The sequence below is a fragment of the Gammaproteobacteria bacterium genome (assembly GCA_014075255.1).
In the GTDB taxonomy this organism is placed as follows: domain Bacteria; phylum Pseudomonadota; class Gammaproteobacteria; order UBA4575; family UBA4575; genus JABDMD01.
In genome coordinates this window covers 2,376,697-2,492,039 of the sequence record CP046178.1, presented here as the reverse complement: position 1 = coordinate 2,492,039, position 115,343 = coordinate 2,376,697, and the positions used below count along the sequence as shown (strand labels likewise).

Annotated in this window: 115 protein-coding genes, 1 other RNA gene, 1 pseudogene and 1 riboswitch (1 of these 118 running past the window's edge); of the genes and pseudogenes, 50 read left to right on the top strand and 67 right to left on the bottom strand. The window is 40.3% G+C overall.

Annotated elements, in window-relative coordinates; all coding sequences use genetic code 11:
- The 5 genes from GKR92_12740 to GKR92_12720 form a co-directional block, all read right to left on the bottom strand.
- Positions 1-427, bottom strand: partial view of a methyltransferase domain-containing protein gene (locus tag GKR92_12740; protein QMU62516.1) — the 5' portion only. The gene continues 335 nt to the left of window position 1, outside the view; the window shows 427 of its 762 coding nt (coding positions 1-427); its start codon is at positions 425-427; its stop codon lies beyond the left edge, outside the window.
- A 4-nt stretch (positions 428-431) separates the two neighbouring features.
- Entirely contained in the window at positions 432-1,355 is a 924-nt protein-coding gene (locus tag GKR92_12735) for a hypothetical protein (protein ID QMU62515.1), read from the bottom strand.
- A gap of 91 nt (positions 1,356-1,446) precedes the next feature.
- Positions 1,447-2,610 carry an aminotransferase class I/II-fold pyridoxal phosphate-dependent enzyme gene (locus GKR92_12730; protein QMU62514.1) on the bottom strand — a complete coding sequence of 388 codons (1,164 nt, stop codon included), beginning with the start codon at positions 2,608-2,610 and terminating at the stop codon, positions 1,447-1,449.
- A 35-nt stretch (positions 2,611-2,645) separates the two neighbouring features.
- A complete protein-coding gene (gene rfbB, locus GKR92_12725) occupies positions 2,646-3,659 on the bottom strand; it encodes a dTDP-glucose 4,6-dehydratase (protein QMU62513.1) in 1,014 nt (337 codons plus the stop codon).
- Positions 3,660-3,677: 18 nt separating this feature from the next.
- Positions 3,678-4,382, bottom strand: coding sequence for an NTP transferase domain-containing protein (locus tag GKR92_12720; GenBank protein ID QMU62512.1), 705 nt, complete (start codon positions 4,380-4,382; stop codon positions 3,678-3,680).
- Between the two features lie 330 nt (positions 4,383-4,712).
- On the opposite strand from GKR92_12720, the gene pilB reads away from it, so the two are divergent.
- The 5 genes from pilB (at position 4,713) to zapD (ending at position 9,994) form a co-directional block, all read left to right on the top strand.
- On the top strand, positions 4,713-6,431 hold the full coding sequence (gene pilB, locus GKR92_12715; protein QMU62511.1) for a type IV-A pilus assembly ATPase PilB: 1,719 nt from the start codon (positions 4,713-4,715) through the stop codon (positions 6,429-6,431).
- A 4-nt stretch (positions 6,432-6,435) separates the two neighbouring features.
- Entirely contained in the window at positions 6,436-7,662 is a 1,227-nt protein-coding gene (locus GKR92_12710; GenBank protein ID QMU62510.1) for a type II secretion system F family protein, read from the top strand.
- A gap of 89 nt (positions 7,663-7,751) precedes the next feature.
- A complete protein-coding gene (locus GKR92_12705) occupies positions 7,752-8,576 on the top strand; it encodes a prepilin peptidase (protein QMU62804.1) in 825 nt (274 codons plus the stop codon).
- 27 nt (positions 8,577-8,603) lie between these two features.
- Positions 8,604-9,212, top strand: a complete 609-nt coding sequence (locus GKR92_12700) for a dephospho-CoA kinase (GenBank protein ID QMU62509.1) — start codon at positions 8,604-8,606, stop codon at positions 9,210-9,212.
- Positions 9,209-9,994: a cell division protein ZapD gene (gene zapD / locus GKR92_12695; GenBank protein ID QMU62508.1), complete on the top strand. Its 786-nt coding sequence runs from the start codon at positions 9,209-9,211 to the stop codon at positions 9,992-9,994. Before GKR92_12700 ends, zapD begins: the two co-directional genes overlap by 4 nt.
- Here zapD and GKR92_12690 read toward each other — a convergent pair.
- The 4 genes from GKR92_12690 to GKR92_12675 all read right to left on the bottom strand — a co-directional run bounded on the left by GKR92_12690 (position 9,991) and on the right by GKR92_12675 (position 16,015).
- Positions 9,991-10,974, bottom strand: a complete 984-nt coding sequence (locus GKR92_12690; protein QMU62507.1) for a Nudix family hydrolase — start codon at positions 10,972-10,974, stop codon at positions 9,991-9,993. The two genes, zapD and GKR92_12690, sit on opposite strands and share 4 nt — an antisense overlap.
- Before the next feature lie 3 nt (positions 10,975-10,977).
- Positions 10,978-12,195 (bottom strand): bifunctional glutamate N-acetyltransferase/amino-acid acetyltransferase ArgJ, encoded by a 1,218-nt coding sequence (argJ, locus tag GKR92_12685; GenBank protein ID QMU62506.1) that lies wholly within the window; start codon positions 12,193-12,195, stop codon positions 10,978-10,980.
- 69 nt (positions 12,196-12,264) lie between these two features.
- Positions 12,265-14,979 (bottom strand): preprotein translocase subunit SecA, encoded by a 2,715-nt coding sequence (gene secA / locus GKR92_12680; GenBank protein ID QMU62505.1) that lies wholly within the window; start codon positions 14,977-14,979, stop codon positions 12,265-12,267.
- 238 nt (positions 14,980-15,217) lie between these two features.
- Positions 15,218-16,015, bottom strand: a complete 798-nt coding sequence (locus tag GKR92_12675; GenBank protein ID QMU62803.1) for a peptidoglycan DD-metalloendopeptidase family protein — start codon at positions 16,013-16,015, stop codon at positions 15,218-15,220.
- A gap of 183 nt (positions 16,016-16,198) precedes the next feature.
- Here GKR92_12675 and GKR92_12670 point away from each other — a divergent pair, with 183 nt between their 5' ends.
- Positions 16,199-16,630 carry a DUF721 domain-containing protein gene (locus GKR92_12670; GenBank protein QMU62504.1) on the top strand — a complete coding sequence of 144 codons (432 nt, stop codon included), beginning with the start codon at positions 16,199-16,201 and terminating at the stop codon, positions 16,628-16,630.
- 40 nt (positions 16,631-16,670) lie between these two features.
- Here GKR92_12670 and GKR92_12665 read toward each other — a convergent pair whose 3' ends face one another.
- The 19 genes from GKR92_12665 to rsmI all read right to left on the bottom strand — a co-directional run bounded on the left by GKR92_12665 (position 16,671) and on the right by rsmI (position 37,089).
- Positions 16,671-17,588, bottom strand: a complete 918-nt coding sequence (locus GKR92_12665; GenBank protein ID QMU62503.1) for a UDP-3-O-acyl-N-acetylglucosamine deacetylase — start codon at positions 17,586-17,588, stop codon at positions 16,671-16,673.
- Between the two features lie 234 nt (positions 17,589-17,822).
- Positions 17,823-18,998 (bottom strand): cell division protein FtsZ, encoded by a 1,176-nt coding sequence (ftsZ, locus tag GKR92_12660; GenBank protein QMU62502.1) that lies wholly within the window; start codon positions 18,996-18,998, stop codon positions 17,823-17,825.
- A 59-nt stretch (positions 18,999-19,057) separates the two neighbouring features.
- Entirely contained in the window at positions 19,058-20,293 is a 1,236-nt protein-coding gene (gene ftsA, locus GKR92_12655) for a cell division protein FtsA (protein QMU62501.1), read from the bottom strand.
- On the bottom strand, positions 20,290-21,126 hold the full coding sequence (locus GKR92_12650) for an FtsQ-type POTRA domain-containing protein (protein ID QMU62500.1): 837 nt from the start codon (positions 21,124-21,126) through the stop codon (positions 20,290-20,292). Before GKR92_12650 ends, ftsA begins: the two co-directional genes overlap by 4 nt.
- Positions 21,111-22,100, bottom strand: a complete 990-nt coding sequence (locus GKR92_12645; protein QMU62499.1) for a D-alanine--D-alanine ligase — start codon at positions 22,098-22,100, stop codon at positions 21,111-21,113. Before GKR92_12645 ends, GKR92_12650 begins: the two co-directional genes overlap by 16 nt.
- Positions 22,100-22,999, bottom strand: coding sequence for a UDP-N-acetylmuramate dehydrogenase (gene murB, locus GKR92_12640; GenBank protein ID QMU62802.1), 900 nt, complete (start codon positions 22,997-22,999; stop codon positions 22,100-22,102). Before murB ends, GKR92_12645 begins: the two co-directional genes overlap by 1 nt.
- A gap of 13 nt (positions 23,000-23,012) precedes the next feature.
- Positions 23,013-24,431 carry a UDP-N-acetylmuramate--L-alanine ligase gene (gene murC / locus GKR92_12635; protein ID QMU62498.1) on the bottom strand — a complete coding sequence of 473 codons (1,419 nt, stop codon included), beginning with the start codon at positions 24,429-24,431 and terminating at the stop codon, positions 23,013-23,015.
- A 2-nt stretch (positions 24,432-24,433) separates the two neighbouring features.
- A complete protein-coding gene (gene murG, locus GKR92_12630) occupies positions 24,434-25,543 on the bottom strand; it encodes an undecaprenyldiphospho-muramoylpentapeptide beta-N-acetylglucosaminyltransferase (GenBank protein ID QMU62801.1) in 1,110 nt (369 codons plus the stop codon).
- A gap of 64 nt (positions 25,544-25,607) precedes the next feature.
- On the bottom strand, positions 25,608-26,777 hold the full coding sequence (gene ftsW / locus GKR92_12625; protein QMU62497.1) for a putative lipid II flippase FtsW: 1,170 nt from the start codon (positions 26,775-26,777) through the stop codon (positions 25,608-25,610).
- Complete coding sequence (murD, locus tag GKR92_12620; protein ID QMU62496.1) at positions 26,774-28,132, bottom strand: UDP-N-acetylmuramoyl-L-alanine--D-glutamate ligase; 1,359 nt, start codon at positions 28,130-28,132, stop codon at positions 26,774-26,776. Before murD ends, ftsW begins: the two co-directional genes overlap by 4 nt.
- 5 nt (positions 28,133-28,137) lie before the next feature.
- Positions 28,138-29,220, bottom strand: coding sequence for a phospho-N-acetylmuramoyl-pentapeptide-transferase (locus GKR92_12615; protein ID QMU62495.1), 1,083 nt, complete (start codon positions 29,218-29,220; stop codon positions 28,138-28,140).
- On the bottom strand, positions 29,210-30,637 hold the full coding sequence (murF, locus tag GKR92_12610) for a UDP-N-acetylmuramoyl-tripeptide--D-alanyl-D-alanine ligase (GenBank protein QMU62494.1): 1,428 nt from the start codon (positions 30,635-30,637) through the stop codon (positions 29,210-29,212). Before murF ends, GKR92_12615 begins: the two co-directional genes overlap by 11 nt.
- Positions 30,634-32,151, bottom strand: a complete 1,518-nt coding sequence (locus tag GKR92_12605; protein QMU62493.1) for a UDP-N-acetylmuramoyl-L-alanyl-D-glutamate--2,6-diaminopimelate ligase — start codon at positions 32,149-32,151, stop codon at positions 30,634-30,636. The genes murF and GKR92_12605 overlap by 4 nt, the downstream gene beginning before the upstream one ends.
- A 3-nt stretch (positions 32,152-32,154) precedes the next feature.
- Positions 32,155-33,870, bottom strand: coding sequence for a penicillin-binding protein 2 (locus GKR92_12600; protein ID QMU62492.1), 1,716 nt, complete (start codon positions 33,868-33,870; stop codon positions 32,155-32,157).
- 12 nt (positions 33,871-33,882) lie between these two features.
- On the bottom strand, positions 33,883-34,155 hold the full coding sequence (gene ftsL, locus GKR92_12595; GenBank protein QMU62491.1) for a cell division protein FtsL: 273 nt from the start codon (positions 34,153-34,155) through the stop codon (positions 33,883-33,885).
- Positions 34,149-35,087, bottom strand: coding sequence for a 16S rRNA (cytosine(1402)-N(4))-methyltransferase RsmH (gene rsmH / locus GKR92_12590; protein ID QMU62490.1), 939 nt, complete (start codon positions 35,085-35,087; stop codon positions 34,149-34,151). The genes ftsL and rsmH overlap by 7 nt, the downstream gene beginning before the upstream one ends.
- 2 nt (positions 35,088-35,089) lie before the next feature.
- The gene (gene mraZ / locus GKR92_12585) at positions 35,090-35,542 is read right to left on the bottom strand and encodes a division/cell wall cluster transcriptional repressor MraZ (GenBank protein QMU62489.1); all 453 of its coding nucleotides are present in this window, start codon (positions 35,540-35,542) and stop codon (positions 35,090-35,092) included.
- A gap of 306 nt (positions 35,543-35,848) precedes the next feature.
- Positions 35,849-36,215, bottom strand: an RNA gene (gene rnpB / locus GKR92_12580) — RNase P RNA component class A.
- A 19-nt stretch (positions 36,216-36,234) separates the two neighbouring features.
- Positions 36,235-37,089: a 16S rRNA (cytidine(1402)-2'-O)-methyltransferase gene (gene rsmI, locus GKR92_12575; protein ID QMU62488.1), complete on the bottom strand. Its 855-nt coding sequence runs from the start codon at positions 37,087-37,089 to the stop codon at positions 36,235-36,237.
- A gap of 25 nt (positions 37,090-37,114) precedes the next feature.
- On the opposite strand from rsmI, the gene GKR92_12570 reads away from it, so the two are divergent.
- From GKR92_12570 to GKR92_12550, 5 genes are all read left to right on the top strand, one after another.
- A complete protein-coding gene (locus tag GKR92_12570; protein QMU62487.1) occupies positions 37,115-39,061 on the top strand; it encodes an ABC transporter substrate-binding protein in 1,947 nt (648 codons plus the stop codon).
- 10 nt (positions 39,062-39,071) lie between these two features.
- The gene (locus GKR92_12565) at positions 39,072-39,419 is read left to right on the top strand and encodes a YraN family protein (GenBank protein QMU62486.1); all 348 of its coding nucleotides are present in this window, start codon (positions 39,072-39,074) and stop codon (positions 39,417-39,419) included.
- 12 nt (positions 39,420-39,431) lie between these two features.
- A complete protein-coding gene (locus GKR92_12560) occupies positions 39,432-40,019 on the top strand; it encodes a phosphoheptose isomerase (GenBank protein QMU62485.1) in 588 nt (195 codons plus the stop codon).
- A 24-nt stretch (positions 40,020-40,043) separates the two neighbouring features.
- Positions 40,044-41,420 carry an FAD-binding protein gene (locus GKR92_12555; GenBank protein ID QMU62484.1) on the top strand — a complete coding sequence of 459 codons (1,377 nt, stop codon included), beginning with the start codon at positions 40,044-40,046 and terminating at the stop codon, positions 41,418-41,420.
- Between the two features lie 247 nt (positions 41,421-41,667).
- Entirely contained in the window at positions 41,668-42,141 is a 474-nt protein-coding gene (locus GKR92_12550; protein QMU62483.1) for a hypothetical protein, read from the top strand.
- A gap of 1 nt (position 42,142) precedes the next feature.
- On the opposite strand, the gene GKR92_12545 is transcribed toward GKR92_12550, so the two are convergent.
- A complete protein-coding gene (locus tag GKR92_12545; GenBank protein ID QMU62482.1) occupies positions 42,143-42,997 on the bottom strand; it encodes an MOSC domain-containing protein in 855 nt (284 codons plus the stop codon).
- Positions 42,998-43,349: 352 nt separating this feature from the next.
- Between GKR92_12545 and GKR92_12540 the strand changes: the two genes are divergently transcribed.
- Positions 43,350-44,015 carry an adenylate kinase gene (locus GKR92_12540; protein QMU62481.1) on the top strand — a complete coding sequence of 222 codons (666 nt, stop codon included), beginning with the start codon at positions 43,350-43,352 and terminating at the stop codon, positions 44,013-44,015.
- A 4-nt stretch (positions 44,016-44,019) separates the two neighbouring features.
- Here the strand turns inward: GKR92_12540 and GKR92_12535 are convergent, their stop codons facing one another.
- The 7 genes from GKR92_12535 to GKR92_12505 form a co-directional block, all read right to left on the bottom strand.
- The gene (locus GKR92_12535; protein QMU62480.1) at positions 44,020-44,532 is read right to left on the bottom strand and encodes an O-acetyl-ADP-ribose deacetylase; all 513 of its coding nucleotides are present in this window, start codon (positions 44,530-44,532) and stop codon (positions 44,020-44,022) included.
- A 48-nt stretch (positions 44,533-44,580) separates the two neighbouring features.
- Positions 44,581-44,967, bottom strand: a complete 387-nt coding sequence (locus tag GKR92_12530; GenBank protein QMU62479.1) for a ClpXP protease specificity-enhancing factor — start codon at positions 44,965-44,967, stop codon at positions 44,581-44,583.
- An 82-nt stretch (positions 44,968-45,049) separates the two neighbouring features.
- Positions 45,050-45,679 (bottom strand): stringent starvation protein A, encoded by a 630-nt coding sequence (locus tag GKR92_12525; protein ID QMU62478.1) that lies wholly within the window; start codon positions 45,677-45,679, stop codon positions 45,050-45,052.
- 43 nt (positions 45,680-45,722) lie between these two features.
- Positions 45,723-46,442, bottom strand: coding sequence for a cytochrome c1 (locus GKR92_12520; GenBank protein QMU62800.1), 720 nt, complete (start codon positions 46,440-46,442; stop codon positions 45,723-45,725).
- A 38-nt stretch (positions 46,443-46,480) separates the two neighbouring features.
- Positions 46,481-47,884 (bottom strand): cytochrome b, encoded by a 1,404-nt coding sequence (locus GKR92_12515; GenBank protein QMU62477.1) that lies wholly within the window; start codon positions 47,882-47,884, stop codon positions 46,481-46,483.
- Positions 47,881-48,477 (bottom strand): ubiquinol-cytochrome c reductase iron-sulfur subunit, encoded by a 597-nt coding sequence (gene petA, locus GKR92_12510; protein ID QMU62476.1) that lies wholly within the window; start codon positions 48,475-48,477, stop codon positions 47,881-47,883. The genes GKR92_12515 and petA overlap by 4 nt, the downstream gene beginning before the upstream one ends.
- Before the next feature lie 184 nt (positions 48,478-48,661).
- A complete protein-coding gene (locus GKR92_12505) occupies positions 48,662-49,420 on the bottom strand; it encodes a Nif3-like dinuclear metal center hexameric protein (GenBank protein QMU62475.1) in 759 nt (252 codons plus the stop codon).
- 44 nt (positions 49,421-49,464) lie between these two features.
- Here GKR92_12505 and GKR92_12500 point away from each other — a divergent pair, with 44 nt between their 5' ends.
- A complete protein-coding gene (locus GKR92_12500; protein QMU62474.1) occupies positions 49,465-50,613 on the top strand; it encodes a trypsin-like serine protease in 1,149 nt (382 codons plus the stop codon).
- Between the two features lie 15 nt (positions 50,614-50,628).
- On the opposite strand, the gene GKR92_12495 is transcribed toward GKR92_12500, so the two are convergent.
- The 10 genes from GKR92_12495 to GKR92_12450 all read right to left on the bottom strand — a co-directional run bounded on the left by GKR92_12495 (position 50,629) and on the right by GKR92_12450 (position 59,383).
- The gene (locus GKR92_12495) at positions 50,629-51,717 is read right to left on the bottom strand and encodes a histidinol-phosphate transaminase (GenBank protein QMU62473.1); all 1,089 of its coding nucleotides are present in this window, start codon (positions 51,715-51,717) and stop codon (positions 50,629-50,631) included.
- Positions 51,718-51,732: 15 nt separating this feature from the next.
- Positions 51,733-53,031 carry a histidinol dehydrogenase gene (hisD, locus tag GKR92_12490; GenBank protein QMU62472.1) on the bottom strand — a complete coding sequence of 433 codons (1,299 nt, stop codon included), beginning with the start codon at positions 53,029-53,031 and terminating at the stop codon, positions 51,733-51,735.
- Between the two features lie 21 nt (positions 53,032-53,052).
- On the bottom strand, positions 53,053-54,132 hold the full coding sequence (locus GKR92_12485; GenBank protein ID QMU62471.1) for a 3-deoxy-7-phosphoheptulonate synthase: 1,080 nt from the start codon (positions 54,130-54,132) through the stop codon (positions 53,053-53,055).
- Positions 54,133-54,195: 63 nt separating this feature from the next.
- Positions 54,196-54,846 (bottom strand): ATP phosphoribosyltransferase, encoded by a 651-nt coding sequence (locus GKR92_12480; protein QMU62470.1) that lies wholly within the window; start codon positions 54,844-54,846, stop codon positions 54,196-54,198.
- A 16-nt stretch (positions 54,847-54,862) separates the two neighbouring features.
- A complete protein-coding gene (gene murA / locus GKR92_12475) occupies positions 54,863-56,122 on the bottom strand; it encodes a UDP-N-acetylglucosamine 1-carboxyvinyltransferase (GenBank protein ID QMU62469.1) in 1,260 nt (419 codons plus the stop codon).
- A 100-nt stretch (positions 56,123-56,222) separates the two neighbouring features.
- Positions 56,223-56,528: an STAS domain-containing protein gene (locus tag GKR92_12470; protein ID QMU62468.1), complete on the bottom strand. Its 306-nt coding sequence runs from the start codon at positions 56,526-56,528 to the stop codon at positions 56,223-56,225.
- 29 nt (positions 56,529-56,557) lie between these two features.
- Positions 56,558-57,235 (bottom strand): hypothetical protein, encoded by a 678-nt coding sequence (locus tag GKR92_12465; GenBank protein QMU62467.1) that lies wholly within the window; start codon positions 57,233-57,235, stop codon positions 56,558-56,560.
- 64 nt (positions 57,236-57,299) lie between these two features.
- Positions 57,300-57,761, bottom strand: a complete 462-nt coding sequence (mlaD, locus tag GKR92_12460) for an outer membrane lipid asymmetry maintenance protein MlaD (GenBank protein ID QMU62466.1) — start codon at positions 57,759-57,761, stop codon at positions 57,300-57,302.
- 39 nt (positions 57,762-57,800) lie between these two features.
- Positions 57,801-58,583, bottom strand: a complete 783-nt coding sequence (mlaE, locus tag GKR92_12455) for a lipid asymmetry maintenance ABC transporter permease subunit MlaE (GenBank protein ID QMU62799.1) — start codon at positions 58,581-58,583, stop codon at positions 57,801-57,803.
- Positions 58,584-58,585: 2 nt separating this feature from the next.
- Positions 58,586-59,383, bottom strand: coding sequence for an ATP-binding cassette domain-containing protein (locus tag GKR92_12450; protein QMU62465.1), 798 nt, complete (start codon positions 59,381-59,383; stop codon positions 58,586-58,588).
- Positions 59,384-59,556: 173 nt separating this feature from the next.
- Between GKR92_12450 and GKR92_12445 the strand changes: the two genes are divergently transcribed.
- From GKR92_12445 to GKR92_12345, 21 genes are all read left to right on the top strand, one after another.
- Positions 59,557-60,507, top strand: a complete 951-nt coding sequence (locus tag GKR92_12445) for a calcium/sodium antiporter (protein QMU62464.1) — start codon at positions 59,557-59,559, stop codon at positions 60,505-60,507.
- Between the two features lie 12 nt (positions 60,508-60,519).
- On the top strand, positions 60,520-61,065 hold the full coding sequence (locus GKR92_12440) for an HAD-IIIA family hydrolase (GenBank protein ID QMU62463.1): 546 nt from the start codon (positions 60,520-60,522) through the stop codon (positions 61,063-61,065).
- A gap of 54 nt (positions 61,066-61,119) precedes the next feature.
- Positions 61,120-61,686: an LPS export ABC transporter periplasmic protein LptC gene (lptC, locus tag GKR92_12435; protein QMU62462.1), complete on the top strand. Its 567-nt coding sequence runs from the start codon at positions 61,120-61,122 to the stop codon at positions 61,684-61,686.
- A gap of 17 nt (positions 61,687-61,703) precedes the next feature.
- Positions 61,704-62,228, top strand: coding sequence for a lipopolysaccharide transport periplasmic protein LptA (gene lptA / locus GKR92_12430; protein QMU62461.1), 525 nt, complete (start codon positions 61,704-61,706; stop codon positions 62,226-62,228).
- A gap of 45 nt (positions 62,229-62,273) precedes the next feature.
- Positions 62,274-63,002 carry an LPS export ABC transporter ATP-binding protein gene (gene lptB, locus GKR92_12425; GenBank protein QMU62460.1) on the top strand — a complete coding sequence of 243 codons (729 nt, stop codon included), beginning with the start codon at positions 62,274-62,276 and terminating at the stop codon, positions 63,000-63,002.
- 136 nt (positions 63,003-63,138) lie between these two features.
- Positions 63,139-64,602 carry an RNA polymerase factor sigma-54 gene (locus GKR92_12420; protein QMU62459.1) on the top strand — a complete coding sequence of 488 codons (1,464 nt, stop codon included), beginning with the start codon at positions 63,139-63,141 and terminating at the stop codon, positions 64,600-64,602.
- A gap of 61 nt (positions 64,603-64,663) precedes the next feature.
- Complete coding sequence (gene raiA / locus GKR92_12415; protein QMU62458.1) at positions 64,664-64,990, top strand: ribosome-associated translation inhibitor RaiA; 327 nt, start codon at positions 64,664-64,666, stop codon at positions 64,988-64,990.
- Positions 64,991-65,050: 60 nt separating this feature from the next.
- Positions 65,051-65,518, top strand: coding sequence for a PTS fructose transporter subunit IIA (locus GKR92_12410; GenBank protein QMU62457.1), 468 nt, complete (start codon positions 65,051-65,053; stop codon positions 65,516-65,518).
- Positions 65,519-65,570: 52 nt separating this feature from the next.
- Positions 65,571-66,530 carry an HPr(Ser) kinase/phosphatase gene (gene hprK / locus GKR92_12405; protein ID QMU62456.1) on the top strand — a complete coding sequence of 320 codons (960 nt, stop codon included), beginning with the start codon at positions 65,571-65,573 and terminating at the stop codon, positions 66,528-66,530.
- 20 nt (positions 66,531-66,550) lie between these two features.
- Positions 66,551-67,417: an RNase adapter RapZ gene (gene rapZ / locus GKR92_12400; GenBank protein ID QMU62455.1), complete on the top strand. Its 867-nt coding sequence runs from the start codon at positions 66,551-66,553 to the stop codon at positions 67,415-67,417.
- Positions 67,418-67,819: a PTS fructose transporter subunit IIA gene (locus GKR92_12395; protein ID QMU62454.1), complete on the top strand. Its 402-nt coding sequence runs from the start codon at positions 67,418-67,420 to the stop codon at positions 67,817-67,819.
- Between the two features lie 31 nt (positions 67,820-67,850).
- Complete coding sequence (locus GKR92_12390; protein ID QMU62453.1) at positions 67,851-68,120, top strand: HPr family phosphocarrier protein; 270 nt, start codon at positions 67,851-67,853, stop codon at positions 68,118-68,120.
- 19 nt (positions 68,121-68,139) lie between these two features.
- A complete protein-coding gene (gene ptsP, locus GKR92_12385) occupies positions 68,140-69,870 on the top strand; it encodes a phosphoenolpyruvate--protein phosphotransferase (protein QMU62452.1) in 1,731 nt (576 codons plus the stop codon).
- Between the two features lie 102 nt (positions 69,871-69,972).
- Positions 69,973-71,328 (top strand): magnesium transporter, encoded by a 1,356-nt coding sequence (gene mgtE / locus GKR92_12380; GenBank protein ID QMU62451.1) that lies wholly within the window; start codon positions 69,973-69,975, stop codon positions 71,326-71,328.
- A gap of 24 nt (positions 71,329-71,352) precedes the next feature.
- Positions 71,353-72,219: a protein mtfA gene (locus GKR92_12375; protein ID QMU62450.1), complete on the top strand. Its 867-nt coding sequence runs from the start codon at positions 71,353-71,355 to the stop codon at positions 72,217-72,219.
- Between the two features lie 51 nt (positions 72,220-72,270).
- A complete protein-coding gene (locus GKR92_12370; GenBank protein QMU62449.1) occupies positions 72,271-72,615 on the top strand; it encodes a DUF861 domain-containing protein in 345 nt (114 codons plus the stop codon).
- A gap of 35 nt (positions 72,616-72,650) precedes the next feature.
- A complete protein-coding gene (locus GKR92_12365; protein QMU62448.1) occupies positions 72,651-73,145 on the top strand; it encodes a DUF2721 domain-containing protein in 495 nt (164 codons plus the stop codon).
- 225 nt (positions 73,146-73,370) lie between these two features.
- Positions 73,371-74,135 carry an amidohydrolase family protein gene (locus GKR92_12360; protein ID QMU62798.1) on the top strand — a complete coding sequence of 255 codons (765 nt, stop codon included), beginning with the start codon at positions 73,371-73,373 and terminating at the stop codon, positions 74,133-74,135.
- Between the two features lie 592 nt (positions 74,136-74,727).
- On the top strand, positions 74,728-75,162 hold the full coding sequence (locus tag GKR92_12355) for a hypothetical protein (protein QMU62447.1): 435 nt from the start codon (positions 74,728-74,730) through the stop codon (positions 75,160-75,162).
- 74 nt (positions 75,163-75,236) lie between these two features.
- Entirely contained in the window at positions 75,237-76,076 is an 840-nt protein-coding gene (locus GKR92_12350) for a hypothetical protein (GenBank protein ID QMU62446.1), read from the top strand.
- 147 nt (positions 76,077-76,223) lie between these two features.
- Positions 76,224-76,853 (top strand): LysE family translocator, encoded by a 630-nt coding sequence (locus GKR92_12345; GenBank protein QMU62445.1) that lies wholly within the window; start codon positions 76,224-76,226, stop codon positions 76,851-76,853.
- An 87-nt stretch (positions 76,854-76,940) separates the two neighbouring features.
- Here the strand turns inward: GKR92_12345 and GKR92_12340 are convergent, their stop codons facing one another.
- The 4 genes from GKR92_12340 to apbC form a co-directional block, all read right to left on the bottom strand.
- Positions 76,941-77,084 (bottom strand): hypothetical protein, encoded by a 144-nt coding sequence (locus GKR92_12340; GenBank protein ID QMU62444.1) that lies wholly within the window; start codon positions 77,082-77,084, stop codon positions 76,941-76,943.
- 74 nt (positions 77,085-77,158) lie between these two features.
- Positions 77,159-77,725, bottom strand: a complete 567-nt coding sequence (locus GKR92_12335) for a dCTP deaminase (GenBank protein ID QMU62443.1) — start codon at positions 77,723-77,725, stop codon at positions 77,159-77,161.
- A gap of 31 nt (positions 77,726-77,756) precedes the next feature.
- Entirely contained in the window at positions 77,757-78,233 is a 477-nt protein-coding gene (locus tag GKR92_12330; protein QMU62442.1) for a hypothetical protein, read from the bottom strand.
- A gap of 23 nt (positions 78,234-78,256) precedes the next feature.
- Positions 78,257-79,345 (bottom strand): iron-sulfur cluster carrier protein ApbC, encoded by a 1,089-nt coding sequence (apbC, locus tag GKR92_12325; GenBank protein QMU62441.1) that lies wholly within the window; start codon positions 79,343-79,345, stop codon positions 78,257-78,259.
- Positions 79,346-79,586: 241 nt separating this feature from the next.
- On the opposite strand from apbC, the gene metG reads away from it, so the two are divergent.
- The 4 genes from metG (at position 79,587) to GKR92_12305 (ending at position 83,253) form a co-directional block, all read left to right on the top strand.
- Positions 79,587-81,635, top strand: coding sequence for a methionine--tRNA ligase (gene metG, locus GKR92_12320; protein ID QMU62440.1), 2,049 nt, complete (start codon positions 79,587-79,589; stop codon positions 81,633-81,635).
- 3 nt (positions 81,636-81,638) lie between these two features.
- A complete protein-coding gene (locus GKR92_12315; protein ID QMU62439.1) occupies positions 81,639-82,031 on the top strand; it encodes an RnfABCDGE type electron transport complex subunit B in 393 nt (130 codons plus the stop codon).
- Positions 82,032-82,049: 18 nt separating this feature from the next.
- Positions 82,050-82,700, top strand: coding sequence for an endonuclease III (gene nth / locus GKR92_12310; protein ID QMU62438.1), 651 nt, complete (start codon positions 82,050-82,052; stop codon positions 82,698-82,700).
- A gap of 226 nt (positions 82,701-82,926) precedes the next feature.
- Positions 82,927-83,253 (top strand): hypothetical protein, encoded by a 327-nt coding sequence (locus tag GKR92_12305; protein ID QMU62437.1) that lies wholly within the window; start codon positions 82,927-82,929, stop codon positions 83,251-83,253.
- A 66-nt stretch (positions 83,254-83,319) separates the two neighbouring features.
- Here the strand turns inward: GKR92_12305 and maeA are convergent, their stop codons facing one another.
- From maeA to GKR92_12290, 3 genes are read right to left on the bottom strand one after another with little or no spacing between them, the layout of a single operon-like run.
- Positions 83,320-84,939: an oxaloacetate-decarboxylating malate dehydrogenase gene (maeA, locus tag GKR92_12300; protein ID QMU62436.1), complete on the bottom strand. Its 1,620-nt coding sequence runs from the start codon at positions 84,937-84,939 to the stop codon at positions 83,320-83,322.
- A 21-nt stretch (positions 84,940-84,960) separates the two neighbouring features.
- The gene (locus GKR92_12295; GenBank protein ID QMU62797.1) at positions 84,961-86,379 is read right to left on the bottom strand and encodes an aldehyde dehydrogenase family protein; all 1,419 of its coding nucleotides are present in this window, start codon (positions 86,377-86,379) and stop codon (positions 84,961-84,963) included.
- Positions 86,380-86,439: 60 nt separating this feature from the next.
- Positions 86,440-88,092: an acetolactate synthase large subunit gene (locus GKR92_12290; protein ID QMU62435.1), complete on the bottom strand. Its 1,653-nt coding sequence runs from the start codon at positions 88,090-88,092 to the stop codon at positions 86,440-86,442.
- Between the two features lie 319 nt (positions 88,093-88,411).
- Here GKR92_12290 and GKR92_12285 point away from each other — a divergent pair, with 319 nt between their 5' ends.
- The 5 genes from GKR92_12285 (at position 88,412) to GKR92_12265 (ending at position 93,887) form a co-directional block, all read left to right on the top strand.
- Positions 88,412-89,908 (top strand): FMN-binding glutamate synthase family protein, encoded by a 1,497-nt coding sequence (locus GKR92_12285; GenBank protein QMU62796.1) that lies wholly within the window; start codon positions 88,412-88,414, stop codon positions 89,906-89,908.
- A 50-nt stretch (positions 89,909-89,958) separates the two neighbouring features.
- A complete protein-coding gene (locus GKR92_12280) occupies positions 89,959-90,615 on the top strand; it encodes a DoxX family membrane protein (protein ID QMU62434.1) in 657 nt (218 codons plus the stop codon).
- 154 nt (positions 90,616-90,769) lie between these two features.
- Positions 90,770-91,636 carry a DUF692 family protein gene (locus GKR92_12275; GenBank protein QMU62433.1) on the top strand — a complete coding sequence of 289 codons (867 nt, stop codon included), beginning with the start codon at positions 90,770-90,772 and terminating at the stop codon, positions 91,634-91,636.
- Positions 91,637-91,651: 15 nt separating this feature from the next.
- Positions 91,652-92,422, top strand: coding sequence for a DUF2063 domain-containing protein (locus GKR92_12270; protein ID QMU62432.1), 771 nt, complete (start codon positions 91,652-91,654; stop codon positions 92,420-92,422).
- 166 nt (positions 92,423-92,588) lie between these two features.
- The gene (locus tag GKR92_12265; protein ID QMU62431.1) at positions 92,589-93,887 is read left to right on the top strand and encodes a serine hydrolase; all 1,299 of its coding nucleotides are present in this window, start codon (positions 92,589-92,591) and stop codon (positions 93,885-93,887) included.
- A gap of 265 nt (positions 93,888-94,152) precedes the next feature.
- Here the strand turns inward: GKR92_12265 and GKR92_12260 are convergent, their stop codons facing one another.
- The gene (locus GKR92_12260; protein QMU62430.1) at positions 94,153-94,671 is read right to left on the bottom strand and encodes a hypothetical protein; all 519 of its coding nucleotides are present in this window, start codon (positions 94,669-94,671) and stop codon (positions 94,153-94,155) included.
- A 37-nt stretch (positions 94,672-94,708) separates the two neighbouring features.
- Positions 94,709-95,608: an ROK family protein gene (locus GKR92_12255; GenBank protein ID QMU62429.1), complete on the bottom strand. Its 900-nt coding sequence runs from the start codon at positions 95,606-95,608 to the stop codon at positions 94,709-94,711.
- A 125-nt stretch (positions 95,609-95,733) separates the two neighbouring features.
- On the opposite strand from GKR92_12255, the gene GKR92_12250 reads away from it, so the two are divergent.
- The 5 genes from GKR92_12250 (at position 95,734) to GKR92_12230 (ending at position 100,666) form a co-directional block, all read left to right on the top strand.
- Positions 95,734-96,108, top strand: coding sequence for a hypothetical protein (locus tag GKR92_12250; GenBank protein ID QMU62428.1), 375 nt, complete (start codon positions 95,734-95,736; stop codon positions 96,106-96,108).
- 233 nt (positions 96,109-96,341) lie between these two features.
- Complete coding sequence (locus tag GKR92_12245) at positions 96,342-97,586, top strand: efflux RND transporter periplasmic adaptor subunit (GenBank protein QMU62427.1); 1,245 nt, start codon at positions 96,342-96,344, stop codon at positions 97,584-97,586.
- Between the two features lie 9 nt (positions 97,587-97,595).
- Positions 97,596-98,288 (top strand): ATP-binding cassette domain-containing protein, encoded by a 693-nt coding sequence (locus tag GKR92_12240; GenBank protein QMU62426.1) that lies wholly within the window; start codon positions 97,596-97,598, stop codon positions 98,286-98,288.
- A 2-nt stretch (positions 98,289-98,290) separates the two neighbouring features.
- Positions 98,291-99,454 (top strand): FtsX-like permease family protein, encoded by a 1,164-nt coding sequence (locus tag GKR92_12235; GenBank protein QMU62425.1) that lies wholly within the window; start codon positions 98,291-98,293, stop codon positions 99,452-99,454.
- A 21-nt stretch (positions 99,455-99,475) separates the two neighbouring features.
- Entirely contained in the window at positions 99,476-100,666 is a 1,191-nt protein-coding gene (locus GKR92_12230; GenBank protein ID QMU62424.1) for an FtsX-like permease family protein, read from the top strand.
- Positions 100,667-100,685: 19 nt separating this feature from the next.
- Here GKR92_12230 and GKR92_12225 read toward each other — a convergent pair whose 3' ends face one another.
- The 11 genes and pseudogenes from GKR92_12225 to GKR92_12175 all read right to left on the bottom strand — a co-directional run bounded on the left by GKR92_12225 (position 100,686) and on the right by GKR92_12175 (position 112,585).
- Positions 100,686-101,633, bottom strand: coding sequence for a hypothetical protein (locus GKR92_12225; GenBank protein QMU62423.1), 948 nt, complete (start codon positions 101,631-101,633; stop codon positions 100,686-100,688).
- Between the two features lie 298 nt (positions 101,634-101,931).
- Entirely contained in the window at positions 101,932-102,594 is a 663-nt protein-coding gene (locus GKR92_12220; GenBank protein QMU62422.1) for a cyclic nucleotide-binding domain-containing protein, read from the bottom strand.
- A 145-nt stretch (positions 102,595-102,739) separates the two neighbouring features.
- The gene (locus tag GKR92_12215) at positions 102,740-103,306 is read right to left on the bottom strand and encodes a cob(I)yrinic acid a,c-diamide adenosyltransferase (GenBank protein QMU62421.1); all 567 of its coding nucleotides are present in this window, start codon (positions 103,304-103,306) and stop codon (positions 102,740-102,742) included.
- Positions 103,306-105,189 carry a TonB-dependent receptor gene (locus GKR92_12210; protein QMU62420.1) on the bottom strand — a complete coding sequence of 628 codons (1,884 nt, stop codon included), beginning with the start codon at positions 105,187-105,189 and terminating at the stop codon, positions 103,306-103,308. Before GKR92_12210 ends, GKR92_12215 begins: the two co-directional genes overlap by 1 nt.
- Before the next feature lie 93 nt (positions 105,190-105,282).
- Positions 105,283-105,504: riboswitch (cobalamin riboswitch) on the bottom strand.
- A gap of 28 nt (positions 105,505-105,532) precedes the next feature.
- On the bottom strand, positions 105,533-106,018 hold the full coding sequence (locus GKR92_12205) for a redoxin domain-containing protein (GenBank protein ID QMU62419.1): 486 nt from the start codon (positions 106,016-106,018) through the stop codon (positions 105,533-105,535).
- A gap of 48 nt (positions 106,019-106,066) precedes the next feature.
- The gene (locus GKR92_12200; GenBank protein ID QMU62418.1) at positions 106,067-107,179 is read right to left on the bottom strand and encodes a glucose dehydrogenase; all 1,113 of its coding nucleotides are present in this window, start codon (positions 107,177-107,179) and stop codon (positions 106,067-106,069) included.
- Positions 107,172-108,617, bottom strand: a complete 1,446-nt coding sequence (gene cobA / locus GKR92_12195) for a uroporphyrinogen-III C-methyltransferase (protein ID QMU62417.1) — start codon at positions 108,615-108,617, stop codon at positions 107,172-107,174. Before cobA ends, GKR92_12200 begins: the two co-directional genes overlap by 8 nt.
- Positions 108,618-108,629: 12 nt before the next feature.
- Positions 108,630-109,735 (bottom strand): annotated as a pseudogene (locus tag GKR92_12190) (sulfur reduction protein DsrS).
- A gap of 2 nt (positions 109,736-109,737) precedes the next feature.
- Positions 109,738-111,012: a hypothetical protein gene (locus tag GKR92_12185; GenBank protein ID QMU62416.1), complete on the bottom strand. Its 1,275-nt coding sequence runs from the start codon at positions 111,010-111,012 to the stop codon at positions 109,738-109,740.
- Positions 111,013-111,018: 6 nt separating this feature from the next.
- The gene (locus GKR92_12180) at positions 111,019-112,080 is read right to left on the bottom strand and encodes an AAA domain-containing protein (protein ID QMU62415.1); all 1,062 of its coding nucleotides are present in this window, start codon (positions 112,078-112,080) and stop codon (positions 111,019-111,021) included.
- A gap of 73 nt (positions 112,081-112,153) precedes the next feature.
- Positions 112,154-112,585, bottom strand: a complete 432-nt coding sequence (locus tag GKR92_12175) for a sel1 repeat family protein (protein QMU62795.1) — start codon at positions 112,583-112,585, stop codon at positions 112,154-112,156.
- A 229-nt stretch (positions 112,586-112,814) separates the two neighbouring features.
- Between GKR92_12175 and GKR92_12170 the strand changes: the two genes are divergently transcribed.
- Positions 112,815-113,951 (top strand): anthranilate phosphoribosyltransferase, encoded by a 1,137-nt coding sequence (locus GKR92_12170; GenBank protein QMU62414.1) that lies wholly within the window; start codon positions 112,815-112,817, stop codon positions 113,949-113,951.
- A 36-nt stretch (positions 113,952-113,987) separates the two neighbouring features.
- Positions 113,988-114,182, top strand: coding sequence for a hypothetical protein (locus tag GKR92_12165; GenBank protein ID QMU62413.1), 195 nt, complete (start codon positions 113,988-113,990; stop codon positions 114,180-114,182).
- Between the two features lie 156 nt (positions 114,183-114,338).
- Here the strand turns inward: GKR92_12165 and GKR92_12160 are convergent, their stop codons facing one another.
- Positions 114,339-115,076 (bottom strand): hypothetical protein, encoded by a 738-nt coding sequence (locus tag GKR92_12160; protein ID QMU62412.1) that lies wholly within the window; start codon positions 115,074-115,076, stop codon positions 114,339-114,341.
- Positions 115,077-115,343: the final 267 nt, after the last annotated feature.

Here is a 115,343-nt window from a genome sequence, read left to right as displayed (position 1 = left end):
GATTTAGCTCACGCAAAATACTAACAAGCTGTTCTTTACTTGTAAGGTGATTTAGCACCACGTAAGTAACTATAGAATCAAAAACATGTTCTTTAATTGGCACATGCGCACCATCGTATTGCAGCACTGCAAGTTTTTTATTATTAATTCTTGAAATAGCTTTTGACAAAAGTCTAAAGGATATATCTAACCCAACAACCTTGACATTCCTTAAAAACAAATATTCTGTAGTTAACCCTGAACCACAGCCAAAGTCTAAAACAAGATTATCCTTGCCAATTGATTTAACTTGTTCGCAAATTACACGGTTCCTAATATCAACTATATATTGATTCTTATGGCCTTTTTTATCATAAGGATCTATCACAGCAGCATCAGGATCATTTTTCCCTAGCGCATCCCAAAACTCTTTTTGATTTTTCTCCATCCTGTTATTTCCTTACATCTATTAATTTAGCCATTAAACCGAGCAATAGTGCACTTACGATATCTCCTAGAATAGTCGCCAATCTAGCTAAAATGCTTAGAAGAAATAGCAATTCTTCCGAATAACCCAAGGTGAGGCCAAACCAAATAAAACTAGCTTCGCGTACAAACCAACCACTTGGTACAACCAGAACAAGCAAACCCACCAAAGCTGCGCTTGCATATACTGATCCTAGAATCAAAGAATCCGAAATTGAAATATCTACAGGTAACAAGAAATACCAAAATATAAAATAAAAAACCCAATCCAATTGCAACAGTAATGTTTTAAATAGTGATACAGAGATAGATGATCTATCTATAAATACCATATTAGATAAATTTATATATTTTATTTTATTTACAAAGCAAACAAGTTGATTTAAAAAATTAAATCTAAATAAAATAAAGACAACTATACAGGTAGCTAAGGCGAGCACCGCAAGAAACTTCAAATCATAGTGAAAATATAAAATGATAAATATAATGACCCCTATACCATTTATATTTGTAACAAGCATTTGCCATACATTCACCACCCAAACCACTTTTCTAGAAACAATCGTGTCTAACTTCTCACCTTGAAATATTATCCCCAACACCTTCCCCGGTAAGTATCGAATTATTTGTGACTGTGCATATGAACTTAATATTAAATTGTACCGTTTTTCTATGCTCACAAAATCTGAAACCAGCATCAAATGGAATAATGCTTTTGATAACAGCATCAATAAGCAAAATACTAACGACAAAAATAAATGCGTTTTGTTTAAAAATGCAACCTCATTCTTGATGTCTATATAATTATCTATCCCAACTTTTCCCAAAAATAATATTGCAATAAATAGCAATATAATCATGGCTATCTTTTTTATTACATTACTACTCATACTTATTACAAAATAATTTTCTATAGGGATTTAAGTATGTCTCTATGTGCAAATATAGACGAAAGCACTAAGCTCGCAAGATTGAAATCATTTATCTCGAATATAAATGGATTATAGAATTAACGATTCTCTCAACTTGACAGTCAGTAAGCGCACCAGACAATGGCAGGCTAACAGTCTGATCTCCATTTTTTATGGAATGTGGAAAGTCTATAGGATTTAAGCCTAATTTATTAATATAAAATTGGTAACTAGCTATACTTTTATAATGAACTCCTGTTCCAATTCCTGCATTTTTCATACCTTCAATAAACGAATCTCTAGAAATTTTCGATGACTGTTCGTTTATCTGAATTACAAACAAATGATGAGCATGCTTAACTTCACTCTTAGAAACGAAAGGCAAAATAACGGGCAAATCAGAAAGAGCCTCGATATAGAACTCACAAATTGATTGGCGACGCGCCCACATCTCTTCTACTCTTGCCAATTGATGTATTCCAAGAGATGCGCTTATATCTGTCATATTGTATTTAAAACCCGCATCATAGATTGAATAATGCTTATAGCCGTCGCTACCAAATCTATTCCAAGCATCATGATCCATCCCCTGCAAAGATAATTTACGTGATGCATTAATCATTTTTTTATCTTTAGCGATCATCATCCCACCTTCAGCAGTTACTACGTTTTTAGTAGAATAAAAACTGAAACAACCGTAATCCCCTATGGTCCCTATTTTTTTACCCTTATATTCACTCTCAATTGCATGTGCACAATCTTCAATAATAATTAAATTATTTTTGTTTGCAATTTCAACGATAGCGCCCATATCACAAGGCAATCCCGTTAAATGCACTGGAAGAATAACTTTTGTATTTTTCGTTATAACTGTTTCAATTTTATTGACATCAATATTTAATGTTTCCGGATCAATATCAACTAAAACTGGCGTCGCACCAGAATGTATTATTGCATTTACAGTTGCACAAAAAGTAGTTGCAGTAGTAATAACCTCGTCACCACTTTTTACACCTGCCGAGATTAATGCTAAATGTAATGCTGAAGTGCATGAATTTAGTGCAAGCGTATTTCCCGGAGATACATTTTTATATTTAGAAAAATCCTGCTCAAATCTAGAAACTTTAGGCCCAGTTCCAATCCAGCCACTTCGTAGTGTTTGCACAACTTCTGGAATTTCTTCATCTCTAATATCCGGCGCACCGAAAACGATAAATTCTTGTTCTTTAGTCACAACAATATAAAACCTTATGATTTAGCTACTTCAGCTTAATTGAACTGTTGTGACAAATACCACTTCACGGTTTCTTTGATTCCGAATTTAAATTCAGTTTTAGGGTACCAGTCACATTTATTTTTTATTTTTGTGCCATCTATAGAGTAACGCCAATCATGGCCTAAACGATCGTTAACAAATGTTAACAAAGATGCATATGGTTTTTTTGTAGGTCGAATATCGTCAAGTATTTTGCAAATTAATTTTGCTAGCTCTATATTTGATATTTCTAAATTACCTGGAACATTATATTTTTCACCCACTTTCCCACTTTCTATAATTGCCGCAATAGCTTCACAATGATCTGTAACGTTTATCCAATCACGAACATTACTTCCATCCCCGTACACAGGAATAGGTGCATTATCAACGCATGCTTTAACGATCACAGGAATAAACTTTTCAAGATGTTGATATGAACCATAATTGTTACTGCAATGGCTCATTGTTATTGGGAGACCATAAGTTTTGTGATACGCAAAAACGAGATGGTCTGAACTTGCCTTAGACGATGAATAAGGAGAACTTGGATTATAAACAGCAGTTTCATTTACGGGCTGCTGATCTACCCCAATACTTCCATATACCTCATCAGTTGAAACATGGTGAAAGCGTACATTATTATCAACTAGACCATTTCTACACCACTTTTTTCTAGCAACATCCAATAGTACATATGTTCCTACTATATTAGAGTTTATAAATTCATCAGGAGAAACGATCGAATTGTCCACATGACTTTCCGCTGCAAAATGAACAACAGTGTCTATTGAATACTTTTCAAAAATAGACGAAACAAGCTCTGAATCACAGATATCACCTTTAACAAAAGTGTAACCAGGAATAGAATTCAAACGTGAAACGTTTTGTTGCGATGATGCATATGTTAATTTATCAAGGTTAATAATTTTTGTTGCAAGCTCATTTAAAGACGTATGTTTAATAAAGTGGGAACCGATGAATCCCATGCCGCCAGTTACCAACATATTGTTAGGCTTATAAGTCATATAGATAGTGTATTTATACTAAAGTAAGAGCCGATTAGCTTCATGCAGCGATTCAAATGTACCTGCATCGGTCCATTCACCTTCATAAATATCAAATTCTAATTCTCCTTGCTCAATATACTTATTATTTACCGAAGTAATTTCAAGCTCTCCGTTTTTAGATGGAGATATCTCACTTATATAATCAAACACCTTGCTATCAAAAAAATACAAGCCAACAACTGCATAAGGAGATTTAGGAGTTTTAGGTTTTTCTTCGATTTCTATAATTTGGCGTTCGTCAAGAGCAGCAATACCAAACCTTGAGGGGTCATCAACTTTTTTAATTAAAACTCTAGCCCCAGTTTTCTGACAAGTAAATGAATTTACAAAAGGAATTATTTTTTCCTTAAATATATTATCGCCCAGCATTACACATAATTTTTCATGGCCTGCAAAAGACTTTGATAACGATAGAGCGTCTGCAATACCACCTGCATTTTTTTGTACTCTATATGTAATCTCACAACCAAATTCTTCTCCACTACCTAGACACCTCACGATATCACCCATATGATCGGTACTGGTTACTACTAAAATCTCAGTGATACCCGCACAAACCATTTGCCGAATTGGATGAAAAATCATTGGCTCTTTCCCAACTGGCAACAAATGCTTATTGGTTACCTTTGTGAGAGGGAATAGCCTCGTACCCTTTCCGCCTGCTAAAACTACACCTTTCATTTTCAGTTACCTTTGATCCACATGCTTAAACATTTTCATAATATAGTGTTGTGAATTGTAAAATAGTCTTGTACTTTCAGATAGTTACTTACTGGCCAACTGTCGGATTATCGCTACCGGCAGGCAAAACCTGGTTCCCTTACAAACAAGATTGAAGGATTATCTCTATGTGCTTGATTTCCATCTAATTTGGAACTGTGCATTTTAAATACTTAATTCAGAAATTTCAGATCTCAGTATTGAATCAAATAATTAGTTTAAACTTTTACGTCTCACTAAAAATTACTATAACTATCTGTTAATATTATAATTTTAGTATTGGAATCATAAATGGCAACAGCTGCATCTACAATAAGAATAAGTGGATTATCTCGTAGACTTATTAATGACGGATTCGTAAGCGAACAAGATGCTGCAAATGCTCAAAAAGAAGCTCACGATAACGGCGTAGCTTTAACAACCTATTTAGTCAAAAATGAAATAATTGATGCAAGTGACCTTGCTCACTCTGCTTCGAATGAATTTGGCATTCCGCTCTTAAATATTAATTCTGTTGACCTGGAATCATTGCCAAGCAACTTAGTCCCAGAAAAATTAATTCGCCAACACCATGCTTTACCCATTCAAAAGCGCGGTAACCGCTTATTTGTAGCAATTTCAGACCCGATGAATTTAGCCGCATTAGATGAATTCAAGTTTAACACAGGCATCACTACTGAAGCTGTTCTGGTAGAAGAAGATAAGCTTGAAAAGATTATAGATAAAGCTCTTGAACTGGGCGACAAATCACTCGACATGGATGGCTTGCTAGATGATGACCTAGATAATCTTGATGTATCGCATGGTGATGATGATTTAGAAGATGGTGGTGATTCTGATATAGATGACACACCAATTGTACGCTTTGTAAATAAATGCTTACTCGATGCAATCAACAAAAAGGCATCAGATGTCCATTTTGAACCATATGAAAAAGTATACCGTGTGCGTTTTAGAATTGATGGTGTACTTGAGGAAATTGCGAACCCTCCACAAAATCTTGCACCAAGAATATCTGCGCGAATAAAAGTTATGTCACGTTTAGATATATCTGAACGCCGCATCCCGCAAGATGGGCGCATTAAGATGCAACTTTCTAAAAAACGTTCTATCGATTTTCGTGTCAATACATGCCCAACATTATTTGGCGAAAAAATTGTACTGCGTATTTTAGATCCTACTAGCGCACAACTTGGTATTGATGCACTTGGATATGAAGAACACCAAAAACAACTTTACCTTAATGCATTATCTAAGCCATATGGATTGATCTTAGTAACGGGCCCAACGGGTAGCGGAAAAACTGTGTCTCTTTATACGGGTCTGAATATTCTAAACACAGCAGATCGCAATATTTCTACTGCTGAAGATCCAGCTGAAATCAACATGCCTGGAGTCAACCAGGTAAACGTTAACCCTAAAGTAGGCTTGACCTTCGCCTCAGCCCTACGCGCCTTTCTGCGACAAGATCCAGACATCATCATGGTAGGCGAGATTCGAGATCTAGAAACAGCCGAAATAGCCGTTAAAGCAGCTCAAACAGGTCATCTGGTCTTATCCACCTTGCATACTAATGATGCCCCACAGACACTAACTCGATTAGCTAATATGGGTGTACCCCCATATAACATAGCATCAGCTGTAAGTTTAATTATCGCACAACGCCTTGCACGCCGACTTTGCGAACCATGCAAAGTCATCGATGATGTACCAAAAGAAGCACTCATTGAAGAAGGTTTTCTAGAGACAGAAATTGATGAATTGAAAATTTACAAAGCTGCAGGTTGCGATCAATGCAACAATACTGGCTATAAAGGACGCACAGGTATTTACCAGGTTTTAGCGATATCAGAAGAAATGGGGACTATGATTATGGAAAATGGCAATGCCATACAGCTGGCCGAACAAGCCAAGAAAGAAGGCTATCCAGATTTACGCCTTTCAGGATTAGAAAAAGTTCGCACAGGAATGTTAAGCCTGGAAGAACTAAACCGTGTGACAAAGGATTAACGCAATGGCAACCGCAACCGCAACGAGCCCTAATGCAGTTATTTTTGTATGGGAAGGCGTAGACCGTAAAGGCACACGCGTAAAAGGGGAAGCACAAGCTTCAAATGAAATTCTACTGAAAGCAGACTTGCGCCGACAAGGAATTAATCCTCTAAAAGTTAAGAAAAAACCTAAACCTTTATTCGGTGGCGGCAAAAAAATTGTCCCGAAAGATATAGCTATATTCGCAAGGCAACTAGCAACAATGATGGCGGCAGGAGTGCCACTTGTTCAAGCTTTTGAAATTATTGGTCGCGGCCATGAAAAGCCCGCTATGCAAGAACTTATCATGAGTGTTAAAGCTGACGTAGAATCTGGTACTGCATTAGCGCATGCCTTAGAAAAACACCCGAAGTATTTTGATGACCTATTTTGCAACCTGGTAGATGCAGGAGAACAATCTGGCGCGTTAGAAACACTGCTTGATAAAATAGCAATGTACAAAGAGAAAACTGAAGAACTAAAAGGTAAGGTCAAAAAAGCACTCTTTTATCCAACTGCAGTACTTGTAGTGGCTTTTATCGTATCCGGCATTCTTTTGCTATTTGTTGTCCCGCAATTCCAAGAATTGTTCCAAGGGTTCGGCGCTGACTTGCCTGCATTTACTCAAATGGTTATCAACCTATCTGTATTCCTACAAAAATGGTGGTGGTTAGTACTCTTAATCATTGGCGCAGCAATATTTGGGTTTGTCACCGCAAAAAGAAAATCACTTGCTTTACGACGTGGACTTGATAAAGCATCACTCAAAATTCCTGTAATAGGTTCGATTTTAGAAAAGTCTGCCATTGCAAGATTTGCCAGAACATTAGCAACTATGTTTGCTGCAGGTGTTCCACTTGTAGAGGCCATGCAATCGGTAGCAGGCGCCACAGGAAATTCAGTTTTTGAAGAAGCTACATTGCGAATGAAAGATGAAGTCTCTACCGGTACTCAGTTACAACAGAGCATGCGCTCAACCAACTTATTTCCAAATATGGTTGTACAGATGGTTGCCATTGGTGAGGAATCAGGCTCATTAGATGAAATGCTAGGTAAAGTAGCCGATTTCTATGAGGCTGAAGTAGACAATTTAGTAGACGGCCTCAGCAGCTTATTGGAACCTCTTATTATGGCCATTTTAGGTGTTGTAGTCGGTGGATTAGTAATTGCTATGTACTTACCAATATTCAAACTTGGCGCTGTAGTTTAAATAAAAGTATTTCTACTTCCATCTGATAGCTAATAATATTGAATTTTCTAGATAATTCGATCCTGAGTTTTATTGCTAATAACTCAGCGATGTTACTGAGTTACAGCTTCATCATTGGCGCTTTTATTGGTAGCTTTCTAAACGTTGTAATTCATCGTATACCGGTGATGATGGAGCGACAATGGAAGAGCGAGTGCCAAGAATTGCTCTCACCTGATACTGAATCTCCTGCACTCTCAAAATACAACCTCAGTGTTCCTAGATCACATTGCCCAGCTTGTGACCATCAAGTCAAAGCGATTGAAAATATCCCGGTCATTAGTTACTTATTTCTGAAAGGGAAATGCAGTAATTGTGGGATTAAAATTTCACCTCAGTATCCATTTGTTGAATTACTAACAGCAATCTTCACAACGATTATTGTTTGGAAGTTTGGCTTTAGTCCGCAAGCACTTGGAGGAGTTATATTTACTTGGTTTTTGATCGCACTTAGTGGCATAGATATAAAAACTCAATTGCTACCCGACAATTTAACCTTCCCGTTTTTATGGCTAGGTATTATTTTTAATCTTTTTTCAACCTATACAGATTTAAACTCAAGTGTACTCGGAGCCATTTTTGGTTATCTCGCATTATGGTTAGTATTCCACTTATTTAAGCTAATTACTGGTAAAGAAGGCATGGGTTATGGTGACTTTAAATTACTTGCTGCGCTAGGTGCATGGCTAGGTTGGCAGACTCTACCTTTAATTATCCTGCTATCCTCAGCGGTAGGTGCTGTTATTGGTATTTTTATGATCGTGACAAAGCTACAAGAACGCAGCCAACCCATTCCATTCGGCCCCTACCTAGCAGTAGCAGGATGGATTGCAATGTTGTACGGTAACCAACTAATAGCCCTATATTTGAATTAAACTTAATAATTAATATCCATAACGACTATGTTGGTGATAGGCCTAACAGGCGGAATTGGATGCGGCAAAAGCCTCGTTTCTGATCTTTTCCATGATCTATATACTATTCCAATCATTGATGCAGACATCATCGCAAGAGAGCTCTCTCAAACCACCCCGGTAATCGAGCTAATTTCTCAGCAACTCGGGGCAGATTATTTAGACGAAAATAAACAGCTGTTACGCGTAAAATTAAGAAAGGCAATTTTTTCTGATCCAGACATTCGTACCACGCTAGAAAATATTCTCCATCCATTAGTGTATGATGACATTAGCAAGCAGCTTAGCGAAATTAAAGCTAACTACTGCATTGTCGTTATTCCATTATTACTTGAAACCAAACGAACAGATATTCTTGACCGCATTTTAGTCGTAGATTGCACTATTGAAGAACAAATTTTACGTGTAACGAAAAGAGACCAGTGCAGCGAACTTCATGTTAAAAATATTATTGCAACACAAATAGATCGAGATAGTCGTTTATCGCTAGCAGATGATATTATTGAAAATAGCGAAAGTATTTCACTTGTAAAAGAAAAAATCGCTTTACTACATAAAAAATATACCGAACTTAGCATACCCCATAACAAATTATGAACATTGCTACTGATACAAATGAAATATGTTATGAGCAACCGCTTAATGAGCGTATGCGAACATTTTTACGCTACGAAGAATTAACTCGCCGCTTTAATTTTTTTGCTAAGCAAGAAAGTAGCTCTGACTCACATGCTGCGCTTCTAACATTAATAGAAATACTGAGCTTAGTATCCCGCGGGGATCTTAAACAAGAGCTATTAAAAGAATTAAAGCGACAGATCGATACACTAGAGCAACTTTCAAATAAACCTAAGCTGAATACTAGCAAACTAACTGAAATTTTATCGATACATAAAAATACATTTGATCACTTACATACTATACGTGGCCAAATTGGTCATCACCTTAAAGAAAATGATTTCTTAAATAGTATTCGGCAACGTGCTGTTATCCCTGGCGGGACTTGTGATTTTGATTTACCTGAATATCATCACTGGCTATCTTTGTCCTTTAATCAGCGCAGCAAAGTGTTATTAGAATGGATTGAACCGTTTGAGATTGTGCAACAAAGCGTTTACCAGGCACTTCGCTTAATCAGAGAAAGCACTCAATATGTCAATAAATCTGCTGCCAATGGCTTCTATGATCAAAACCTAGACCCAAATTCACCTAATCAACTAATACGTATTGCTATCGCCAAAAAACATAATTTTTTCCCTGAATGTAGCGCTGGCAAACACCGTTTTTCGATTCGCTTTTTATTACAAAATGATCCCAATACCACTCCTAAGCAAACTGGAGTTAGCATTGATTTCAAACTTGCGTGTTGTACATTTTAGTTAGTTATACCCCATACATTCCTAATAGCAGCAACTCCCTGTCCACCACTCAATACGCTTGCCTCTACATCGTCAACACCAAGACCACCAATCGCATAAACAGGAATCAAACTTTTCTTAGCAAGTATTGAAAACATTTTCCACCCGAGAGCCTTACTATTTTCACAAGTATGTTTTTCAATAACAGGGCCTAAATTTATATAATCCAAACCAAGTGAATTTGCATGCTCAATTTCATGTGCATTATGACAAGATGCTCCTACTAAATAATCTGTACTGAGAGGCCTCTTTTTAGCATCTAGTAATTTATCACTCGTTAAATGTAATCCTGTTGCTGGTAATTCAGTAAAGTATTCTAAATTTGTGTTTAAAATTAAATCGACCCCGTGTTTTTTGCATAGCTCGTTACATCGCTTTGCTAGCTGGGAATATTCTGGAAGTTCCAACTCATGTGAACGAAGTTGAATGATACGAGTTGACGGTCTACTCACTACTACTTCAAACTTTTTTAAGAAGTTACTAGAGTCTTGAGTATAGTTAGGAGTAACTGGAAATACTTTGGGCAACTGTAAAGCCCGTATAATTCCATAGTTAGCGGCGGGAAATTTTTCACTATCCAGTGACGCAATCGGCTTCCAGAAAACCTCTTGTCCTTCATGTGCCACTACTTTCCCTGAATACTCGTTTACAACATAAACATCCAGTAGCACCTTCCTATCTGAGTAGGAATATGGAATCTGAATCAGCCGGACAAACTTCGATACATCGATATTTAATTCTTCAGCGAGCTCTCTTATCAAAGCCTTAATTGCAGTTTCATTTTTTTCTACCTTACCGCCAGGAAATTCTAGAAAACCTCCTAAATGAGTACCTGGCTTTCTCCTACTAACAAGAACCTCTTGCTTATTGTTTTGTATGATTCCGATAACGATATGAAGACACTTTTGCTCTGTTAAAGTGTTCACTATTAAAAGACCTATATATTAAGTCCGATATTCTGCATTGATCTTCACATAGTCATACGAAAGATCAGTAGTCCACACAGTGGCTCCAAAGCCACCCTCATCCAGCTGCAAACAAAATTGAATTTCGTCTTTTTGCATTTCTTTCTGGCCACTTTTTTCACTATAACCATCTGCCAATTCACCATGGTCGATAACATTTAAACCATTGATATATAAAGATATATTACGAATTTGCATAGGCTCTTTAGTTGCTCGTCCTGCTGCAGCCAATATACGGCCCCAATTTGGATCACTAGCAAACGCGGCTGTTTTTACCAGTGGAGAATGTGCAATGGTGAATGCGATTTCACGTGCTATTGATTTACTTTTTGCTTGCTCAACCTTAACCGAAATATATTTTGTGATCCCTTCACCATCTCGAATAATGGATTGCGCTAATTTTAAAAATATAGAATTTAAGGCAGTAACAAATTTTTCTTTAGCTTGCTTAGACAGATCGTTGAATCCCAAGTTCGATTTACCTGTTGCAACTAGCACACAAGAGTCATTAGTTGAGGTGTCGCCGTCAACTGTAATACAGTGAAATGATTGATCAACCGCTTGTTCTAAAAGATCACACAAGCTCCCATTATTGATGTTTAAATCTGTAGCAACATATGCAAGCATCGTTGCCATATCAGGACGAATCATACCCGCCCCCTTTGCTATACCCGTAATTAAAATTTCATTCTCATCTAGATTAATTTTTTCGGAATAACCTTTAGTCACAGTATCTGTAGTCATAATGGCCTTAGCAGCACTCAGCCATGCATCACCATTTAATGCTTTTAATAGGACTGGTAGTGATTTCGTAATTTTCTCTACGGGTAACAGCTCACCAATTACGCCAGTTGAAAACGGTAGCACTTCTGAATCGACACAATTAACTTCTGAAGCAAGCGTGGCGCATGTTTGTTCTGCATCAGCTATACCCTGCTTACCAAGACCCGCATTTGCATTACCTGAATTGATCAACAAATATTTTGGCGTTGATACTTTTAAGTGCTTTCGAGTAATTTCAACAGGCGCAGCACAGAATTGATTTTTTGTGAGCACAACTGCGGTACTTGAACCCTCTGACAATTCAAACAGTACGAGATCATCTCGATCTTTATATTTAATTCCTGCAGCTGCTGTAGCAATTCGGATCCCCGAAACAGGCAGAAGATTTATTGGAGCTTGTAGTGAGATTGCCATAGCTAACTGTAACTCGCCTCAAGGAAAGTAAGCAAAATATTTTTTTCAGGCTGTCTTGAAGATGGTTTCTTACGTTAACTTACCGTGGCATTGTTTGAATTTTTTGCCTGATCCACAATGACAAGGGTCATTGCGACCTAATTTTTTATCGGTACGTTTATAAGGTTCTTGTTTGATTTGCTCTTCTGACTGTGGAGAAGCTTCTTGCTGTTGTTCCGGGTGCAAAATATCATCCGCCTGTGCATGTTGATACTGAACATTATCAGGCACCTGCTGAGCGGCCTCCATAGCTTTAATTTCTTCCAAAGTTGGGAGCTCTACTCTGGAAATTAATGAAATTGTCTCGTGCTTAATTAGCTCCAACATTTCTTGGAACATACCAAAAGCTTCACGTTTATATTCTTGCTTGGGATTCTTTTGCGCATAACCGCGTAACCCTATGCCTTGGCGCAAATAATCCATTGCTGCAAGATGTTCTTTCCAGCGATTATCCAGCACTTTTAACATCATGTCTTTTTCAAGTCTGCGCATTATTTCAGGACCCACACGATCTTGTTTTTCCTGGAATAATTTAGCGACACGTTGATGCATTCTTTCACGCACTTCTTCTTCCGCTACAGCATCTTCGTCATCAAGCCATTGTTGAATAGGAAAAGAAAGGCCAAAATCATTTTTAAATGCGTTGGACAAGCCCTCAATATCCCATTGCTCATCCATGCTTCCAGCTGGAAGGTACTCACTAATTGCAACATCAACAACATCTTCGCGTATATCTGCTAGATTCTCTGAAATATCATCTTCTAACATTAAGTCACGTCGCTGTTCATAAACCACTTTGCGTTGATCATTTGCTACATCATCGTATTCAAGAAGATTTTTACGAATATCAAAGTTATGTGCCTCTACTTTACGCTGCGCATTTTCAATCGCTTTAGATACCCATGGGTGCTCGATCGATTCACCGGATTGCATCCCTAGTTTTTGCATCAAACCACGGACCTTTTCGGATGCAAATATACGCATCAGATTATCTTCCATTGAAAGATAGAAACGACTTGAACCCGAATCACCTTGCCGACCTGAACGACCGCGCAATTGATTATCAATGCGACGAGACTCATGCCGCTCGGTGCCAATGATATGTAGCCCACCCGAACTGAGTACCGCCTCATGTCGTTTTTGCCATTCTGCTTTAACAGAATCAGCTTTATCTGCATTCTCAGATTGTTGTAATTCAGCATCTAAGCTGCCGCCTAATACAATATCTGTACCTCGACCTGCCATGTTTGTTGCAATGGTCACCTTACCTGGCATTCCTGCCTGGGTAATAATATGTGACTCTTTTTCGTGCTGCTTAGCATTCAACACCTGATGTTCGATATCCGATTTTTTCAACACATTTGAAATTAATTCGGACGATTCAATTGAAGTTGTGCCCACTAATACAGGTTGACCACGCTGCACACAATCTTTTATATCCGTAATAATGGCGTCATATTTTTCGTTCAATGTCAGGTAAACCAAATCACCCATATCATTGCGAACCATATCTCTATGCGTTGGAATCACCACCACTTCCAAACCATAGATAGACTGAAATTCAAACGCTTCGGTATCGGCAGTACCGGTCATGCCAGAGAGCTTATTATAGAGACGAAAATAATTTTGGAAGGTGATCGAAGCTAGAGTTTGATTTTCATTTTGTATTTTCACACCTTCTTTAGCTTCAACCGCTTGGTGCAAGCCATCAGACCAACGTCGTCCTGGCATGGTGCGACCCGTAAATTCATCTACAATGACGACTTGGCCGTCTTGGACAATGTAATCAACATCCTTCTGAAACAGCACGTGTGCGCGCAATGCTGCATTTACATGATGTAAGAGATTGATATTTGTAGTGTCGTAAAGCGTTTCACCATCACTCAGTAAGCCCTGATTGGATAATAAATCCTCAATATTTTGATGACCTTCTTCGGTAAGAAATATTTGTCGACTCTTTTCATCAACACTGTAATCTCCAGGACCCTCTTCTTCTTGTTGTACAACCAACTTTGGCACTAGTTTGTTGATAGCAATATACATTTCTGAATTTTCGCCACTCGGCCCAGAAATAATCAAAGGTGTCCGCGCTTCATCAATTAAAATTGAATCGACTTCATCCACCACTGCAAAATTCAAATCACGCTGCACACAACCCTCAATAGAAAATTCCATGTTGTCACGCAGATAATCAAAACCAAACTCATTATTAGTACCGTAAGTGATATCTGCAGCATAAGCTTGTTGTCGCGCCTCGTGCATCATGCCGCCCGTAACGACGCCTACACTAAGACCTAGAAAGCGGTATATCTGCCCCATCCACTCTGCATCACGTGTCGCCAGATAATCGTTAACCGTCACTACATGCGCACCCTTGCCTGTCAGCGCATTTAAATAAATTGGCAAGGTAGCAACCAAAGTTTTACCTTCACCAGTGCGCATTTCAGCTATATTTCCATCGTTTAACACCATGCCACCAATTAGTTGCACATCAAAATGGCGCATTTCTAATACACGACTTGCGGTTTCCCGAACCGTAGCAAAAGCATCGGACAGAAGATCTTCTAAAACTGTCCCGTTACTAAGTTTATCTCGAAATTCTGCAGTTTTATTCTTCAGCGCCTCATCGCTCAGCGCTTTATAAGACTCTTCTAAGTCATTTATTTGCTTAACTGCTTTAGCATATTGATTGACCAGTCGTTGATTACGACTTCCAAACAGTTTTTTAGTAACCTTTTGAAACATAATTTATGAGGTATGAATAATAATATTACTGAACGTACACTATAGAGAAATGCCTGTTTTTTAGATTGCGAAACAAACAGCAATACGAGCCGGCTCTACCAATGCTAATTATTGGGTAAATGGAATATAAGTTTAATATAGGAGCAAGCTAGAGATTATACACTAGCCTAGAACAAAGTTGACTAGTAGAAAGTAGACTAGCTAGAAAGAATTCTACAAAGTAGTTAACGCCGCAGCCCTACTCTATAAATTTCATGGGATCGATACGAGCACCGTCCTTAATGACCTCAAAATGCACATGAGGACCAGTTGAACGACCTGTGCTACCAAGTTTGGCTATCACTTGGCCGCGCTTAATCGCTTCGCCTACCTGTACGTGTACCATCTGATTATGCCCATAACGAGTGACATAGCCATTACCATGATCAATCTCAACAAGATAACCATAGGCACCTTTTTTGCTCGCGTGAGTTATCACTCCACCAGCAACCGCTACGACATCGTTACCCGCTTTACCAGCAAAATCAACACCTCTATGTGTCTCCGTCTTGCCACTAAATGGACTGGTGCGTTTACCGAAGTAAGATGAGATCCAGCCATGAATAACCGGTCGGCCCTGTGGACGAGTTTCTTGTTCTAATTTCTCGTCGATAAGTAAATCGTTAAGCACTCGTAATTGATATTCACGATTATCAATTTCAGTATTAAGTCTTGCGAGCACTGCATCAATCTCCATATCAACGTGTGCTTCGCCATCACCTGATGCATTCGGACCGCCAAGACCAGGCACAGAGTCAAAACTAAATTCATCTGCTTCCAAACCAGCCATAGTGACGAGCATATTGCCTAGCGCGTCAATACGGTTTACATGCGCCTGTATTAGACCCACTTTAGTGGTTAGTGCGTCTACGTGAGTTTCACTTTCGCGCTTAGCAATTTGTAAACGTTCTTTTTGTGCACTTACATCCGCCTTCCATTCGTTCAGTAAAGTTTTATGGCCAAATGAAATGCCCAACAGATAACCACCGCCCAACAACACGGCTGAAAGCGCGATTAACCCCAAAAATACACTTATTTTATTGAATCCACGCAATGGGTTTGCATAGATATGATTTGTTTGCGGACGCGGGAAAATGATAATGTTCATCTAAAATTCTTTATACTTATTATGTAAAGTCCCTGTTAATGTATTAATACAATCCATGTATATAACAATCTGATGCAAAAATTTTCTTCCTACATCAGCGTAGATCTGCAAAAAAAAGCAAAGCTGCTTCACAGGCTCACCTTGAGCATAAGAATGCAGTTGCCTAAAGACCTAGCCAGTCACTGTTGGGTTGCAAGTATCGAAAATCGCACCCTTACGATCATTACGGACGATCCTAATAGGGCAAGTATTATTCGATTCCAACAACGTGAGATATTGAAGCAACTGAATCAAGAACTAAGTCTTACTGTAAAGGAATACTTGAATCAAATAAAGGTTAAAATATGTAACGTTATCAATGGCGTAAATCATCCGACGAAAGCCGAATATTTGTCCATTGGGAGCGCAAATCACATCAAACAGTGCGCCAAAGATATCAAGGACTTAGAGCTTCAAAAAGCCATGCAACGCCTAAGCGAAAGAGGCAAATTTGATCGAAATTAGATGGTTTTTTAGCTTAATAGAGTTTCAGCTAGAAAGTTGATTATGAGCTGGCACTGATCGGACGACTATAGAAAATAGGCACATCTTCTGCATCATCTTCAAAGGTCACCTCTTCCCAGGCATCAGTAACCAAGACAAGTTTACGTAACAACTTATTGTTTAGCGCATGACCGGACTTATGACCGCTAAATGCGCCTATTAAGCTATGCCCTAGCAAATACAAATCACCAATTGCATCGAGAATTTTATGTTTCACAAATTCGTCTTCGTAACGAAGACCATCTTCATTAAGAATGCGGTGCTCATCAACTGCAATAGAGTTATCCAGGCTTCCGCCTAAAGCAAGATTTTGTGATCGCAGTGTTTCAAAATCGCGCATAAATCCAAACGTACGTGAACGTGAAACTTCTTTAACAAATGATGTGGTAGAAAAATCGAGTTCTGCTTTTTGTGGTCCAGCTTTGAAAACAGGATGATCAAAATCGATTGTGAAACCAACTTTGAAACCATCAAAAGGATCAAACCGTGCCCACTTATCATTTTCTTTAATTTCAACTGCTTTGGTAATACGTATAAATTTCTTCGGGGCATTTTGCTCAATAATTCCTGCAGACTGAACCAAGAACACAAAAGGACCTGCACTGCCATCCATAATAGGTACTTCAGGGGCGCTCACATCAACATAGGCATTATCAATTCCAAGCCCTGCAATTGCTGACAATAGATGTTCAACCGTTGAGATGCGGACTTCACCAGACACTAAGGTTGTTGAGAGACTGGTGTCTCCAACATTTTCCGGACTGGCTTTGATTTCGACAGGTGGATCAAGATCAATACGCCTGAATACGATACCGTTTTCAACGGGAGCAGGCCTTAAGGTTAAATACACCTTCTTTCCTGTATGCAATCCCACCCCAGTGGCACGTATTACATTTTTTAGCGTTCTTTGTTTTATCACGGACCGTAAATCCTATTCGATCGCAGTTAGCAAATGGACATCCCTATGTGGATGTACCAGCACAATGTATTGGTATTTTCATTAGCCTCGCATGAAAACACCATTTAAAAACCGCGACATTATTACACAAATCCCACAATTACGTCGCTTGAGATATATGAACCCAGCAGCGTTATTTGGTTCCGTTTAAACCATCTCATTAAGCAGACAATCAATCGGCTATTAATCAGCCTATTAGTCGGCCTGCCTGCGCAAGAATGCTGGAATATCCAAGTAATCCAGATCATAGTCATCTTCTTTCTCACTGGCTACAGCTTTAGTACGATTCTCTGCGCGTATCGCGACTGGAGCTTCTAAATCATCTCCAAGCCCTGCGACCGCTGGATCCTCAATTACCATTTTAGTCTGAGTTTCAACCAACTTAACGGTTGGTCTAGCGGGTATAGCCACACTTGGAGCGCCAATACCCGTCGCCACTAATGTCACTCGTAGATTATCTGCCATAGATTCGTCAATCACCGTGCCGACAACAACGGTCGCATCATCAGAAGCCAGTCCTTTTATATGATTACCCACTTCTTCAAATTCACCGATTGACAGGCAACTGCTTGCAGTCACATTTACCAGAATACCCTTAGCACCTGAAATATTTATATCTTCAAGCAATGGACTTGAAATTGCTGATTCAGCAGCTTCACGTGCACGTTCAGTTCCTACAGACATTCCTGAACCCATCATAGCCATCCCCATCTCTGACATTACAGTTCGTACATCAGCAAAGTCGACATTGATTAAGCCTGGGCAAGTTATCAATTCTGCAATACCCTGCACCGCACCATGCAACACATCATTTGCAGATTTAAATGCTTCAAGTAAATTTGTGTCTTTACCTAATACGGTTAATAATTTTTCGTTAGGTATCGTTATTAATGAGTCAACATGCTTACTAAGCTCTTCAATTCCCGTGTCTGCAATCTGCATGCGTTTCCCGCCTTCAAACGGGAACGGCTTGGTCACAACCGCTACGGTTAAAATTCCGAGTTCTTTGGCAACTTCGGCCACGACTGGCGCAGCACCTGTGCCTGTACCACCGCCCATGCCAGCCGTGATAAACAACATATCCGCACCTGCAATGACATCATGAATACGATCTCTATCTTCAATTGCTGCTTCACGGCCCACGACAGGATTAGCACCCGCACCTAAGCCTTTAGTAATTTCACTACCCAACTGCATAACTGTTTTTGCGTTGGTATTTTTCAGTGCTTGCGAATCAGTATTCGCACAAACAAAATCAACTCCTTCAATTGCAGAGTTAACCATATGTTTCACTGCGTTACCGCCGCCGCCGCCAACACCTATGACTTTAATTACAGCACTCTGACTGTATGCGTCCATTAATTCAAACATGATATTTCTCCTCTAGTTACATGCTAAAAATTTGACAAAAATAAATACAATTTACGATACTAAAAACTCCCCTGAAACCAATTCTTCATCCTCTTCAACGCACTACCCATACTTGATTCATTAAATAATGAAGTTTCACCCACCTGTTGGTTTTTATGCCCAAATAACAACAAACCTACACCGGTTGCATGAATAGGATTGCGTACCACATCAACGAGCCCAGTAATATGTTGTGGCAAACCTAAACGTACTGGCATGTGAAATACTTCCTCCGCCAAATCAACAACTCCCTCCATCTTTGAACTACCTCCAGTAAGCACGACGCCTGCGGCAACCAAGTCTTCAAAACCACTGCGGCGCAACTCTGCGTGTACAAGTGTCAGCAATTCTTCATAACGAGGCTCGACCACCTCTGCAAGCGTTTGCCTCGACAATCGCCTCGGTTCGCGATCACCTACACTGGGAACCTCTATCGTGTCATCTGGATTAGCAAGCTGGCGTAATGCGCAAGCATATTTAATTTTAATTTCTTCAGCATATTGAGTTGGCGTCCGCATCGCGACCGCAATATCGTTAGTAACCTGGTCACCTGCAATAGGAATAACTGCTGTGTGTTTAATTGCACCTTCTGTAAATACTGCAACATCTGTCGTACCACCGCCAATATCCACCAAACAAATTCCCAACTCTTTTTCATCATCGGTTAACACTGAAAAACTAGATGCTAATTGTTCTAAAATTATATCGTCAACCTCTAAACCACAACGACGCACACATTTAATAATATTTTGCGCAGCACTCTCAGCTCCTGTCACCAAATGTACTTTTGCTTCTAGACGAACTCCAGACATGCCTATTGGTTCACGAATACCTTCTTGCTGATCAATTACAAATTCTTGCGGCATCACATGCAGTACGCGCTGGTCAGCTGGAATCGCAACTGCTCTTGCGGCATCAATCACGCGCTCTACATCACTTGATGAAACTTCACGATCTTTAATCGCGACGATGCCATGTGAATTCATGCTTCGAATATGACTACCTGCGATACCTGCATAGACTGAGTGAATCTGACATCCGGCCATCAATTCAGCTTCTTCAACACAGCGTTGAATCGACTGCACGGTGGATTCAATATTTACTACCACTCCTTTCTTAAGACCACGGGAGGGGTGCGAACCAATACCGACAATCTCCATCTGATTTTCTTCATTCACCTCACCCACAATCGCCGTAATTTTGGAAGTGCCAATATCCAATCCAACAATCATACTTTTATCGACTTTGCGGCTCATAAATTTGGTTCCATTTCAAAATGCTGTGCTAGGTTTTGAGCAAACTGGGGACTTTTCCATTCAACGGCTAAACCATTGGTATATCGCAGGTCTACTTTTTTTACTTCGTTTAAATTCTCAGCAAGATATTGCTCATATGCCGTGATAAATCGTTTAATCTTTTCTGAGACATTGCCATCGCCAATTGAGATTACCAAACCATCAGCCAAAACCAGATGCTTAGATTGGCGCCCATCTTCAAACAAACCACGCAGCTGTAGTCCAAATGGTTTTAGTTGTTGCATACTATTTTGGAAATTCCGCGCTAATTCTTTTGCTCGGATTGCTTCGCCGTATAGCATTGGCAGAGTTTGGTAAGCCTCGATATCGTTCGGAAAAAATAAATCTCCATAAGCATTCATGAGCCCCGTATCACCCCAGCGAGCAATAGGACTATGTTGTAAAATTTTTACATTTAAACTATCAGGCCAATATCTTTGTACAGATGCTTTATTCACCCAAGTTAATGTTTCCAACTCTTTTTCAAGCTTTGCCATTTTTATACGCAAAAAACCACCTGCACTGTGACTGCGAATAATATCTTTTAATGCAACACGGTCAACCGCATCGATATCGCCTCTTACCTCGACATTCTCTACCACTGGCCATGCTGCAATCGCGAAGTGATTATTCCTAACATAGGCAGAAAAGTACACTATGATTGTTAGCAACATAACCACTACGATCACGTCCCAAGCATCACGCTTTGAAAACGATTGCATCGCGGTTTTTTTACGACTCGCCGCACTTCTTCTTTTGATGTTACGTTTTTTTCTTTTCATGTTGCGCCACATACTGCAGATATTTGTCCCGTTAATTTTTTAGATATAATTTCAGAATCTTCTTTAAAAGAAGTCTGTAATATTTTAATTACTAACTCATTAAAGCTAATATTTTTTGCTTTAGCTGCCATCGGCACAAGGCTATGATCTGTCATTCCTGGCACAGTATTCACTTCCAAAAACCAAGGCTGATTATTCTTATCCAACATCACATCTACACGACCCCAACCAGAAGCATCGGTTGCATCAAAGGCGTGGACAGCGAGAGCTTGTATTTGTTTTTCTAACGCCGCAGATAAGCCACATGGGCAATGATATTGAGTATCGTTTGATTGATACTTAGCATCGAAATCATAAAAAGTATGAGGCGTCTCGAGTCGGATTACAGGCAATGCGCAACCATCCAATATGGCAACAGTATATTCACCACCCTCAACCCACTGTTCGGCAATCACGGACTCCTCGAACTGATGTGCACTTACCCAAGCTGGGGCAATTTCGGCTTTACTGTTCACTTTTGTCATACCAATACTGGAGCCTTGTGAAATGGGCTTAAAAATCATCGGCATACCCAGCTCAGCAATCAATTCATCTTCGTCCACGCTATCACTTAACACACGATACTTTGGAGTTGGTATTCCACAACCTTGCCAGATCTGTTTGGTCATCAATTTATTCATACAAATACTCGATGCCATCACACCACTACCACTGTACGGCATGCCGATGACTTCCAACCCTCCCTGTATGCAACCATCCTCGCCAAGCGGCCCATGTAGCGCAATTAAAGCACGCGCATACTTTCCATTTTGTAATTTTTCAAATACGTCGACTCCAACATCAATCGCTTCCGCACACACATTCGATTCTTGCAATGCAGCTAATATTGCTGCGCCACTCTTAAGTGATATTTCACGCTCAGCCGATGGACCACCCATCAATACTGCGACTTTACCAAAATGCTGTTGTGTATCGTGCTGAGCCATCACGCAGCCTCACCAATAATTCTTACTTCAGGAATTAATGAAACTCCACATTTGCTTTTAATAGTGCTACGAACATTGAGAATCAATGCTTCAATATCCGCTGCAGTCGCATCACCCATATTGAGAATAAAATTTGCATGCTTCGTTGATATTTGAGCACCACCAATCGTTTTTCCTTTTAGTTCACATGACTCGATCAATCGCGCTGCAAAATCATTTTCAGGGTTTCTAAATACAGAACCACAGCTTTTATTTCCTACAGGTTGTGAAGCGTTGCGTTGATCTAATAATTCACGAATTTTTTGCTTGGCTTGCTGGCCATCTCCTGTTTCAAATTTAAACGTAGCTGCAATAAACCATTCATCATCAGGCCCGTTAACTGAACGGTAGCCAATTTCAAATTCATTAGGTCTGCGCACTTGTAGCTCACCATTACGATCAAGAGTCTCTACTTCTGCTACATAATTCCAAGTTTCGCTACCATACGCTCCAGAGTTCATTGCTAACGCACCACCCACCGTACCCGGTATACCCGCGAGAAATTCTGCACCTATCAAGTCATTCTCCGCGCCAAAACGTGCCAATTTTGCACATGACACACCTAGCTCTGCACGAATCAAATTGCTTTCAATTTTTTCCAACTTATTTATACAGCCTTGCATAATAATAACTACACCACGCACTCCGCCATCTCGTACTAATACATTTGTGCCTCTACCTAACCAAGTAATTGGAACTGCCACATCCAGTGTCTTTATGAATTTTTGTAAATCAGCCAAATCTTCTGGCTGGAAAAGTATTTCTGCCGCACCCCCAACTTTCCAGCTGGTAAATCGCGCCAAGGAAACTCCTCTTTCGAGCTTCCCTCGCAGATTCTTATCTTTTAATCCTTTTTCCATCACAGTACCCATATCAACGCACTGCAAATGACTCATGCAATGCAGGTGCTATACCACCAACACTACCTGCACCCAACGTTAACAAAACATCATTATCATGAATCACATGTTCAAGCGTACTTTGAATCTCTGACATATCTTTAACCAAAATGGGGTCTAACTTACCGCGCGCGCGCAAGGCACGACATAAAGCCGCACTATCTGCACCAATAATTGGGTCTTCATTTGCGGCATACACCTCGCATAACATCAATGCATCGGTTTCATTTAAGACGCGCACAAAATCATCAAACAAATCTCGTGTACGTGAATAGCGATGTGGCTGAAAAAGCACAACCAGTCTTTTCTCGGGATACGCCTCACGCGCAGCTTGTATTGTTGCAGCTAATTCTGTGGGGTGATGACCATAATCATCCACCAACTGAATACTCTTACCATCAATACAAATGTCTGAGTAAATCTGAAACCTTCTTGCAATGCCTTGAAAGCTTTCAAAGGCATCTTGAATAAATTCTTCTGCAACATCTAATTGCAATGCCACAACCGCAGCCGCTACTGCATTTTGTACGTTGTGAACGCCAGGTAGATTGAGCACAAAATCAATTGAAGACTGACTTTCTGGACGTTGTAATTTAAACTTAGTTTGTGCTCCAGACATTTCTACATCAGTAATCTGATAATCCGCATCTTCGCCAAAGCCATAGGTTAAATATGGACGATAAATTTTTGGTAGCAAGGCTTTAATAGTCTCATCTTCAATACACAAGACGGTCATACCATAAAAAGGTAAATGATGAATGAACTCTAAAAATGCATCCTGTAAATTATTAAAATCACCGTCATAAGCAGACAAATGATCAGAATCAATATTTGTAACTACAGACATAATGGGTTGCAAATGCAAAAAAGACGCGTCACTTTCATCGGCTTCAGCCACCAAGTATTGACCTGCACCTAGCTTTGAATGACTGTCAAAACTATTTACTTTCCCACCGACTATAAAAGTCGGATCCATATTCGCAGCAGCCAAAATGGATGCCACTAAACTAGTTGTTGTGGTCTTACCATGTGTGCCAGCAATCGCTATGCCGTAACGAAAGCGCATTAACTCTGCCAACATTTCAGCGCGCGGCACAATAGGAATGCGTTGCTCTCGCGCAGCAACCACTTCCGGATTATTTTCTTTTACTGCACTCGACATAACCACTACATCTGCGCCGGCAATATTGCTAGCCTCATGCTTATTAAACACTGTGGCACCCAACTCACTTAACTTCCGAGTCATCACGTTTTGCTGCATATCAGAACCACATACCTTGTAACCAAGGTTCACCATGACTTCTGCGATACCACCCATACCAGAACCACCAATGCCAACAAAGTGCACTTGTTTAATTCTGCGTGTAGCAAATTGTCCGATATTAAATGTCATAGCTAAAAGTCTTTAACCATGCTGATATTCTCACCATCTTTACCTAAACAAGCCTGAATACACACTTTTGCAACATCTCTAGCAGCTTGTGGTTTTGCAAAAGCCCCAGCCGCTTTTGCAAAAGATCTTAATTTAGTGCGATTGTTTAGCAATTCATGCAACACTTTTGCAAGACTGTCAGCATTAAGATGTTTTTCTGCAATCATCAATGCAGCGCCAGCGTTCACCAACGCCCCAGCGTTAGCAGTTTGATGGTCATCAACCGCATAGGGATAAGGTATAAAAATGGCACCCACTCCAGCTACCGCTAATTCAGCCACGGTTATCGCACCAGCTCGACAGATCACTAAATCTGCCCAAGCATAGGCTTCTTGCATATTTTCAATAAATGCATCTACGCGACATTTCACTCCCTGCGATTCGTAATGTTCAAGCGTAGTTTTATACTTGTGTTCACCTGTTTGATGCCAAATTTCAGGATGTAATTCAGCAGAAAACTCTGCCATTACCTTCGCCATCGCAATCGGTACCGTTTCATTTAATGCCTGTGCACCTAAGCTTCCACCAAACACTAGTACTCGTAGAGGTCGATCAGCCGGCTCTGCTATTTGATACTGACGTTGTAGTTGAGAAATTTCAGCTCTTACTGGGTTACCTAATACCTCGACATTTTTGCGCACGAAAGTGCTGGGAAAACCAGTAAGAATTCGTTTTGCAAATGGTGCTAGCAGTCTATTTGTTAAACCTGCAATTGCATTTTGTTCGTGGATAATAAGTGGTTTACGCATCAATGCTGCGATTAAGCCACCAGGACCCGCTACGAAGCCACCCATACCAAGCACCGCACAAGGACGATGCTTAATCAAAAGCCAGGTTACTTGCAAACTGGCCAATACTAATTTGAATGGCGCAAATACATATGTAGCAAAATTTTTCCCGCGTAATCCATTCACCGCAATCCATTCAATTTTATAACCCGCATTGGGAACCACTTTAGCTTCAATACCGCGCTTAGTACCCACCCAAACAATGGGCACTGATTGCTGCTCTATTTGTTTAGCTACCGCAAGCGCAGGAAATACATGACCACCGGTACCGCCCGCTAATATCATTACAGGTGAACGTTGAAGTGGTTGTTGAGTCGTCATATTTCTGTGCGAGTCATCCCGTAAGCAGTCATCTATAAGATGACTTGGCATGACCCTCCGTATAAACACGCGTGAGCAAACCAATAGCCATACACACCACTAACAGACTGCTTCCACCCGCACTAACAAAAGGCAGAGTAAGTCCTTTAGTAGGCAATACACCCGTATTCACTCCAATATTAATAAATGCTTGCAGACCCAACCAAATTCCGATGCCATAAGCAATTTGTGCACCAAATTTCATGCCCCGCTTTTCAACCATTTTGCCAATCGCAAAACATCGATAAATTAGTAGTATAAATAGCGCTAGTACTACAGACACGCCTAGCAAACCCAATTCCTCTGCTATCACTGCAAACACAAAGTCAGTATGAGCTTCAGGTAAATAAAATAATTTCTGTACGCTAGCGCCAAGACCTAAACCCGACCATGCGCCACTACCTATTGCTATCAATGATTGAGTTAGCTGAAACCCCGAACCAAATGGATCAGACCATGGATTTAGAAACGCAGTAAAGCGCTCAACTCGATAAGGAGATGAAATAGCAACAAAACTCATCGAGATTGCCGAGGCCATCAACAAAATCCCAAATTTCCAAAATTTTACGCCTGCCAAATACAGCATTCCCAAAGCAGTAATTAGCAGCACCATGGCTGCACCAAAATCTGGTTCTAATAATAAAAGCGTAAACAACACAACCAACACGAGCATGGGTTTCACAAAACCAATAAATGACTCACGAATTTGTTTACCTTGCCTAACCACATAACCAGCAAGATAGACAATCAACATGAGCTTTACGACTTCAGACACTTGTAAACCAAAAGGACCAATGGCTAGCCAACGAGTACTTCCGTTAACCGTTCTTCCCAAACCCGGAATTAATACCAATAACAGCAACACCACCATAAATAACAATATCGCCATACCAGAATTTTCCCAGTGTGTAAGGCGAATTTTAGTCAATGCGAAACCAGCAGATATACCCATCAAGGCAAAAATAAATTGACGCTTAAAATAATAAAGCGGATCTCCTGTAGCACGATCTGCAATTTCTATCGAAGATGACGCGACCATCACCAAACCTATACCAAGCAACATCACAACCGCAAACATGAGCTTAGCATCGCAATACTGAGCCAGCTCAATATCAAAGCTAGCTGCTTTTTTGCGTGCTGTTTGCTTAACCGCGCTCATAACAAAAGATCCTTCACGCAATTTTCAAAATGACTGCCGCGTTCGATATAATTTTTATACATATCAAAACTTGCACAAGCAGGAGACAATAGAACCTGATCACCTGCAATCGATTCTTTTTGCGCAATCTCTACCGCCTCATTCATTGAATTAGCAATATCTATAGTCGAGACACCTTCGATTCCCAGTTGCAATACATTTGCATCTTGCCCTAACAAAATTACATGCTTAACATGCTTAGCAATCGCCTCTTTTAGCTGTGCTAAATCACCGCCTTTAAATACCCCACCAGCAATTAAGACAATATTCTTTTGCAAGCTGCGTAATGAACTAATCGTAGCGCCGATATTGGTACCTTTTGAATCATTAAACCAAGACACGCCATCTTGTTCGGCCACTAACGCTAAACGATGCGGCAAACCTTTAAAGTTTTTAAGCTTTTCTAACATAGCTTGCATTGGCAACTGCAACGCATGACCAACAGCCAAGGCAGCAAGAGAATTTAAAACTCCTGATTCGCCCTGCAAAGCAAGCACACTTACTGGCACCAATTGTTCTGCGCCTAACGACAAATACGAACACTGGTTTTCTTTAGTGATTCCAAACTGTCCTTCCAATGGATCACCTAAACCAAAAGAAATAACTTTTCCAGTAGTTTGCATGTGAGATACGTATTCATCATCGCGATTAATGACACTAATTTTTGCATTAGAATAAACATGCTCTTTAATGTGCGCATAATTATTCACATCTCCATGGCGATCTAGGTGATCAGGCGAGATGTTTAACACTACACTCACTTCAGGTTGCAATGACTGAGTAGATTCAAGTTGGAAACTCGATAATTCCAAAACAAACAGCTCCGCATCATTATGATCGAGCAGATCTAATGCAGGCGGACCCAAATTACCTCCTGCATAGGCATTCACACTCGCTAACCTCGCCATTTCAGCAAGTAAACTGGTCACGGTACTTTTACCATTTGATCCTGTGATGGCCACTACTGGTGTTGTAGTGCTGCGCGCAAATAACTCTATGTCACCTATACACTCGCATTCGTTAGCCTCAACCGCTTCTCGAAGAGCATCCTGATTAATATCGACACCTGGGCTTATAATAACTTGTGCCGTATGTGCGAACGCATCTGCCACAAGTTCACCTAAATAAATTTCTGCACTTGGAAAACGTCGCTTGAACGCCGCGAGTTGTGGCGGATTAGATCGGGTATCAAACATCGAAAAAGCAATATCATGTTTACTTAAATATTGAGCCACAGATAAACCTGTCTCACCAAGACCAATCACAACCGTATCTCGAAAATTGCTAGCATCTTGTTTTTGCAACGCTAAACCCATTCCTTTTATCTAAGCTTCAAGGTTGCTAAGCCGATTAACACTAAAATAAAGGTGATAATCCAAAAGCGAACTATAACTCTGGGTTCTGGCCACCCCTTAAGTTCAAAATGGTGGTGCAATGGCGCCATCTGAAATATTCGCTTACCCGTAAGTTTAAAAGAGATGACCTGCATCATTACTGACACGGTCTCAAGTACAAATACTCCACCCATAATGACTAATACGATTTCTTGCTTAACCAGCACTGCTAAAATACCCATTGCAGCCCCAAGCGCGAGCGCGCCCACATCGCCCATAAATACTTGTGCGGGATAAGCATTAAACCAAAGAAACCCAAGACCGGCGCCAACTGTAGCCCCACAGAAAACAACTAATTCGCCTGTTAAAGGCAAATGTGGAATTGACAAATAATTAGAAAAATTTATGTTGCCACTGAGATATGCAAATACACCTAAGGCACCCACCACCATTACCACTGGCATAATGGCAAGCCCATCCAATCCATCAGTAAAATTAACTGCATTACTTGAACCAACAATTACTAAATAAGTAAGCAGCACAAACCAAGCACCTAAAGGAATGACAATATTTTTAAAAAACGGCACATATAAATTTGTTTCTTCGGGCAGGCTGGTTGTGTAAAAAATAGCTAAAGCAACCCCCAATCCGATTACTGATTGCCAAAAATATTTACCCTTAGCCGAGAGACCCTTACTTGATCGACTTAATAGCTTCTTTACATCGTCTACTGCACCAACTAGACCAAACAAAAATGTAGTTACTAAAACAAACCAAACATAACGGTTAGATAAGTCACTCCACAAAAGCGCGCTCACTAATATTGATACTAATAAAAATGCACCTCCCATAGTCGGTGTACCCGCTTTTGCTAAATGTGTTGCCGGCCCATCACTTCTTACATTCTGATTCACACTATAGCTAGTCAGTTTTCGAATCATAATGGGGCCAGTGATAAAACAAATAGTCAGCGCAGTTAGCGCCCCCAGAATCGAACGTAAAGTCAAATACTGAAACACATTAAAACCAGAATGGTATTGCTCCAAGAACTCAAAAACACTAAGCAACATGTTCGTTATGCTCCATATTTTGACCGTTAGTCTTACCATTCATTTTTTTGTTTGCAATGGTTTTATTAGTGCGAATACCCGCTACAATTTTTTCAAGTTGCATTGCACGAGAACCTTTCACCAATACACATACCTCCGAAGACAATTCGTTTTGTAATACCTCTATAAGCTTTTTATGGCTACTGAAATGTATTGCACCCGACCCAAACTCCTTAACACAATGTTTAGTCAATTCCCCATAAGCAAATAACCTTGTGACCCCAAACTGTTTAGCAATATCGGCTGTCTTCTTATGCATAAAAACACTCTCATCGCCCAACTCACCCATGTCTCCCAATACCAACCAGTGTTCGCCTGGTTCTTGCGCTTGAACATCTAATGCCGCAGCTAAGGAGGCAGGATTAGCGTTGTAGCTATCATCTAATACAGTTGCACCAGCAAGCCCTTCCACTCTCACTAAACGACCCGGCACAGCCTGAGTTCTTTCGATACCCGTTTTAATGTCTTCAAGATCCAGACCTAGCGCCAACCCAACAGCTGTTGCTGCCAAAGTATTTAGCAAAGCATGCATACCTAACACTTGCGGTTTAACACGAACTTCTCCCATCGGAGTAATAATCTCAAGCTGATCGCTTGCAATTTGTTTACCACTAACATCGGCAGGTTTTTCAACACCAAAACTAATTTGCATGCGCTCGCCTATCTCTTTTTCCAACTCTCCCCTATAGTGCTCATCCGCATTAACCACTGCGACACCATTAGCGCTTAAGTTTTGATACATCTCGGCTTTTGCACGTGCCACACCCTCGATAGAACCAAAGCCTTCTAGATGTGCAGGTCCAATATTCGTGATCACGCCAATATTGGGCTCAGCTAACTTCGCCAATTCAGCAATTTCTCCAGCGTGATTAGCGCCCATTTCTATAACAGCGAATCGATGGCTCTCATTTAAATCACAAAGTGTTATAGGCACACCAATATGATTATTTAAATTTCCAACCGTAGCTAAAACCTCGCCCCCAGATGATGCAAGATGAGCACGTAGAATCTGTTTAATTAATTCTTTAACCGAAGTTTTGCCATTTGAGCCCGTAACTCCAATAACAGGTAAACTAAATCGCTTGCGCCATGCAGCTGCTAATTGCTGCAAAGCTTTATAAGTATCCTTAACCACAACTTGCGGCATAGCCGCATTTACTTTTCGCTGCACTAACGCTGCAGCCGCCTGACTAGCATCACCCGATTCAATTTTTTCATGCGGGTCAAATGAGTCTCCGACCAGAGCAACAAACAAAGCACCTGCTAACATGCTGCGTGTATCAGTGGACAAACCATTTATTAAGGCATCACTGCCTTGCAAATCACCATGTATTTGACCATCAGTAATGGCGGCAATTTCTGCTAAAGACAGTATCATCTGGAAATTTTTTCTAAAATTGCGTTGGCAATCTTTTTATCATCAAATGGCAAATAATCATGCTTAATAATTTGTACAACCTCATGACCCTTACCCGCAATTAACACTACATCTTCGTCATGCGCATTTTGAATCGCATACTCAATGGCTCCACAACGATCATGAATTAAGGTGTAATGTGAAGATGACGAAAACCCTGACTGTATTTCATTGGTAATTTCCTCCGGATCTTCAAATCGCGGATTATCATCGGTAATCACTGCAATGTCTGCATACTGCTCTACGGCTTGCGCCATCAACCTGCGCTTTCCTTGATCGCGGTTTCCTCCACAACCAAATACACACCACAACTTACCCGCGCAATGCTCCCTGAGCACTTTTAATACATTAATAAGAGCTTGCGGTGTATGTGCATAATCAATAACCACTACAGGCATACTTCCGTTGCGGACAATAAACTCCATTCGGCCAGGAACGGTTTGAATCTTAGAAATTACTTTTACCGCGCTCTTAAACTCAACACCACTTGCTATCAAAACACCTAGTACTGCAAGCAAATTGCTAATATTAAATTTGCCAATTAAATCTGTAATTACAACAGCATTACCCCAACTTGAATCAATTTCAAAACTTACTCCGCCAGCAACATATTTAATATTGATTGCGCTGATATATGGATACGTATTAATTGGATTTCCTTTAATCGAATACGCAATCACCTCCAACTGACCGGAGAATTCTTTAGCCAAACGCATGCCTGCTTTATCATCGATGTTAATGACTGCATTTTTTAGATTTGGATTTTGAAATAACAATCGTTTTGAGTTGAAGTAATCATCCATGGTTTTGTGATAATCCATATGATCACGACCGAAATTGGTAAACACGGCCGTATCAACATCAACCCCATTTAATCTACCTTGACTTAAACCATGAGACGAGGCTTCCAGCACCGCATTGTTTACATCATTCACATGCAAGTTACGCAATAAGCCATGCATGCGCACAGCGTCAGGCGTGGTGTGGCTTGCATTATCAAGATTTGGATATACACCATAGCCTAAAGTACCTATCACCCCGCAAGAAAGATCTAATTGCTTTAAGGCTTGCGCAATAAAATGGCTTACAGAAGTTTTCCCGTCCGTACCCGTTACCGCAATGACATTCATTTGCGAAGATGGATTATGGTAAAAACGCTGACAAATCAATCCGAGCTTATCTTGTAATTTATCAATTTCTAAACATGGAATTGTGCTGTGCAATTCGTCTACAGTTACTTGCCGACTAGACTCCCAAGCCAATGCCACAGCACCACGAGCAATAGCTTGCTGACTGTATTCAAGACCATGCTGTTGCAGACCTTGCAAAGCAATAAATAAATCGCCCTTACTTGTAGAGCGACTGTCTAAACTTAAGCCGTTTATTAAAGTTTCTGAATGATTAGTTTGCAACGTAGTCGTCCAGCCTTTTAACAATTTATCCAAAGGCCATGAATTCGGCGCATTGCTTTGCATAAATTAACCCGCATGATCTTTTGCTGGTTCAACATGAGCTTGCAAAGGCACTTTATCTGGCGAGATATTTAATATCCGTAGCGCCCCGCCCATAATTTTAGAAAATATAGGCGCAGCAACTTCACCACCAAAATATGCTCCGCTGCTAGGTTGATTCACCATCACCACCAACACCAACCTCGGATCACTCGCCGGCGCCATTCCTGCAAACACAGAAATATATTTATCTTCTTCATAACCACCTTTTGAAGATTTATGCACCGTGCCAGTCTTACCCGCTACGCTATAGCCCGGAATCGCAGCACGCGAACCAGTTCCTTGCTCAGAAACCACTGCAGTTAACATAGTGACCACTTTATCAACTGTTTGTGGCGAAAATATGGCTGGTATTTGCTGCTTTTTTACATCCTCAACTGATCTACGCAACATGGAGACTGGCAAAAGCTTGCCTCCAGATGCCAACACCATATACGCACGAGCCAACTGCAAACTTGTCATCGACATACCGTAACCATATGAGAGCGTCGCATGCTCAACCTTATGCCAATCATGAAAGCTTTTTAAATAACCGGAAACCTCGCCAGGGAATCCTGATTCAGTCGAGTGACCTATACCAATTGAGCTAAACGTAGACCACAACTCTTGTGCTGGAATAGTTTGTGCAATTTTTGTAGCGCCTACATTGCTAGATTTAAGGATGATTTCACTCACTGTAAGCGAACCATAATTTCTATGATCACGAATGGTGAACTCACCGATCTGATAAGTACCTGGCGCAGTATTTATGATGGTATTTTGAGAATAGCGTTGTGACTCCAAGGCAGAAGCAATAGTAAACGGCTTAATGGTTGATCCTGGCTCATACACATCTGTCACTGCACGATTGCGATATGTACTACGACCATAGCCTTCTCGATTATTTGGATTAAAAGAAGGCGCATTCGCCATCGCCAAAACTTCACCCGTTTTTGCATCCAACAAAACAGCCGATGCAGATTTAGCACGATGCTTTGAAAGCTTTGCTTTTAATTCTCGATAGGCGATATATTGAATTCTTTTATCAACACTAAGCACCATGTCCTTACCTGGCTCTGGAATACTTAACGCTTCAACATCTTCAACAATTCGCCTATAGGAGTCCTTAATAACTTTTTTAGAACCTGGCTGGCCACGCAACCATTCCTCATATGCAAGCTCTATTCCTTCCAAACCATTATCATCGATTCCCGTAAAACCCAAAACGTGCGAGGTAACTTCTGCAGTTGGGTAATATCTTCGATATTCACGTTTTAAATGAATTCCTTGACTACCTAACTGCTTTAATTTTTCTGCTTGCTCAGGAGCAATATGCCGCTTTACATAAAAAAACTGACGGTTTTTTTTGCTTTGCAATTTTTTGATCAAATGATCCGCGTTCATATTTAAAATCAACGCAACATTTCGTATTGCTTTATGACTTTGCAATGCTTCTAGTGGATTTGCCCACACTGAATGGATAGGCGTGCTAACTGCGAGTAACTCCCCGTTTCGATCTAAAATCATGCCGCGATGGGCAGGTATTTCGACTACTCGCAGATGGCGCGCCTTACCTTCCTCCTCTAAAAACTCATGCTCGAATAATTGCAAATAAACAGATCTCGCAAATAATCCGCCAAGACCTATAACAAACAATGACAGCAAAAAAGCTCTGCGCATTGAATAAATTGGATTTTTCTTCATTTTATTTATGACTTAATCTGTTTTAAGAAAAACCAATCTTTCTTTATGCACAAGACCCATGTTTAATTTTTCGCGAGCAATTTTCTCTACTCGACCATGCGTAGCCCAAGCACTTTGCTCTAATTGAAAACGGCCCCACTCAATTTGCAACTCATCAAAATTATTTTGCATGCTCTGTAATTCTATAAATGACTTTCGCATTGAATGCTTCGAGTACACTACGCCCACACCAGTTGCGACATTTGCAATAAACAAAACAATTACCAGCAATACTTTAGCTAACATGTTGCCCACTCCAGCACATGCAACTTCGCACTTCTTGCCCTCGGGTTTGCAGACACTTCTCCATCCGAAGGTTTAATCGCCTTGCAAACTCGCTTTAATTTAGCCTCGTGCTGCTCTACAACCGGCAGCTTGCGTGGAAGGTTTGAATGCGTATGCTTATGTAATAATTTTTTCACCACTTGATCTTCAAGCGAATGGAAGGTAATCACCAATAGTCTTCCTGAATTAGCAAGCAAACTAAGACACTCATCCAATGCTTTAGAAAGGGACTCGAGCTCTTGATTAATGTAAATACGAACTGCTTGGAAAGTACGAGTAGCGGGATGCTTTTTCTCACGCGACCTCCCTACCACACTCAACACTAAATCAGCCAATTCCTTCGTAGTTGTAATAGGTTGCTGAATACGCCTCTCAATCACAGCATTTGCAATTCTTTTGCTATAGCGCTCTTGTCCATACTCTTTCAATACATTTCCCAACTCCACCACGGTTACTTTTTTTAGCCATTCCGCAGCGCTCACCCCTTGCGTGGTATTCATGCGCATATCCAATGGCCCGTCATGCATAAAACTGAATCCTCTATCTGGGTTATCTAACTGAGGAGACGAAACTCCCAAATCAAAAAAAATTCCATTCACCTGATTCTCGAATTTATTTTGCTTAGCCACTTGCACAATTTGAGAAAAATTTCTCTGCTCTAAAATTAATCGTGAATCATCAACAAACTTTGATTTACCGTACTCAATTGCTGTTATATCTTGATCAATTGCCAATAGCCTTCCATTTCCACCCAAGCTTTTTAAGATCTCTTGACTATGCCCACCTCTACCAAACGTACAATCAATATATTTTCCATTCGGATCAATACTTAAAGCCTCTATAACTTCTGCAAGTAATACCGGATGATGCAAATCTGAAGCATCACTACACATTCTTAAATTGAGAGTGTTTCAAGTGCACCCGTAATGTCACTCAACTTACTTTCTTCTTTTAGCCAACGTTCACGCATTTTTTCCCATGTATCTTGGTCCCACAGCTCAAACTTATTCCCTTGGCCTATTAACACCGCGTGTTTTTTCAGATCAGCAAAGTTTCTTAGTGGAGGTGGTAGTAAAATTCGATTATTGCCATCCACATCACATTCCGTTGCATGACCCAGCAACAATCTTTGCAAACGCCTTACTTGTTTATTAATACTGGGTAATTGCATGAGTTTTTGCTGTATAACCTCCCACTCTGGCAAGGGATAAATTAGAAGACAGCGATCAACATCTACCGTTATCACCAAACTACCGTCACAACTTTCTTGGATGCTCTCGCGATAGCGTGCAGGCAAAGACATGCGGCCTTTGGCATCCAAATTTAGATCGTTTATTCCCTGAAACATAAGTATTGGTCACGGATAGTTATTCCATGTTTTCCCACATTTTCCCACTTTTTGACACTATAGAAACAGGACTGTTAGATTGCAAGTGAATACATAGAAAAAACCCCAAAAAATTCTTATAAGACAGATAGTTAAGAGGTTTTCTACCCTGAAAAATACAGGGTATTTAGTCAAGAACTTACCTAGTTTTGAGGGCTTAACAGAGAATGATAATAATTTAGATTAAGTGAACAAATACACAGCCACTCAAAAGATATAGATAATTAGGAACACAAGGCCTGCAACGGTCCATTTTGTGGCCAATAAATAAGGAGTCAGCCGATAAGCCGGGTTCTGTCGAGAACAGTCATTCATCTAGGACTTGCGTCACCACAAGCCTCGAGCAACCTACCCGGGGACCGCACGGACCATGCGTTGGATTGCTCCACGCCCCCCTATTTGGCCTTGCTCTAGGTGGGGTTTGCCTTGCCACACCTGTTACCAGCTGCGCGGTGCGCTCTTACCGCACCCTTTCACCCTTACCCAAATTAAATAATTTAGGCGGTTTACTTTCTGTTGCACTTTCCATGGACTCACATCCTCCAGGCGTTACCTGGCACCTTGCCCATAGAGCCCGGACTTTCCTCTGCCTCATTTATAGAATAAATGAAACAGCGACTGCTTAGCTGACTCCTTCCAAGAAGATAGCACACTCATTTGGGCTTGTTTTTAGATTTGCCTAAACCTAATGCATAAAGCTGGTTACGACGTATACCGGTATGTTTGGACACAATCGCAGCAGCTTCTTTTAGCGGTAAATGTTGCTGCAACTCAAACAACAATTTTTCCGCCTTTTCAACGCTAGCAGCATCATCAGGCGCAGTATTGCCATGCAATATCAATACAATTTCACCACGTATTTTTTCTGTTTGCTCTGCTAACTGCTGCTGAATTTCATTCAACTGGGCACAAATATGCTGCTCATAATGTTTCGTTAACTCACGTAATAATGCAGCCTTACGCTCACCCCCCATGACAATTAAGCAATCTTGCAGCGTTGCCTGAATACGCTGTGCGGATTCATAAAAAACCATGGTCCGCGCTTCATAACGCAAGTCATTCAATAGCTTTATTCGTTCGGTGGAACTTTTAGGAAAAAATCCCTCAAATATAAAGCGATCTGTTGGCATCCCAGCAATCGATAGTGCCGCGGTCAGCGCGCTTGCCCCAGGAATTGGGCGCACACAGATCCCAGCATCTTGAGCCGCAGACACGAGCTTATAGCCAGGATCACTGATTAAGGGTGTGCCTGCATCAGAAACCAGACCAAGGTCTGCACCCGCTTGTATCTGCTCAATTACAGAGGATATTTTTTTAGATTCATTAAAATCATGTAGCGACTGCAATGTAGCTTGGATACCATAGTGCTCTAAAAGATGTTTAGTAACGCGGGTATCTTCAGCATATAAAGTCTTAACATTCTTAATAATATCTAGAGCACGTAGTGTAATATCCGCAAGATTGCCAATAGGAGTGGCAATGATATACAAAGTGCCATAATCACTCATTTATACATAATCCAGAAAAATTAAAATGCAAACACCCCAAACTCAACATCTACTAAACCAAAAACTATCCCTTGTATTCATCAGCCTGTTAGCGACTTGCATGCTATGGAGTTGCGCAGACTTCCCATTAGATACCAGTAAAGTTTTTGACTCTGGCAGCAGCTCTCAAACACGACACGCAGAAAAGCTTCTTAAAGCCGAGCACTATCAAGAAGCTGCAGCTATTTTTTGGGCTGAGGCAGAAACACGGCCATCGCCACAAAAAGAAGCATTACAAATTAGAGCAGCAGAGGCCGTATTGCAACCTGGGACCAAGCTACAAGCCCAACAATATTTAGGCGCAATTGATGAAAGCGTGCTATCGAAAGATCTATTAGTGCGAAAACGCGTGGCCTCAGCAGAACTTGCACTGCTAAACGGTCAGCCACAAATTGCGTTAGATACTGCTCCTGAGAAGCTCATTAACGTATCTGAAAAATATAACCCTCATTTACTTGCAGTCCGCGCCAAAGCATTAAAAAACGCAGGCATGATGAAGCAATCGATCGAAACACGTATCGCTTTAAATCAATTATTACGAAAACCAGGGCAACTTAAGAAAAATAATGAATTAATTTGGCAGACTCTGCTGAATACAAATAATCAAGAACTAAACTCGTGGTCTGCCGGCAAAAATAGTCCTGAACTCACCGCATGGTTAAGTCTTGTTGCCATCCAGAAACGCCCACATGAAAATCAGCCATCGTTAGATAGCGAAATACAACAGTGGCGTGCAAAATACTCGAATCATAGAATTCCAAACCACATCGTTGACTCCATCACAAAAGACTATGCTTCGTTCCATATCGCACCTAACAAAATCGCTCTATTGTTACCGTTAACGGGTCGCTACAGCAAAGTGGCCGAAGCGGTTTACGCAGGAATCACAACCGCAAGGGAATTTGGTGAAGCTTTCAACCCTCCTCCAGAACTCGTTGTCTATGACACAGGTGATAATCCAACTTCAGCACTAAGTTATTACCAGCGTGCTGTATCCGAAGGCGCGGACTTTATAATTGGCCCATTTCAAAAAGATGCAGTACGCAGTTTGGGTAGCCAAGGCTCATTACCTGTACCCACCTTGTCATTAAACTATACCGATAGCGAACTTAATGGCGCACAAAATTTATACCAGTTTGGTTTGTTGCCAGAAGATGAAGCCAAACAAGTCGCGGAACGCGCATCATTTGAAAACAAAGGCGCAGCTTTAGTACTTGTACCAGAGGGTGAATGGGGTACGCGCTTGCTATCATCCTTCACTAATCGTTTTCATGAACTGGGTGGTTCTGTAATTCAATCTGAACGATATTTCCCACAGAACTCTGATTATTCTGTTGCCATTAAAAGTCTACTTCAACTAAACCAAAGCGAACAACGCCGACGCACCGTACAATCAATTGTCAAAGCAGATCTTGAATTTGAACCGCGACGCAGACAAGACGCAGACTTTATTTTCATTGCTGCATCACCACAACAAGCAAGACTAATACGCCCACAACTAAGTTATCATTTTGCATCTGATCTACCCGTGTTTGCAACCTCGCACGTTTTTTCGGGTAACGAAAATATCTCAGCTGATAAAGACATCAATGGCATAACCTACTGTGATGTACCTTGGCTATTGTCTGCCGACCCAGCCATGGAATTGTTGCGTGATTCTCTAGACCTTCAATCTTCAAGCAGCTCTTCCAGACTGCCACGTTTTGCAGCGTTAGGAATTGATGCTTACCAAGTCATTCCGCATTTACAACGTCTAGCTGCCAATGATTTTGACCGCTATCAAGGCACCACAGGCAAATTAAGCGTTGACCGGCAAAATCGAATCTACCGCGAACTCATCTGGGCAAAATTTAAGAAAGGTCGCCCCGAGTCACTGGGTGTAACGCCAAGCCTTACACCAGATTTTTCAGCACAATTACATTCCTCACAGTAATTTTTCTTTAGTGAAAACATCTCAACAAGGAAAAATTGCAGAAGATGAAGCTTGTCACTTTCTAAAAAAACAAGGGCTCAAATTAGTTGAAAAGAACTATCGCTGCCGCACAGGTGAAATTGACTTAATCATGCAGGACAAAGAAACGTTAGTATTTGTCGAAGTCCGCTATAGAACTAAAAACGACTATGGATCGGCCCTGGACAGTGTAGATCAACGCAAAATCGAAAAACTCATTTCCGCAGCAGGTCATTATGTCTCTACACATCAACCCGACCTACCCATGCGCTTTGATGTGGTAGGGTTTGATGCATCATTAAAACCAAACTGGGTAAGTAACGCTTTTCCCGCATTTTAAAATTTATACATTATGAATAAACAAGAATCTAGAATTGAAGAACTCTTTCAAGCCAGCATTGAAACTAAACAGACCAGCCTGAATGAAGTGAAAGCAGCTGTTGCTACTGCGGCTGAAATAATGCTTCAAGCTTTTAAGCAGCAAGGCAAAATACTCTCCTGTGGCAATGGCGGTTCAGCCGCAGACTCGCAGCACCTTTCTTCTGAATTACTCAATCGCTTTGAACGTGAACGAGAAGGTTTAGCCGCCATGGCTCTAACTACTGACAGCTCTACCCTAACTTCGATTGCCAATGATTATGCTTATGAAAATATATTTTCCAGACAAGTGCTCGCACTTGGAAATGCCAACGATGTGTTAATTGCAATTACCACCAGCGGCAATTCGGTAAATATATTATCCGCAATTGAAGCAGCTCATCAGAAAAATATGACTGTGGTAGCGCTTTCCGGTAATGGCGGCGGCAAGTTAGCTTCGGTTTTAAAAGATACGGACATTGAAATTCGAGTTCCTAGTCATTCAACTGCGCGCATTCAAGAAGTGCACCTTTTAGTCTTGCACTGCCTATGTAATTTGATTGACGATGAGTTACTTGGTTAAGTTTCATTTTACATAGATTAAAACGTGGCTTTAGACCCCTCCATTCTCAGCAAGTTTATCGACGCCTGCGGAAAAGATTCAGTATTAACTAATCAAGGTGAATGTTGGGCCTATGGCTATGACAATAGCAAGCAACACACCTGCCCTGATTTAGTTCTACTCCCACAACAACACGAACAAATTCAACAAGCTGTTAAAATTTGCAATGAGCACAAGTTACCACTGACTGCGCGTGGCCGCGGCACAGGTACTACAGGCGCTGCCGTGCCTATTCAAGCAGGTGTCGTGCTATCCACTGAACACATGAATCAAATTTTAGAATTTGATTATAAAAATAGAAACATTCGCGTTGAGCCAGGTGTATTAAATGTAGAAGTTCAAAAACAAGCTGCAGAACAAAACTTATTTTGGCCACCCGATCCAAGCAGTGCTGATTATTGCAGTATAGGTGGCAACCTTGCCTGCAATGCCGCGGGGCCACGTGCGGTAAAATATGGCACCTGCAGAGAAAATACGCTGAGCCTCACCGCAATTACTGGCGCAGGCGAAACCATCCACACCGGCAGCGCCACCACTAAAGGCGTAGTGGGCTTAGACCTTACTCGTTTACTTATTGGCAGCGAAGGAATACTAGGCATCATTACCGAAGCGCGACTGAAGCTTAGTCCCAGACCTGAGTGCATTAATACTATTCGCGCTTTATACAAAAACTCCAGCACTGCTATTGAAGCGGTAGTGAATATACTGGCGCAAAGCGCACTACCCCATGCATTGGAATTCATTGATTCAGGTTCATTAAATTTAATTCGTAAAAATTCAAATCTTATATTAGACAAAGAAGCACAAGCCATGCTGATGATTGAAGTGGACGGGCTTAATAAAAACATTCAATTCAGTGCACAAGCCATTTTGAAGGCTGCAAATATTGCTGGCTGCATAGACATTCAAGATGCGGCAGACGAGCAACAAAAAGCAGCGCTTTGGGCCGCACGCAAAGCACTCTCCCCTGCACTGCGCAGCTTTGCACCGAATAAAATAAATGAAGACGTTGTCGTTCCCGTTACTCAGCTACCTACTTTATTGTCAGAGTTAGAAAAACTAAGCAATAAACATAACATCGCCATTTTTAATTTTGGCCATGCTGGCAACGGAAACTTACACGTAAATCTTTTGTACGATGCGAACAAACAAGAAAAAGCAGCTAAGAATTGTCTGAATGAAGTATTTGAACTTGTATTAAAGCTTGGCGGTACCCTTTCAGGTGAACATGGTATAGGAATAGCAAAGCGTGATTATGTTAGCCAAGAAATAGATGCCACAACATTAGCCTTAATGCAAAAAATCAAACAGCAGTTTGATCCAAACAATATACTTAACCCTGGAAAGACCTTGCCTGATTGAGCACATGGACGATGTTCAGGGTGCACAAGTACGCGGGAGACAGGATGTCGGGAGCGACTGCAGGAAAATAAGATGCAGCAGGGATGTAGCATCAGATTGAATTAATTATCCCTTTAATATCCGCGTTCGACCAATAGCGGTAATAATATGTTAGATCCTACGTATTTATAATTCTTATTCATCAATACTAAGCTTGAGACGAATTAATGGTTTGCTGCTTCCATAGACCGCAGCAATATAATATCGTATTTATACAACGCAAGGTGGCAGAATTGTGATCAAAACCCTAGTAAATGCTACTGAATTATTTCACTTGGTATATGTAAGCAGAACCACGAAAGCTTTCTTGGAGCATGATATTGAGAATATCGTACATGTATCTCAACGAAATAATCGGCGACTTGATATAACGGGGATTTTAGCCTTCGGAAACGGAAGGTTTATGCAATTTCTAGAAGGCTCGGAAATAGATGTAATTCAAATATTTTCAATTATAAAACAAGATCTTCGACACCATAATATTGATGTAATAAGACGTGGCAACATACCAAGACGACAATTCTCTGATTGGCACATGCGATTAACATATCCTAATGAAATAAGTATACGATCCGGTATTATTTACAATAAATTATTCGATTTAAAAATAAAGTCAGAGGCAATCATTGACTTTTCAATAGAATCTCGCGCGCTATTACTTGCATTTAAAAATATGTGCTAAATTACTCAACCCGAACAGGGTCATTGATAGAAACCTTTCCACCTTGAACCAAAAAGCCATAAACACCTGCGCAAGGTAAAACTTTATTTTCCAGCAAAGGGACTTCGAGCATGTTGTGGTTAACGATGGTTTTTAATACCTTCAGATCTTTTAAAAGCTGGCCATTGCGTAAATTTGGTATTGAGCAACGAGGCGTGGGGTCAGTAATTTTGAACTGCACACTATCGCCAATCATAACAGTTTTGCCAACCCAATCATTTTCAACAAATCCTGTCGTTTCAAGTGACGTCTCAACTACAAAATTAGGACGAAACCTACGCTCATCAAATTGCACCTCTGACGCAAGGCCAGCAAGTTGCTGAAGCGTTGCAGTCGTTAATATGTGGGTATCTGCATAATCGGAAAACTTGTTTTTCAACATGAGATCACCGATGTCTAAAATTGTCTCATCTTGCTCTAGTGGATCAAGGCGCTCTAAACTTATAGTATTAGGTCGTGATGAGGATAATGTTACCGGTCTTCCCACATACTCGGATAGCAATTCATCAATATGCTCATCTGTACTTAAAGCATTAAGCCCATTTGAAGAAGTAATTCGAACAGCAGGTAATTGATCATCTTGGCTGGGTTGTTTAACAAAGGCTGCATTTAATTCAAGCAACTTGCCCCATTTTTTTGGGTATTTAGCACTGGCTACCTTATGGTTGGACTGATCCAGCAAAGCATAGTCACGATCACCCACTACACCTCCTGCAGTGATATTGGCTTGATCCAACTTCACACCCTGCATCGACTTTACGGGATACTGCCAAATAGACTGAATGGACCCTATTATTTTTTTTGACTTAATATCCATATTTCCTCCCCCTAAGTTGGTAGGCGTTACTCAAGTGAAAAAAATAAGTATATATAATTTCATTTACTTTGAGTTAGCAGAACTTGCCTCCCTATCCATGGCGGTCGTAGCAATTCTTTTTTAAAAAAAACACTTCCAACTTATGCATTTTTTTTGTTAACATGCGATTTTATGAGACACAGCTTGTGTAATTTAGAAACATTTTACTGTTAACCTAAACAACCTACCTTTTAATCCACTTTAATTACCGCTACTTGATGTTGGCATATTAATTGCTGATATTTCTAAATAATATTTATATGAAGCCGTTAATAACTTCACCACATTACGCTTATTATTAGGGAGCACTATAATGCGTATTATATTACTTGGTGGCCCAGGTGCTGGAAAAGGTACTCAGGCAAACTTCATTGAAGAAAAATTCAACACTCCGCAAATTTCTACGGGCAATATGTTACGTGCTGCTATTGCAGAAGAGGTTCCTCTTGGTCTGCAGGCGAAACAAGTAATGGAGTCAGGCGGCTTAGTTTCTGATGAGATCATTCTAGGCTTAGTTAATGATCGAATTACTAAAGAGGATTGTAAAAATGGATATTTGTTTGATGGCTTTCCACGCACCATTGCCCAAGCAGAAGACCTAAAAGCACATGGTGTAGATATTGATTTTGTTATCGAAATCTATGTAGATGATGATGAAATTATTAAACGCATGAGTGGTCGGCGCGTGCACACAGCTTCTGGTCGTAGCTACCATATCGTGTTTAATCCACCAAAACATGAAAACCATGACGATGAAACGGATGACACATTGGTTCAACGCGAAGATGATAAAGAAGCTACAGTGCGAAAACGCTTAAATGTTTATCACACACAAACTCAACCGCTTATTGAGTATTACTCAAGATGGTCAGATAGCAACGATGAACATGCGCCTAAATTCATTCAGGTAAATGGGGTTGGAACAGTAACCGAAATCCGCGATCAGATTTTTGAAGCGTTAAAATTAAGTATGGCTTAAAATTTTATACCGCTGCCGCCTGTATTCCAGAACCTAACAGCCGCTCATAGATTTCTACATCTACCTCACTAAAGCAACAGGCAATAACTTCCTCAAACTTATTTTCATAATTTATTAACTGCTGAACGGCAATCACTGCTGCAGCTTGCTTGGGATATCCATATACCCCGGTACTGATTGCTGGAACAGCAATAGTTTTAATTTGTTTCTTTAGCGCTAGCTCAAAACTGTGTCGGTAACATTGCGCTAGTAATTCAGGCTCGCTCACATTTCCGCCCTGCCATACTGGGCCTACAGTGTGAATAATCCACTTGGCAGGAAGTTTAAAGCCAGGCGATATTTTGGCTGCTCCCGTTTCACAACCCTTTAATGTTTTATTAAACTCGAGAAGTTCTGGTCCTGCAGCCTTATGAATCGCACCATCTACACCCCCACCGCCTAACAAACTATTACTTGCTGCATTTACGATGGCATCAATTTTTAAAGTCGTAATATCGTCTTGTAAAACGTTTAACATTCTTTATGGAATTGCTTTACAACTAGATCTAAGTCGAATAACTGCAGTCTATTTCACTACACGTAAGTGTGGCGCTTTTTGCTTGCTTACATCATCTTGCGAATCATCATCACCTGGAGGCGGCAATTCTTCGTCGGCAAACATCATGCCTTGCCCATTTTCACGCGTGTAGATTGCTAGGATAAACTCAATCGGCACCATCACATCCATTGAAGTGCCATCAAACCTAGCATCAAAATTTACGGCTTCAATCCCAAGGTCAAGTGACTGCACGGCAGTTGGACCAAGATTTAGAACAATTTTTCCGTCTTCTTCGAATTGACGCGGGATAATGACTTGATCATTTTTTGTATCAACAAGGATATAGGGCGTCATACCATTGTCTACGATCCATTCGTACATCGCTCGTAGCAAGTAAGGTCGACTTGAAGTCATAGGCGAGAAACTAATAATCAGATAATTATACTGACCAGTATAACTTGTAAGGGTGGAAGGAAGTAATTACTTTACGTATCCACTAACCCGGCCACATTTCAACTTCTTCTTCAGACAAACTGCTTCTAAAGGAAGGTCGATCAAATACGCGCTCAGCATATTGCATAATCGGTTTAGCGGTAGCACCCAACTTAATTCCAAAATACGGCAACCTCCACAAGATTGGCGCAATACTGCAATCTACCAAACTGAATTCATCGCTAAGAAAATACGGTTTGGCGCTAAAAACCTCTACGGTAGACAGAATGCTTTCTTGTAAAGACTTCTTAGCTGCATTCGATACATCCGGATTACTAGAGTTAATTTCACTCAATGGCACATACCAATCTTTTTCAATATGGTATAAGGCCAAACGTGATTTAGATCGAGATACAGGATCTACCGGCATGAGCGGTGGATGTGGAAAACGCTCATCAAGATATTCCATAATTACGCGTGCATCATATAGCACTAACTCGCGATCAATTAAGGTTGGGACAGAGTTATACGGGTTAACATCAAGCAAGTCTTCAGGCTTATTGTTAGGGTCGATATGTACTACATCAACGGTAATATCTTTTTCCGCCAATACAATGCGCGTACGATGGCTCTGCGCACAATGTGGGTTTGAAAATAATGTCATTCCCGAACGTCGGTTTGCTACTAAAGCCATGTATTTCTCTTTTTATATTATTCGTTATGGGTCGATAAGAAAATTAATGTATGTCTTGCCAGTAATTTCTTTTCAAGAAGTAAGCGAGTATTCCCAAGAAAGCTAAGAATAATAGCACTTTTACTCCGATGCTCTTGCGTATCAACTGAGCAGGCTCACTAAGATATGCCAAGAAGTTAACAATATCTGTTACCACTTGTTCATATTCTTGCTCACTCATTGAACCAGTCTGTATTATTTCAAACTTATCAAATTCTTTGTGCTCAACACCACTACCACCTGGAGCAATATGAAATTCAGCACGCTGCATACCCTGTAGATTAGCGAATACATGTGGCATTGCTGTATTAGGTAAATACAAATTATTCACACCAAATGGTCGTGTGTCGTCTATATAAAATGTTTTTAGAAACTCATATACCGCCTGTGGCCCAATTGCACGTACATGTGTACTTAGATCGGGTGGGTCCACACCCAGAAACCATGTTTGTGCATCTTCACGTTTCATCGCCACCGTCATTAACTCACCAAACTTTTGGCCAGTAAAGATCATATTATTAATCATTTGGTCTTCGCTGATACCCAAATCATCTGCAACTCTCTTATAACGACTGTGTTGTGCTGGATGACAACTTAAACAGTAATTAACAAAATATTTTGCGCCACGCTGCAATGAAGCTTTATTAGATAGCTCAATGTTTACTTTCCCCACATCATATTTATAACCGCCGCCTGCACTCCATGCAGAATTCATCGCTAACATAGGTAAAACCAATAAAAATAAAACTTTGTTTACTATCTTCATGAGGTTACTCGCTCTGGTACTTGCTTTTCAGTATCCCAATTTGTGAACTGGGATAACAATAAAGTAATGAACAAATATGCAGCAGGTATTATTAATGTCGACCAAATTAAAGTAATAATCGAAGCTTCCTCTATTCCTCGACTTCTTACGAAGTCATAAAAAATTATCCCGCCAAGAAGTACAATAAAGCTACCAATCCAAAACCCACTTGAACGTGGTTTGCTATACGCCCACAACACAAAGAAGAACAAGAAGTATAATTCAGTAAAGCGTAATGCCAACTGTGAAAATAGATCAGTCACCGGCTTAAGGCCCAAGTAACCCAATATGATGAATGTAATTACAAAAATAATGAGGTTGATCTTAAACAAGACACTTCTATAACGAATCGATTTAATCGGGTTGCGATCAATCCAAGGCAAAGCAAACAAAACAACTATCGCCATTGCCATCATAAAAAATCCGCCAAATGGGTTTGGTATAGCACGCAACACCGTATAGAACGGTGTGAAATACCAAATAGGTGCAATATGATCCGGAGTGTTTAATGCATTCGCAGGATCAAAGTTGGCATGCTCTAGAAAATAGCCATTCATTTCCGGCATAAAGAAAATAACGAATGCAAAAATTGCCAAGAACACAACTGAACCTAGAATATCTTTAACCGTGTAGTAAGGATGGAATGGAATGCCGTCTAGAGGGATACCGTCTGCACCTTTCGTCTTTTTAATCTCAACACCATCTGGATTGTTAGAACCCACTTCATGTAACGCTAAGATGTGGCCAACGATTAAACCTAACAGCGCAAGCGGTACAGCAATAACATGTAACGAGAAGAAACGATTCAAAGTAGCATCAGAAATAACGAAATCACCACGAATCCACGTTGAAATGTACTCACCCACAAATGGAATAGTGTTAAACAAGTTAATGATTACTTGGGCACCCCAGTAAGACATGTTGCCCCATGGTAATAAATAACCCATAAAGGCTTCCGCCATTAAGGCCACATAAATAAGCATCCCGAATAGCCAAATCAATTCGCGCGGATTTTTAAATGATCCGTACATCAAGCCACGAAACATATGCAAGTACACGACGATGAAAAAGAATGAGGCACCCGTTGAATGCATGTAGCGAATTAACCAGCCCCAATTCACATCTCTCATGATGTGCTCAACCGATGCAAAGGCGAGTGCCGCATCTGGTTTGTAGTGCATGGTTAAAAAGATGCCGGTAAGAATCTGTATAACTAAAACAAGAAGCGCTAAGGAACCAAAGAAATACCAAAAGTTAAAGTTTTTTGGTGCGTAGTATTCAGATAAATGCTCTCTCCACATTTTTGAGAGTGGAAAACGTGCATCGATCCAACCCAATAGACCTGTTGATTGATCGCTCATGCTTTGGCCTCTTCTTCAGTCATACCAATCAGAATTCTATTCTCACTGATGAAATGATAAGGAGGTACTTCTAAATTTTTGTTTGCAGGAACATTTTTATAAACACGGCCGGCAAGATCGAAACGCGAACCGTGACAAGCACAATAAAATCCACCTAACCACGTTGCACCCACTTCTCCAGGGATAGGTTTGAATTCAGGTGCGCAACCTAAGTGTGTGCATATGCCAATTAGCACTAAGAATTCATCATTAATGGACCGAATCTCGTTTTGAGCAAAGGCAGGCTGTTGAGATATTTCTTCTGAATTTGGATCACGAAGTTTTTCTGTTAACTTGCTTAACGTGCCAATCATTTCGGGAGTGCGGCGAATAATCCAAACCGGTTTGCGACGCCAGACTTCTTGAATTTGTTGTCCCGGTTCCATTTTGCTTACATCCACTTCAACCGGAGCACCTGCAGCCAGTGCGCTTGCACTTGGGTTCATGCTTGCTACGAAAGGCACAAAGGCCGCAACGGTACCAATACCGCCAACAACTGCAGTACCAATGGTGAGTGCTTTACGACGACCCGTATCGATGTTGTCTTTTGCCATGTACTAACTCTCCTCGCTTTGCCTCAACGAAGTGCAATGATTTAGTTTAATTTGAATGATGAAATATCGATTTTAATAAATGGTTTGTGTACAAAAATTCACCATAGAACATCAGCACACGAAAGACGCGTAGGATGGCGCAAGAACTGAATTTCGTCAAGTAGAAGTTAGAAAAATGCTTTGATTACGCGGGGTTATCCACGTCTACAAATTCATGCTCTATCCCAAATTGTTTAGACAAATGATCCGCCAACGCTTGTACACCATATCGCTCCGTTGCGTGGTGTCCCGCAGCAAAATAGTGTATGCCAGCCTCGCGCGCTAGATGCGTAGTTGCCTCAGAAATTTCACCACTAATATATGCGTCTAAATTCTGGCGCACGGCTACATCAATGAAATTTTGACCAGCACCTGTACACCAACCAATTGTGGTTATATCGGACGACCCAGCATGGATATGTGTACTTTCCCGCTGTAGCAACGAATCCATCGAATTTTTAAATACTTCTGCTTTGGTTGGTGATTTCAAATGCCCATAACTTCCACACACCTTATTAGCACTGCTGCACAAATCACCATCAATTTGAATGCCTAATAATCGCCCTAATTGCGCATTATTTCCTAGCTGTGGGTGGACATCTAATGGTAAATGGTAAGCTAGTAAACTGATATTATTTTGCAGTAACGTCGCGATACGTTTGCGCTTTATACCAACAATACGAGCATCCTCATTTCTCCAAAAATAACCATGATGAACCAAAATAGCATCGGCATTTTTTTCACAAGCGAGATCAATTAAAGCCTGGCTTGCTGTAACACCTGTGACTACACTATGTACTTCACTCCTACCTTCAATTTGTAACCCGTTTGGGCAATAATCTTTAAATCGATCTATCTGTAAAAAAGTATTTATGTATTCTGTAAGCTCTTCTAACAACACCATAATAAACACGAAAATTATCTAGTAGTGACTAGGTTAACGTACTGATGAAGATTCGCAAGCTGTTGCTATTCGTATTGCAAGCCGCGGCAGTTGGCGTGCTCGCAGCTGTGTTACTGCTGATTTTCTTGCCTGACTACATCATTGATAAGCGCCCGGTTGTAGAGTTTCTACAAGATGACTCTGATCGTCCTACTAATATCGGCACAGGACCTGTTTCTTATGCAGAAGCAGTACGTCGCGCCAGCCCGGCCGTTGTAAATATTTATACAAGCAAACAAGTGGTTACAAATCCCAGCCCACTTCTTGATAACCCTACTATCCGTCGTTTTTTTGGTGATCAGAATCGATCGCGAGAACGCACACAAACAAGTTTGGGTTCAGGTGTGATCATGAACTCACAGGGTTATGTGCTTACCAATTATCACGTCATTGAAAATGCAGATGAAATAGAAGTATTTCTAGCAGATGGCAATACCGTCTCTGCAAACGTGTTAGGCGCCGATCCGGAAACCGATTTAGCCGTACTCACTATTGGCGTAGAAAACTTACCTGGCATTGTCATTAGTGACACCACTAAATTAGAAGTTGGCGACGTGGTACTCGCTATAGGCAATCCATTTGGATTCGGCCAAACGGTTACCCAAGGAATTATCAGTGCCACAGGCAGGGACCGCTTAGGCATCAATACATTTGAAAACTTTATTCAAACGGATGCTGCAATCAACCCAGGTAATTCTGGCGGTGCATTAATTAATGCTTACGGAGAGTTGGTCGGTATCAATACCGCAATCTTTTCTAAGTCTGGTGGCTCACAAGGAATTGGCTTTGCCATTCCCATTGGCTTAGCCAGCGATGTAATGTCGCAAATTATTGAACACGGTCGGGTTATTCGTGGCTGGCTAGGTTTAGAGCTGCAAAATCTCTCTCCACAACTTGCAGAATCATTTGGACTGATTGATCGCACCGGCGTTTTAGTTGCAGGCGTGGTGAGACAAAGCCCAGCTTATAAATTTGGCATCCGGCCTGGAGACATTATTTTAAGTTTTAACGACAAAGCTATTCGTGATGCAAAAACTATTCAAAATGAAATTGCCAGCAGCAAACCCAGCTCTGAAGTCACAATAAGCGGATTACGCCGTGGCAAAATATTTGAAGTTCAAGCTAAGATTGGGCAACGCCCTATTTACAGATAAACAAATAGTAAATTATTATGAAAACGCAGAGCTTAGTACATTTATAAAAGCTTGGTTTTCCTTCTCTGTTCCAACCGTTACCCGCAAACAATTTTCTAATAAATCGTTACCAAAGGAACCACTAGAAACATTTTTAATAATTATTTTATTATCTAGCAGGTGCTGATAGACCCTATCTGCAGTGCCGCTCAAAACTCTAAACAGAATAAAGTTTGCTTCACTTGGAAATACTTCTATATTTTCCATTACTTGCAACGCATTTGACAAAACTTCTCGCTGTTGACAAATCTGCTCAGCCTGCTGATTAAAAACAGCGATATTCCGCAATGCAAAATTTGTGCTTACTTGTGTCAAAACATTGATGTTGTACGGCAAGCGCATTTTATCTAGCTCATTCACCCACCGCCCTTCGCCCAACATCCAACCTAAGCGTAATCCCGCTAAGCCCATTTTTGAAACTGTACGCATCATTAATGCATGAGGGTAACGTTCCACCAATGACATCATTGAATAGGCAGCAAACGGCGAATAAGCTTCATCAATTACCACTAAGCCCGTCGCCTGCTTGATAATATTTTCAACCTGATCTTGCGGCCAAAGTGTACCGGTAGGATTGTTTGGGCAAGCCAAAAATATAATTGCTGGCTGATGTTCTTGCATTGCCTTTTCAAGCAAATCTATTTGTAACGCAAAGCTATCTTGCTGCAATGGCACTTCTACAACATTCACTCCAATATATTCAGCAATCAGCTTATACATAGAAAAACTTGGTGTAACTGTAAGAATGCTTGCGTTTGGCTTTGCGATCGCCATCACTAATAATTGGATCAGCTCGTCAGAGCCATTTCCAAATATTAATTCAAGTTTTGGTGAAAGTGAAAATGCTTGTTGTAAAGTTTTCTTAAGTTCAGATGCGTGTGGATTTGGATAACGGTTTAAATCGACCTGTTTCAATTCTGTGAGCCATTGTTCCTTTAACGTCGCAGGGTAGATATATGGGTTTTCCATTGCGTCTAATTTAATCAGACCACTAGAATCCGCCACATGATAAGCCTGCATATTGGCAAGCTCAGCGCGCAGTATATTTTTTGGCGTGACATTCATCGGTAAAATTTTTAACTATTTACGTCTAAAGTCTGCTGATCTAGCGTGCGCCGTCAAACCTTCGCCATGCGCTAATGTAGACGCTATCGAACTTAATTTATTTGCACCTTGTTTAGAACAATTCACAACGCTGGTGCGTTTTTGGAAATCATACACACCCAGCGGCGAAGAAAATCTCGCCGTACCTGCAGTGGGCAATACGTGATTAGGTCCTGCACAATAGTCTCCAAACACCTCAGGAGAATAATGTCCCAAGAAAATAGCTCCTGCATTACGAATTTTTTTCAACAATTCTTCAGGATTAGCAACACACAACTCCAGATGTTCTGGGGCAATTTGATTTGAAAGCTCTGCAGCTTCATCTAACCCACTAACCTGTATAAATGCCCCAAAGTTATTTATAGAGTCAATAATAATTTCTGTGTGGTCAAGATCTTTTAACAACAGTTCCATTTGCTGTTGAACTTGATCAAAAAATTTCACATCATTACTGATTAAAATTGCACGCGCATTGGCATCATGCTCAGCCTGTGAAAATAAATCCATTGCCACCCATTCTGGATTCGCACTGCTATCACATATCACTAATACCTCGGATGGCCCAGCAATCATATCTATTCCGACCTTTCCAAACACCTGTTGTTTCGCACTGGCAACATAAGCATTTCCTGGCCCAACTATTTTATCAACTTGGGGAATCGTTTCTGTACCATAAGCAAGTGCTGCAACTGCCTGAGCACCGCCAATCGTAAACACTCTATCAACACCCGCAATCGATGCAGCAGCCATAACCATGCTGTTTATCTCACCACTTGGCGTGGGAACCACCATAATTATTGAGTCTACACCTGCCACTTTTGCAGGAATGACATTCATCAATACAGAAGATGGATAAGCTGCTTTACCACCCGGCACATAGACACCCACTCTTTCTAGCGCAGTAACCACTTGGCCAACTTCATTGCCATCATCATCTTTAGTTGACCATGATTGAAGGCTTTGTTTCTCAGCATAATCACGAATCCGTTTAGCGGCTGCCACTAATGCCTGGGATTGTTCAGCGCTTATTTTTGTTAGCGCCTCTTGCATCTGCTGCTTAGAAATTTCTAATTCAGAAACTTGCGCAGCACTGACATGATCAAATTTTTTAGTATAAGCCAGTAATGCATTATCGCCATTCTCACGAATGTCTTTAATAATAGATTCTACGGTATGACGCACATCATTCTCTGCCGACTGATTTTGTTGTAGCAAATTATTAAAGTGCACAGAGAAATCTGCGTCTTGAGAAGAAAGACGACGTATATCCAACATGTTTTTTTAAACTAAAAGGAGTTAGGCCGCGCTTGCCGCTGACTTAGAATGTCGTCGTTCGCGAACTGCGCTGGCAAGAGTATGTAGTAAGGTTTCCGTATCTTCCCAACCTAAGCAAGCGTCGGTAATACTTTGACCGTAGACGAGCTCTTGTCCGGGTTTTGCGTTTTGACGACCCGCAATCAAATGACTTTCGATCATCAAACCAAAAATACGCATATCTCCAGCACTGAGCTGCTGAGAAATGGAATCACCTACTTCTATTTGCTTATCGTGCTGCTTCAAACTGTTTGCGTGACTAAGATCCACCATAATACGAGCCGCTAAACCCGACTTTTCTAGTAAAGCTGATGCTTCATTGATGCTTTCTGGACTATAGTTAGGCTGATCATTTCCACCACGCAGAATGATATGGCAATCTTTGTTGCCAGCAGTTGAAAAAATTGCAGATTTACCTTCTTTAGTAACCGACAAAAAGTGGTGCGGATTCATTGCCGAACCAATAGCATCAACTGCAACCTGCAAACCACCATCAGTCGCATTTTTAAATCCAACCGGGCATGACAAGCCAGATGATAATTCTCGATGTACTTGGCTTTCAGTTGTTCGCGCTCCAATTGCACCCCAACTCACCAAATCGGCAACATATTGTGGGCTAATTAAGTCTAAATATTCTGTACCTGCAGGCATTCCTGATTCATTAAGATCAAGTAACAACTTTCGTGCAACACGCAAACCTTTATTAATCTCAAAACTATCATCTAAATTAGGATCATTAATTAAACCCTTCCAGCCCACTGTAGTGCGCGGCTTTTCAAAATACACGCGCATGACGATCATCAAGTCACCTGCTATCTCGTCACGTACTTTTGTTAAACGACCTGCATATTCACGTGCAGCATCTGCATCATGAATCGAACACGGACCGACAATAACTAGTAAACGATCATCTTCGCCATGTAAGATTTTTTGCGCAGCACTACGCGCAGTTAAAACGCACTGAGCAGATTTTTCACTTACGGGAATTTCTTGGCGTATCTCAGAAGGTGCAATAACCTCTTTAGTTTCTACTATTCTGAGATCGTCCGTTTGATGTTGCATGATGATCTTTCCTGACCTTTATAAATTTCTTGGAATTTCTATGAGAATATTCTCTTGGAAATACTATGGTTTCTCGACAGCTAGCCTGAATTCTTCAATTAAAGGTTTAAGTGTAGCAGATTTTATCTTCATTGCTGCCTTGTTAACAATCAGACGCGAACTGATATCGGCAATATGCTCGGTAGCCACCAATCCATTTGCTTTTAGTGTGCTGCCGGTTGCAACCAGGTCAACGATACAATCCGCCAAGCCCAATAATGGCGCGAGTTCCATCGAACCATAAAGCTTTATCAATTCTACTTGCTGACCTTTAGAAGCAAAGTAACGACGCGTGCTTTGTAAATATTTCGTGGCCACCCGCATACGACGGTTTCCAGCACTCTTGCCTTCAACTCCTGCCGCCATCAATTGACACTTTGCAATGCCTAGATCCAGCGGTTCATAAATTCCGTCTCCACTAAATTCCATTAAGGTATCTTTGCCGACCACACCTAATTCTGCCGCGCCGTATTGCACATAGGTCGGTACATCCGTTGCACGAATAATTAATAAACGAACATCTGGTTTATTGGTGGGCAACACCAATTTGCGTCCATCTAATTCTTTTTGCGCAACCGTGATGCCGATTTTTTCCAACAGCTCGCGACACTCATCAAAGATGCGTCCTTTGGATAAGGCTATAGTGGTAAACTGTTTGTTTGCTTGTGCAGACATGAATGAAAATTTTTATTTAATGAGGTACGCGACGAATATTTGCGCCCAGCTGCGCTAACTTCTCTTCAATGCATTCGTACCCACGGTCGATGTGATAAATGCGATCGACAATGGTTTGCCCTTCCGCTACCAAGCCTGCCAAAATTAAACTTGCTGACGCACGAAGATCGGTTGCCATAACCGGTGCAGCAATTAATTTATCTACTCCCGTTACAATTGCTGTATTGCCTTCTACCTTAATGTTTGCACCCATGCGTTGCATTTCTTGCACGTGCATAAAACGGTTTTCAAAAACAGACTCGGTAATCGCGCAAGAACCTTCCGCAATACAATTTAGTGCGGTGAACTGCGCCTGCATATCGGTTGGAAATGCAGGATAGGGTGCGGTGCGTAAATTAATACTCTTTGGACGACGCCCTCGCATATCAATGTCAATCCAGTCATGCCCGCTGCTAATTGTGGCGCCTGCTTTATCGAGTTTCTGTAATACCGATTCTAAAATTTTTGGTTGTGTATCTTTTAATTTTACGTGTCCGCCGGTTATGGCTGCAGCGACTAAAAAAGTCCCTGTCTCAATACGGTCTGCCAACACACTATAGTGACAACCTTTTAACTCCTTCACGCCATGAATAGTGATGGTATCGGTGCCAGCGCCTTCAATAATAGCGCCCATAGCAATTAAACAATCGGCTAAATCGGTGACTTCAGGCTCGCGCGCCGCATTTTCGATTATGCTGGTACCATCTGCTAGCGTTGCCGCCATCATTAAATTTTCCGTACCGGTTACCGTAACCATATCCATAACCAAGTGCGCACCTTTTAAGCGCTTGGCGCTTGCATGGATATAACCCGCCTTGACCTCTATATTTGCGCCCATGGATTCCAAACCACGCAAATGCATATTCACTGGACGAGAACCAATCGCACAACCACCTGGTAACGATACTTCTGCATGACCAAAACGTGCGAGTAATGGGCCTAATACCAATATCGATGCACGCATGGTTTTAACCACATCGTAATGTGCAAAAAATTCCTGAATCGTGCTGGTATCCGTTTCAATATTCATATACTCATCGATGGTAAGTGAAACTCCCATGCGACCGAGCAATTCCATGGTAGTAGTAACGTCCTGCAAGTGTGGCACGTTGGCAATTTGCATGGGACCTTCGGCCAACAAAGTTGCAGCCAAGATGGGTAGCACTGCATTTTTTGCGCCTGAGATCCGTACATCACCCAGCAAAGGCTTGCCGCCTTCAATTAATAATTTTTCCATACGTTACGATGAGGAGATTAAGTTAAGAGATGTACGATTGAGAAGGTAGGGATCTTAACGAACCCATCTGCTAGTTGCTAGCTAAGTGTTGACTTTTTACTTAGCTGATGTGGATATTAAGCACATCCTGAAGCTTGTTTATCTCAACCAGCTTTTGAGTCTTCTCAGTTGCATTCCTAAATACAAGATCTTTGTTATTACAATGCGCCCAACGCGACCAGGCAACCATTAGCGCTAAACCACCACTATCAAATTTCTTTGCCGCACCGATATCTATTTCTAAACTATCTTCGAACACTTCTAACAATGATTTTCGCGCCTGTTTCCAAACTTCAGGAACACTCGCAAAAGTTAGGTCGCCTGTAACGGTAAAACGACCTGGCTCTATATATTTAAAATCTGACACGTGTAATTAAACTGATATTGACACTAAAGTTACTCTGCCACTTCGTCTATTGCACCAGAATTATTTGTATTGGCTAAACGCGCAATCAATGCATCCAAAGAAGTCTCTCTGATCTCTTGATTGAAACTGGTACGAAAATTCTTTACCAAACTAAGACCATCAACCGCCAAGTCAAACACCTTCCACTCAGTTTGCTTATTCTTACGAAATATATAGGCAACTTGTAAAGCTGGCCTACCGGAGCCTACATCAAGTTCGGATTGCACGGTATAATACTTTCCTTCTTCTTTATCGCGCGCAGGAAGCACATTCACTTTTGCATGCCCATAATCAACCAAAGACTTTGCATAAGTGCGAATTAGCATGTCTTTAAATTCAGCAACGAAACTTGTTCGTTGTTCTGCACTCGCTTTTTTCCAATATTTTCCCAAGATCAATTTACCCATCGAATCTAAATCGATGATGGGTATCACGGTGTCATTAATCAGTTGATTGATTAAAGTTGGATCTTCGCGCAAACGCTCATTCTCATCATTAATTGTCTTAAGAATGTTTGTTGAAGTTTCTTCAACAATTTGCTCTGGCTTACGGTCATCGATAGCCAAGGCGATGCTGCTCACTAGCATTGCTAACACAGCGAGCGTGGTTACCGAAACTTGAATAAATATTTGAGATAGATGCTTGCGGTTTATTAGCCTATTCTTCATCACAATGAGTTCCCCTAAATTAGGATGGTTATATATTAAAAATCAATGACTTATACATTTTTAGCTACCCTGATGTAAGTTTGACAACAATTTTGCCAATTATCTCCTCTAATACCAGGGCCGATTGAGTAAATTCTATATTGTCGCCAGTGACCAGCACATCCTCTTCCGCACCAGGCTCCAACGCTACATACTGCTCACCTAGCAAGCCCGCAGTGTAAATGCTCGCAGTGGTATCAATTGGGAAATAATCATGTGCTGCTTCAAGACGCATCACTACCTTAGCCTCGTATCGATTTGAATCGTAGACGATTTCAATTACCTGACCTACGCGCACACCCGATACCGTTACCGGTGAACGTACTTTCAAACCACCAATATTTTCAAAATAGGCCGACACTTCGTAACCGTCTTTGCTAGTTAGCCTACTTAAATTACTAACTTTCATCGCCAACATAAAGAAAGCTAAAAACCCGAGCACTACAAAAAGCCCCACCATGGTTTCGATAAAACGCGTTGTCATAATTTCATTTACCTAATTTTTTCTTATCACGTTAAATAAGCTCTACAAATTTCCAAACATTAACGCTGTTAAAATAAAGTCTAAACCCAGCACAGCAAGTGCCGAATTTACTACCGTGTGCGTAGTGGCTAAACTAATTCCTTCTGCGGTTGGCATTGCATCATAACCCTTATATAAAGCAATCCAAACACAAGCAATAGCAAACACTACGCCCTTAATCATGCCATTCGCTACATCATCAACGAGGTCTACATTGGCTTGCATCTGTGACCAATAAGAGCCCTCATCAATTCCTAGCAAACCTACACCGACAAATCTGCCGCCCAATATACCCACTGCAGTGAAAATCGCGGTAAGCAATGGTACTGAAATAAAACCACCGATAAAACGCGGTGTAATGATTCGTTTAATCGGGTCAACAGCCATCATCTCCATACTGGAGAGTTGCTCCGTTGCTTTCATTAATCCTATTTCAGCAGCTAATGCTGAACCTGCTCGGCCAGCAAATAGTAATGCGGTTACTACAGGACCCAGTTCGCGCACCAAGGTCATCGCCACCACCACTCCTAGTGATTCTTCTGCCCCAAAGTCCACTAAGGTTATATAACCCTGCAAACCCAGCACCATGCCCACAAAAAGACCGGATACGACGATAATCGTAAGAGACAAAACACCTATGGAATAAACTTCTTTGATGATCAATCTTGGTCGCGTCAAAGCGTGTGGAATTGCAGCAATTATTCTGGCAAAAAAGATAGAAGCGCGGCCCAGGTTCTCAAACAAACCCAATGCCCAGCCACCAATATTCTGTAAGGTTGCAGCTATCATTATCTACCTACTAGTAAATCTTCTTTAAAATTATCGGAAGGATAATGAAATGGAACAGGCCCATCCGGCAGCCCTTGCAAAAACTGTTGCATCCATTCTGATGAACTGGTGGACAAATCAGCAGATGTACCGGACTCCACAATCTCACCTTCGGAGATGACATAAATATAATCAGCAATGGATAACGTCTCATCTACATCATGCGAAACGATGACACTGGTAAGCCCCATGCTTTCATTCAACTCTTTTATTAACGTCACAATAGTACCTTTTGTGATCGGATCTAACCCAGTAAAAGGCTCGTCATACATAATCATCGAAGGATCCAAAACAATTGCACGCGCCAAAGCCACTCGCCTCGCCATACCACCCGATAATTGACTGGGCATAAGCTTGCGCGCACCGCGCAAACCTACTGCTTCTAATTTTAGTAGCACCAAATCACGCATGATTTGTTCTGGCAATTGTGTATGTTCTCGCAATGGAAACGCAACATTTTCAAATACGTTTAAATCGGTAAGCAACGCGCCACTTTGAAACAGCATGCCCATCTGCTTACGCACCGCATAAAGTGTATTTTGACCAACATTATGAATATCTTCGCCAAACACCTGCACAGTTCCCTGTTGAGGGTGTAACTGGCCACCAATGAGCTTTAGCAAAGTGGTTTTACCTGTTCCACTTGGACCCATAAATGCAGTAACTTGGCCAGCACGAATATCTAAACTGATGCCGTTGAAAATTTTGTGCGTACCGCGGGTAAAATGCAGGTCACGGATTTGTACGATTGATTCCACTATATTTATTCTTCTTTTATAGCCAGCACGAAGTGAGTGCAATTTTTCTATGTAATTACCACATAAAACAGGCAAACATCATACCTGCTTATAGTATGCTTGGCGACGTACTCACCCACTAGTTACTAACAATTCAATTAATTAACTAAACAAGCAAGTCTCTAAGCGTACATATGTTGATCTTTATTGCTGCTCTTGGAATAGGGTTTTTACTCCTAATGTGGAGTGCAAATACTTTCGCAAATAATGCACTACTGCTGGGCAAGCATTTTAATATCTCAAAAATTTTAATAGGTATTGTCATCCTTGGTTTTGGCACCTCTGCACCTGAACTTTTGGTATCTGCATTATCAGCATGGCAAGGAAATGCAGGCCTCGCAATTGGAAATGCGATTGGTTCAAATATTACCAACATACTGCTAGTTCTAGGCGCAACGCTTTGTATATTAGCGATTAGAATTGACGCAAAGTTAATACGAAAAAATTTCTTATTGTTACTGGCTGCAACTGCTTTATTTAGCCTGCTAATTTTTGACCAACAATTAAGTTTTGTTGATGGCGTTATATTAGCTATCGCATTAATTTTCATACTTTATCTGCTCTCGCGTTTTGAAGATCAAACGGATAACTCGGCAGACGAAACATTACCCGCTGTCAACCTAGCTCTCCCAAAAATCGTCACAGGATTATTCATTGGCCTTGCGGTTCTTTTAGCAAGCTCAAAATTAGTAGTATGGAGTGCAACAGAAGTTGCATTACAACTAGGTGTAAGCGACATAATTATTGGCCTTACCATTGTTGCATTCGGCACTAGTTTGCCCGAGTTAGCGACCTGCGTGGCCAGTGCGATGAAAAGGCATGGTGAACTCGCACTCGGCAATATCGTAGGGTCGAATATTTTCAACACCCTTGGCGTAACTGCAACTGCAAGCTTGATTACATCTTATAATCTCCCTGAGAAAATTTATACACGCGACTATCCTGTTATGCTAATTGCCACAGGAGTATTATTTTTACTGGTGATGATTTTCTTACGTAAAAAAATCATTCCGCGAGGATTTGGACTACTATTTATTGCTGGATATGCAGCATACATATATCTAATTTATACCCAATCTCTATAGATAAACTTTAATATGAAATCTGATCAAAATATTCTAGTTCGCGCAAAGTCCATTCGCTTAGCCTTGTTTGATGTCGACGGTGTTTTTACCAATGGAAATATCCATATTGATTCGCAGGGCGAAGAAATTAAAACCTTTAGCACTTTAGATGGTCATGGCATACGCTTACTACAACATTACGGAATACAAGTGGGTGTTATAACCGGACGCAGTTCCAAAGCACTGGAACATCGCATGCGCGATCTAAATGTTGAACATGTTTATCAAGGTAGTATTGATAAATACTCGGCATTTCAGCAGTTATTAAATAAACTTAACTTAAGCCCAGAACAAACCTCTTTTGCAGGGGATGATATTGTTGACTTACAAGTGATGTCACATTGTGGTTTGGCCATTGCTGTGGCAAATGCGCATCATTTTGTAAAAAAGCATGCGCATTGGGAAACTTCCGCAAAAGGCGGCCATGGTGCGGTACGCGAAATTTGTGAACTGTTGCTGGAATCGCAAGGTCTATTAGAAGAAGCTTTGAACTATAACCTACACAAAGGCCATGACTAATAGCATCACTAATAAGTACCCTATTTTTCACATTTAACGTAGGTGAATAAATAAATGTCATATAGATTAGTTTGGATTTTCTGTTTAATTGTAGTGGGCGCAGCGCTCACCTTATCGTTTTTAAATCAGCGAGACAGTTACACAGAAATCGTTTCTCCTTCAACGTCAATCAACACCCCCACAGTCAGCTTCGAAAATATTGAAATGATTATTAACTCCCCTGCTGGTCAACCACAGTATGAATTATCGGCACCTAAATATTGGCTCTATCATGACCAGCAAAGAAGTGAGTTTACTTCGCCAGATATTGTGATTTATAACGAAAATGGCAGTAAAATTTATGCCACTTCTGAAAAAGGCCAAACACATGACGACAATGATGTGATTACCTTAATCGGTGATGTGAAAATCGAACAACCAAGTACCAATGCTGAACCAGTCCCATTAAGCATCTATACCGAGATGCTCACGGTTTCACAAAAAAAGCAGCAGGTGACCACAGATATGGCCGTGACGGCTACTCGCGGTTCTCAACAAGTAACCGCCCTTGGCATGACCATGAATTTAAACGATAAGGTGCTTCATCTTCATAAAAATGTTAAAGGTCAATATAATCCTTAAATACATTATTGTTAAATATGAACAACAAATTTAAAATAATTATTAAAGTCGCAACGATTTTCTTAGCACATTCTATATACGTCTCCAATGCGCTAGCACTGACAGACGACTCCACTAAGCCAATTAATATTCAGGCAGATTCGGCAGAAATTAATGATGCGACAGGCATCAGCACCTACCGTGGTAATGTAAAAATTACTCAAGGCAGCACTATCTTAACGGGTGACATTGTGATACTTGAGACGGCAAATAAAAAAGTTCAGAAAATTATATCTGAAGGAAAACTAAGCACCTTCAAACAAACCACCGACGATGGAAGAAAGATAAATGCCGAAGCTGAAAAAATGGTTTACAGCATTACAGGGAATAAAATTGTTTTAACCACGAATGCAAAACTAACTGAAGCGGGGAATACTTTTGCCAGTGACAAAATTACATTCTATACAGATAAAGAAATTGTTACCGCTGGCAGCTCAACTGGCAATGATCGAGTGAATATAACTGTTTTTCCAGAAACCATTAAAGAAGACACTCAACAATAAAAAACATCAACGAATAATAGCTGGCATTACTACTAATATATTTATATGAATACCATGAGCGCAGAAAACTTGCGCAAACAATTTAAATCTCGCGTAGTGGTCGACAATGTCTCGCTTGAAATTAAATCTGGCGAAATTGTAGGCTTGCTTGGCCCCAATGGGGCAGGCAAAACCACCTGCTTTTATATGTTAGTGGGCCTAATACAGTGCAATGATGGAAACATTAAGCTTGATGGGCAAGACATTACACGTCTACCTATGCACATTAGAGCCAAACAAGGCATTGGTTATCTACCTCAGGAAGCATCCATATTTCGAGGATTGACGGTAGAACAAAATATTCTGGTTAGCCTAGAAGCAAGAGGCGTACTAAAAAAGAATCAACGTAAGGAGCAATGCAATGCATTACTCTCTGATTTACAAATTGAACATATTCGTGACCATAAAGGTTTAAGCTTGTCTGGCGGCGAAAGAAGACGCGCCGAGATTGCACGAGCGCTTGCCATGCAACCTAAATTTATATTACTCGATGAACCTTTTGCAGGGGTAGATCCCATTTCAGTAAAAGATATTCAACGTATATTAAAAGAACTTCGCGACAAAGACATCGGCTTATTGATTACAGACCACAACGTTCGCGAAACCTTAGGTATTTGTAACCACGCCTATATACTCAATGAAGGACGTATGCTCGCAAAAGGAACACCGAATAGTTTATTGGACAACAAAGAAGTGCAAGATGTCTATCTCGGCTCAAACTTTACTCTTAGCTAATACCGCTATCTCTTAAATAGCTTCCACTAATTTCTTCGCATAACACGGCGTAGAGCTTACTACGGGTCGTATTCAGTCGATGAGCCGTAGATTCTTTTAGTTTTTAATAAGCAATTTCCGTGCCATAATCAAATTTATGCTGAAACCTTCGCTTCAACTTCGGATAGGTCAACAGTTAACGATGACCCCACAATTGCAACAAGCCATACGCTTGCTGCAACTCTCCTCATTGGAGCTGAAAGCTGAGATTCAAGAAGCCTTTGAAACCAATCCCATGCTTGAGACCGAAGATGACCAAGCTCCGGAGACCTCAACAACCCCTGAAGATCAAACATCAAAAGAAGATGTCAGCGATGCTAAAGAACTAGGCACAAATGAGAGCTTACCTGACGAGTTACCCACTGATAGTCAATGGGATGACTATTACGAACCCAGTCAACCCACAACACCATCAACGCAAAAAACTGAAGATTATTCCTCTTTTTTAGAAAACCAAAGCGGTGACGATCAAGATTCATTACAGGAGCATTTATTGTGGCAACTTGAACTAAGTTCACTCACTGAGCTAGATCATATGATTGCAATCACACTTATAGATTCATTTGATGAATCTGGTTATCTACAGGAGTCAGTAGAAAGTATTTATGAAAACCTTCGCAAAGACTATGAAGAAATAGAGTTAGATGAAGTCGAGGCTGTTCTGAAATTTGTACAACGTCTAGACCCCATAGGATCTGGCTCTAGAAGCCTACAAGAATGTATAGAGATACAGCTGCAACAGATGAGCGAGGACACAGACTCACTTAATACTGCCCAGCTTTTAGCTGCAAAACATCTAGACCTAGTAGCCACAAAAAACCACAAGCAACTTTTAAAGATCACTAAATTACCAATAGAGGAACTCGAAGAAGCCATTAGCTTAATTCAGTCACTCAACCCACGACCCGGAGATTTAGTTAACACACCAAAGTCAGATTATATTGTGCCAGATGTATATGTATCTAAACATGACGGTATTTGGCATGTCCGACTCAACACTGAGAGCGCACCGAAGTTACGTATTAACGACGTATATTCAAGTTTGATAAAAGATTCTAGTAAAAGTAATGACACAGAATATTTACGTAACCAACTACAAGAAGCACGTTGGTTTATTAAAAGTCTACAAAGCCGTAATGAAACTTTAATGCGAGTAGCCAATTCTATATTGCGCCACCAAAGAGCATTTTTTGAATATGGTGAAGAAGCTATGCGACCATTAGTATTGCGAGATATTGCGGAGGAACTAGATTTACATGAGTCTACTATTTCCCGAGTGACCACAAATAAGTACTTAGACTGCGCACGAGGTGTTTTCGAGTTTAAATACTTTTTCTCAAGCCATGTCAACACAAATGATGGGGGAATTTGTTCCGCTACTGCAATTCGAGCCATGATCAAAAAATTGATTAAACAAGAAGTACAAGGCAAACCGCTAAGTGACAATAAAATAGCGACATTACTTGAACAAAATGGCATCACTGTGGCACGTCGCACAATCGCCAAATATAGGGAATCTATGGGAATACCGTCATCCAGCGAAAGAAGACAAATTATTTAATTTGTTTTAATCCTATGACGACTGTGATCTACTATTGTCATGAATAATTGAAGGAGTAATTATGCAAATAAACATAACGGGGCAACACCTAAAAGTAACATCATCTTTAAAAGAATATGTTGAAAAAAAGTTTGAAAAGCTCACGCGTCATTTTGATCACGTAATCAATATTCATGTAGTATTAACTGTAGAAAAACTTGAGCATCATGCAGAAGCGTCACTACTAGTAAGTGGCAATAAAATATTTGCAGATGCATCAAATGAAGGAATGTATGCTGCAGTCGACAACTTGGTTGACAAACTAGATAGACAAATCGTTAAACACAAAGAAAAACTCAAAGATCATCATCAACGAGACGTTGAACACCACGCAATAAACACGCAATAAACACGCAATAAACACGCAATAAACACGCAATAAATTAATTTATTTTAATTTTTTACAATAATGCAAATCAAAGATTTTATCTCTGAAGAAGGGATTGTTTTCTCTCCTTCAGCGACTAGCAAAAAAGCAGCACTTGAAGTGTTAAGCGACACACTCGCGCATCAAGACGATAGCCTTAACAAAAACAAAGTGCTAGATGCTCTATTAGCACGCGAAAAACTTGGCAGCACAGGCCTAGGAGAAGGCATTGCAATACCTCATTGTCGTATGCAAGAGCTAGAGAACATTTATGTAACCATGCTAAAGCTGGAAGAAGGTGTAGAATACGAAGCTAGCGATGACAAGCCAGTATTCTTTTTATTCTGCTTAGTAGTACCAGAAGACGCTAATGAAGACCATCTGGAGCTATTAGCGAGCCTGGCTGAACTATTAGACAATGAACAACTTCGTAATTCGATTCAAAAATCTAGCAATGCAAGAGAGCTATACCAAATTCTTACTCAAGACCCGAAGCATCTTGCCGCTTAACTCACGCGCAATAGGTGCGTGTTTTCGATACAAATAGAGCTGTTTACACAACATGGCAGCATCAAATACAAAAGATAGCAGCGTAGCGCTGAAAACCATTGATCTGTTTGCAAACAAACAAGAAAGCCTCGATCTTCACTGGTGGTCAGGAAATAAAAACAGCGGCCTTGGATTTACTCGCTTATCTTTTTCATCTTCAGAAATTGGTCTGGTAGGTTATTTTAATTTAATTCACCCCAATCAAGCACAAATCCTTGGTGAGACGGAGCTTAGGTTTTTTAACAAAGCGGATGAGAACATATTACAAAACTTACTTACGCAACTATTCCAAAGAAAATCAGCTGCAATTTTTATCAGTGATGGGCTTAGCCCCCCAGAAGGGTTTAGAGAACAGTCACTAAAGTATGACTTGCCCATCATTTGCTCATCATTATCTAGCAATGAATTAATAGATCAGTTACGACACTACTTAACCCAAGCATTGGCAGAAAAAGAAATACTGCATGGAGTATTTATGGAAGTCATTAGTGTCGGCGTGTTGATTACGGGTCAAAGTGGTTTGGGTAAAAGCGAGCTTGCACTAGATTTAGTGAGCCGTGGACATCGACTGATTGCTGATGATGCACCTGAATTTGCACGCATTGCTCCTGAAACAGTAAATGGCACTTGCCCGGAATTATTACAAAACTTCCTTGAAGTACGTGGCTTAGGTGTGCTCAATATTCGTGAAATGTATGGTGACAGCGCGATAAAATCGAATAAATTTCTACGCCTTATTATCGAACTAATTCCACCAAAAATGGATGTGCCAAAAACAGAAGATCGGCTTAGACTGTCAGAAAGAAAAACCAATATACTTGGAGTAGACACCCCCACCATCTCTCTGCCTGTAGCGCCCGGTAGAAATTTAGCAGTGTTGGTTGAAGCTGCGGTTCGAAACCACTTGCTCGCAAAAAATGGTTACAATGCCAGTGAAGATTTCATTGGACGTCAAAAAAAATCGATGCAATAAATGCCACGTAAATAATCATTGTGAAATTAGTAATTATTAGCGGTCTATCCGGCTCAGGAAAATCTGTCGCTATCAATACACTCGAAGATGATGATTTTTATTGCATAGACAATATGCCGCTGAGCATGTTGCTAACATGTATCGAACACTTAACCACTAGTTCTGATTCCTTATACTATGAAAAAATTGCTATTGGGGTAGATGCGCGCAACGCTAGTAAAGATATAGTTTCTTTCCCAGATATCGTCGCCGCTATAAAAAAACGCGGCATTGATTTAGAACTAATACATCTAGAAGCCAATGAGGAAACGCTAATCAAGCGCTACAGTGAAACACGCCGCAAACATCCATTAACTAAAAATGGCTTGCCTTTGGTTGAAGCTATCCAGATGGAAAAGCATATTCTCGAAGATCTAGTATTACTTGCTGATCTACGTATCGACACTACTTCAACGAATGTGCGCGAGCTGCGCTCGATTATTACTGAACAAGTATGTAAAAAAGATTCATCTGAACTGACTATATTATTGCAGTCCTTTGGGTTTAAATATGGCGCACCAAAAGACTCAGATTATGTATTCGATGTGCGCTGCTTACCCAATCCATATTGGGAAAAATCATTACGCGATTTATCAGGCAAAGACGCTGAAGTCATTGAGTATTTACAATCACATGACGAAGTTAAACAAATGATCGATTCTATTTCGAATTTTATTAAAACGTGGCTACCTTTGTTTGCAAAGGAAAACCGCAGCTATTTGAGTGTTTCCATTGGTTGCACAGGTGGCCACCATCGATCTGTACACGTCACGGAGTATTTATCCAATCGATTCAGTAATTTTAATGACACCCACGTCTCTGTACGACATCGAGATTTAGACTCTTAGATGAGCGTTTCAATTCTCACCGTTACTCACGGCAATGTGGGCAAAGAGCTCCTTGTTACCGCTAAAACCATGCTGGGCAAGCTACCACTAAAGTGCGAAACTCTATCTGTATCAAACAACTGTAATCCAGATAAATTGATACTCGAAGCTCAGCGCATATGTAAAAAAATGGATGACGGGGATGGAGTATTAGTACTTACAGATATTTTTGGCTCTACGCCAAGCAATATTTGCAATAAGCTAAAACATGACTCCGATATAAATGTCCACGTGATCGCAGGTCTGAATTTGCCCATGCTGATTCGAGCACTTAATTATCCACAACTCAAACTAGATGGCATTATCGATAAAGCACTTAGCGGTGCACATGACGGAATTATCGATTGCCAAGCGAATGACTAACCACTGAACAAATTAAAGATAGGTAAGCTTTGTGATAAGTAAAGAATTGACAGTTGCAAACAAACTCGGCTTACATGCGCGAGCTGCCGCAAAAGTAGTTGCCTTAGCATCAAATTTTGCTAGTGAAATATCTTTACAAAAAGGCAGTAGAAAAATTAACGGCAAAAGTATAATGGGTGTAATGATGTTAGCTGCCAGTCAGCATACCATTGTAAATGTAGTCGTCACAGGCGAAGACGAACAACAAGCTATGACAGAGATAGAGAACTTGTTTAAGAATCTTTTCGATGAAGATGAATAAGGTAACCCACTAAATATTTATGGCGCTAATCGTATCTGGCATCGGCGTATCAAGAGGCATTGCAATTGGCAATGTGCACTTGCTTAATCGTGGCGCACCAGAGGTTTTTGAGCGCAAGCTAAAAGAACACGAAATTGATGCCGAAATAGAGCGCTTTCAGGACGCTGTTGATGATGCAGCTGATCAACTTCGTGGCATACGTGACACCATTCCTGAAGACGCACCTAAAGATGTAGCTACTTTTATCGACTCTCACCTATTGATGGTCAAAGACTCAATGCTACGCAAAGTCCCTATAGAGATCATTCAAGAACAACACTGTAATGCAGAATGGGCGCTGAAACAACAACGCGATAAATTAGAAGCGGTGTTTGAGCAAATGGAAGATGACTATTTGCGTACACGTCTTAATGATATTGAACATGTCATAAATTTGATCCAGCAAATCCTTAAAGACCAGCAGTTCACCATGCAAATTAAACTGCAGCCACTCAAAGGCAGCATCATTGTTGCAGATGATCTGACCCCAGCAGATACGGTAGTCATGCAAAATCAAAACATTGCAGGTTTCATAACTGAGCTTGGCGGACCTCTTTCGCACACTGCGATTTTGGCTAGAAGTTTAGGCATTCCTGCAGTAGTGGGCATTCAAAGTGCCCGCACATTGTTACAACGAGAAGAACAGTTGGTGCTTGATGGTAGTAGCGGTTTGGTGCTCGCAGGCATTAACGAAAATACCATAAAAGAATTCCGACAAATTCAACGCGAACAAAAAGACGCTCAGCGCAAACTTGGTTCGCTTAAAAACATTTCAGCTAAGACCAAAGACGGAAAACGCATTAGCTTGCAAGCCAATATTGAACTTGCGGAAGATGTCAGTGCGCTTAAAAAATCCGGTGCAGACGGTGTTGGCCTTTATCGTACCGAGTTTTTATATATTGATCGTGAAACACCTGCTGATGAATCCGAGCAACTCAATGCCTATCGAAAAATAATTCGTGTCTTAAAGGGCAAACCATTAACCATTCGCACATTAGATTTAGGTGGCGATAAAGAATTTGATCCTAACTTCCAAGGGCCATTAACCCAAAACCCTGCATTAGGATTGCGCGCGATACGAAGATCATTAAAAGATACCGAGCTATTTAAGCAACAACTGCGTGCAATATTACGCGCCTCTGCAAGCGGCCCGGTAAGAATCTTGTTGCCGATGATTACTAGCGATACAGAACTTGTGCAGTCTTTATCTCTCTTAGACCAAGCCAAACACGAATTAAAAGATGAAAATAAAGATTTTGATGCCGAAATTCTTGTTGGCGCTATGATTGAAGTACCTGCAGCAGCCATCTCTGCCAATATTTTTGCTAAACAACTCGACTTCTTATCGATAGGTACAAACGACTTAATTCAATATACCTTAGCGATTGACCGGATTGATGACCAAGTAAACTATTTATACGATCCTTTACACCCTTCGGTTCTAAAGCTAATCAACACCACATTGCAAGCGGGTCGCCGAGCCGACATACCCGTTGCTATGTGTGGCGAAATGGCTGGGGATCCGCGTTATACACGCCTACTGTTAGGACTAGGTCTAGAAGAGTTCAGTGCGCATCCATCCACTTTGCTAGAAATTAAACAAATCATTAATAAAAGTAAAATCTCAGAGCTTGAAAAACAGACGAAAAAAATCTTGAACACTACCGTGCCTAGCAAGATTGCCCCGATGGTAGATGCCCTAAACGAATAGTCTGTCAGACTACTCACCTTTCTTGATCTGTTTATTCTTTGGCAAGCTGCGTGCGAGCAGTTACACTTGCCACGCGCATAAAAATAAAACATTTGGTGCTTCATGCCTGATACCGTAATTCAACTTCAAGACCAAACATTAAAGGTCATCGGTGACGCATTACAAAGCGGCACGATGCAACGTGCACGCCGCATTCTAAATGCGCTGCACCCAGCAGAGATTGCAAATTTGCTCGAAGCTCTACCCCATTCTCAACGTGGCATTGTGTGGAATATGTTAGATCACGATGATGATGGCGAGATCTTATTGAATGTGGGCGATGAAGTACGAAATGGTTTAATTCAAAACATGGATAGTGATGCATTAGTCTCCGCCACCGAAGGCTTAGAGATGGATGATTTGGCTGATCTACTGGCCGACCTGCCAGACACCGTTACCGAACAAGCACTGGCAGGCATGGATTATCAAGACCGGTTACGTTTAGAAGCAGTTCTTGCCTATGATGAAGATACTGCTGGCGGTTTAATGAACACCGACACGGTAACTGTGCGACGCGATGTTACATTAGATGTTGTGTTACGTTACTTACGTAGCCGTGGTGAATTGCCGCGCGCAACAGATTCATTATTTGTAGTGGATCGTTATGATCATTACATAGGCACACTTCCACTTACTTCTGTACTCACAAACAAAGCAACTGAACTTGTACGCGACATCATGGTGGATGATGTTGAAGCATTTTCAGCAGATGCAGAAGACAATGTAGTCGCGAAATCTTTCGAAGATCTAGACCTTCTCTCTGCAGCCGTAGTCGATGAAAATAATAAACTTATTGGCCGCATTACTGTTGATGACGTGGTCGACGTAATCCGCGAAGAAGCAGAACACTCTGTATTCAGTATGGCTGGTTTGTCAGAAGAAGAAGACTTGTTTGGTCCAATCGTATCTTCCACGCGCCGCCGGGCAATTTGGTTAGGGGTTAATTTAGCCACTGCGTTTCTTGCTGCTTGGGTAATTAGTTTATTCCAACCCACTTTGGAAAAAATAATTGTGCTAGCGATTTTAATTCCTGTGGTTGCCAGCATGGGCGGTATTGCAGGCAGCCAAACCTTAACGCTCGTGATACGTGGCATTGCCACCGGTCAAGTTGGGCGCAGTAATTCCAGATTACTGTTAACCAAAGAGCTAGCAGTGGGATTTTTGAATGGCATGGTATGGGCGATTGTCGTGGCCATTGTGGTAGTGCTTTGGTTTAAGGATATTAAGATGGGTGGCATTATCGCTGCAGCCATGGCAGCCAATTTAATCTGTGCCGCACTTGCAGGCGTTACTATTCCTATCATTTTGCGCAAACTCAAGATTGACCCCGCCCTCGCAGGCGGCGTAGTGCTTACAACGATTACCGATGTAATAGGAATTTTTGCTTTCTTAGGCCTTGCGACTTGGTTGCTGATCTAACATAACTGTTTTTTTACAAAATACATTTTGTCTCCACCTCTAATACTCTCTTTAGTCGGACTTAGTATATGTGCCTGGCTTTTCATCAAGTATCTTCGTCGACAAAATCAAAAAAAGCTTTACCAAAAACCACTCTCTTCAGATTGGATTGAAGTTTTACAAAAAAATGTAGCGCTTTACTCCATGCTACCCGATGCACTGCGCAAAGAATTACATGGTCACATTCAAATATTTATAAATGAAAAGGAATTTATTGGCCAAGGCATTCAAATAACAGATGAAATAAAATTAACCATAGCGGGCAGTGCATGCATTTTATTGCTTCAAGACCAAAATCGAGTGGACGAGAAACGAATAAGCCAGAATCAAATAGACAAGAATCGTAGTTTCCCAGACTTCACCTCCATCATCGTGTACCCCGACACCTATGTAGCCACACAAACAAAACATGACGGTCTAGTGGAACATCAAGAATACAGTGCGCGCGCCGGGGAATCCTGGATGCGTGGACCGATTGTATTATCCTGGAAAGATGTAGTACGAGGCTCACACCACCCTAGAGATGGACACAACGTAGTCTTGCATGAGTTTGCACACAAACTAGATGAACAAAACAACACCATGGATGGTTTACCCGTACTTCAACAAAAATCCCAATATGCAGAATGGACAAAAGTCTTCAGAGAAGAATACGAGGCATTAAAAAAACGCGCCCAACGCGGTAAAAACAAAGTGCTAGATGAATATGGAACGGTGTCACCGCCAGAATTTTTTGCCGTTGCTACTGAATCATTCTTTGAAAAACCCAGACGAATGCAAAAAAGACTTCCCAATTTATACGCACAGTTAAAAATTTTTTATCGTGTAGATCCTGCTTCCTGGCACCGATAAATTCATTTTTTACTGTTATAATTATTGCTCATTCATACAGAGAAAAACCTCATGAGTAATGAAATTTACAATAAATCAACGATCAACACAGAATCGTATGAGCCGTTTATGGTCGGTGACAAACAAGCCGGTGAAGTCCATTGGTTAAGTACAACCAACTCTAGCGGTGAAGCCACTTATTCAGGCTTATGGCGTTGCGACCCGATGACGTTTGCATACGAATTTCCTGGTGACGAATTCATTCAAGTATTAGATGGAAGTTTATTAATTGAAATTCCAGACAAAGATGATGTGCACTTAGAAAAAGGCGACATCGCTGTTTTTAACAAAGGTTTAAAAACAACCTGGACGATTCAGAATTCATTTAAAAAGTTTTTTGTGATTTCAAATTGCTAATTCATAAATATTAAAAACCAAAAATAGACTGAACAATGGATAATGTACCCATTCACGAAATTTCCCAAGTTATACAATTAGCCGTTGCTCCTGTTTTTCTGCTTGCGGGTATCGCGGGCTTTTTATCAGTATTGTCTCACCGACTCAGTCGTGTAGTGGACCGTACTCGTAACGTAGACAGAAGTATTTACGAGGCCGAATCCGAAAATCATCAAGTATTACTCAGACTAGAAGCCAAAGTCCTAGGACAGCGTACACAGGTTATTAACTGGGCTATTCGTCTTTCCGTAGGCTCTGCTCTAATCATCTGTATGGTCGTGATGAGCTTATTTATTGGTGACGTTGCGCTATTTCAATTAGGCACATTCATTGCGTACTTATTTGTGACTGCAATGATATTAGTGATTCTTTCTTTGTTGTTATTGTTACTTGAGGTATCTATTTCCACACGTAATTTACAACATGGTATAGAACATATAATCGTAGAGTCTGGCTCGAAAACTAGTACAAACACTCATAAAGCTAAATGACCGCTACGACCACCATGGATGGTGGAAGTGCAGAAATTGCAGGAGCAAATTTCTGTCGACCATAGTAAGTACATGGATATACGCATATGAGAAGCATCAGGGATGATGCATCAGATTAATATTCTTTTTGCTAATATGTCCGCTAACGACCCAAAGCGAACATTCACGGATAAAAAATATTGAGTGCTCAAGATAGTTGAGGAAACCTAAAGAGGTGTTTTATTGATTCAGAACTTAAAACTCTTTGATTCACACCTTCACATAATCAATAATCGTTTCCCACTTGTGTCAAATCAAGGGTATCTGCCAGAAACGTATTCATGTGAAGATTATTTAAATCGCATGAAGGGGTATGCGCTCTGTGGTGGAGCTGTAGTATCCGGTTCTTTCCAAGCATTTGATCAATCTTATTTGGTTGATGCTCTTAATAAGCTTGGATCATCATTCGTGGGCGTTACTCAACTACCTGTAACTGTTTCAGATGAAGAACTTCATGCACTTCACAATGCAGGTGTTCGTGCTGTGCGATTTAACCTCAAGCGTGGTAGTTCAGAAGAGCTTCGGCATCTCAATAGTATGGCAACACGTGTCTACGAACTTGTAGGATGGCATGTTGAGTTGTATGTAGACTCAAAAGAGCTGACTAATCTCTATCATACACTTGTGGACCTGCCTGCAATCAGTATTGACCATCTGGGCCTTTCCAAAGCAGGTTTAAGTACACTTATAAAGCTTGCTGAAAGTGGTGCTCGTGTAAAGGCAACGGGATTTGGCCGAGCCGACTTTGATATAGGTACTGCCCTAAGTGAATTGTATTCTGCAAATCCACAATCATTGATGTTTGGAAGTGATCTTCCATCTACACGAGCGGCAAGGCCATACAATGACAGTGATTATGCTCTTGTAATTGATACTTTAGAGCCAGAACAGGTAATCAATGTTTTATATAAAAATGCAATTAATTTCTACAAGCCAAAGAAATTAGATTAATAATTAAATGTCCGCTATTGGCCGAAAGCGGTCATAATTTAAATTAATTAAGGGGAATCTTGGTTGGAATCTTTAAATTACAATCTTAAAATGTCTGCTTACGACCCAAAGTGGACATTATAAATATTGAAATCAATATGAATATTTACTGGATAATCTTACTGGTCGCAATTGGCATCTTTTCATTAATATTAGCTATCGTCGCTATTAGGGCTGTGCTAAATGATACATGTCTCAATTTAACTCAGCGCATAGCTTATATCTTTTTTTCGTGTTTTATCCCAATAATTGGGCCTTATACTTCGCTACATTTTATTTCACAACATTATTCTAAAGATAAAATACCTTCAGTAGTTCCATGGCCATTTTACTTGCTTTTAATAGATAGGCCGACATTACCAAACAAAAATAAATCTGAGTTTGATGATTATGGGGGTTTTTAAAATTTTAAATAAGCATTGTTAAAATGTCCGCTAATGGCCGAAAGCAGACATAATTTAAATTAATTAAGGGGAATCTTGGTTGGAATCTCAAAACTACAGACTTAAAATGTCCGCTTTCGACCCAAAGCGGACATTGAGATATTGGTAAAATGAACTGTCCAGATTGCTATAGCATATTATCTACAAAGGCCGTTAAGTACCCTGTAGATGCAATAGTTGTTCACAAATGTAATGTTTGCGATGGAATCTGGATAGCAGGAACAAGTTTAAAAAGGTTACTTACAAGTGAACCAAGTGCCCCTAGTTATGAAAAGATTGTTGAAATTATTAATCAAAAAAATCATCTATCAGGTACTAAGAACTGCCCCTCTTGTGAGAACAAAAAGTTACATGTGCTAAAGATTCGTGGTGTTGAATTAGATTACTGCGAAAGTTGTAATGGAATGTATTTTGATAAAGGAGAATTGGAAGGGGTTATTCCTAAGCTAAAAAGTGAAGGATTTAAATATGATGATGCAGGTATGGGTACATATTGGGTATTTGAAGTAATAACTTGGGTCTTAGTTGGAATATTTTCAGGCTAATGACTGCTAACGACCCAAAGCGGACATTAGAAACAATCTGCGTTTCATCCAATTCACTGAATTAATTATTAACAATGAAACTCCTAGCAACATTCGTCATGACTACAATGCTATCGCTTATAAGTTGTAGCTCTCTTGATGGAGAATTAAGTGATGCGCAAAATGCACGTAACAAACACTTAAAAGATAACAATATAGAGTTTATGCCTCTGGAGATTATGTTCCCTGATCCGAAAGTGCGTGCATTAGCAAAAGCAGCAGGGAATGGGGATCTAGATACAATCGAAAAGCTCGTAGATGAGGGGGTTGACGTAAATTCTAAAGGTAAAAGAAAGGCAACACCGATAATCGTAGCCTTTGGTAACATTCACGGTTTTCGAAAGTTGTTAGAACTTGGAGCTGACCCAAATGTTGTATATGACGATGGCACAGCAGTTATGCATTGGGCTGCAAGACATCGTGATATAGCCTTCCTTAAAGCAGCACTAGAACATAACGGAGATCCAAACATCGTTGATAGTTTTTCGTTTAAAGAAACTACTTTGATAGCAAGTATTCGATCGGATGGGAAATTTGGTGAATATCCTCAAACTATTTTACTTCTTGATGCTGGAGCGGATCTAGATAAAAAAGATGCGTTTGGAGGAACGGCAGTTATCAAGGCAGCAATACTTAAACGCTACGACATCGTCTACGAATTATTAAATAGAGGTGCTGATTACACAATTGAGACTGATCGATATGTGAGCTTGTCTAGCCTGATGCATAGAGATAGAAGCAGTTTAAATAAATCAGATAAAAGCTATGTCTGGTTTACCAAGTCAGAAAACTGGCTTAATGACAAAGGTTTTGCTGTTAAACCATCGGTGAGAAGAGGAATTAAAGTAGATATTAAGGATGGACCAAGATCATAAAGAACCCGGTTAAACATGCGTGTGTGAATGTCCGCTATTGGCCGAAAGCAGTCATAAACTAAACCGTTAAAGGGGAATTCTGGTTGGATTCAATAAATAACACGTTCAAAATGTCTGCTTACGACCCAAAGCGGACATTTAGGTAAGATTGAATTTATGAGTTTTCTTGATTCTATATCGCTTTTCTTGATTATGATTACGCTTGCGGCAATTCCAAGCGCAAGTGTTGCTCTGGTGGTTACTCGTTCAGCTACGCTTGGCATATCTAATGGTGTAGCAGTTGCAATGGGTATCGTTCTTGGTGATCTCGTATTCATATTTTTAGCCATACTTGGCTTATCCGTAATAGCAGAAACCATGGGCGCTATGTTTGTAGTTATAAAATATATTGGTGGCGCTTACCTTCTTTGGATTGGATATTCATTGTTGACGTCAAAAAAGAAACCTACTTATACAGTCGATTCATCAAAGTTAAGAGGAAATATAGCAATCAGCTTCTTATCAGGATTTTTCTTAACACTTGGCGATATTAAAGCAATATTTTTCTATGTGAGTTTATTTCCAGCTTTTATAGACTTGGCAGCTATAAAGTATTTAGATTTGTTGATAATTATATTGGTAACTATTACGACAGTTGGAGGAGTAAAAATTACCTACGCAATCATTGCAAAAAAAGTAGTAGATATGACGCAAGGAATGAAGTTTCAAAGAGGAGCAAAAAAGGTAGCTGGTGGTTTCATGATTGGAGCTGGAAGCTACTTGATTGTAAAAGCTTAATGACCGCTATTGGCCGTAAGCAGACATTCTAGATCGGGATAGATTAGGTATCAGAAACAAAACCCATGCACATCACCCATGTGTCATTCAGCCAAAAAAGTAGTAGGCTACAAACAAAGCTAATAAAAGAAGAATGGATGCAATAGTTCCACCGATATTTATATCGTCTTCCCGAATACGTTTTTGATCCGTTGTAATTCCATCTGTTAATTTATCCATAACAGATATCATGCTACAGATTGTCAAAGATCGATGTGAAGTGTTGTGAAAACTATCCAGCTATAAATAACTATTATTTTATACAACTACGCCTTTGGAAGCGTTACGCCTTTCTGACCTTGATACTTTCCACCTCGGTCTTTATATGAGGTCTCACATACTTCGTCTGATTCAAAGAAAAGCATTTGTGCAACACCTTCATTAGCGTAAATTTTTGCAGGCAGTGGCGTTGTATTAGAGAATTCTAGCGTTACATGGCCTTCCCATTCTGGTTCTAGTGGTGTGACATTCACGATGATGCCACAACGTGCGTAGGTAGACTTTCCTAAGCAGATGGTAAGCACAGAACGTGGAATGCGAAAAAACTCAACCGTGCTGGCTAAAGCAAATGAATTTGGTGGTATTACACATTCACTAGCATGTAAATCTACAAAGCTGCTCTCATCGAAGCCTTTTGGATCAACGACTGCTGAATTTATATTGGTGAAAATTTTAAAATGCTCGGCACACCGCACATCATAGCCGTAACTAGAGGTACCGTAGGAGATCATTTTGCCATTCCCGTTCTCTCGAACTTGGCCTGACTCGAAAGGTTCAATCATGCCATGCTGTTCCGCCATTTCGCGAATCCAGCGATCAGATTTTATCGACATAAAACTTTAGTTAGATTTAATTAAATGAAAATTAATTAGATGAGCTGCCAATGTACGGTAACTTCAACTCGTCTGTTTTAGTAAAAGGAATATTAAATAAACGCGTATGTATACTGCCGCTGAAATTATAGGATGCAACACCCGTTTCCAATACCTTCGGAATCGTTTCTAATATGGAGGCATAACTTATTCGCACAGGCACTTCAATTTTTCCACTGCCTAATGCGGGTACGGACATGTTAGAGGCACTTTCACCACTTAATATATCGGTGCCTGCCAAACTCATGGTGTAATCCAAACCTTTAGCATTTAGTGCAAAATTATTTGGATTTTCTACATTCAATGTAAGTAAAGCCGTTAATCCAGATAAGGTGGCATCCTCAATTTCTATGGCATCGATAAATACTTTCGGCTGGATGGGATTTAATCGTTTATCTAAGGTCCCACAACCTTGCAACACAAGTACTACCAAACATGAAGTTAATATTAAAATAGAACGAATAATCATGAGCAAATACCTTTTCAGATGTTTTACGTATTCTGTATAACAATCTTAGGAAATTTAGCGCTGTAATCTTTAGCTTTAGAAGCGAGTTTAGCTGCTGCTTTACGCGCAATATCACGGTAGATTTCAGCAATGCGTCCTTCCGGATCCGCCGCTACGGTTGGGTTACCGCCATCCACTTGTTCACGGATCGATATATCTAATGGCAACGCACCCAACATATCAACACCAGACTCTTCAGCCATGCGCTTACCGCCACCTTCACCAAAGATTGGCTCTTCGTGGTTACATTCACTACAAATATGAATACTCATGTTTTCAACTACCCCTAGCACCGGCACTTCTACTTTTTCAAACATCTTTAAGCCTTTGCGTGCATCCAATAAGGCAATGTCTTGAGGTGTGGTCACAATGATTGCACCACTGACAGGAATTTTTTGCGCCAACGTTAACTGCACATCACCCGTACCTGGCGGTAAATCGACCACTAAGTAATCTAATCCGCGCCATTGCGTATCATTTAATAGCTGCTCTAACGCTTGTGTAACCATCGGTCCACGCCAGATCATTGGCGTTTCTTCATCAATCAGGAAGCCGATCGACATGGCTTGTAAACCATGTGCTTCCATTGGCTCCAAACTCTTTCCATCATTTGATTTAGGCTGACCACTCACACCCAACATACGTGGTTGGCTAGGACCATATATATCTGCATCCAACATTCCTACTACTGAACCTTCCATCGAAAGCGCTAACGCTAAATTTATCGCAGTAGTAGATTTGCCAACACCACCCTTACCGGAAGCCACTGCAATTACGTTTTTAATATTCTCTAGTGGCTTGAGGCTTTTTTGTACTGAATGCGCTTCAATCTTCCAATCAATATCTGCATTGGCACTGCCAGCACCTGCTGCAACTAACTTTTCTTCAATCTGCTTAGATAGATCGTCAACGATTCCTTTAGCCGGATAACCTAATGTAATTGAGACATTTACTTTACCTGCGTCAACCTCAATGTTTTTAACCGTATTACTCGCAACTAAATCTTTGCCAATATAGGGATCTTGAATCTCTTTTAGTACAGCTTCTACTTGCTCTTTGGTAAGCTCGGCCATGCTTTGTATGCTCCTGCCATGAATGGCTAAATGATGGGGTTCAAAATGAATGGGCTGTACTATATCACGCTAGATTTGGCAGCAAAGATCCCTATTTGAGTAGCCTGAAAAGTGAAGAATCAAACAATAACAATACTAAATTCAATGACAATATTAGCGGTATTATTAGCAACCTGATAAGGTGGCCAGCGCTGTAGATACGGCGAATTTATAACCTCCCCAAAATGCAATTGAAAAATACATTAGTAAGAAAAATTCTGTGAGTAAAACCATACTAGTTACCAGCGCTCTGCCCTATGCAAATGGCCCTATCCATATCGGTCATTTAGTTGAGTACATTCAAACCGATATTTGGGTGCGTTTTCAAAAAATGTGTGGCAATGACTGTATCTATATATGTGCAGATGATGCACATGGCACACCCATTATGCTGCGCGCGCAACAAGAAGGCATTTCTCCGGAAGAATTGATTGCCAAAGTTAAGCAAGAACACGAAAAAGATTTTGCTGATTTTCACATTGAGTTTGATAATTATCATTCCACCCATTCTGAAGAAAACAAAAAACACGCAATAACAATATATGAGCGCTTAAAAGAAAACGGTCACATCACGACCAAAACGGTAACGGATCTTTTTGACCCCAAAGAGAATGTGTTTCTACCCGATCGTTTTGTGAAAGGAGAATGCCCGAAGTGTCACGCAAAAGATCAGTACGGTGATAATTGTGAAGTATGCGGAGCTACCTATACTCCGGCTGACTTAATCAACCCATTCTCATCGGTAAGTGGCGCCACACCTGTTCAAAAAGAAAATCTGCATTACTTCTTTAAGCTAAATGATTTTAAAGAAATGCTGCAGCAGTGGATTAATCAAGATAATTTACAACCTGAAATTACCAATAAATTAAAAGAATGGTTTGAATCCGGTTTAAATGATTGGGATATCTCCCGAGACGCACCTTACTTTGGCTTTGAAATTCCCGATGCACCTGGAAAATACTTTTACGTTTGGCTGGATGCACCAATCGGTTACATGGCTAGTTTGCAACAGTATTGTGATAACCCATCTAATGTCGGGGGCAAAAGTTTTGACAGCTATTGGAAAACCGACAGCGATGCTGAGGTATATCACTTTATTGGCAAAGATATCGCCTACTTTCATATGCTGTTTTGGCCAGCTATGTTGCATGGTGCAAACTATAGAATTCCTACCGCGGTATTCTGCCACGGCTTCTTAACGGTAGATGGCGCAAAAATGTCTAAGTCACGTGGTACGTTTATTAAAGCGCGCACCTATCTTGATCACTTGCAGCCCGAATATCTACGCTATTACTTTGCAGCGAAATTAGGCCCCGGCGTTAATGATCTCGATTTAAATCTTGATGACTTTCAGCAAAGAGTAAATAGTGATGTGGTGGGCAAACTTGTCAATATTGCCAGCCGCTGTTCTGGTTTTATTACAAAAAAATATGACAGTAAACTTACGGCAGACTTTAATGATGAATGCACACATGCATTTGATCTTGCTGTTGAGAAAAATATTCAAATTAAAAATTACTACCAAGCACGAAAATATTCCGAAGCCATGCGCGTAATCATGTCTGTTGCGGATATTGCTAATCAGATCATTGATGCACACAAACCGTGGGAAAGAATTAAAGACGATAGCAAGCGTACCGAAGTACACCAGGTATGCAGCTTCGGATTAAATATGTTTTGTTTATTAATTGGTTATTTAAAACCTGTGCTCCCAGAGCTGGCGTCTAAATCAGAAAACTTTCTGAACACTGAGTTTAAATGGGAAAAACTTTATAACGGAAAGCCTCTGGCCGAGGGTCATGAAATCAATAAATTCAAACCTTTAATTACACGAATAGAAAAAGAGTTGGTAGATAAAATGATAGAAGACTCTAAAGTAGACACCGCACCTAAAGCGGCAGATCCAATCAGCGATGAAATTAACTTTGATGATTTTGCTAAACTAGATTTCAGAATTGCGAAAATTATAAAAGCAGAACACGTTGAAGGTGCTGACAAGCTTCTTCAATTAACGCTAGATCTAGGCGAACCCACTGGTGGTGTGCAGAAGAATGTATTCGCTGGAATTAAATCTGCCTATACCCCCGAAGAAGTTGAAGGACGTCTTACTGTAGTAGTGGCTAACCTTGCGCCACGTAAAATGCGCTTTGGTATGTCTGAAGGCATGGTATTAGCGGCAGGACCTGGTGGCAAAGATATATTTTTACTACAACCCGACAGTGGTGCCACGCCTGGTATGCGTGTTAAATAAAGTGTGGAAACAAAAGAAAATATAATTCCCACTGGAAAATATATCGCTCGCATCGTTGAGGAAGAATGTATCGGCTGCACCTTATGCATTAAAGCCTGCCCATTTGATGCCATCATTGGCGCATCCAAACATCTTCACACTGTGATTAGCCAATATTGCACGGGGTGCAAATTATGCTTACCCCCCTGCCCTGTAGACTGCATACGACTAGACATAAATAGTGAATTCGAAGAGGTGTGCAAAGAACTTTCAAAACCACAGCAAAGCGAATTAAAAAAATCCTTCGCAGCTGTTTCTCGAAACAATAAAGATCGACGCGACAAACGGTTAGAAGAAGCTATTCAAGCGAAGCAAGCCGCTTTTGAACGCAAGAAAAAAGAATTAATGAAGCGGTAGCCGATACTTACACCAGCCATGAACAAAGATAAACGTAGCGAAATTTTTCGGCGCTTAAAAGAAGCTAATCCAGCACCTAAAACAGAACTTGTACATAAGTCTACTTTTGAATTATTGATATCAGTAATTTTATCAGCACAAGCGACCGATGTGGGCGTCAATAAGGCCACCAAAGAACTCTATAAAGTCGCTGACACGCCACAAAAAATTTTATCCTTAGGTGAATCTGGTCTAAAAAAATACATTAAATCTATTGGTCTTTACAACAGCAAAGCTAAAAACATCATTAAAACCTGTAAGATTTTAATTGATGAACATAATTGTATTATTCCTGATGATCGCGAATCTTTGCAAAAATTACCCGGAGTGGGAAGAAAAACCGCAAATGTTGTACTTAATAATGCTTTTGGACAACCCACCATCGCAGTGGACACTCATATTTTTCGAGTCTCCAACCGAACCGGCATCGCACCAGGCAAAGATGTACTTAAAGTAGAGCTGAAGTTAGAAAAATTCGTACCCGAAGAATACAAGTTACATGCTCATCACTGGTTAATATTACACGGCCGCTACACATGTGTAGCTAGAACCCCTAAATGCAGCGTGTGCTCAATAATCGATCTATGTGAATATCGCCAAAAAACCATTGCTAAGAAAAGTGTAAACTAATGAAAAATATGCATTCTCGTATAATTTTAAACTTGCATAGAACTATACAAAATCCAAACACTCCAATATTGAAGCATTAAAACCTTGTAGATTAGCGCAGGTTTTATTACTGTATTTTTAAACAATAATTATGTAATGAATACGCATTACACCCGGTCCCTAACGATATAACTGATTAATTTCAAATTTTTTTACCAAAATAACTCATAATTTAGGAGATTTAGACATGTCCAAGAAAGTTGGAAATAAAAACGAACTTAACCCTTTATCTATTGCAGTCGGCGCAGCCCTTGCAGCAAGCGTATTCACAATGGGCGCAGCAAATGCCGAAGAAAATCCATTTGAAATCAACACCCTTTCCGCTGGCTATATGGTAGCCGAAATGGAAGAAGGAAAATGTGGTGAAGGCAAATGCGGTGAAGGCAAGTGTGGAGAAGGTAAAGACAAAGCTGAAGCAGAAGGAAAGTGCGGTGAAGGCAAATGTGGAGAAGGTAAAGACGCAGAAGGAAAATGCGGTGAAGGCAAATGTGGAGAAGGTAAAGACGAAGGTTAATCAATACTTTTAGCACTTAGGCTAACTAAAACGGCGAACCTTTGGTTCGCCGTTTTTTTTGCCCCGCTAATAAGTGGGTTTATACATATAATCTTCTATATCCTGTTTCAAATTTCTAGGCTTTTGTATAGAGCTAACATTACTAGCCATCACCTCCTCAGCCACTGCTATAGCGATCTGAAGCGATGCCTCACGAATATTTTGTAATGGTGGGTATATAGAGCCTACCGATAAATCTTCTTCGCTAACTAGATCAGCTAACGTTCTCGCCGCAGCCAAGAACATATCTTCTGTAATACGTGTGGCTTCACTCACCACTGCACCTAACCCTATGCCTGGAAATATATACGCATTATTACCTTGACCCGGTTTAAACACTTTATCTTTAAATGACACCTCATTAAATGGACTGCCGCTAGTAAATATTGCGCGTCCCTGAGTCCACTCATAGGCTTGTTCAGCTGTACACTCTGCACGCGATGTCGGATTCGATAATGCAAATATTACTGGGCGTTCATTAATTTCAGCCATTAGCTCAATAGCTTGTTGTGTAAACGTTCCAGGGAATCCCGTCGCACCGATTAATATATGTGGTTTAATTTGTTTAATTGCTGAAATGAAATCAGCCGATGGATGATCATGAGCGTATGGCAAGTTATGAGGAAGAAGATCGTTGCGAGAATTAACTACTAAGCCTTCGATATCTACAAACCAAAGTTTGTTACGTGCTTCTTTCTCACTAAAGCCTTCATTTTGAAATGCATAAGTAACTAAGTCTGCAATTCCTGTTGCAGCAGACCCTGCTCCAAGAAACATAATTCGCAAATCCTTAAATGCGACGCCCGATATACGGGTTGACGCATAGACCCCCGCCAATGCAACTCCCGCTGTACCTTGGATATCATCATTAAAACATAGCACTTGTTTGCGATACTTATTCAACAGACGATAAGCATTGGGTGTAAGAAAATCTTCAAATTGAATTAATGCTTTTGGGTATGCAGTTTGAACAGATTGAATAAACTCATCCACCAATGAATCGTACCCATCGCCTTGCACCCTTTTATGCCTCAAACCCAAATAAAGAGGATCATCTAGAAGCTCTTGATTATTTGTACCGACATCGATCATTACAGGTAGACACTGATTTGGCTGTATTCCTGCACAAGCAACATATAACGCTAGCTTACCTATGGAGATACCCATGCCATTTGCACCTAAATCTCCTAAGCCTAATATTCTTTCACCATCCGTAACCACGATCACGCGCACATCTTTATCGGACCAGTTAGAAAATATTTCGTGCACCTTGCCACGATCTTTTGCGGTTATATAAATACCTTTAGGTTGACGAAAGATTGCAGCAAATTCTTTACACGCTTGCCCGACAGTCGGGGTGTAAATTAGTGGCATAACTTCTTGAATATTCTCTAGTACCAAACGGTAATACAGTCTTTCATTTCTGCTTTGCAGCGCTGACAAAAAAATATATTTTTCTATATCGTTATGCTTGCGGCGCATGTTTTGCAACGCTCTATCTAATTGAACATCAGGGTCCGATACACCTGGCGGCAATAAACCACGTAATTTATATTTTTCTCTTTCGTCTTCGGTAAAAGCCGTACCTTTATTTAAGGTAGGGTTAAACAAAACATCAAACCCTGATGCTTCTTTAAGATCTTTCATAATGGACTTTAAACTTTTGTCTTAGAGTTCGGGTGAATTCATCACTAGCATTTTATTAACTTGCATGTCTTCAATGGTATAAGGAATACCACCCACCCCTAAACCGGATTGCTTAAGACCAGCAAACGGCATGCCATCAATACGAAATGCAGTATGGTCATTCAGCATTACCGCAGAAGCATCTATTCGCTTATACACACGCATTGCGGTATCAAAGTTGTTCGTAAATACCGAAGCTTGGAAAGAGAAAGGCAATGAATTGGCCTGTTCGATAGCCCAATCCAAGTCATCATACTCGTATACACACACCACAGGACCAAATATTTCCGCGGTGCTGACTTTGCTTTGCAATGAAGGACTAGCGAGTACCGTGCATTCATAGCAAGTGTCACTTATCGTATTACCGCCGGTTATACATTGTGCACCTTCTTCTTTTGCTTCATTCACCCAGCTACTAATTCGTTCAACTTCTACAGGACGAATGAGTGGACCCACATCTGTGGCCTCCTCCGTAGGGTCACCAATACGTTGTTGTTTTGCGTAACCAGCTAGCTGCTCGATAAAGTCATTTGCTAAGGCTTTATGTGCAAAAACACGCTGTACCGAAACACATACTTGACCCGCATGATAAAAACCACCCTTGCCGAGTTTTTGCACGGCACTGTCAACATCAGTATCTTCTGCCATAATTACAGGAGCGGCACCTCCGTGTTCCAATGCACTACGCACTCCAGGCGCTAGCTTTGAATGCAGCATCCAACCCACTTTTGCGCTACCGATAAAGGTAAAAAAACCAACACGCGTATCGGTTACCAGTTGTTCTGCAACGGCAATACTCTCTGGAATAACGGCTTGGCACCACTCAGTAGGTAACCCTGCTTGCCAAAGTATATTCACAAAATTTAAACATGAGATCGGCGTGTCTTCAGCCGGCTTAACCACTACTGGGCAACCTGCTGCTACCGCTGCCGCCACTTGATGCACAATTAAATTCAACGGGTGATTGAATGCACTTACAGCAACCACTACACCAATGGGTTCTTTCTGTGTAATCGCTATGCGTTTTGCTGATGACGACGACACGCCCATTGGAATGATTTCGCCTTGATCTGTTTTTAAAGTTTCAATGCACAAATGTATGCCATCAATTGCACGTGTGACCTCCACCATAGAATCCACCAAAGGTTTACCGCCTTCTTGCGCAGCCTCATATGCCAATCTGTCCTTTTCCTGCATCATAATCTGAGCAGTCTTCTCTAAGATTTCTATTCTCTTATGAAGTGGCAACCAGCAATCTTTGTCACGATACAAAGAGTAGGCAATGCTCATCGCTTGATCTATATGCTCAGCATTTACAGTTTCTACTTCTGCAATTAAAGAGCGGTCAAATGGCGCACACACTTCTATAACACCTGCTGCCGCTGTTGCCTTATGCAACATTAAGGAATATTTTTTGTTACTCATGCTTTATTGTATTTTTATATTATTAGACTTTAATATTTATATGGGCAAGGTTAATTCACCTAAACGCTTAGTAAGCAACATGTTTTCGCGGTAATCAATCGGCACCACCACCAAGCTAGGTACGCCATCGTTAAATGCAGTTTCTAAAGTGGATTGTAAAACTTTACTGTTATTAACATAGTATCCATTCCAACCAAATGACTTAGCTAATAATTCCCAGTCAGGATTATCAAATGCAAGATCAGTATGCTTACCAAACTCAGCTTGCTGTTTCCAAGCAATTAATCCATATTCATTATCTTCCCAAACCATCATGACGATGTTGCTATTAAGGCGTTTTGCGGTTTCCATTTCCTGCACGTTCATTAAGAAGCCCGCATCACCTGCAATCCCTAATACTCGGCGATCCGGATACACTAAATTAGCTGCAATCGCACCGGGCAGTGCAAAGCCCATAGAACAGAAGCCATTAGGAATTAGACATGTATTGGGTTCGTGACAATGGAAGTATCGCGCGATCCACATTTTGTGCGCACCCACGTCAGACAGCAAAATATCATCTGGGCCCAAAACTTGGCGCGCATCCCAGATCGCTTTCTGAGGCCGAACTGTACCAGTCGTGTCGTCATCTTTGTGTTCTGCAAGATCTTCTTGCATTTCTTTGCGAATTTTCTGTTGCTTAGTAGTATCATAAATAAACTTTGCACGATCCTTCGCCCGTGTATTTAATTCTTCTAATGTATGTGCAAGGTCGCCAATCAATTCAATTTGCGGATGATAATTTTGATCGATTTCTGAAGGTAGAAAATCTGCATGAATAATTTTCTTATCGCAATTTGGATTCCATAATTTTGGGTGATACTCGACCATATCAAAGCCTAATGTAATCACCACATCAGCCTGGTCAATTAAATATGACATTCGATCACGACTACCTAAACCGATTGTAAATAAACATTGTTCTGAATCTACATCCACACATCCTTTAGCCATGAAGGTGCTCATCGCACCAATCTTTGTTTGTTCACAAAATTTACGTAATTGCTTACTTGCATTTTTACGCGCTACACCGTTGCCCACAAGAATAATGGGGTGTTTCGCTGTCGCAATCATCTCAAAAGCATTATCAATGACCGCCTCGTCGGGAACCGAACGCATATAGCGTTGCGGCTTGATCGGTTTACTATCAGTATCTACTTTTGCAATGTCTTCCGGTAACTCAATATGCACTGCGCCAGGTTTTTCTGTGCGTGCTACACGCACTGCTTTGCGAATAATTTCTGGAATAGTGTTGGGATGCAAAACAGTAGTCGCCCACTTAGTTACAGGCTCGAACATTTTCACCACATCCATAATTTGATGAGACTCTTTATGTAAACGCTCCGTTGAACCTTGACCGGTTAACACAAGCATGGGTGCGCGATCCATATTTGAATCTGCAACACCGGTAATTAAGTTAGTCGCACCTGGACCTAAAGTTCCTAAACATGCCGAAGGATTACCCGTTAAGCGCCCATAGATTTCCGCCATAAAAGCAGCGCCTTGCTCATGACGCGTTAAAATAAATTTAATTTTTTCCGAGTCTTCTAAAGAGATCATAAAATCAGCATTCTCTTCACCAGGAACACCGAATATATATTCAATTTTCTCTTCTTCTAAACACTTAACAAAAAGATCTGACGCTTTCATGTTGGCTCCCTAAATATTTTTATTCATTACACTTTATTTAATCTTTTTTCATCCAACTACCGCTAAGTAGACCGAGATTCCAATTTTTTATTACATCTACATGCAAAGTGTACCTTGCCTTCTAAACACACGCTCCTGTAATTGAGGAATATAAGCATTCACTAACTTTAGTGCCTATTTAATAACGTCAATAAATCAACATAATAAGTTTATTGCCTAATACAATTAAGCGATAATATGTTGAAATATATTACTTAGTTTCCCGTTCTACTTACCCATACTTAAACACCATAATAATTAATAAGGGGAAAACACTATGATGGCCGAATTACCTGTATTTTTAGTACGCTTCCTTGAAATTGCTGTTTTACTGTTTATATTTGCGTTAGGTGTCTTAGTGCTTTTTGTTGTAGCCCTATACATCATTGATAAATCTCAAACCACGCATGCAATTCGTCATAACTTCCCTGTTATCGGCCGATTTCGCTATTTCTTTGAAGAAATAGGTGAGTTTTTCCGCCAATACTTCTTTGCCATGGATCGAGAAGAATTACCCTTTAATCGCGCAGAAAGATCATGGGTGTATCGAGCTGCCAAAAATATCGATAATACGGTGGCGTTTGGGTCAACTCGTGATTTGCGCCCGACAGGCACAGTTCTTTTTGTGAATTGCCCTTATCCAACACTTGATCAAGATGCTGCTCCAACCAGCGAAGTTACTATCGGACCCTCCTCTAAAATCCCTTACATCACAAATTCAATATTTAATATCTCAGGCATGAGTTTTGGTGCAATTTCAAAACCCGCTGTTCTAGCACTGTCAAATGGTGCGCGCATGGCTGGATGCTGGATGAATACTGGTGAAGGAGGCTTGTCACCCTATCATTTAGAAGGCGGTGCCGACATCGTGTTTCAAATCGGAGCCGCAAAGTATGGTGTGCGAGATGAAGCAGGAAACCTAAGTGACGATAAACTTCGCGAAGTTGCCGCGCATGAGCAAATTAAAATGTTTGAGCTTAAATTAAGTCAGGGTGCAAAACCTGGGAAAGGAGGCATTCTCCCTGGCGGCAAGGTTACAGAAGAAATTTCTAAAATTCGTGGAATTCCATTGGGTTCAGATTCCATCAGTCCGAATCGACATCCAGATATTGATAATACGGATGATTTGCTGGATATGATTAGCCATGTTCGCGAGGTCACCGGCAAGCCGGTTGGTTTTAAAGCAGTTATAGGTGCTTATGGCTGGCTAGATGATTTATTTGAAGCGATTAACAAACGAGGCATTGAATCTGCACCAGATTTTATAACCGTTGATAGCGCTGATGGCGGTACCGGTGCCGCACCGATGAGTTTAATCGATTATATGGGCTTACCGATTGAAGAAAGCCTCCCTCTTGTGGTGGACGCTCTTAAAAAACACGACTTGCGTGAGCGCATCAAAATAGCAGCATCTGGCAAACTCATAACACCTGCTGAAGTTGCTTGGGCCTTTGCAATGGGTGCTGATTTTGTAAACTCGGCACGTGGGTTTATGTTTTCTCTTGGTTGCATTCAAGCCTTACAATGCAATAAGAACACTTGCCCTACGGGAATTACCACTCACAATAAAAAGCTACAAACAGGTTTAAATCCAAAAATTAAGGCCGAGCGTGTAAGAAGTTACGCTCAAAACATGGTCTATGAGGTAGGGGTGATCGCTCATTCATGCGGTGTAAAAGAACCTCGACTATTACGTAGATTTCATGCTCGTATGGTAAGACCTGATGGAAAGTCTGTACCTTTAAATGAGTTATATCCTGAACCTTTGAATACATGATTTTCGTACGTTAATAACAAAGCAATAATTACTACATTTGGAGATTTAACATGTCGGCATTAATAGGAACTGCAAACACGTTGCAGAATGTTTTGGATAAATTTCGTGGACTTGATTTTCTAGGTCCTGTTGCACTGCGATTATACTTAGCGCCCATTTTTATTGCGGCAGGTTTGACCAAGATCTCAGGTATAGAAAATTTCGCAAATTGGTTAGGAAATCCTGATTGGGGCTTAGGATTACCAGCACCTGAATTGCTTGCATATCTTGCAGCTTATACAGAACTGATAGGGGGAATTGCTCTATTATTCGGTTTCGCAGTTCGTTGGTTTGCAATTCCATTAATGATAACTATGTTAGTCGCTATTTTTTCTGTGCACTGGGATGACGGATGGTTTGCAGTTGCACCTGGCGACCCTGCAACCAGTACCGCTAAACCTGTAGCTGATTATCTAGGCCTTGATTCTGCAAAACAAAGTTTAGCAAACAGTGAGGAAGTTGGTAAACGCGTAAGTGCGGCCAAATCATTATTAAAGAAACATGGTAACTATGACTGGCTATCTGAAAAAGGAAGTTTTGTGGTACTTAATAATGGCATTGAATTCGCAGCTACCTATTTCATCATGTTGCTCGTATTGTTTTTCATCGGCGCTGGGAAATACTTCAGCATCGATTACTGGCTGCATAAAATCTTCCGGCAAGAATAGCTCTGCTATAGGAGCCATTTACTAGATCCATCTTTAAATAAGGCCCTGTATGCACTCACGCACAGGGCCTTACAGTTAGTTACAATAAATCTGCTTGTTTCGGTAATTTTAGCGGTGGTAGTACGGTCTACTAGGCTAAGGTAAAATACAAACCATGCAAAATTCCCCACAAAAATCATATTCGGTTTCAGGCTCAGGCCTGGGTTTACGTCGCGATCTACTTAATGAACTAGAAGCTGACTTTCCAGCGGGGATCGACTTCATGGAAGTCGCTCCGGAAAACTGGATAGGCATTGGCGGCAAACTAGGTAAACGCTTTCGTGCAATTACAGAAAAAGTGCCTTTTGTAACCCACGGCTTGTCATTGTCAATAGGTAGCCCAGCACCTTTGGATGAAAAATTTGTTTGCGAAGTTAAGAAGTTTTTAGATGAACATAGTATTCGCTGTTATAGCGAACACCTTAGCTATTGCTCCGACCAAGGACACCTCTACGATTTAATGCCAATTCCATTTACTGATGAAGCCGTACATTACGTTGCAGATAGAATTAAACGCGTACAAGATATTCTAGAAAGAAAAATCGCAATTGAGAATGTGTCGTACTACGCTGCACCTGGTAAAGAAATAGATGAAATTAATTTCATCAAAAATATCTTGGAAGAAGCAGATTGCGACTTATTGTTAGATGTAAACAATATTTATGTTAATTCAGTCAATCATCACTACGACCCAATAAATTTTTTACAAGCTTTGCCTAGTGAACGTGTGGCTTACTGTCATGTTGCTGGTCATTACAATGAAGCTGAAGACCTTATTGTAGACACGCATGGTGCAAATGTAATTGATCCGGTCTGGGAGATATTAGATAAGGCATACGAACTATTTGGTAACATGCCTACCTTGCTTGAAAGAGACTTCAACTTCCCACCAATGGAAGAACTGATGCAAGAAGTTCACACCATTCGCAATTTGCAAAATAAATGGGATGAATCTCAGCAAACCGTTGCTAAAGCTAGTTAGTCGAGCATAAAAAATATGGCTAACGAGAATGCAGCATTCAAAAAAGTTCAATACGACTTTACTGCCCACTTAAGAGATCCGGAGCACGCTACTGCACCGAGCGATGTTGAAGATCGTCGCATGGAAATTTATCGAGGCCTTTTTTACAGAAATGTAAAAAACTTTATCGATAATGCATTCCCTGTTTTACGAAAACTGTATAGCGATGAGAACTGGCACAAAATAGTGCGTGATTTTTTTGCTAACCATCAATCTGTTTCCCCCTATTTCAAAGATATTTCGCTAGAGTTTTTAACCTACCTAGAAAATGAACGCGATTTACAAGCAGAAGATCCCATATTCATTAAAGAACTCGCCCACTACGAATGGCTCGAGATTTATCTAACATTTTCAGATATTGAACCAGACTTATCTAAAATTGATAAGAATGGTAATGTATTGAAAGGCATACCTGTTTTATCACCGCTTGCTAAAATGCATGGCTATCAGTTCCCAGTACATAAAATAAAACCAAACTTTCAACCCGAAGAGCCAAGTGAACAAGCACATTTTTTAATGGTGCATAGAGACCAACAAGATAATGTAAGTTTTACAGAGCTAAACCCTATCACAGCCATGCTTGTTGAAATGCTGACAACAGATCATTCAAAAACGGGCCAAGAATGTTTAGATGAGATGGTAAAACAAATAAATCACCCAAACCCTGAAGTCGTTTATAAAGGCGGCGAACAAACTTTAAAACAGTTGCGCAGCAGTGAAATCATTCTTGGCACAAAACTCTCTTAGCACCAAAGATTACTCAATATCTGCATTCGTCCTATAGCGGACACCGAAAAAAGTACCCGCCTCCATATTAAATCTAACTGATTGTGATAAATATCACATTTTAGATGCACTAAACCTCACCGTATATTTGTGTTCAGAGCGGTATCTTTTATGTGAGGGTACTAATATGAAAAAATCACAAATAACTTTCTTTTCACTAGTTTTGATGTGCGCTTCTGCTAACGCACAAAATGAAGATTATGATACTTGCCAAGTAACATATAAGGCATGCACATCAAATTTTATGGACCAGTATGAACCCTATATAAATACTTATGAGCATGATCCTGAGGAATGTAACAATAATATTAAGGAATGGACAAAATTAGAGTATGAATTTGTCCATTGCCAAGATGATTACAACAGCTGTAAAGGAAATGATGTAAGCCTTTGGGAACGTATTCATAGCGCTCCAGACATATCTTTATCTGCTGAAAATCCAGCTTCAAACGGTCTTAGTAAAATTCACATTCAAGATATCTCAGAAGAAGCTGAAACGATCAGAAATTTAAAAAGTTTGCTTATTGCACGAAATGGGAAATTAATTTTTGAAGATAACTATGAATTTAATGAGAACCCAGAACCACACCATATTTTCTCGATTACAAAATCAATTACATCACTACTAATTGGGATTGCTATTGATCAAGATTATTTAGAGTCGGAAGAAATACTAATAAAACCGTTTTTCAAGGAATATTACAAAGGGAAACATGACGCACGAAAAGATAAAATTACTATTCGACACCTTCTAACCATGTCCTCAACAATTAATTTTTCAGACAATAATAATTGGTATGACCCTGCGAATTATTGGAAGTATTCTCGAGATGATAATGCACATGATTGGGTTCTGAATAAAAAGATGTTATTAAATTACGAGCCTGGAGATCAATGGTTATATGGGACACCTAATATAGATTTATTATCATCAATTTTAGCTTCAGCTACGGACATGACCGTTATCGAATTTGCTGAAAAAAACTTATTTAAGCCGCTGGGTATTAATAAATACATCTGGGCGCATGATTCAGCAGAAAACTATTATGGTGGATTTACATTGTATTTACGGCCTCACGCATTAATGCGTATTGGTCAGATGGTGCTTGATGGAGGTGTATACGATGGAAATCGCGTGGTATCGGAAGAATGGTTACAAAAATCATTATATAACCAGTTCCCATTAGGCGGAGAAGAAAGCTGGGAATACGGATATCTTTGGTGGAGGTTTCGCGTTGGTGATTACCAAGTTATCTCTGCTTTAGGATGGGGTGGTCAACAAATTACCCTTGTACCTAGTTTAGATTTAATTGTTATAACTACTGCTAACGCCCATCTATGCAGCAGAAAAGAACAAGATGATCAATTTAACGAAATCATGGATTTAGCAAAAAGTATTATTCTTAGTATAGACAAAAAAGAATAAATGCCCGCTTTGACCCCAATTGTATAACAATCGCTTTAAATTGACTCCAATAAAAAACCCGTGAGTGTTGCCACTCACGGGTCAAGGCATCCGTGCCAGGAGATGAACATTCAATCCCTGTAACTATTTGCCAGACAGATATCTGTCAAATGAAATACTATGAAAGTAAGTGTAATCATCACCCAGCAATTAATTGTGACTCAGTACACATTTTGTACAGACAATTGTAACTGTGGGTTACATAACTAACGAAAAAGATGATGATTTATAAAGAACTCTTAAGAGAATGACGCAAAGGCAAGAAGTAATTAAGCCCAAAAAATATCAGATAAGTAAATATAAGGTTAGCGGCTAATGAGTTACGCAAAAATGGAAGTCCGGCTGCATACGATTGCAGCAAGCCACTTAGATTTTGCGTATACATCTCATGATGCAACCATGAGCCAAAATTGGTAATTAGGTAAAAAACAATTGAAGCCACTACAGCAGCCACACCCACTCTAAATACCGTTACATGGTTTAATATGCTGCCAATCAATACTGTAGCTGCAATTCCAGCATATACATACCAAACCGTGCTGTGAAATCCGATCACCAAGTCACTCAATATCATCGCCGCAAGTGGGACCATAAAAGCCAGTGCACGATTTGAGAAAAAAGCACCTGCAAATAACGCCATTGCCGCAATGGGTACTGCATTGGGTGGATGAGGCACTAATCGAGAAAATGCCAGTACAAGTACAATGGCTATTAGATACCAAGGCTGAATACGATTTTGAACCATATGGGCATTATACCTGTTCTATACTTGGTCTTAGAAACTAATTATTTTCCCATAGCCAAGCAGCACCTCTAACCCCACTAGCATCACCATACTTTGCAGAGACTAATTTAGTAGATATATGATCTGAAAATATCCATTGCTGCCAAAGATTCGGTACGTTTTCATACAAACGTTTTACATTAGACATGCCGCCGCCAAGCACAATGACTTCAGGGTCAAAGATATTAACAATGTGGGCCAAAGCTCTCGCCATGCGCTGCTCATAGCGAAGTATTGTTTGTTCTGCGGCAACATCATCTTGTGAAGCCAACTCAACAATCTTTTCTGCACTTAGATGTTTACCTACAGCTCGCGCATAATCACATTCTAATCCCGGCCCTGATAAAAATGTTTCTATACACCCTTGCAGCCCACACCAGCATTTAGTTAAATTTAGCTCCCCATCATCCGACCAAGGCAATGGGTTATGACCCCACTCTCCTGCAATTGCATTTGCACCTATTAATACTTTCTTATTTATGACCAACCCTCCCCCGACACCCGTTCCAACAATTACACCAAACACTGTCTTTGCATTATGCGCAGCGCCATCGATGGCTTCAGACAATACGAAACAATTAGCATCGTTTGCTATACGAATTTGTCTGGCAAGAGAAGCTTCTAGATCTTGTTCAAATGGCTTACCATTAAGACAAACAGTATTCGAATTTCGCAACAAACCTGTCTTAATTGACAAAGATCCTGGTGTACAGATACCAATACTACATTCTTGTTCTAAATATTCCTCAGCATTCTTAATTAGCGCAGTTATTACATCGATGATCTCTTGATAATTATCTTTTGGAGTGGCTACCCGATTACGCAATAGCTCTTTACCACTGTCATCAATAACCAAGATTTCAATCTTCGTTCCACCTAAATCAATTCCTGCTTTCATAGCGCGTTACTCTATGCAAATACTCTGTGTGATTAATATCACTTATTTTCTGTAGCCAACATCACTCTAATAGATGTGCATATATAAATACACTGGAAACAATATATTAAAAATAAAGATACTTTATGCTGATGGCCAAACAAGACAAAAGCGAGATTTACACACCGTTTAGTTTCTCAATAAAAGGCAATAATGAATTATATTCAGTTTTTTGGAAGTTCTTATTTATTCCAGATGTTCTTGTTAGATTATTATTTTACTTCTGCGGTGACCACAAAGAATATCTGGCTACAAACGTAATTTATTACTGGTCCATTACCTTTATTGCAATTGCATCCTGTCTATATTTTCCTTTGATATATATCCTCACCTGGAAAAAAGCCAATAGTTTTGAAGGCTCACCTAACTTGAGCGTACTAGCCAAGATCTATGTGATCTTAAGTGCCTCGATTTCCAACTTTGCATATATGGTTATTGGTGGGGCACGATTTTTTACCTAATAATTCCAATTATTTATCCATAATTTCAAAATTAAGCAGCTGATTCATAAGTTTTAACTTACTTTTTTACTGAGATAATTTATATAATTATGTGATGGGGGCTATTCTGTTAGTTTATGTGTGATATATATCACAATCTACAAGTGACTTCTCCTACCGCATAAAGTACAGATTACTCGCTAATGTATTTATATAAGGCATTAGTGATTAAATCAGACTACAAATATTAGACTATGGCCTTAGATAAAAACAAATTAGACGCATTAAGACTAGATTCTACGGAGCCGGAAAAATCTAATATCAAGTCAGTTTTCTTAACGCTTTTGTTCATATCAATCGCCGCTTTGTTAGGGTTTGGAGGCTTTAAATTTTGGAAATCAACTCAAGAAACATTAACTGTAGATACGTTTGAAGTGAAGATGCTAGGTAGTAATCAACCATCAGCCATTCTAGAAGCCTCTGGCTATATCGTCACACGCAAGAATGCAACGTTAGCTGCAACGGTTACCGCTAGGGTTTTAAACATAAACGTAGAAGAAGGCGATGTAGTTCAGAAAGGTGATGAAATCGCTGTCCTAGATGGTAGCCTCGTTTCGAAAGACATCACTCTATCTGAGTCACGGCTAAAAGTTGCACAATCTAAAATTAACGAGGCTCACTCGCAGCTTGTAGAAGCAAAAAATAAATATGCTCGATTCACTAAACTAAGTAACAACGATTACGTAAGCGAAGATTTGCTTGATCAAGCAAAGCAAAGAGTCAGCACACTAAAAGCTATGCTGGTCACTGCAAAAAGTAACGTTCAAGTTGAAAAAGACAATGTAAATCGTCTACATCGTCATTTAGAAGAATACTTCATCAATGCTCCATTCTCAGGTGTAGTGATTTCTAAAGATGCACAAGTTGGCGAGATTGTTTCACCCATTTCGAGTGGTGAATTTACTCGCACTGGCATATGCACCATTGTTGATATGGATTCACGCGAAATAGAAGTGAATGTAAATGAAGCCTATATAAACAGGGTCCAAAAAGACCAAAAAGTCATTGCACAGCTAGACGCCTACCAAAATTGGGAGGTCTCTGGTCAAGTAATAAATATTATTCCTACTGCAGATAGACAAAAAGCAACCGTCAAAGTACGCATTGCTATAAATGAGTTAGATCCAAAAATACTTCCCGACATGGGTGTTAAGGTTAAATTTTTCGCGAAACAAGAGGAAGATAAATCAGACGAAGACTCTGAAAACACAATAGTCATTCCAAAAGTTGCAGTAGTTCGTGACGCCGAATCAAGCTTTGTATGGCTTATAAATAATAACTCAGTATCAAAGAAGGAAATCACTCTTGGAAAGCGTATAGGTAATCTATTTCAGGTTGATAAAGGCTTATCTGCTGGCGACAAAATCGCGATCAGCAAATTAGAAAAGTTAAAAGAAAGAAAACAAGTAATTACTTCTTCTCAATCCACAAACGAATGAGTTTTTATTATGGAAACTAATACTTTGATAAATGCACAAGATATAAACAAACAGTTTTCCAAGGGAACAGAAGCCATCAATGTTCTAAACGAGCTTGATTTGGAAATTGAATCTGGCGATTTTATCGCTTTAATGGGAGCCTCAGGATCAGGCAAAAGCACTCTCTTGAATATTATTGCGGGGATCGATACGCCAACACATGGAAATATATATATTGATGGTGTGGATATCGCATCTCTAAATGACTCACAACGCACCAAGTGGCGCACCAATAATATTGGCTATGTTTTTCAGCAATATCATTTGATTTCAACTCTTAACGCAGAAAAAAATGTAGAGCTTCCCCTTCTACTGCATAGGATGGGTAAAACTGAACGTAAAAAAAGAGTACTAGCAGCATTATCATTAGTTGATTTAGAAGATCGCGCGCATCATAAACCTTCAGAACTATCTGGCGGACAAGAACAACGTGTAGGCATTGCGCGTGCAATTGTTACTGATCCAAATATTTTGCTTTGCGACGAGCCCACTGGAAATCTTGACCGTAAGTCAGGCGATGAAATTTTAGAACTACTACAAGCTTTAAATTCAGAACACGGAAAAACTATAATCATGGTGACACACGATCCTCATGCCGCCTCTTGTGCAAAAAGAATTTTATATTTAGATGAAGGAAATATTTCCACTAAAGCAGTGCAATAGTTATGAAGTATATTCCTCTTATATTCGCTGACATTTTAACTAAAAAAGTACGCTTTATATTTGTTATTTTATCATTAGCAATCGCTTTTTTTATGTTTGCCTATCTTTCGGCAATAAAACAAGGCTTTGTAGGCGGCGTAGATATATCTGGCGTAGATAAAATGATTATATTTGACAAGGTATCTAACTTTAATCTCATGCCTATAGGCCACAAGTTTAAAATTAAAAATATTCCTGGTGTAAAAAATGTTAATGAAGCATCTTGGTTTGGCGGTTACTACCAAAACAGAAAAAATACTTCCCCGCAATATGCAATTAATCCAGAAGATTATTTGACTATGTACAATACTGGCTATGAACTAAACGAAGATCAAAAACAAGCGTGGATTGCAGACCGTGAGGGAGCCTTGATTGGTGATGTTATTGCTGAGCGCTTTGGTTGGGATATTGGCGACCGAATTACACTCACTTCAGCGATCTGGGGAAATAAAGATAATACGAACGACTGGGAATTTAATATCCGCGGTATTTCTTATCAAAAAGATAAAAATGCAAATATGCAAGGCATGCTATTTCATCATAAATATTTTGATGAATATCGAGCATGGGGAAATGATCAGGTTGCCTGGTTCAATGTACAAGCCGAAGATGCAAGTACGCTTGATGAAGTAGGCAACAGAATAGATGCATTTTTTAAAAATTCAGACTATGAAACCAAAACTTCTCCTGAAAAAGCATATTCCCGTAGTTATCTCAATCAAATCGGCGACATCGAAGCGATCTTTTTATCAATTCTCAGCGTGGTGTTCTTAACTTTACTGGCGGTAACTGGCAGCGCAATGGCGCAAGGTATTAAAGAACATATCAGTGACCTTGCTGTGATGTCTGTAATTGGCTTTTCTTCACGACTCATTGCAATCATTACCGTAGTAGAAACCGTATTGGTTGCACTGATTGGCAGCAGTATTGGTATTGCTCTAGCCTGGCTGGCTTGCAACCTTTTTGGTGACCCAACTAAAGGCTTATTACCGATTTTTCACTTGCCAAATTTTGTAGTATGGCAAGGACTTGTATTAGCCGGCCTATTTGGTTTGTTAATAGGTCTAGTCCCAGTATTTCTAATTCTTCGTATGGACAAAGTACAAGCCTTGCGTACCATTAATTAAGCCCGACAAAAGTCAAGATAAATGAAATTACTTCAATGCATATTAAAACTAACGGGTATTAATTTACGCAGTATTAGCAATCGTAAATCTTCTACTATTACTGCTCTCATTGGGGTTATTGGAACTGTAGTTGTATTTACTGGCCTGCTATCAGTAGCTTCCGGCTTTATATCAACTATGGAAAATACAGCATCTGAAAAATTGATGCTTGTATTCAGAGGATTCGCAAATAACGAAGTAGAAGGTTATTTCTCCACAGATGAGTATTTAAGCATGCAACAAGCCGAAGGAATTAAGCGTACCGAACATGGGCCAGTAATGTCGCCTGAAACCTTAGTTTGGGTAAATGTACCCATTAAACCTTCTGGCTCTGACGCCAACCTTTCTTTACGCGGTGTTAAACAACAAGCATTCGAAATTAGAAACAATGTAAATATAATTGAAGGTCGTAAGTTTAAACCCGGCCTAAACGAAATAGTGGTCGGAAAACAAGCTGCAAAACAATTTATTGGACTAGACGTTGGTAGCAAACATACTTGGGCAAATAATACTTGGACCGTCGTCGGAATTATGGAAGCAGAGGGTAGCATCACAGAATCTGAAGTATGGGCAGATGCACCTATCATGATGGCTGCTTACAAAAGAGACGAATATTGGTCAACAGTAAGAATAATGTTAGATGATTCGCCCAATGCCAGATCAAAGCTTGAAAATTGGTTGAATACCAATCCTTCACTCACAACCCGCGTTTCTTCAGAGAAAGAACATTACGCCGAGCAATCCGAGTTTTTTACCAAGCTTACTAAAACGATCGGAATTATTGTTGGCGCGCTCATGGCTATGGGCGCAACCATGTGCGCTCTAGTGACGGCTTATAATTCAATTGTGAGTAGAGTACGTGAAATTGCAGTACAACGCGCTCTAGGTTTTAGTTCGAGCACAATCATTGGGGCGATATTGCTGGAATCAGTGGTCATATCGATGATTGGTGGTGCAATTGGATTAATTATTGCTTATTTATTATTTAACAGGCAACAAGTTTCAAGCTTGAATCCTCAGAGCTTTAGTCAGGTGGCTTTTACCTTTGCAGTTACGCCAACTTTACTAATAATCGGCGCATTAATTTCACTTGCGATTGGTTTACTAAGCGCAATCTACCCTTGTTATTACGCAACAAGAATATCAGTAGGGCAAGGCTTACGCGCAAGCTAGTGACATTTACGCACAGAACTTATATGTCTTGGTAATCAACTAAGCTTTTTTGTTTGATTTCCAACATTTCAATTTTTTTCTTATAGGCTTCAGATTTATCCGGCAACACTTCGATAGCTTTATCTAAATATTCTTCTGCGCGACTATAATTACGCTCAACAATACTATCTTCTGCTATTGATATTAAATATCTATACAATTGATTCTTATCTCTTTGCTCGGTATCAAATTCTACTTTTTTAGGCTCTACATAATAAGGGCTCGTCTTAATAGCTACATAATTATTCTCAAATTCACTAAACAAACCTAGAGCAGTAACGAGTGTTAATATCGATACGCTTACTAAAATCGAAGATGCTACAAAAAAGGTATAGGCTTTTGATGCTTCGATTTTAAATATTCTTTTTGAAACATCAAACCATCGATCACCGATGCGCTTGTGTTGCAACACTTTGAATGTTTTAACAGGGCTTTCTATATTGTTTAGTTTTGCATTGCCTAAATAGCAGCAAGCGAATGGAAAGGATTCATCTAATTCAGAAAAGGTATTTTCAGATATTACCGTGTCACCTGGGTCAGCCATCTTTTCTAGTCTAGCGGCAATATTAACTACATTGCCATAGGGCTGATCATTGATATCATAAATAACTTCACCAAAATTAATTCCAATACGGAATTTCAGCTGGTGTTTCTCAACAATATAAAAATTATGGCGATTAGTTGCAGCGTGAATTTCGACTGCACAATAAACTGCATCAAGAGAGTTTGAAAATGTTGCAAGTATACTATCGCCATGTGCTCTAGATACAAAGCCAGAATTCTTGCTTACTAATTGGTGAGCTCTTTCTAATACATTTTGCAAATTTTTGTGGGTTTCTGACTCATACAATTCTGTATGTTTGCTGTATTCAAAAATATCAGCAAATAAAACAGCCACTACTTTTTTATTGACACCTTCAGCTGGCATGTTATTTATACTCCAACGCAAACCGTATAAACATTAATTAAGCATATCTTACTACTTAAACTGCTCTTATAGATAATCTTCGCATAAATACTTAACCGAACAATACTTTACGTTGGTCTAAGCACCTTAATTCCAATTATAAGTCTCCTACGCTATGGTTTCACTCGCCCATAACATTTCTATTTTCCAGAGTGCTTGACTAATAATATACGACATGCGCCTCACAGAAGAACCGTGAACATTATTTTTCATATCGCATTTAAATCATAGCCAGAGCTACATGAAAGTAGTTACTATTTTAATAGAAGTTTTTATATAACTGCTGCGTTAAATATATTTTACCGTCGCTAGTTTCTAATAAACCTTCTTTTTTCATTGAGCTGATAATTCTACTTACAGTTTCACGAGATGACGCTACTAGGTGCGCAATTTCGTTATGCGTTAGACCTTGTACGACGTTTCCAGCATCAGTTGATTGCGCATGCTCAAGCAATGTTAATGCAATTCTTTTTGTAACATCATTTAAAGCAAGATTTTCAAAATCAGTTGTTAGTTTCTTAACTGTACTAGCAAATAAAGTTATGATTTTTCTAGCAGCTTTTAAATTGCTAAAGCAGAATTTTTCAAAATCATCTTTTTTGATTTTTAGTAATTTACTTTCATTTATAGTTTCAACATTTGCTGTACGATCTGCTTCGCAAAATAACGATAATTCCCCAAAACTTTCGCCGGAACCTATAGTATTAATGGTAACTTCTTTCCCATCTAAGTTCTCAAGGTAAACTCGAACCTTTCCTTCTAAAATAAAATATACACAATCAGCTTCCTCGCCTTCACAGAGTACAACTCTATTTTTCTTATAGATCTTTACTATGGCATTAGAAGCCAAAGACTCTAGCTCACTTTGGTGGAAATCTTCAAAAAAAGATATGTCTTTGAAAATATGCAATGCAACACTCATAAATATCTACCCCGAGTATTAGCTTTTTAATACATATATTGTACTTATTTTTACAAATTAACATAAGTCTATATATTAGCTGTACTCCCACTTAACATTAAATAAACTACTGAAATATAACAGTTGTAATTAATAATCCCCAAATTTAATAATATGTCTCCTGCGCAATCGTTTCACTCGACCATAATGTTTCCTTTGCTCCAGAATGCTTAGCTAATACACGACATGCAACAAATAGAAAATCGGAAAGTCGATTTAAATAGATTTGTAATTCGGGATTTAGATTTAAGTCTTCCGTTAACATTACGACGCTTCTCTCAGCGCGGCGGCACACTGTGCGCGCTAAATGACATGTAGCAGAGGCATGCCCTCCTCCTGGAAGGATAAAATTTCTCAAAGGAGGAAGCGTTTGGTTATAGCTGTCTATTTTTTCTTCCAACTCTTTTACAATATGCTTATTCATAAATTTTAAGTCAGCATTATTTAATTCAGCACCCACATTAAACAGCTGGTGTTGTATATATATGAGAGCTCCATTTAAGTCATTAGGTATTTCGTAGCTTGCCACCATGCCAATTACCGAATTGAGCTCATCCACATCACCAATAGCATGAATTTGCGGACAATCTTTACGTACGCGCAAGCCTGTGGAAAGCCCAGTATCTCCCTTATCACCTGTTTTGGTGTATACCTTAGTTATTCGATCAGCCATTACAAATTCACCTTAATTCCTGCATAAAATGTTTGCCCTAATGTTTCATACCCAAACACGTCTTGATACGTATCGTCTAATAAGTTATTTATTCTCGCATACAAATTAAAGTTCTCCGTTATATTGTAGGATCCATTTACATTGACCAGGTAATAATCGTCTAGTTTGATTTCTGTGAAAGTAGAGAAATCTGTATCAAGTTGCTCATCCACATAGTTAAATCCTGCATTCAGATTTCCCTTGCCTGAAAGGGATTCATAATTAAATTGCAGGCTCGCAACCGTTTTAGGTCTGCGTATCTCTCTTATCTGAACATCATTAACATTTGGCGTTGTAGAATCGGTATAAGTATATGCTCCTCGCATATCAAAACGGTTATTAATTTGTGCATCAAAGTAAAACTCTGCGCCGTTTCGCTCGCTCCTACCGTCAAGATTGACAGCAGTGCTTGGAAAAAACAAAGTTGTAATTTCATCTTTTAGATCTTCCCAAAAAAATGTTGTGCCGACATGAGCCGTATCACTGGCAAAGGACTGATCTATGCCAAACTCCCAAGATTCTGATTTTTCCGGCTTCAAATTCGGGTTGCCCATAAATGATCCTTCGAAAAAACCAAATAATTCGCCGAAACTAGGGTTTTTTACACCCGTACCATACGATGCGCGCACTTTTGTTCCAGAGCGAGGAAAATAATAAGCACTCGTAAATCGAACCGTATCTCGATCTTTAAATTGATCGTTATCGTCTTTCCGCAAAGAAGCAGACAGAAACAATTGATCCCACATACTCAAACGATATTCGACAGCAAACCCAGTATTTCTTATATCTTGATTTTGATTTGGATTGCCAAACGAGCTTGCTCCTCTTTGCTTAAATCGTTCATCTTCTTGTTCAATAGAAAGTAGTACTTTATGTTGTTCATCTGAAAATACTCTAGTGTTAAAAGTAACTTCAGATAAATAATCGAGCTTTAATTTTTCTCCTTCTGTTCTACTATTTCCAAAAGTATCTTCATTTTGATTTCGCGTGTCTGTAAGACTGATTGAAAATTTTTGATTCCAACGATTATCAAACATGGATAAATACAAGAAAGAGGCACCATAAAATTGCTCTACATCAGATATGTTGTCTGCATCAACCGGTGCACCAAATGAACCGCTATCAAACTCGTTTGATGAATCAACATACCTTGCATTTAATCCAAATGTTAATGTTGGATTAAATTCATATTGCGAATTAAATACTATGCCCGTCTGATCATAACCATCATCTTCCGTACCTTGCTCAGAAACATTCGTGCCATTAGTGTCTAGATACGAACCTTGCAAATAATATTTTAATCTTCCCAAATCACCAGTGGCAGATGCAGAGCTACGAATAAAATTGTGAGACCCCACTTCGGTTGAGCTGGAAATTGATTTTTCACCATAACCAATGCGGGTTTTGATACTAATAATTCCTGCCAATGCATCACTGCCCCAAACTGAACTTTGAGCTCCGCGCATGACCTCTATGCGCTCAATACTGTCTGGCAATAAATTTGCAAAATTAAACTCAGAACCTGTTGCCGGATCATTTGCTTCAACACCATCAATCAAAACTAATACATGGTTTGCCTCAGCACCACGAATACGAACTTGTGTTTGAGAGCCATAAGGTCCTAACTGACTAATCGTAACTCCTGGAACTATGCGTAATAACTCAACTAGTGTTACCGCATTACTTTTTTCTATTTCGTCTCTAGTGATAATGGTTACTGATCCACCTACTTCTTTTCCGGGGACAGAAACCTTTGAGGCACTGAGCACGATCACATCATCACTGGCAAAAACTATGTTGCCTGTAAGAAATGTTAATATTAAATACAAAGGTAATAATCGCATATATATCCTTAATCATTTTTTGATCGCGGACACACAGTGAAGGGCACAACTTAAGTTGTACATTTTGAACTTCAGCCAGAGTCGCCCGCCGCAACTTCCTGAGTCACAAAAGGCCGGTCTCCGGGCTAATGAGTGTTCATTCTTTCAAATAAAACTAAATGATTCGCCTTCCCATGTTTTAAACAACACAGTGGCCAACTGAATCACCAATACTCAATTACCGTTGCGGGGGCAGCGTCTGTCTTACACAGACTTCCCTGTTTCACCCTTGCGCATTTAAATTATGACAAGGACACCTTAAGTGATGTGGTTATGAAATGGATTCTATCAGCTTTTAAAGAAATTAGTTTTGAAGTTTTTTGATTTCGGCGATGATTTCATCACTATGTGTTGCTGGTTTTACTGAGCGGTATATTTTTGCAAGTTTCCCTTCTGAATCAATAATGAAAGTGTGGCGTTTCGCTAACTTAAGAGGCCCTAATTTTGTTAAAGAGCCATAACTGCTAGCAACCTTGCCACCTATATCTGCAAGCAAAGGAAATTGCAGGCTATATTTATCGGCAAATTTGCCATGGCTTTCTGTCGTATCAACACTTATCCCAATAACCTGCACATCAAGATTTTGCAGTGTAGCGATATCATCACGAAACGCACATGCTTCTTTAATACAACCCGGAGTGTCATCTTTTGGGTAAAAATAAATCACCACCCACTTCCCCAGATAGTCTTTTAGCTCATGCACGGTTTCAACTTGATCTGATAATTCAAACTGAGGTGCCTGTATTCCAATATCCAATTCGGATGCAAGTGATGAACTAAATATTCCCATAAAGATAAAACTAACAATAATTATGTTTATGTTATTAACTTATAGTCATTATGGTACAAATTTAAAAACTTTCCCTTGATAGTCCAGCACATACAGTTCGCCAGACGAATCCTCTCCAAATGAACTAATATTTAAATTTGTTCGCAGTAGCTCACGCATTTCAAATTTCTTATCTTTTTCTATACTCCAAATAACTCCACTACAAAAATCACCAAAGATATATTTTCCATACAGTTCTTGCACTTTACTACCACGATATACATAACCCCCTGTGACGGAACATCCATGCTTACGTCCATACTCTGCAACGGGCATAACTAACTTTCCTGTATTGCATTCTTTTTTAGGCAAAAAACAATGCTTACCTTCCATCAAACGCCAACCGTAATTTTCTCCTCCTTGACTATCTGCCGCTCGCCAATGTATTTCTTCCCACTTGTTTTGCCCTACATCCGCAATCCATAAATCTCCTGTTTCACGATCAAACGAATGGCGCCAAGGATTTCGTAATCCATAAGCCCAAATTTCTGCAAGCACATTATCTCGTTCTACAAATGGATTATCTTTAGGAATCGAATAACCACTCGCTTGATTTACATCAATACGTAACATTTTTCCCAAAAATGTTTTTAAATTTTGTGCGTTATCCCATGGATCTCCACCGCGCCCTCCATCCCCCATACCTAAATACAAATAACCATCTTGCCCAAATGCCAACATTCCACCATTATGATTAGAGGCTGGATCTTGTTGGGCAACAAGCACTTCAAGACTTTGTAAATTAGTTTGTTTTGCGTTTGGCGGATCAACCGTTAAACGCGCAAGCGTGTTATCGCCATTCTGTGCGGTATAAAAAAGAAATAGATAACCGTTTTCTGAATATTTAGGATGAAATACAATAGACAACAAACCTTGTTCACTGCCTCTTGTGGTTATTAATGATGATACATCTAAGAAAAGATGTTTCTTTGTACCATTGAGAGCAAAAACTTTGCCCGTTTTCTCAACCATGAAAATGCGAGAATCATCTGCATGCGTGAGCAAAATCGGTTTATTTGCATCATCAAGCAATAACTTCAATTCTGCAGCGTAGCTTAACTGCGCTAAGCATGTGACCACAGTGAAAATTGCATAAATAGCTCCTTTTAAGCTATTACACATTACCTGCTCCAAAAGCTTTAACAGCCCCTGCGGTGACATCTTCCTCTGGATTAAACCAGTTAAGTTTCTTGTGTAACTGCACAACATCACCAATGATGACTAACGTTGGTGGTTTGACATCATGCTTTTCAACTAATTCGGGTAAATTTTCTAAACTGCCAATTATATTTCTTTGATTTGCTGTAGTGCCTTGCATAATTAATGCAGCAGGAGTGGTTGCACTAAGGCCATACTTTATTAAGTTTTCACAAATAATTTTCAAACCATGCAAACCCATATAAAACACCAAGGTTTGATTAGTATGCGCTAACATTTCCCAATTCAAATCCACTGTGCCATCCTTTAGATGCCCAGTAGCAAAAATAGCGGCTTGTGAATATTCGCGATGCGTTAACGGAATGCCTGCGTATGCAGCACAGCCCGCTGCTGCAGTAATGCCTGGCACTACTTGAAATGGAATATTTTCATCAACAAGCGAATCAATTTCTTCGCCGCCGCGACCAAAGATGAACGGATCACCACCCTTCAGCCTTAAAACACGTTTACCTTCTTTGGCTAACCGCACTAATAGTTGGTTAATTGTTTCTTGTTGAAGAGCATGTTGCGCACGCTCTTTGCCTGCATAAATGTGTTCTGCATCTTTACGCACTAAATCCATAATCTCTTGCGAAACTAGGCGATCGTATACCACTACATCGGCTTGTTGCATCAAGCGCAAAGCACGGAATGTTAATAAATCAGGGTCTCCCGGACCCGCCCCCACCAAATACACCTCCCCTTGAGGCAGCTCGCTGTCATCCGCTTGCTGTATTGCGTCATCGAGTAACTTTTGTGCTGCACTGACTTGATTAGCAAATACTAGTTCCGCAATAGGTCCTTGCAACACTTGTTCCCAAAATTTTCGTCTTTGATCGATTGTAGAAAATTTTTCTTTAACTGCAAGTCGATTCTCTTCTATTAACGTTGCCAACTGCCCATAGGATGCAGGCGTACAATTTTCTAGTTTAGTGCGTAACATTCTAGCCAGGACCGGAGATGCGCCTCCGGTAGACACAGCGATTTGCACGGGTGAGCGATCAATTATCGATGGCAGAATAAAATCACAATTTTTACTGTCATCTGCTGTGTTAACAAGAATATTTTTATCGCGACAAAGTTGCGCGACCTCAGCATTCACCGTTCTATCATCGGTTGCTGCAATCACTACTTGATAAGTATTTAAATCACTCGCCAAATCATCGACAGAAAAAGTTTTTTCATGCCAAACAATTTTATTGTCTAACTTTCGCTTAATTTCTGCCGTTATTTCAGGCGCAATGATTGTGATCGCTGCTTGTGCACGAGAAAGTATAGAAACTTTACGTTCAGCAATTATGCCTCCACCTACAATTAAGCAAGGCTTGTTTTTTATATCTAAAAATAAAGGCAAATAATCCACAGAAATGTCTTTTTATTTAAGTAACTTTATATTTTTAATGATCGGAGTTATTACTGGTTCAATTTTTTTACGCATTACGGAGCCAATCGCATCAGTCATACCGAATATAGGATCAACAAGTGTTTCACTAATCATGGATAAATAAAATATCGCTTTTAGCTGGGGCAAAAAAGACTGCTCTAGCACTAAAAGTCTTTGTATTTCTTTAGGTTCTTGGTGATATTTATCAACGTATTCATCTAACGCCCTTATATCCCTCCAGTTAGGCAACTCGCTTTCAAATTTACTAAAATAGTTCCCTATTGCATTCAGTATCGCTGCCACTACCTCTTGATCATTAGGCTTATTCAGCACTAACTCTGCAGTCTGTAGAAACGCTTGCCCAGCAGGACTCAAAATTTGGCGCAACAATATTGCAATTTCATTGCCTTCATCAACCTCTACTTCTGTACTTTTACAAACATCTTTCCAAGTGTGGTGCGAGTTCACATGTATAGGAAGATCGTCAGGTGTTAGTTGTAGAAACCCTACGTAATAGACATTCTTGCGTTTGCCACGTTTCCAAACTTCTTCCGCATTTCTTGTGTTATTAATCCAGGCTGAAGCACTAAACGCACACTATCTATAATCGCTTTTTGATGCTCTTCAAAAGGTAAAAATTCAATTAAAAATTTTGCTAACTCCCCTCCCATTGCACCCTTCACAACGTTATCTTTTTCAAGCATGCGTCGTGCATTTTCTGCGGTTGCGCTTGACCACCATGCGCGTCTAGCCAACTCATCTGTTAAACCCGATGCATGCACTACTGCGACAACTGCTTCTGGCTCGCCAACTAGCAATAGCTTTTCCAAACTGTCATCACGAGCCTGCCCCATACGTGTCCATCTTTTTAGATAAACGGGGTAACCACCAGGCGACCCTAGATAATGTGTAGATAGAAATTGCCTTACCAAACGAACATATTTTTCGTCTTTACAAGTAGGATTAAGCTGCACACTCGCATCACCTTTTTCTGATAACACATACACACACATGCGCGACTCATCAATACGCACCGCTTGCAAGGGTTGCGCAACTAATACATTTAGCCGCAGTTGGTCTTCGCTAGAAAGTTGCATTATTAATTAAGCTGAACTCTTTGCCCCCATGGAGCGGTATCTTTTCCCTTTACTAACCAAATTACAGGATAGTTTGGCTCAATATCAGGGAAGTCTCCCTGACAATCCGTGAAATAAATTAACAGATCAGGCTGTTGATCTTGTAGATCTATCCACTCAAATACTGGACAAAAATCAGTACCGCCACCACCTTTAAGTTCATTTGGCAATTTAATTTCATCCCATGGCTCAAACACCCACGGCGCACCTTCGGCAAGTGCTGCATCACATGGCAAAATTGTAATACGTGCACGCATATTGGCTTTGATGGCATCCACTTCAGACATAAACTCACACATCTCTTTATCATCCACAGAACCACTAATATCTATTCCTACCGCAACGTTTATTTGAGCACTACGCATACTTGGAAAAATTGCAGGATCGCCTCGACGCGACGAGGGTCTGGAATAACTATAGTCATCTCGCGCACTCGCCGTCATATAACGCGCAAGGAGCATGCGCCATGGCAATCTAGGTTGCAGCATAAAATCCACCATACGTGCCATCGAACCTCCCAATTTGCCTGCTTGTTTAGCCGTTTGTGCCGCTCCTGCCAAACGTTGTTGCCACTGCACCGACAACTCTTCTTGTTCTTGTGGAGTCAACGCTGCAGGTTGCGGTGCTAATCCATCCATCTCTTCACTATTTTCATCTTTACCTAAATCGGATGATGATTGCGGCTCTTGATCATGGGCATCCGAGAGTGGCTGATGACTACTAGCATTCTGATTTGGATTATCCTTGTTTGGATTATCCTTGTTTGGATTATCCTGGTCGTCTGAAGGATCTTTACTTTGTTTTTCTAATTCGGAATTTTCATTATCTAAATCACCAATATAATGATAGATCTCTTCAGCAGTCATCCCTTCATACCCATCATCCACTAATGTTTCGGGCGGCGCCTTAAGACCGTCTTTAATTAACAAAGGATTGACCGCGTAATCGCAAGCCAAATCCCAATGATGTTTGATTCGATGTTGACGGCGCGCAAAATGCGACAAAGCACAATGCAACGCTTGTTTAGCTAAAACAAACTGTGTTTGCTGAATATCTAATGCGTTGATGTAGTCTTCGTTGTAGTACAACTTTTTCGCATCAGTTGCCGCCCCCGAACACCAGTTTGGATCTGCAGCAACTAACGGAAGGCGCAAGACTAATGCGCCTAAAAATGGCTTGTCTAGTATTAAGCGCGTTCTAGCTGCAGCAAGTTTATTTTGTAAATCTGAGTCAGCCACATGAAGTTAAGCGTGATCGAAAATCATAATGTCGGCAATTTTATCTGCCCACTTAGCAAACTCTGGCAAACTAAATATATCTTCGCCAATTGCACGATGCATATCTGAAACCATCATTACACCCATCTCACGTTGCGGAAATCGGTTAGCGTAATTAAGTATGTTGCCATGCACTTTGGTTGGGTCGGTTGTTTTATCTTTCACCTTCTGGGCACGTATAGCATGGCCCACTAATGCAGATGCCACTGCATATTGCAGATCGATTTCTTTTGGTGCCGCTACATCCTCACCATTCACAATCGCTTCAAGATCAGGCATCTGATCTAAATTAGAAATAAATGCATTTAATTCCACACCTGCAGCAGGCCCTACACATGCTTGCAATGCTCCGGTTAACAAATCAGGGCGTTCAGAAAATTTTTCTAAGGCGCGATGCGCAAATTGCCACGAACGAGGTGATGGGAAAGCCACAGGATTGTGTGCCGGATCAAAATCAAATAACAAGTCTGGGCGAAAACGTAAAAATGCAATGATTCGATCATCAATATTATTTGCATAAGCCCACGCGACCCAATCGTCTAAATTAATATCCACTTCAAAATGCGAAAACCGATTTGCTAAAGGTGCCGGCATTGAATAGGTAACACCACGATCACCTTGACGATTACCGGCAGCAAAAATTGCCCAACCCGAGGGCACATCATATTGACCTAGGCGACGGTCAAGAATGAGTTGGTATGCAGCAGCCGATACACTCGGTGCAGCAGATGTAATTTCATCTAAAAATAAAATTCCCGTTTCACCATGTCGTTCAACATTTGGAAGCATTGCAGGAATGGCCCACTCTACCGACCCGTTGTCACGGAAAGGTATGCCACGCAAATCACTAGGTTCCATTTGCGACAAACGAATATCGATGACTTCAACATTATTATGTTTAGCTACTTGAGAAACCATTTCTGATTTTCCTACGCCTGGCGGTCCCCACAACATCACCGGAGTGTGGTTGCCATCAGAAGCACCTTTGAATTCTTTTTCTAGAACGACGAGTAAATGTGCAGGACGCATATATTAAGTATGATAAAAATTAAATTTTAGATTGGATAAAAAATTAGACTATTTGTTGCTCAAGCTCTTCTGATTATTGCTTAATCTCTTCTGGTGTAAACCCAGCTTTCGCATACCACTCTTTAGCTTTATCTAAATCTTTCTCTATCCCGCCCGCACCTTGTTCATACATCATGGCCAATGTGGTCTGTGAACCCTGTAATCCTTGTTCTGCAGCTTTAGTAAACCATTTCACTGCTTGCTTTCCATCTTGCTCAACACAATCACCTTCCATAAACATAAATCCCAATCCATGCTGTGCTAACTCATGCCCTTGCTCTGCTGCCTTTTCCATCCATTTAACTGCTGCATCTTTATTCACTGCAACCCCTAATCCATTTTGATACATGATGGCACAACGATGCATGGCATCTGTATTACCTTTTTCCGCAATCACGGAAAGAATCTGCATAGCACGAGAAAAATGCTTGGCCTCAAAGGCCATCATGCCACTATTAAAATCCATATCATCTTGCGCAGACATATTGGCTCCAGATTGTTCTTGATGAGAATGATTACAGGCGTTTCATAATACGCGAAAGCCCGAATTAGTAGGAATAACCCTTAATATCGCCAACTTATATATGGGTTTACTTAAAATTGGGAAAATATAGTCCTCTCGATAGGGATATATAGAGCTTAATACCACCTTTTGTATCCTGCGATGCCCAATTGAAAGTGGCATCATTAGCCCTATGTCAGCTAGCGAACAAGAAATTATATCCGACCCAAAGCTTGCGATGCGCTCTTATATACAGCGCGTAGCCACCGGACCGGAATACAGTAAAGACATCTCGTTTGCAGAAGCACGAGATGCGATGACCCATATTCTGAATACTTCAGCGGACCCGGTTCAAGCTGGTATCTTTTTAATCGCTTTGCGCATGAAGCGCGAAACGTTGGATGAAAACGGCGGCTGCCTACAAGCCATCATTGATGCCTCTAACATGGTTGCCGCAGATGTTGATCATATCATTGATGTCGCAGATCCATATGATGGTTATACGCGCGGCACACCCGTTTCACCTTTTATTCCTGCAGTGCTAGCAGCATGTGGTTTACCTGCGGTTTCGCATGGTGCAGAAGCGGTTGGCCCAAAGTATGGCGCAACACACAGAAAAGTTTTACGTGCGGCAGGAATAGATGTGGATTGCGACATGCAACAAGCATTAACGCAAATCAATAATCCAGAAAGTGCTTGGGCTTATATTGATCAAAAAACCATTTGTCCTTCTCTACATAATTTAATTCCCTTACGCACACAAATAGTTAAACGCCCGGTTATTACCACTGTAGAAGTTTTAATTGGCCCAGTACGTGGCAAAAAAAGTACCACATTAATGACAGGTTATGTGCACAAGCCGTACCCACCTGTTTATACACACTTAGCAAGAATATCCGGTTTTGATTCAGCCGTACTGGTACGCGGTGTTGAAGGAGGCGTGATTCCTTCGTTAAAACAAGAATCAAAATATTTTGAATACAAGGGTACAAATGATTTAACTGAAGTTGAAATATATCCTGAACATCTCAACATTCAACAGGATGTCCGCGCAGTACCTTTGCCAGAATTAAACGCTGCAAAATCTACAGGTGATAACACAGCCGCGAAGATTGATACCGACCAACTCGCCGAAGAAGCTGCCAAAATTGGCGTTGCTGCACTGCAAGGCGAACACGGCCCTGCACGTGATAGCTTAATTTATTCAACTGCAATTATGCTCACACACATGGGCGTAGAAAAAACCATACAAGCTTCTGCTGAAAAAGTACGCACGACAATAGACTCAGGCAAGGCTTTTGCACATTTTCAAAAAAATCAACTACATTAAAATATATATATTTAACTTTTATTTAAGGAGATAAAAATGGACCAAGCATACAGAGAAGCAATTACAAAAATGGAAGAAGCCAAGGTAGACCCAGAATACGTATTGGGGTGGCAAGGCGGATACTTAGGGCATCCAGAGCGCGAAGAACAGCGTGTTACCGATGCCTACACTGCAGGTTTTGAAGATGGCTCAGAAAAAAATGGTAGCAATTTTGATAGTTGGAAAAAATAAATAAACACTGGATGTACAAATAAGAGTTGCAATATGGACGACCTACAAGGACGTAGGAAATGCAGAAAATGCCGGAGTAATTTTGCCGATGCTTCTGGTTAAAATTCTTCGTTATAAAATGTCCGCTTCCGGCCAATAGCGGACATAGAATCTTTCTTAGTTTGATTCAAGAATAATGGCGCTTTCCGCAACACAATGGCTTTTTACTTGGTTAGCATTTTTGGCATCGTATGTGATTCCAACGAAGCGTACACGATCTTTTGGTTTGATCTTGCGTGCAAATTCGTCTTGACCATCTTTGATACGTGCCGCTTCATTGCAATAGATTTTCCAATCCTCACGACCTTCGACTCGAACCCGAAATCCGCTTCTTATATATTGCAAATATTCTCCTTCTATATTTGGCATCGATGAAAATTTCGTCTTTGTTTTTTCATTAGCGAGTACTCTAGACTCAGAATCTCCACACCATGTACAATTTGCCCAGTACTTTTGAGCACGATCTATACGGTATCCTGCTCTACTAATTCTTGTAGCGCCACGACTACATGCGTCATGACATTCCTGTGCTTGTCTTTTTGAAGTTGAATCTGAAGCATTTTCGAGCTTAACCTTCCATTCCTGCGTAGCCTTATTCATGTCGTTGACCATCTCATCAATGGTTTCGGGGGCTTTAGTAACGGCTATCGCAGGTTTCTTCATTCCAGGAAGTTGGTTCTTCGTGTTAGCGTAATTTTCTTCACAACTTTGAATACTTCTATCTGTTAATAATTCTGGATGCTTAGTTACTGTTTCCGCATACCTCCAACATGCCGCTATACACATGTGAGCGCGGTCTGATCTAAGTTTTCCAGCGTCGACCCAAGCTGCACACTGTTGTCCTTTTTTACGCATGTCTTCTACAACAGTATTTGCATGAATATCTTCTATAAAAAAACATTAAGCAAATAGATTAAGAAAACTAATGCGCTGAAAATCAATAATTGCTTGAATGAAATAGCCATATTTCCTCTATTTTTATATTAATTATTGGTGCTTTTCAAAACCATTTTAATGTCCGCTTTGGGTCGTAAGCAGTCATTTTGAACGTTTGTTTTGAAGTTTCCAACCAAGGTTCCCCTTATTTAATTTGAATTATGTCTGCTTTCGGCCAATAGCGGA

Excerpts from the sequence above, each read along its gene's own strand:
- GKR92_12735 (QMU62515.1), bottom strand. The coding sequence starts at position 1,355 with ATGAGTAGTAATGTAATAAAAAAGATAGCCATGATTATATTGCTATTT.
- rfbB (QMU62513.1), bottom strand. The coding sequence starts at position 3,659 with ATGACTTATAAGCCTAACAATATGTTGGTAACTGGCGGCATGGGATTC.
- GKR92_12720 (QMU62512.1), bottom strand. The coding sequence starts at position 4,382 with ATGAAAGGTGTAGTTTTAGCAGGCGGAAAGGGTACGAGGCTATTCCCT.
- pilB (QMU62511.1), top strand. The coding sequence starts at position 4,713 with ATGGCAACAGCTGCATCTACAATAAGAATAAGTGGATTATCTCGTAGA.
- GKR92_12710 (QMU62510.1), top strand. The coding sequence starts at position 6,436 with ATGGCAACCGCAACCGCAACGAGCCCTAATGCAGTTATTTTTGTATGG.
- GKR92_12705 (QMU62804.1), top strand. The coding sequence starts at position 7,752 with ATGTTACTGAGTTACAGCTTCATCATTGGCGCTTTTATTGGTAGCTTT.
- GKR92_12700 (QMU62509.1), top strand. The coding sequence starts at position 8,604 with ATGTTGGTGATAGGCCTAACAGGCGGAATTGGATGCGGCAAAAGCCTC.
- zapD (QMU62508.1), top strand. The coding sequence starts at position 9,209 with ATGAACATTGCTACTGATACAAATGAAATATGTTATGAGCAACCGCTT.
- argJ (QMU62506.1), bottom strand. The coding sequence starts at position 12,195 with ATGGCAATCTCACTACAAGCTCCAATAAATCTTCTGCCTGTTTCGGGG.
- secA (QMU62505.1), bottom strand. The coding sequence starts at position 14,979 with ATGTTTCAAAAGGTTACTAAAAAACTGTTTGGAAGTCGTAATCAACGA.
- GKR92_12670 (QMU62504.1), top strand. The coding sequence starts at position 16,199 with ATGCAAAAATTTTCTTCCTACATCAGCGTAGATCTGCAAAAAAAAGCA.
- ftsZ (QMU62502.1), bottom strand. The coding sequence starts at position 18,998 with ATGTTTGAATTAATGGACGCATACAGTCAGAGTGCTGTAATTAAAGTC.
- ftsA (QMU62501.1), bottom strand. The coding sequence starts at position 20,293 with ATGAGCCGCAAAGTCGATAAAAGTATGATTGTTGGATTGGATATTGGC.
- GKR92_12650 (QMU62500.1), bottom strand. The coding sequence starts at position 21,126 with ATGTGGCGCAACATGAAAAGAAAAAAACGTAACATCAAAAGAAGAAGT.
- GKR92_12645 (QMU62499.1), bottom strand. The coding sequence starts at position 22,100 with ATGGCTCAGCACGATACACAACAGCATTTTGGTAAAGTCGCAGTATTG.
- murB (QMU62802.1), bottom strand. The coding sequence starts at position 22,999 with ATGGAAAAAGGATTAAAAGATAAGAATCTGCGAGGGAAGCTCGAAAGA.
- murC (QMU62498.1), bottom strand. The coding sequence starts at position 24,431 with ATGACATTTAATATCGGACAATTTGCTACACGCAGAATTAAACAAGTG.
- murG (QMU62801.1), bottom strand. The coding sequence starts at position 25,543 with ATGATATTAGCGGGCGGTACCGGTGGTCATGTATTTCCTGCGCTTGCG.
- ftsW (QMU62497.1), bottom strand. The coding sequence starts at position 26,777 with ATGAGCGCGGTTAAGCAAACAGCACGCAAAAAAGCAGCTAGCTTTGAT.
- murD (QMU62496.1), bottom strand. The coding sequence starts at position 28,132 with ATGGGTTTAGCGTTGCAAAAACAAGATGCTAGCAATTTTCGAGATACG.
- GKR92_12615 (QMU62495.1), bottom strand. The coding sequence starts at position 29,220 with ATGTTGCTTAGTGTTTTTGAGTTCTTGGAGCAATACCATTCTGGTTTT.
- murF (QMU62494.1), bottom strand. The coding sequence starts at position 30,637 with ATGATACTGTCTTTAGCAGAAATTGCCGCCATTACTGATGGTCAAATA.
- GKR92_12605 (QMU62493.1), bottom strand. The coding sequence starts at position 32,151 with ATGCAAAGCAATGCGCCGAATTCATGGCCTTTGGATAAATTGTTAAAA.
- GKR92_12600 (QMU62492.1), bottom strand. The coding sequence starts at position 33,870 with ATGAAGAAAAATCCAATTTATTCAATGCGCAGAGCTTTTTTGCTGTCA.
- ftsL (QMU62491.1), bottom strand. The coding sequence starts at position 34,155 with ATGTTAGCTAAAGTATTGCTGGTAATTGTTTTGTTTATTGCAAATGTC.
- rsmH (QMU62490.1), bottom strand. The coding sequence starts at position 35,087 with ATGTGTAGTGATGCTTCAGATTTGCATCATCCGGTATTACTTGCAGAA.
- mraZ (QMU62489.1), bottom strand. The coding sequence starts at position 35,542 with ATGTTTCAGGGAATAAACGATCTAAATTTGGATGCCAAAGGCCGCATG.
- rsmI (QMU62488.1), bottom strand. The coding sequence starts at position 37,089 with ATGAGTGATTATGGCACTTTGTATATCATTGCCACTCCTATTGGCAAT.
- GKR92_12570 (QMU62487.1), top strand. The coding sequence starts at position 37,115 with ATGCAAACACCCCAAACTCAACATCTACTAAACCAAAAACTATCCCTT.
- GKR92_12560 (QMU62485.1), top strand. The coding sequence starts at position 39,432 with ATGAATAAACAAGAATCTAGAATTGAAGAACTCTTTCAAGCCAGCATT.
- GKR92_12545 (QMU62482.1), bottom strand. The coding sequence starts at position 42,997 with ATGGATATTAAGTCAAAAAAAATAATAGGGTCCATTCAGTCTATTTGG.
- GKR92_12540 (QMU62481.1), top strand. The coding sequence starts at position 43,350 with ATGCGTATTATATTACTTGGTGGCCCAGGTGCTGGAAAAGGTACTCAG.
- GKR92_12535 (QMU62480.1), bottom strand. The coding sequence starts at position 44,532 with ATGTTAAACGTTTTACAAGACGATATTACGACTTTAAAAATTGATGCC.
- GKR92_12530 (QMU62479.1), bottom strand. The coding sequence starts at position 44,967 with ATGACTTCAAGTCGACCTTACTTGCTACGAGCGATGTACGAATGGATC.
- GKR92_12525 (QMU62478.1), bottom strand. The coding sequence starts at position 45,679 with ATGGCTTTAGTAGCAAACCGACGTTCGGGAATGACATTATTTTCAAAC.
- GKR92_12520 (QMU62800.1), bottom strand. The coding sequence starts at position 46,442 with ATGTTAGCGATGAATTCTGCATGGAGTGCAGGCGGCGGTTATAAATAT.
- GKR92_12515 (QMU62477.1), bottom strand. The coding sequence starts at position 47,884 with ATGAGCGATCAATCAACAGGTCTATTGGGTTGGATCGATGCACGTTTT.
- petA (QMU62476.1), bottom strand. The coding sequence starts at position 48,477 with ATGGCAAAAGACAACATCGATACGGGTCGTCGTAAAGCACTCACCATT.
- GKR92_12505 (QMU62475.1), bottom strand. The coding sequence starts at position 49,420 with ATGGTGTTGTTAGAAGAGCTTACAGAATACATAAATACTTTTTTACAG.
- GKR92_12500 (QMU62474.1), top strand. The coding sequence starts at position 49,465 with ATGAAGATTCGCAAGCTGTTGCTATTCGTATTGCAAGCCGCGGCAGTT.
- GKR92_12495 (QMU62473.1), bottom strand. The coding sequence starts at position 51,717 with ATGAATGTCACGCCAAAAAATATACTGCGCGCTGAGCTTGCCAATATG.
- hisD (QMU62472.1), bottom strand. The coding sequence starts at position 53,031 with ATGTTGGATATACGTCGTCTTTCTTCTCAAGACGCAGATTTCTCTGTG.
- GKR92_12485 (QMU62471.1), bottom strand. The coding sequence starts at position 54,132 with ATGCAACATCAAACGGACGATCTCAGAATAGTAGAAACTAAAGAGGTT.
- GKR92_12480 (QMU62470.1), bottom strand. The coding sequence starts at position 54,846 with ATGTCTGCACAAGCAAACAAACAGTTTACCACTATAGCCTTATCCAAA.
- murA (QMU62469.1), bottom strand. The coding sequence starts at position 56,122 with ATGGAAAAATTATTAATTGAAGGCGGCAAGCCTTTGCTGGGTGATGTA.
- GKR92_12465 (QMU62467.1), bottom strand. The coding sequence starts at position 57,235 with ATGAAGAATAGGCTAATAAACCGCAAGCATCTATCTCAAATATTTATT.
- GKR92_12445 (QMU62464.1), top strand. The coding sequence starts at position 59,557 with ATGTTGATCTTTATTGCTGCTCTTGGAATAGGGTTTTTACTCCTAATG.
- GKR92_12440 (QMU62463.1), top strand. The coding sequence starts at position 60,520 with ATGAAATCTGATCAAAATATTCTAGTTCGCGCAAAGTCCATTCGCTTA.
- lptC (QMU62462.1), top strand. The coding sequence starts at position 61,120 with ATGTCATATAGATTAGTTTGGATTTTCTGTTTAATTGTAGTGGGCGCA.
- lptA (QMU62461.1), top strand. The coding sequence starts at position 61,704 with ATGAACAACAAATTTAAAATAATTATTAAAGTCGCAACGATTTTCTTA.
- lptB (QMU62460.1), top strand. The coding sequence starts at position 62,274 with ATGAATACCATGAGCGCAGAAAACTTGCGCAAACAATTTAAATCTCGC.
- GKR92_12420 (QMU62459.1), top strand. The coding sequence starts at position 63,139 with ATGCTGAAACCTTCGCTTCAACTTCGGATAGGTCAACAGTTAACGATG.
- raiA (QMU62458.1), top strand. The coding sequence starts at position 64,664 with ATGCAAATAAACATAACGGGGCAACACCTAAAAGTAACATCATCTTTA.
- GKR92_12410 (QMU62457.1), top strand. The coding sequence starts at position 65,051 with ATGCAAATCAAAGATTTTATCTCTGAAGAAGGGATTGTTTTCTCTCCT.
- hprK (QMU62456.1), top strand. The coding sequence starts at position 65,571 with ATGGCAGCATCAAATACAAAAGATAGCAGCGTAGCGCTGAAAACCATT.
- GKR92_12395 (QMU62454.1), top strand. The coding sequence starts at position 67,418 with ATGAGCGTTTCAATTCTCACCGTTACTCACGGCAATGTGGGCAAAGAG.
- ptsP (QMU62452.1), top strand. The coding sequence starts at position 68,140 with ATGGCGCTAATCGTATCTGGCATCGGCGTATCAAGAGGCATTGCAATT.
- mgtE (QMU62451.1), top strand. The coding sequence starts at position 69,973 with ATGCCTGATACCGTAATTCAACTTCAAGACCAAACATTAAAGGTCATC.
- GKR92_12370 (QMU62449.1), top strand. The coding sequence starts at position 72,271 with ATGAGTAATGAAATTTACAATAAATCAACGATCAACACAGAATCGTAT.
- GKR92_12365 (QMU62448.1), top strand. The coding sequence starts at position 72,651 with ATGGATAATGTACCCATTCACGAAATTTCCCAAGTTATACAATTAGCC.
- GKR92_12355 (QMU62447.1), top strand. The coding sequence starts at position 74,728 with ATGAACTGTCCAGATTGCTATAGCATATTATCTACAAAGGCCGTTAAG.
- GKR92_12350 (QMU62446.1), top strand. The coding sequence starts at position 75,237 with ATGAAACTCCTAGCAACATTCGTCATGACTACAATGCTATCGCTTATA.
- GKR92_12340 (QMU62444.1), bottom strand. The coding sequence starts at position 77,084 with ATGATATCTGTTATGGATAAATTAACAGATGGAATTACAACGGATCAA.
- GKR92_12335 (QMU62443.1), bottom strand. The coding sequence starts at position 77,725 with ATGTCGATAAAATCTGATCGCTGGATTCGCGAAATGGCGGAACAGCAT.
- GKR92_12330 (QMU62442.1), bottom strand. The coding sequence starts at position 78,233 with ATGATTATTCGTTCTATTTTAATATTAACTTCATGTTTGGTAGTACTT.
- apbC (QMU62441.1), bottom strand. The coding sequence starts at position 79,345 with ATGGCCGAGCTTACCAAAGAGCAAGTAGAAGCTGTACTAAAAGAGATT.
- nth (QMU62438.1), top strand. The coding sequence starts at position 82,050 with ATGAACAAAGATAAACGTAGCGAAATTTTTCGGCGCTTAAAAGAAGCT.
- GKR92_12305 (QMU62437.1), top strand. The coding sequence starts at position 82,927 with ATGTCCAAGAAAGTTGGAAATAAAAACGAACTTAACCCTTTATCTATT.
- maeA (QMU62436.1), bottom strand. The coding sequence starts at position 84,939 with ATGAAAGATCTTAAAGAAGCATCAGGGTTTGATGTTTTGTTTAACCCT.
- GKR92_12295 (QMU62797.1), bottom strand. The coding sequence starts at position 86,379 with ATGTTGCATAAGGCAACAGCGGCAGCAGGTGTTATAGAAGTGTGTGCG.
- GKR92_12290 (QMU62435.1), bottom strand. The coding sequence starts at position 88,092 with ATGAAAGCGTCAGATCTTTTTGTTAAGTGTTTAGAAGAAGAGAAAATT.
- GKR92_12285 (QMU62796.1), top strand. The coding sequence starts at position 88,412 with ATGGCCGAATTACCTGTATTTTTAGTACGCTTCCTTGAAATTGCTGTT.
- GKR92_12280 (QMU62434.1), top strand. The coding sequence starts at position 89,959 with ATGTCGGCATTAATAGGAACTGCAAACACGTTGCAGAATGTTTTGGAT.
- GKR92_12275 (QMU62433.1), top strand. The coding sequence starts at position 90,770 with ATGCAAAATTCCCCACAAAAATCATATTCGGTTTCAGGCTCAGGCCTG.
- GKR92_12270 (QMU62432.1), top strand. The coding sequence starts at position 91,652 with ATGGCTAACGAGAATGCAGCATTCAAAAAAGTTCAATACGACTTTACT.
- GKR92_12265 (QMU62431.1), top strand. The coding sequence starts at position 92,589 with ATGAAAAAATCACAAATAACTTTCTTTTCACTAGTTTTGATGTGCGCT.
- GKR92_12260 (QMU62430.1), bottom strand. The coding sequence starts at position 94,671 with ATGGTTCAAAATCGTATTCAGCCTTGGTATCTAATAGCCATTGTACTT.
- GKR92_12255 (QMU62429.1), bottom strand. The coding sequence starts at position 95,608 with ATGAAAGCAGGAATTGATTTAGGTGGAACGAAGATTGAAATCTTGGTT.
- GKR92_12250 (QMU62428.1), top strand. The coding sequence starts at position 95,734 with ATGCTGATGGCCAAACAAGACAAAAGCGAGATTTACACACCGTTTAGT.
- GKR92_12245 (QMU62427.1), top strand. The coding sequence starts at position 96,342 with ATGGCCTTAGATAAAAACAAATTAGACGCATTAAGACTAGATTCTACG.
- GKR92_12240 (QMU62426.1), top strand. The coding sequence starts at position 97,596 with ATGGAAACTAATACTTTGATAAATGCACAAGATATAAACAAACAGTTT.
- GKR92_12235 (QMU62425.1), top strand. The coding sequence starts at position 98,291 with ATGAAGTATATTCCTCTTATATTCGCTGACATTTTAACTAAAAAAGTA.
- GKR92_12230 (QMU62424.1), top strand. The coding sequence starts at position 99,476 with ATGAAATTACTTCAATGCATATTAAAACTAACGGGTATTAATTTACGC.
- GKR92_12225 (QMU62423.1), bottom strand. The coding sequence starts at position 101,633 with ATGCCAGCTGAAGGTGTCAATAAAAAAGTAGTGGCTGTTTTATTTGCT.
- GKR92_12220 (QMU62422.1), bottom strand. The coding sequence starts at position 102,594 with ATGAGTGTTGCATTGCATATTTTCAAAGACATATCTTTTTTTGAAGAT.
- GKR92_12215 (QMU62421.1), bottom strand. The coding sequence starts at position 103,306 with ATGGCTGATCGAATAACTAAGGTATACACCAAAACAGGTGATAAGGGA.
- GKR92_12210 (QMU62420.1), bottom strand. The coding sequence starts at position 105,189 with ATGCGATTATTACCTTTGTATTTAATATTAACATTTCTTACAGGCAAC.
- GKR92_12205 (QMU62419.1), bottom strand. The coding sequence starts at position 106,018 with ATGGGAATATTTAGTTCATCACTTGCATCCGAATTGGATATTGGAATA.
- GKR92_12200 (QMU62418.1), bottom strand. The coding sequence starts at position 107,179 with ATGTGTAATAGCTTAAAAGGAGCTATTTATGCAATTTTCACTGTGGTC.
- GKR92_12180 (QMU62415.1), bottom strand. The coding sequence starts at position 112,080 with ATGCGTCCTGCACATTTACTCGTCGTTCTAGAAAAAGAATTCAAAGGT.
- GKR92_12175 (QMU62795.1), bottom strand. The coding sequence starts at position 112,585 with ATGGATTTTAATAGTGGCATGATGGCCTTTGAGGCCAAGCATTTTTCT.
- GKR92_12170 (QMU62414.1), top strand. The coding sequence starts at position 112,815 with ATGTCAGCTAGCGAACAAGAAATTATATCCGACCCAAAGCTTGCGATG.
- GKR92_12165 (QMU62413.1), top strand. The coding sequence starts at position 113,988 with ATGGACCAAGCATACAGAGAAGCAATTACAAAAATGGAAGAAGCCAAG.
- GKR92_12160 (QMU62412.1), bottom strand. The coding sequence starts at position 115,076 with ATGCGTAAAAAAGGACAACAGTGTGCAGCTTGGGTCGACGCTGGAAAA.